Annotated in this window: 91 protein-coding genes and 1 pseudogene (2 of these 92 only partly in view); 51 read left to right on the plus strand and 41 right to left on the minus strand. The window is 59.5% G+C overall.

Going from position 1 to position 115,343, the window contains the following annotated elements; translation table 11 throughout:
* Positions 1-379, plus strand: partial view of a DUF721 domain-containing protein gene (locus tag ACA074_RS21565; RefSeq protein ID WP_187678089.1) — the 3' portion only. It extends 77 nt beyond the left edge of the window; only the last 379 of its 456 coding nucleotides appear in the window; the start codon falls outside the window, past its left edge; the stop codon is at positions 377-379.
* A 92-nt stretch (positions 380-471) separates the two neighbouring features.
* Here the strand turns inward: ACA074_RS21565 and ACA074_RS21570 are convergent, their stop codons facing one another.
* Entirely contained in the window at positions 472-1,950 is a 1,479-nt protein-coding gene (locus tag ACA074_RS21570) for a helicase HerA-like domain-containing protein (RefSeq protein WP_497677762.1), read from the minus strand.
* A gap of 188 nt (positions 1,951-2,138) precedes the next feature.
* On the opposite strand from ACA074_RS21570, the pseudogene ACA074_RS21575 reads away from it, so the two are divergent.
* From ACA074_RS21575 to gpgF, 5 genes and pseudogenes are all read left to right on the plus strand, one after another.
* Positions 2,139-3,170 (plus strand): annotated as a pseudogene (locus tag ACA074_RS21575) (HAMP domain-containing protein); the annotation flags it as partial.
* A gap of 93 nt (positions 3,171-3,263) precedes the next feature.
* Positions 3,264-4,028 carry a methyl-accepting chemotaxis protein gene (locus tag ACA074_RS21580; RefSeq protein WP_370872677.1) on the plus strand — a complete coding sequence of 255 codons (765 nt, stop codon included), beginning with the start codon at positions 3,264-3,266 and terminating at the stop codon, positions 4,026-4,028.
* Positions 4,029-4,202: 174 nt separating this feature from the next.
* Positions 4,203-5,315, plus strand: a complete 1,113-nt coding sequence (gpgS, locus tag ACA074_RS21585) for an N-acetylglucosaminyl phosphatidylglycerol synthase (protein ID WP_497677763.1) — start codon at positions 4,203-4,205, stop codon at positions 5,313-5,315.
* Entirely contained in the window at positions 5,308-6,084 is a 777-nt protein-coding gene (gene gpgD / locus ACA074_RS21590) for an N-acetylglucosaminyl phosphatidylglycerol deacetylase (RefSeq protein WP_497677764.1), read from the plus strand. The genes gpgS and gpgD overlap by 8 nt, the downstream gene beginning before the upstream one ends.
* Entirely contained in the window at positions 6,081-7,079 is a 999-nt protein-coding gene (gene gpgF / locus ACA074_RS21595) for a glucosaminyl phosphatidylglycerol flippase (RefSeq protein ID WP_497615215.1), read from the plus strand. Before gpgD ends, gpgF begins: the two co-directional genes overlap by 4 nt.
* Here the strand turns inward: gpgF and ACA074_RS21600 are convergent.
* Positions 7,063-7,239 carry a hypothetical protein gene (locus tag ACA074_RS21600; RefSeq protein WP_401268656.1) on the minus strand — a complete coding sequence of 59 codons (177 nt, stop codon included), beginning with the start codon at positions 7,237-7,239 and terminating at the stop codon, positions 7,063-7,065. The two genes, gpgF and ACA074_RS21600, sit on opposite strands and share 17 nt — an antisense overlap.
* Before the next feature lie 86 nt (positions 7,240-7,325).
* Complete coding sequence (gene purU, locus ACA074_RS21605; protein ID WP_187678095.1) at positions 7,326-8,174, minus strand: formyltetrahydrofolate deformylase; 849 nt, start codon at positions 8,172-8,174, stop codon at positions 7,326-7,328.
* A gap of 339 nt (positions 8,175-8,513) precedes the next feature.
* Here purU and mvaT point away from each other — a divergent pair, with 339 nt between their 5' ends.
* Positions 8,514-8,891 (plus strand): histone-like nucleoid-structuring protein MvaT, encoded by a 378-nt coding sequence (mvaT, locus tag ACA074_RS21610; RefSeq protein ID WP_007933316.1) that lies wholly within the window; start codon positions 8,514-8,516, stop codon positions 8,889-8,891.
* 98 nt (positions 8,892-8,989) lie between these two features.
* On the opposite strand, the gene sbcB is transcribed toward mvaT, so the two are convergent.
* Positions 8,990-10,420, minus strand: a complete 1,431-nt coding sequence (gene sbcB / locus ACA074_RS21615) for an exodeoxyribonuclease I (protein ID WP_497677765.1) — start codon at positions 10,418-10,420, stop codon at positions 8,990-8,992.
* Between the two features lie 181 nt (positions 10,421-10,601).
* On the opposite strand from sbcB, the gene ACA074_RS21620 reads away from it, so the two are divergent.
* From ACA074_RS21620 to ACA074_RS21645, 6 genes are read left to right on the plus strand one after another with little or no spacing between them, the layout of a single operon-like run.
* Positions 10,602-11,315 carry an RDD family protein gene (locus ACA074_RS21620; RefSeq protein WP_497677766.1) on the plus strand — a complete coding sequence of 238 codons (714 nt, stop codon included), beginning with the start codon at positions 10,602-10,604 and terminating at the stop codon, positions 11,313-11,315.
* Positions 11,312-12,289, plus strand: a complete 978-nt coding sequence (locus ACA074_RS21625) for a stage II sporulation protein M (protein ID WP_187678098.1) — start codon at positions 11,312-11,314, stop codon at positions 12,287-12,289. The genes ACA074_RS21620 and ACA074_RS21625 overlap by 4 nt, the downstream gene beginning before the upstream one ends.
* Complete coding sequence (locus ACA074_RS21630; RefSeq protein ID WP_497677767.1) at positions 12,276-13,820, plus strand: DUF4129 domain-containing protein; 1,545 nt, start codon at positions 12,276-12,278, stop codon at positions 13,818-13,820. The genes ACA074_RS21625 and ACA074_RS21630 overlap by 14 nt, the downstream gene beginning before the upstream one ends.
* Complete coding sequence (locus tag ACA074_RS21635; RefSeq protein WP_497677768.1) at positions 13,817-14,980, plus strand: DUF4350 domain-containing protein; 1,164 nt, start codon at positions 13,817-13,819, stop codon at positions 14,978-14,980. Before ACA074_RS21630 ends, ACA074_RS21635 begins: the two co-directional genes overlap by 4 nt.
* Complete coding sequence (locus ACA074_RS21640) at positions 14,977-15,978, plus strand: AAA family ATPase (protein ID WP_497677769.1); 1,002 nt, start codon at positions 14,977-14,979, stop codon at positions 15,976-15,978. Before ACA074_RS21635 ends, ACA074_RS21640 begins: the two co-directional genes overlap by 4 nt.
* A complete protein-coding gene (locus ACA074_RS21645) occupies positions 15,975-17,306 on the plus strand; it encodes a DUF58 domain-containing protein (RefSeq protein WP_497677770.1) in 1,332 nt (443 codons plus the stop codon). Before ACA074_RS21640 ends, ACA074_RS21645 begins: the two co-directional genes overlap by 4 nt.
* 8 nt (positions 17,307-17,314) lie before the next feature.
* On the opposite strand, the gene ACA074_RS21650 is transcribed toward ACA074_RS21645, so the two are convergent.
* From ACA074_RS21650 to ACA074_RS21665, 4 genes are all read right to left on the minus strand, one after another.
* Positions 17,315-21,355, minus strand: a complete 4,041-nt coding sequence (locus ACA074_RS21650; protein ID WP_497677771.1) for an Ig-like domain-containing protein — start codon at positions 21,353-21,355, stop codon at positions 17,315-17,317.
* Positions 21,348-25,439 (minus strand): Tc toxin subunit A-related protein, encoded by a 4,092-nt coding sequence (locus tag ACA074_RS21655; RefSeq protein WP_497677772.1) that lies wholly within the window; start codon positions 25,437-25,439, stop codon positions 21,348-21,350. The genes ACA074_RS21650 and ACA074_RS21655 overlap by 8 nt, the downstream gene beginning before the upstream one ends.
* A 54-nt stretch (positions 25,440-25,493) precedes the next feature.
* Positions 25,494-29,111 carry a Tc toxin subunit A gene (locus ACA074_RS21660; protein WP_497677773.1) on the minus strand — a complete coding sequence of 1,206 codons (3,618 nt, stop codon included), beginning with the start codon at positions 29,109-29,111 and terminating at the stop codon, positions 25,494-25,496.
* A gap of 191 nt (positions 29,112-29,302) precedes the next feature.
* Positions 29,303-32,350: a hypothetical protein gene (locus tag ACA074_RS21665; RefSeq protein WP_497677774.1), complete on the minus strand. Its 3,048-nt coding sequence runs from the start codon at positions 32,348-32,350 to the stop codon at positions 29,303-29,305.
* A 468-nt stretch (positions 32,351-32,818) separates the two neighbouring features.
* Here ACA074_RS21665 and ACA074_RS21670 point away from each other — a divergent pair, with 468 nt between their 5' ends.
* Positions 32,819-33,187, plus strand: a complete 369-nt coding sequence (locus tag ACA074_RS21670) for a DUF6124 family protein (protein WP_401268683.1) — start codon at positions 32,819-32,821, stop codon at positions 33,185-33,187.
* 146 nt (positions 33,188-33,333) lie between these two features.
* Here ACA074_RS21670 and ACA074_RS21675 read toward each other — a convergent pair whose 3' ends face one another.
* Together ACA074_RS21675 and ACA074_RS21680 are read right to left on the minus strand one after the other, a co-directional pair.
* Complete coding sequence (locus ACA074_RS21675) at positions 33,334-33,693, minus strand: PilZ domain-containing protein (RefSeq protein WP_187678107.1); 360 nt, start codon at positions 33,691-33,693, stop codon at positions 33,334-33,336.
* Between the two features lie 228 nt (positions 33,694-33,921).
* Entirely contained in the window at positions 33,922-34,308 is a 387-nt protein-coding gene (locus ACA074_RS21680) for a tetratricopeptide repeat protein (RefSeq protein ID WP_401268686.1), read from the minus strand.
* Between the two features lie 172 nt (positions 34,309-34,480).
* Between ACA074_RS21680 and pyk the strand changes: the two genes are divergently transcribed.
* Positions 34,481-35,932: a pyruvate kinase gene (pyk, locus tag ACA074_RS21685; protein ID WP_187678108.1), complete on the plus strand. Its 1,452-nt coding sequence runs from the start codon at positions 34,481-34,483 to the stop codon at positions 35,930-35,932.
* A 115-nt stretch (positions 35,933-36,047) separates the two neighbouring features.
* Here the strand turns inward: pyk and ACA074_RS21690 are convergent, their stop codons facing one another.
* From ACA074_RS21690 to ACA074_RS21700, 3 genes are read right to left on the minus strand one after another with little or no spacing between them, the layout of a single operon-like run.
* A complete protein-coding gene (locus tag ACA074_RS21690; protein ID WP_497677775.1) occupies positions 36,048-36,797 on the minus strand; it encodes an enoyl-CoA hydratase-related protein in 750 nt (249 codons plus the stop codon).
* A gap of 29 nt (positions 36,798-36,826) precedes the next feature.
* Positions 36,827-37,762: an iron-sulfur-binding ferredoxin reductase gene (locus ACA074_RS21695; protein ID WP_497677776.1), complete on the minus strand. Its 936-nt coding sequence runs from the start codon at positions 37,760-37,762 to the stop codon at positions 36,827-36,829.
* On the minus strand, positions 37,755-38,861 hold the full coding sequence (locus ACA074_RS21700; protein ID WP_489878857.1) for a GGDEF domain-containing protein: 1,107 nt from the start codon (positions 38,859-38,861) through the stop codon (positions 37,755-37,757). Before ACA074_RS21700 ends, ACA074_RS21695 begins: the two co-directional genes overlap by 8 nt.
* 565 nt (positions 38,862-39,426) lie before the next feature.
* On the opposite strand from ACA074_RS21700, the gene ACA074_RS21705 reads away from it, so the two are divergent.
* From ACA074_RS21705 to ACA074_RS21745, 9 genes are all read left to right on the plus strand, one after another.
* Entirely contained in the window at positions 39,427-40,950 is a 1,524-nt protein-coding gene (locus ACA074_RS21705; RefSeq protein WP_133340783.1) for a fumarate hydratase, read from the plus strand.
* A 199-nt stretch (positions 40,951-41,149) separates the two neighbouring features.
* Entirely contained in the window at positions 41,150-45,670 is a 4,521-nt protein-coding gene (locus ACA074_RS21710; protein WP_497677777.1) for a SpvB/TcaC N-terminal domain-containing protein, read from the plus strand.
* The gene (locus ACA074_RS21715; protein ID WP_497677778.1) at positions 45,667-48,438 is read left to right on the plus strand and encodes an RHS repeat domain-containing protein; all 2,772 of its coding nucleotides are present in this window, start codon (positions 45,667-45,669) and stop codon (positions 48,436-48,438) included. Before ACA074_RS21710 ends, ACA074_RS21715 begins: the two co-directional genes overlap by 4 nt.
* A gap of 27 nt (positions 48,439-48,465) precedes the next feature.
* On the plus strand, positions 48,466-51,120 hold the full coding sequence (locus ACA074_RS21720) for an RHS repeat-associated core domain-containing protein (RefSeq protein WP_497677779.1): 2,655 nt from the start codon (positions 48,466-48,468) through the stop codon (positions 51,118-51,120).
* 83 nt (positions 51,121-51,203) lie between these two features.
* The gene (locus tag ACA074_RS21725) at positions 51,204-52,964 is read left to right on the plus strand and encodes a sensor histidine kinase (RefSeq protein ID WP_401271654.1); all 1,761 of its coding nucleotides are present in this window, start codon (positions 51,204-51,206) and stop codon (positions 52,962-52,964) included.
* The gene (locus tag ACA074_RS21730; RefSeq protein ID WP_489878852.1) at positions 52,964-54,295 is read left to right on the plus strand and encodes a sigma-54-dependent transcriptional regulator; all 1,332 of its coding nucleotides are present in this window, start codon (positions 52,964-52,966) and stop codon (positions 54,293-54,295) included. Before ACA074_RS21725 ends, ACA074_RS21730 begins: the two co-directional genes overlap by 1 nt.
* A 238-nt stretch (positions 54,296-54,533) precedes the next feature.
* On the plus strand, positions 54,534-55,853 hold the full coding sequence (locus tag ACA074_RS21735; protein WP_401271649.1) for an MFS transporter: 1,320 nt from the start codon (positions 54,534-54,536) through the stop codon (positions 55,851-55,853).
* Between the two features lie 299 nt (positions 55,854-56,152).
* Positions 56,153-56,446 (plus strand): hypothetical protein, encoded by a 294-nt coding sequence (locus ACA074_RS21740; protein WP_489878851.1) that lies wholly within the window; start codon positions 56,153-56,155, stop codon positions 56,444-56,446.
* A 242-nt stretch (positions 56,447-56,688) separates the two neighbouring features.
* On the plus strand, positions 56,689-57,318 hold the full coding sequence (locus tag ACA074_RS21745) for a flavin reductase family protein (protein ID WP_187678122.1): 630 nt from the start codon (positions 56,689-56,691) through the stop codon (positions 57,316-57,318).
* A 4-nt stretch (positions 57,319-57,322) separates the two neighbouring features.
* Here ACA074_RS21745 and ACA074_RS21750 read toward each other — a convergent pair whose 3' ends face one another.
* Together ACA074_RS21750 and ACA074_RS21755 are read right to left on the minus strand one after the other, a co-directional pair.
* Positions 57,323-57,565, minus strand: coding sequence for a hypothetical protein (locus ACA074_RS21750; protein WP_100845234.1), 243 nt, complete (start codon positions 57,563-57,565; stop codon positions 57,323-57,325).
* Positions 57,566-57,608: 43 nt separating this feature from the next.
* A complete protein-coding gene (locus ACA074_RS21755; RefSeq protein ID WP_187678124.1) occupies positions 57,609-57,962 on the minus strand; it encodes a putative quinol monooxygenase in 354 nt (117 codons plus the stop codon).
* 360 nt (positions 57,963-58,322) lie between these two features.
* Here ACA074_RS21755 and ACA074_RS21760 point away from each other — a divergent pair, with 360 nt between their 5' ends.
* Complete coding sequence (locus ACA074_RS21760) at positions 58,323-59,252, plus strand: AraC family transcriptional regulator (protein WP_497615232.1); 930 nt, start codon at positions 58,323-58,325, stop codon at positions 59,250-59,252.
* 129 nt (positions 59,253-59,381) lie between these two features.
* Here the strand turns inward: ACA074_RS21760 and ACA074_RS21765 are convergent, their stop codons facing one another.
* The 6 genes from ACA074_RS21765 to ACA074_RS21790 all read right to left on the minus strand — a co-directional run bounded on the left by ACA074_RS21765 (position 59,382) and on the right by ACA074_RS21790 (position 66,853).
* Positions 59,382-60,437, minus strand: coding sequence for an ABC transporter ATP-binding protein (locus tag ACA074_RS21765; RefSeq protein ID WP_401271641.1), 1,056 nt, complete (start codon positions 60,435-60,437; stop codon positions 59,382-59,384).
* Positions 60,438-60,450: 13 nt separating this feature from the next.
* Entirely contained in the window at positions 60,451-61,299 is an 849-nt protein-coding gene (locus ACA074_RS21770; RefSeq protein ID WP_187678127.1) for an ABC transporter permease, read from the minus strand.
* The gene (locus ACA074_RS21775; RefSeq protein WP_489878848.1) at positions 61,296-62,204 is read right to left on the minus strand and encodes an ABC transporter permease; all 909 of its coding nucleotides are present in this window, start codon (positions 62,202-62,204) and stop codon (positions 61,296-61,298) included. The genes ACA074_RS21770 and ACA074_RS21775 overlap by 4 nt, the downstream gene beginning before the upstream one ends.
* Positions 62,205-62,446: 242 nt before the next feature.
* Positions 62,447-63,550, minus strand: coding sequence for an ABC transporter substrate-binding protein (locus tag ACA074_RS21780; protein WP_187678129.1), 1,104 nt, complete (start codon positions 63,548-63,550; stop codon positions 62,447-62,449).
* Between the two features lie 217 nt (positions 63,551-63,767).
* Positions 63,768-65,216 carry an aldehyde dehydrogenase family protein gene (locus ACA074_RS21785; RefSeq protein WP_497679343.1) on the minus strand — a complete coding sequence of 483 codons (1,449 nt, stop codon included), beginning with the start codon at positions 65,214-65,216 and terminating at the stop codon, positions 63,768-63,770.
* Positions 65,216-66,853, minus strand: coding sequence for a 5-guanidino-2-oxopentanoate decarboxylase (locus ACA074_RS21790; RefSeq protein WP_497677780.1), 1,638 nt, complete (start codon positions 66,851-66,853; stop codon positions 65,216-65,218). The genes ACA074_RS21785 and ACA074_RS21790 overlap by 1 nt, the downstream gene beginning before the upstream one ends.
* A gap of 159 nt (positions 66,854-67,012) precedes the next feature.
* Here ACA074_RS21790 and ACA074_RS21795 point away from each other — a divergent pair, with 159 nt between their 5' ends.
* Complete coding sequence (locus tag ACA074_RS21795; protein ID WP_489878846.1) at positions 67,013-67,894, plus strand: LysR substrate-binding domain-containing protein; 882 nt, start codon at positions 67,013-67,015, stop codon at positions 67,892-67,894.
* A 327-nt stretch (positions 67,895-68,221) separates the two neighbouring features.
* On the opposite strand, the gene ACA074_RS21800 is transcribed toward ACA074_RS21795, so the two are convergent.
* Together ACA074_RS21800 and ACA074_RS21805 are read right to left on the minus strand one after the other, a co-directional pair.
* Entirely contained in the window at positions 68,222-68,836 is a 615-nt protein-coding gene (locus ACA074_RS21800; protein WP_497677781.1) for an NAD(P)-dependent oxidoreductase, read from the minus strand.
* Positions 68,837-68,881: 45 nt separating this feature from the next.
* Positions 68,882-69,760 (minus strand): MBL fold metallo-hydrolase, encoded by an 879-nt coding sequence (locus ACA074_RS21805; RefSeq protein WP_497677782.1) that lies wholly within the window; start codon positions 69,758-69,760, stop codon positions 68,882-68,884.
* A gap of 114 nt (positions 69,761-69,874) precedes the next feature.
* Here ACA074_RS21805 and ACA074_RS21810 point away from each other — a divergent pair, with 114 nt between their 5' ends.
* On the plus strand, positions 69,875-70,780 hold the full coding sequence (locus ACA074_RS21810; protein WP_497677783.1) for a LysR family transcriptional regulator: 906 nt from the start codon (positions 69,875-69,877) through the stop codon (positions 70,778-70,780).
* 120 nt (positions 70,781-70,900) lie between these two features.
* A complete protein-coding gene (locus ACA074_RS21815) occupies positions 70,901-71,077 on the plus strand; it encodes a hypothetical protein (protein ID WP_008085463.1) in 177 nt (58 codons plus the stop codon).
* A 75-nt stretch (positions 71,078-71,152) separates the two neighbouring features.
* Here the strand turns inward: ACA074_RS21815 and ACA074_RS21820 are convergent, their stop codons facing one another.
* Entirely contained in the window at positions 71,153-72,037 is an 885-nt protein-coding gene (locus tag ACA074_RS21820) for a helix-turn-helix domain-containing protein (protein ID WP_489878844.1), read from the minus strand.
* A gap of 178 nt (positions 72,038-72,215) precedes the next feature.
* Between ACA074_RS21820 and pobA the strand changes: the two genes are divergently transcribed.
* Together pobA and ACA074_RS21830 are read left to right on the plus strand one after the other, a co-directional pair.
* The gene (pobA, locus tag ACA074_RS21825; RefSeq protein ID WP_497677784.1) at positions 72,216-73,409 is read left to right on the plus strand and encodes a 4-hydroxybenzoate 3-monooxygenase; all 1,194 of its coding nucleotides are present in this window, start codon (positions 72,216-72,218) and stop codon (positions 73,407-73,409) included.
* Between the two features lie 74 nt (positions 73,410-73,483).
* Positions 73,484-75,001 (plus strand): MDR family MFS transporter, encoded by a 1,518-nt coding sequence (locus ACA074_RS21830; RefSeq protein WP_497677785.1) that lies wholly within the window; start codon positions 73,484-73,486, stop codon positions 74,999-75,001.
* Positions 75,002-75,123: 122 nt separating this feature from the next.
* On the opposite strand, the gene ACA074_RS21835 is transcribed toward ACA074_RS21830, so the two are convergent.
* The 4 genes from ACA074_RS21835 to ACA074_RS21850 all read right to left on the minus strand — a co-directional run bounded on the left by ACA074_RS21835 (position 75,124) and on the right by ACA074_RS21850 (position 79,156).
* A complete protein-coding gene (locus ACA074_RS21835; protein WP_187678138.1) occupies positions 75,124-75,972 on the minus strand; it encodes a cache domain-containing protein in 849 nt (282 codons plus the stop codon).
* A 272-nt stretch (positions 75,973-76,244) separates the two neighbouring features.
* Entirely contained in the window at positions 76,245-77,099 is an 855-nt protein-coding gene (locus ACA074_RS21840; RefSeq protein WP_305439512.1) for an ATPase, read from the minus strand.
* Positions 77,100-77,215: 116 nt separating this feature from the next.
* On the minus strand, positions 77,216-78,208 hold the full coding sequence (locus ACA074_RS21845) for an NAD-dependent epimerase/dehydratase family protein (RefSeq protein ID WP_187678140.1): 993 nt from the start codon (positions 78,206-78,208) through the stop codon (positions 77,216-77,218).
* A gap of 54 nt (positions 78,209-78,262) precedes the next feature.
* A complete protein-coding gene (locus tag ACA074_RS21850; RefSeq protein ID WP_187678141.1) occupies positions 78,263-79,156 on the minus strand; it encodes a LysR family transcriptional regulator ArgP in 894 nt (297 codons plus the stop codon).
* Positions 79,157-79,252: 96 nt separating this feature from the next.
* Here ACA074_RS21850 and ACA074_RS21855 point away from each other — a divergent pair, with 96 nt between their 5' ends.
* The 10 genes from ACA074_RS21855 to ACA074_RS21900 all read left to right on the plus strand — a co-directional run bounded on the left by ACA074_RS21855 (position 79,253) and on the right by ACA074_RS21900 (position 93,288).
* Positions 79,253-79,654 carry an ACT domain-containing protein gene (locus ACA074_RS21855; RefSeq protein ID WP_497615240.1) on the plus strand — a complete coding sequence of 134 codons (402 nt, stop codon included), beginning with the start codon at positions 79,253-79,255 and terminating at the stop codon, positions 79,652-79,654.
* Positions 79,655-79,659: 5 nt separating this feature from the next.
* The gene (locus ACA074_RS21860; RefSeq protein ID WP_187678143.1) at positions 79,660-80,262 is read left to right on the plus strand and encodes a LysE/ArgO family amino acid transporter; all 603 of its coding nucleotides are present in this window, start codon (positions 79,660-79,662) and stop codon (positions 80,260-80,262) included.
* Between the two features lie 176 nt (positions 80,263-80,438).
* Positions 80,439-81,035, plus strand: a complete 597-nt coding sequence (locus ACA074_RS21865) for a superoxide dismutase (RefSeq protein WP_187678144.1) — start codon at positions 80,439-80,441, stop codon at positions 81,033-81,035.
* A 342-nt stretch (positions 81,036-81,377) separates the two neighbouring features.
* Complete coding sequence (locus tag ACA074_RS21870) at positions 81,378-83,429, plus strand: putative bifunctional diguanylate cyclase/phosphodiesterase (protein ID WP_497658004.1); 2,052 nt, start codon at positions 81,378-81,380, stop codon at positions 83,427-83,429.
* A 137-nt stretch (positions 83,430-83,566) separates the two neighbouring features.
* Positions 83,567-84,913: an imelysin family protein gene (locus ACA074_RS21875; RefSeq protein WP_187678146.1), complete on the plus strand. Its 1,347-nt coding sequence runs from the start codon at positions 83,567-83,569 to the stop codon at positions 84,911-84,913.
* A 262-nt stretch (positions 84,914-85,175) separates the two neighbouring features.
* Positions 85,176-86,603 (plus strand): di-heme oxidoreductase family protein, encoded by a 1,428-nt coding sequence (locus ACA074_RS21880; RefSeq protein ID WP_497658005.1) that lies wholly within the window; start codon positions 85,176-85,178, stop codon positions 86,601-86,603.
* Positions 86,604-86,629: 26 nt separating this feature from the next.
* Positions 86,630-87,694 carry an imelysin family protein gene (locus tag ACA074_RS21885; protein WP_095191952.1) on the plus strand — a complete coding sequence of 355 codons (1,065 nt, stop codon included), beginning with the start codon at positions 86,630-86,632 and terminating at the stop codon, positions 87,692-87,694.
* Positions 87,695-87,708: 14 nt separating this feature from the next.
* The gene (locus tag ACA074_RS21890) at positions 87,709-88,809 is read left to right on the plus strand and encodes a DUF1513 domain-containing protein (RefSeq protein ID WP_497677786.1); all 1,101 of its coding nucleotides are present in this window, start codon (positions 87,709-87,711) and stop codon (positions 88,807-88,809) included.
* Between the two features lie 281 nt (positions 88,810-89,090).
* Positions 89,091-90,239 (plus strand): efflux RND transporter periplasmic adaptor subunit, encoded by a 1,149-nt coding sequence (locus ACA074_RS21895; RefSeq protein ID WP_401271822.1) that lies wholly within the window; start codon positions 89,091-89,093, stop codon positions 90,237-90,239.
* 13 nt (positions 90,240-90,252) lie between these two features.
* Positions 90,253-93,288 (plus strand): multidrug efflux RND transporter permease subunit, encoded by a 3,036-nt coding sequence (locus ACA074_RS21900; RefSeq protein ID WP_187678150.1) that lies wholly within the window; start codon positions 90,253-90,255, stop codon positions 93,286-93,288.
* Positions 93,289-93,373: 85 nt separating this feature from the next.
* Here ACA074_RS21900 and ACA074_RS21905 read toward each other — a convergent pair whose 3' ends face one another.
* From ACA074_RS21905 to colR, 5 genes are all read right to left on the minus strand, one after another.
* Positions 93,374-93,601, minus strand: a complete 228-nt coding sequence (locus ACA074_RS21905; protein ID WP_497615243.1) for a hypothetical protein — start codon at positions 93,599-93,601, stop codon at positions 93,374-93,376.
* A gap of 2 nt (positions 93,602-93,603) precedes the next feature.
* Positions 93,604-94,320, minus strand: coding sequence for a lipopolysaccharide kinase InaA family protein (locus ACA074_RS21910; protein WP_497677787.1), 717 nt, complete (start codon positions 94,318-94,320; stop codon positions 93,604-93,606).
* 4 nt (positions 94,321-94,324) lie between these two features.
* Positions 94,325-94,993, minus strand: a complete 669-nt coding sequence (locus tag ACA074_RS21915; RefSeq protein ID WP_187678153.1) for a class I SAM-dependent methyltransferase — start codon at positions 94,991-94,993, stop codon at positions 94,325-94,327.
* A gap of 161 nt (positions 94,994-95,154) precedes the next feature.
* Positions 95,155-96,429 (minus strand): sensor histidine kinase, encoded by a 1,275-nt coding sequence (locus ACA074_RS21920; RefSeq protein ID WP_497615245.1) that lies wholly within the window; start codon positions 96,427-96,429, stop codon positions 95,155-95,157.
* Complete coding sequence (gene colR, locus ACA074_RS21925; RefSeq protein ID WP_187678155.1) at positions 96,419-97,102, minus strand: two-component system response regulator ColR; 684 nt, start codon at positions 97,100-97,102, stop codon at positions 96,419-96,421. Before colR ends, ACA074_RS21920 begins: the two co-directional genes overlap by 11 nt.
* 219 nt (positions 97,103-97,321) lie before the next feature.
* Between colR and ACA074_RS21930 the strand changes: the two genes are divergently transcribed.
* Entirely contained in the window at positions 97,322-98,065 is a 744-nt protein-coding gene (locus ACA074_RS21930) for a phosphatase PAP2 family protein (RefSeq protein WP_497677788.1), read from the plus strand.
* 101 nt (positions 98,066-98,166) lie between these two features.
* On the opposite strand, the gene groL is transcribed toward ACA074_RS21930, so the two are convergent.
* From groL to ACA074_RS21950, 4 genes are all read right to left on the minus strand, one after another.
* Complete coding sequence (groL, locus tag ACA074_RS21935) at positions 98,167-99,813, minus strand: chaperonin GroEL (RefSeq protein ID WP_489878835.1); 1,647 nt, start codon at positions 99,811-99,813, stop codon at positions 98,167-98,169.
* A 49-nt stretch (positions 99,814-99,862) separates the two neighbouring features.
* Positions 99,863-100,156 carry a co-chaperone GroES gene (locus ACA074_RS21940; protein WP_003227685.1) on the minus strand — a complete coding sequence of 98 codons (294 nt, stop codon included), beginning with the start codon at positions 100,154-100,156 and terminating at the stop codon, positions 99,863-99,865.
* 259 nt (positions 100,157-100,415) lie between these two features.
* Positions 100,416-100,892 (minus strand): FxsA family protein, encoded by a 477-nt coding sequence (locus ACA074_RS21945; protein ID WP_187678159.1) that lies wholly within the window; start codon positions 100,890-100,892, stop codon positions 100,416-100,418.
* Between the two features lie 65 nt (positions 100,893-100,957).
* Positions 100,958-101,689 carry a HugZ family pyridoxamine 5'-phosphate oxidase gene (locus ACA074_RS21950; RefSeq protein ID WP_497677789.1) on the minus strand — a complete coding sequence of 244 codons (732 nt, stop codon included), beginning with the start codon at positions 101,687-101,689 and terminating at the stop codon, positions 100,958-100,960.
* 163 nt (positions 101,690-101,852) lie between these two features.
* Between ACA074_RS21950 and ACA074_RS21955 the strand changes: the two genes are divergently transcribed.
* On the plus strand, positions 101,853-102,611 hold the full coding sequence (locus ACA074_RS21955; RefSeq protein ID WP_497677790.1) for an SDR family oxidoreductase: 759 nt from the start codon (positions 101,853-101,855) through the stop codon (positions 102,609-102,611).
* Positions 102,612-102,740: 129 nt separating this feature from the next.
* Here ACA074_RS21955 and apbC read toward each other — a convergent pair whose 3' ends face one another.
* Positions 102,741-103,835, minus strand: coding sequence for an iron-sulfur cluster carrier protein ApbC (apbC, locus tag ACA074_RS21960; RefSeq protein WP_187678162.1), 1,095 nt, complete (start codon positions 103,833-103,835; stop codon positions 102,741-102,743).
* A 155-nt stretch (positions 103,836-103,990) separates the two neighbouring features.
* On the opposite strand from apbC, the gene metG reads away from it, so the two are divergent.
* From metG to ACA074_RS22000, 8 genes are all read left to right on the plus strand, one after another.
* Positions 103,991-106,042: a methionine--tRNA ligase gene (gene metG, locus ACA074_RS21965; protein WP_497677791.1), complete on the plus strand. Its 2,052-nt coding sequence runs from the start codon at positions 103,991-103,993 to the stop codon at positions 106,040-106,042.
* A gap of 131 nt (positions 106,043-106,173) precedes the next feature.
* Positions 106,174-106,743: an electron transport complex protein RnfA gene (locus tag ACA074_RS21970; RefSeq protein ID WP_497677792.1), complete on the plus strand. Its 570-nt coding sequence runs from the start codon at positions 106,174-106,176 to the stop codon at positions 106,741-106,743.
* Positions 106,740-107,948, plus strand: coding sequence for an electron transport complex subunit RsxB (gene rsxB, locus ACA074_RS21975; RefSeq protein ID WP_497677793.1), 1,209 nt, complete (start codon positions 106,740-106,742; stop codon positions 107,946-107,948). Before ACA074_RS21970 ends, rsxB begins: the two co-directional genes overlap by 4 nt.
* A complete protein-coding gene (locus ACA074_RS21980; protein ID WP_497677794.1) occupies positions 107,935-108,918 on the plus strand; it encodes an RnfABCDGE type electron transport complex subunit D in 984 nt (327 codons plus the stop codon). Before rsxB ends, ACA074_RS21980 begins: the two co-directional genes overlap by 14 nt.
* The gene (locus ACA074_RS21985; RefSeq protein WP_497677795.1) at positions 108,915-109,520 is read left to right on the plus strand and encodes an RnfABCDGE type electron transport complex subunit G; all 606 of its coding nucleotides are present in this window, start codon (positions 108,915-108,917) and stop codon (positions 109,518-109,520) included. Before ACA074_RS21980 ends, ACA074_RS21985 begins: the two co-directional genes overlap by 4 nt.
* A complete protein-coding gene (locus tag ACA074_RS21990; RefSeq protein WP_497615253.1) occupies positions 109,517-110,086 on the plus strand; it encodes an Rnf-Nqr domain containing protein in 570 nt (189 codons plus the stop codon). Before ACA074_RS21985 ends, ACA074_RS21990 begins: the two co-directional genes overlap by 4 nt.
* The gene (gene nth, locus ACA074_RS21995; protein ID WP_187678169.1) at positions 110,083-110,721 is read left to right on the plus strand and encodes an endonuclease III; all 639 of its coding nucleotides are present in this window, start codon (positions 110,083-110,085) and stop codon (positions 110,719-110,721) included. Before ACA074_RS21990 ends, nth begins: the two co-directional genes overlap by 4 nt.
* 106 nt (positions 110,722-110,827) lie before the next feature.
* On the plus strand, positions 110,828-111,007 hold the full coding sequence (locus ACA074_RS22000; RefSeq protein ID WP_401272110.1) for a PA3496 family putative envelope integrity protein: 180 nt from the start codon (positions 110,828-110,830) through the stop codon (positions 111,005-111,007).
* An 89-nt stretch (positions 111,008-111,096) separates the two neighbouring features.
* On the opposite strand, the gene ACA074_RS22005 is transcribed toward ACA074_RS22000, so the two are convergent.
* A complete protein-coding gene (locus ACA074_RS22005; RefSeq protein ID WP_042560733.1) occupies positions 111,097-111,723 on the minus strand; it encodes a response regulator transcription factor in 627 nt (208 codons plus the stop codon).
* A 517-nt stretch (positions 111,724-112,240) separates the two neighbouring features.
* On the opposite strand from ACA074_RS22005, the gene ACA074_RS22010 reads away from it, so the two are divergent.
* The gene (locus ACA074_RS22010) at positions 112,241-112,957 is read left to right on the plus strand and encodes a hypothetical protein (RefSeq protein WP_401272117.1); all 717 of its coding nucleotides are present in this window, start codon (positions 112,241-112,243) and stop codon (positions 112,955-112,957) included.
* Positions 112,958-113,089: 132 nt separating this feature from the next.
* Here the strand turns inward: ACA074_RS22010 and ACA074_RS22015 are convergent, their stop codons facing one another.
* Both ACA074_RS22015 and ACA074_RS22020 read right to left on the minus strand, forming a co-directional pair.
* On the minus strand, positions 113,090-114,307 hold the full coding sequence (locus ACA074_RS22015) for an argininosuccinate synthase (RefSeq protein WP_095190449.1): 1,218 nt from the start codon (positions 114,305-114,307) through the stop codon (positions 113,090-113,092).
* Between the two features lie 129 nt (positions 114,308-114,436).
* Positions 114,437-115,343: the 3' portion of a flagellar protein MotY gene (locus ACA074_RS22020; protein ID WP_187678171.1), read on the minus strand. The gene runs 2 nt beyond the window's last position; only the last 907 of its 909 coding nucleotides appear in the window; only part of the start codon is in view: it crosses the right edge, with 1 base visible at position 115,343; the stop codon is at positions 114,437-114,439.

Raw genomic sequence — 115,343 nt, forward strand, 5'->3', positions numbered from 1 at the left:
CCATGCCCAGCGACTGGGCCATCTGCAACGCCTGCTCGAAAGCCAACTGCAACCCGCCGCCCGCGAACATTGCCATGTGGCGTCGTGGCGTGAGGGCAGTCTCCTGTTAATTGTCACCGATGGTCATTGGGCCACTCGCCTGCGCTATCAGCAAAAGCGCTTGCAACGGCAATTGCAGATGTTCGACGAGTTCGCCAGCCTGACGCGGATTCTGTTCAAGGTTCAACCACCGACGGTTCAGCGTGGAGCAACCGGGCATACGATGGATCTTTCAACGGATGCAGCGGCGACCATTCAGGCCACGGCGGACGGGATCAGTGATCCGAATCTGCGGGCGGCGCTGGAGCGCCTTGCGGCGCACGCCAAAGCCAAGCCCTGAAAAAATCGCAGCCTGCGGCAGCTTCTACAGCTGGAATGCATCCCCTCTAGGAGGTGCCGCAGGCTCGGGCCGCGATCGGACGATCTTTGCTTTTAGCGGCGTTTGCTGCCTCCGAGCAGCGAACCCATCAGGCCACGCACCAGTTGCTTGCCCAGGTTGTTGGCCGCTTGGCGCATCGCCGACTTCAGCGCCTGCCCTGCCGCGGTCCCCAGGAACTCGCCAGCCCTGTCCGCCAGACTCGGTTCTTGAGCAGCTGCCGGCGCTTCAGCCTCCGGGGCCAACCCTTTACGCCCCATCAGGATTTCATAAGCCGACTCCCGATCGATCGGTTTGTCATAGCGTCCCTTGAACGGCGATCCGGCAATCAGCATTGTTCGCTCGGTTTCGGTCAACGGCCCGATCCGCGATTGCGGCGGTGCGACCAACACGCGCTGAACCATTTCAGGCGTGCCTTTCTCGGCAAGCGTACCGACCAACGCCTCACCGATCCCAAGCTCGGTCAGCACCGACAGACTGTCGAAGGCCGGATTCGGCCGGAACCCGTCAGCCACCGCGCGCAGGGATTTCTGCTCTTTTGCAGTGAATGCACGCAGGCCGTGCTGGATGCGCAGCCCCAGTTGCGCCAGCACGTCATCCGGCAGGTCGGTCGGCGATTGGGTGACGAAATACACACCCACGCCTTTGGAACGGATCAACCGCACCACCTGCTCCAGCCGCTCCTGCAACGCCTTTGGCGTGTCGCCAAACAACAAGTGCGCCTCATCGAAAAACAGCGCCAGCAGCGGTTTATCGGCATCGCCGCGCTCCGGCAACTGCTCGAACAGTTCGGCCAGCAGCCATAACAGAAACGTCGCATAAACCTTCGGCGCCTCGTGTACCAGACGGCTGGCATCGAGCAGATGAATGCGCCCACGGCCATCGGCAGCGGGTTGCAGGATGTCTTCCAGTTGCAGCGCCGGCTCGCCAAACAAGGCTTCGGCACCCTGCTGCTCCAGCGTTGCCAAGCGGCGTAACAGTGCCTGACTGGAACCGGTGGTCATCAGCGCGGCGTCTTCGCCCAACAGCTGTGGATTGTCCTTGAGGTGATTGAGCAGCGCTTTCAGATCCTTCAGATCCAGCAACAACAGGCCTTCGCGATCAGCGACCTTGAACGCCGCATAGAGCGCCGACTGCTGACTGTCGGTCAGCTCAAGCAGGCTGCCAATCAGCAGCGGCCCCATTTCACTCAACGTGGTGCGCAGTGGATGACCGGACTGACCGTGAATGTCCCACAAGGTCACGGGATAAGCCTGCGGTTTGTAATTGAGCCATGGCATGCCGGCGATGCGCTCGGCGACCTTACCCTGCGGGTTGCCGGCAGCACCGAGGCCGCACAGATCTCCCTTGATATCAGCGGCAAACACCGCGACGCCCGCGTCGCTGAAGGCTTCGGCCAGACGTTGCAAAGTCACGGTCTTACCGGTGCCGGTCGCGCCGGCAACCAGTCCATGTCGGTTGGCCAGGCGCATGGCCTGGGCTATCGGTTGCCCCGCGAGATCGGCGCCGATTACGAGTTGCGATGAGTCAGGCATTTTGTCACCCAATGGTTAATCTTTAATTCGCGATGGCCGATAAATAAAGGCGTGAACCTGACTGAAAAGTCGGGTCGGACATTTCCCTAAGGAGAGACGGAAATATCAGCTTTTTTCACCCTTGCCCATATTGAGCGTCTTTATAAAAGCACGCCCAGGACATTAAGACCTTAGCGGAACCCCAAGCCATGAACAAAAACCTGCGCTTCAGCCATAAAATTTTGCTTGCCGCCGCCCTCATCGTCATCGCCGCTTTCGCCTCGTTCACGCTGTACAACGACTGGCTACAGCGCAACGCAATCCGCGATGACCTGAACAACTATCTCAACGAGATGGGCGAGGTCACCGCCGACAATATCCAGACCTGGCTCAATGGCCGCATTCTGCTGGTCGAGAACGCTGCCCAGAATATCGCCATCAACCCGGAAGCGACCAATGTCGCCAGCCTGCTGGAACAGAAGTCCCTGACCTCGACATTCATGGCGACCTATCTGGGCGATGCCACCGGCCACTTCACCATCCGCCCGGACGTGAAGATGCCGGACGGTTTCGATCCACGCGTTCGTCCTTGGTACAAAGGTGCCGAGAGCAGCAGCACACCGACCCTGACCGAACCGTACATCGACGCCGCGACCGGCCAGTTGATCATCTCCATCGCCACCGCCTCGAAAAAGGCCGGTCAGAGCGTTGGCGTGGTCGGCGGTGACTTGAGCCTGCAATCACTGGTCGACACACTGGCCGCCCGGGATTTCGACGGCATGGGTTATGTGTTCCTGGTCAGCGCCGACGGCAAGATCCTCGTGCACCCGGACAAAGCCCTGGTGATGAAATCACTGAAGGAGGCCTATCCGCAGGACACCCCGCGCATCAGCAGCGACTCCAGTGAAGTCACTGTCGATGGCAAGACCCGCATCGTCACTTTCGCCCCGATCAAGGGTCTGCCGTCGGTGAACTGGTACATCGGCCTGTCAGTGGACAAAGACAAGGCGTTCGCGATGCTCAGCGAGTTCCGCACCTCGGCAGTAATCGCAACGGTGATTGCCGTGGCGATCATCATTGCCCTGCTCGGCATGCTGATCCGCATCCTGATCCAGCCGCTGCACGTCATGACCCGCGCCATGGAAGACATCGCCGATGGCGAAGGCGACCTGACCAAGCGCCTGACCATCGTCAATAACGATGAATTCGGTGTACTCGGTACCGCGTTCAACCGTTTCGTCGAGCGTATTCATGGCTCGATCCGCGAAGTGTCGTCGGCCACCGGGCAGGTTAACGAAGTCGCCCTGCGTGTGGTCGCGGCGTCGAACTCGTCGATGTACAACTCCGATCAGCAGGCGTCGCGCACCAGCAGTGTCGCCGCCGCGATCAACCAACTTGGCGCCGCCGCCCAGGAAATCGCCCGCAACGCCGCGCAAGCCTCGAACCAGGCCAGCGACGCCCGCGGCCTCGCCGAAGACGGCCAGCAAGTGGTGGATCGCAGCATCAAGGCGATGAATCAACTGTCGAGCATGCTCAGCGCGTCGAGCAGCAATATCGAGTCGCTGAACAGCAAAACCGTGAACATCGGGCAGATTCTCGAAGTGATCACCAGTATTTCCCAGCAAACCAACCTGCTGGCGCTCAACGCGGCGATTGAAGCCGCGCGTGCCGGTGAGGCCGGGCGCGGATTTGCCGTGGTGGCGGACGAAGTGCGTAACCTCGCCCACCGCACCCAGGAATCGGCGCAGCAGGTACAAACCATGATCGAGGAGCTGCAAGTCGGCGCCCGGGAATCGGTGAGCACCATGAGCGACAGCCAGCGTCACAGCCAGGACAGCGTGGAAATCGCCAACCTGGCGGGCGAGCGCTTGAACAGCGTGACCCAACGCATTGGCGAGATCGATGGGATGAACCAGTCGGTGGCTACGGCGACCGAGGAACAAACCGCCGTGGTCGAGTCGATCAACGTCGATATCACCGAGATCAATACGCTGAACCAGGAAGGGGTGGAGAACCTGCACGCGACATTGCGTGCCTGTTCGGATCTGGAGCAGCAGGCTTCGAGGTTGAAGCAGTTGGTGGGCAGCTTCCGCATCTGAAAATCTAAAGATCGCAGCCTTGGCAGCTCTTGCAGTTGGAATGTGTTTTCCCTGCAGGAGCTGCCGCAGGCTGCGATCTTTTCGCATCGACCCTACCCCGCGCAATCCCGACCGAACATCTATTCTGGATAAAGGTCAACCAAAGGAGAGCAACGCTGCGGAGGGACGATCACCGTGCATATCGCCGACATTACCATGTTCTACGCCCCGGCCAGCGGTGGCGTACGTACTTATCTCGATGCAAAACACCGTCGGTTGAGCGTCAAACCCGGGATTCGTCACAGTTTGCTGATCCCCGGCGCGCATTTCGGTGAACACGATGGCGTGTACACGGTTCCCGCCCCCGCCCTGCCCTTCGGCAAGGGCTACCGCTTTCCGGTACGCCTGGCTCCTTGGAGAAATGTTCTGCAGGATTTGCAGCCCGATCTGATCGAGGTCGGCGATCCGTATCTCACCGCGTGGGCAGCTCTGGATGCCCGGCGGCAGCTGGACGTGCCGGTGATCGGTTTCTATCACTCGGACTTGCCGCTGTTGGTCAGCAACCGCATGGGGCATCGGGTCACGCCCAACGTCGAGGCCTATGTCACCAAGTTGTATGGCAACTTCGACCGGGTTCTCGCGCCCAGTCAGGTGATGGCTGACAAGCTCACAGGCCTGGGCGTGCGCAACGTCTTCGTACAGCCGTTGGGCGTTGATCTGCAAACCTTTCACCCCGGCGCCCGCGACCCGGACTTGCGGGCCGAACTGGGCATTGCCGAAGACGCCCGCCTGCTGATCTTCGCCGGGCGCGGTTCGAAAGAGAAAAACCTGCCGGTCTTGCTCAAGTGCATGCCGCGCCTTGGCTCGCGCTATCACTTGTTGCTGGTCGGCTCGGCAATGCCGGCCGCGGTGCCGGACAACGTCAGCGTCATTGATGAGTTCTGCCCGGCACCGACCGTGGCACGCCTGATGGCCAGTGCCGATGCGTTGTTGCATGCCGGCGATCAGGAAACCTTCGGTCTGGTGATCCTCGAAGCGATGGCCAGCGGTATTCCAGTGGTCGCTGTGGCGGCCGGAGCGTTCGAAGAAATCGTCACTGAGTCCTGCGGTCTGCTGTGTGCGCCGAACAATCCCCAGGCCATGGCCAATGCCGTGCGGGAATTGTTCAGTCGCGGCAGCGTGAAACTCGGCCAGCAAGCGCGCCAGCATGTCGAACGGCATTACGCCTGGGACACGGTGGTCGACAGTCTGCTCAGTCACTATCACGCCGTCCTCGGCCTTGCGATACCACGGGTGGCTAATGGCTGACTCGCTCAATCGGCCCGCCATGTTGCTGGTGCTGCACGACGTGGCCCCATCGACCTGGACGGATTACCGACCCTTTGTTGAAGCCGTCGATGCTTTGGGTGACGTGCCAATGACCTGGCTGGTAGTGCCGAATTTTCATCGCCACAACAACCTAGACGCTCACACGGACTTTCGCCGGCTGCTGAGCGCACGCGTCGCCCGCGGCGATGAGTTGGCTCTGCACGGTTACTTTCACGACGACCAGGAGCCAGGCCCGACCACGCCGCGCGATTGGTTCATGCGGCGCATTTATACCCATGAAGGCGAGTTTTATCACTTGTCTCGCGAAGCCGCTCTCGCCAGACTGCGCGCCGGCATTGACCTGTTCCGGCGTTACGACTGGCCGCTGCAGGGTTTCGTCGCCCCCGCCTGGCTGATGAGCGACGGCACACGGCAGGCCCTGCGCGAACTGCCGCTAAGTTACACCAGCGACCCGCAGCATCTTTATCGTTTACCGGACTTCACCTCTATCGATGCGCCGGGGCTGGTCTGGAGCGCCCGCAGTGCATGGCGTCGCGGCCTGTCGAAGATCATCAGCGACCAGCGTGAACAGCACTGGCGCCAGGCGCCGGTGATTCGGCTAGGCTTGCACCCGGTGGACATGCGCCACGAATTCTCCCGCCATTACTGGCTGAACACTCTCGAACGATTGCTGAATGAAGGACGAGTACCGATGACCAAAGTGAACTGGCTCGCCCAACAGCGCGGTCAACAGGACCGCGCCGCATGAGTCGCGGCATTGTGTTGTTGATCGGCCTGCTCGCGGCGGTGTCGATCCCGCTGCTGCTCGGCGGCAGCGAAATCTGGGCGCGCCTGCAGAGCTTTCCGTTGCAATGGCTGCTGATCATGTTCGGCATGATCCTGCTGTGCTGGGGCATCAACACCTTGCGCCTGCGTTTGTTGCTCGGTGATCAACGGGATCGCGTCACGCCGATGAAAAGCCTCGGCGTGGTCATGGCCGCCGAATTCGCCTACTGCGCGACACCCGGCGGTAGCGGCGGGCCGCTGACGATCATGGCGTTGCTGGCCCGCAGCGGCGTGCGCCCGGCCCGGGGCAGCGCAGTATTTGCCATGGATCAGTTGAGCGATTTGCTGTTTTTTCTCTGCGCCCTGAGCGGGATTCTGATTTACGCACTGTTCCAACACCTCAGCGATCGCATGGAATGGCTGCTGATCGTCAGCGCGGTGTCGCTGTTCGGCGGTTTGTGCAGTTGTGTACTGCTGGCGCGCTACCACCGCCAACTGATTCGCCTGAGCGGACGGCTGCTGGCTCGAATGAACGTGCGCGCCAGCACCCGTCGCCGCTGGGCACGCAAGCTGCTGCATTTTCTTGCCGCGTTCATCGATACGCTGAAGTTGCCTTGGCAGACCTTGAGCAAAGTCTTCGCCCTGACCTGCGTGCACTGGCTACTGCGCTATAGCGTGCTGTATCTGGCGCTGCGTGGGCTGGGGGCGGATTTGCAGTGGGCGTGGAGTTTTCTGGTGCAGATGCTCTCGCTGGGCGCCGGCCAGTTCAGCCTGCTGCCGGGCGGCGCAGGTGCCGCAGAATTGACCTCGGCGGCGCTACTGGCACCGATGGTCGGCAAATCCACTGCCGCGGCGGCGATTCTGATCTGGCGGGTGGTGACGTTCTACTTTTATCTGGTGGTGGGCGGGCCGGTGTTTCTGCTGATGCTCGGACGGCCGCTACTCAGAAAGCTGCTGAAGGTCAGGCAGGCTTCTTAGGCTCGCTCTGTTCATCCTTGAGTTGCTCCCACAACTCGGCAGCGCCGGGAAACTCCGTCCCGTCGTCTGGACTCAGGTCATCCGGGTCATACCGACTCAAACAGCCCTCGCCCAATGTCGCGGGTGCTTTGGAAGTGGCTTTGTCCAGTGGATCGCTCATCTGCATGTCCTCTGATTCTGAAACGGCGAAGGGCTTGGGCGATTCAACGCCCAAGCCCTTCGTTTTTCAAGCATGAAGTCGTTCGATCAGAACACTACAGTCTTGTTGCCATGTACCAGCACACGATCTTCGAGGTGATAACGAAGGCCACGCGCCAACACCATCTTCTCGACGTCACGACCGAAACGCACCATGTCTTCGATGCTGTCGCTGTGGCTGACGCGGACAACGTCCTGCTCGATGATCGGACCGGCGTCCAGCTCTTCGGTCACGTAGTGGCAGGTCGCACCGATCAGTTTCACGCCACGCAGGGAGGCCTGGTGGTAAGGCTTGGCACCGACGAACGACGGCAGGAAGCTGTGGTGAATGTTGATGACCTGGTGCGCGTATTCGCGGCACAGCGCCGGCGGCAGGATTTGCATGTAGCGCGCCAGCACCACCACTTCGGCATCGTGTTGTTTGACCAGACGCGACACTTCGGCGAAGGCCGGTTCCTTGTCCTGCGGATTGACCGGGACGTGGTAATAAGGAATGCCGTGCCACTCGACCATGCTGCGCAGATCGTCGTGGTTGGAAATCACGCAGGAGATTTCGCAATCCAGTTCATCGCTGTGCCAGCGGTGCAGCAGATCGGCCAGGCAATGGGATTCGCGGCTGGCCATCAGCACCACGCGTTTTTTCTGCTCGGTGTCGGTGATGCGCCAGTCCATCGAGAACTCTTCGGCGATCGGTGCAAACTTCTCGCGCAAGACTTCAATACCGAACGGCAGCGAATCGGCACGAATTTCGTGACGCATGAAGAACCAACCGATCTGATTATCCGAGTGGTGGCTCGCTTCGGTGATCCAGCCATTATGGGATGCCAGAAAATTACTGACTTTGGCAACAATGCCAACGCGGTCCGGGCAAGAAATCACCAGCCGAAAAGTGCGCATGAGGGGGAAACTCCAGAACTTCGCAAAGGCCGCCATTCTAGCGACTGCGCAGCAAAACTGCAGTATTGATGAGCTCGGGGGCGTTCGCCCCACCCCGGCGTACAGCTTTTTGACGGGGACAACCGTCAACGGGACGGCGATTCGGAGGTACTGCTAGATCAGATAACTGTGAGTATCTGTGATGACTGCATCACACTATTTAACCGAACATTCAATTTACCGCTAATTCTTGTAACTAATTTAAATAAAAACCCCGGTTAAATGTTTACTTGATGAAACAGCCTGACTATTATTGCGGCACTGTCCCCTGCCACTCAGCACTCTACTAAGGTAGTAATCATGTCCTTGATCAACGAATATCGCGCCACCGAAGAAGCTATCAAAGAGCTGCAAGCCCGTTTGAAGAACCTGTCGCAAGACGACAAACTGCAAACCGAGCTGGAATTCGAAGGCAAACTGCGCACCCTGATGGGCGAATACTCCAAATCCCTGCGTGACATCATCGCCCTGCTGGATCCAGAATCCAAAACCAAGGCTCCACGCGGCGGCGCAGTAAAAACTACCGGCACCAAGCGTGCTCGCAAAGTTAAACAATACAAAAACCCGCACAACGGCGAAGTCATCGAAACCAAAGGTGGCAACCATAAAACTCTGAAAGAGTGGAAAGCCAAGTGGGGCGGTGACGTGGTTGAAGGCTGGGCTACCCTGCTGGGCTAAGCCGCAACGCCTGCCGCAGACTGATCTGCGGTGAAAAAGAAACGCCAGCGAATGCTGGCGTTTTTTTATGTCCGGAATTAACCCGGTCATGTTCGATTTCAAAGATTCAAACGTTTGCGTAATGCCTGGACATAATTCTGCCATTCATTGAGCACCGCACTCTGCACCGGCGTCGCACTAAGCGCCCATTCCTCTGCGGCCTCTGTAAAAGATGTCAGGGTATTTGGAGCCCCCCATTCAGGCGCGGACAAACGCTGCTGACAAAATATTCGCCAACGTTCCTGCTCTTCAAAATTCAAGGTGTCGGGAAAGTTACGCGCTCGATATCGAAAGAGTAATTCAGGCAAACGTTCATCATCGAAAGGCCATTGCTCTTGCGCTAATTGCGCAGGATCGGCCGTTCTCACTTGCTCACATAGACGTCGGTCGCGGTCACCGATAAATCCGTCGTACAACTGTTGTTCCGGATCCTCGCTCGGGGTGAAGTCTTCGCTGGCATAAATCGCCGCAACTTTATCTTTCCAAACTTCTTGTGCGTCAGTTAGTCGCAGCGCTCGGTCCTGATAAAGCGCCATGTCCAGCCCCAGTCTCTGCTGATCTTGCGCACGCAATACCGACAGTGGCGCCACCACAGGGCAACGATTGATATGAATCAGTTTGAGCGGCACCGGCAACTCACCTTCCAGCAAATCGTCACGGCGGGTGTACAGGCGCTGGCGCAGGGTCTGCGCATCGAGATCGAGCAAGCCCTGGGGATCCAGATGCAGATCGCAGACGATCAAGGCGTTGCGGTTCTTCGGATGCCAGGCCAACGGCAGCACCACGCCGACATAACTGCGCGCCGCCGAGAAGCGCCCTGAAATGTGCACCAGCGGCTGCAACAGACGAATCTGATCCATGACCTTTTGCTTGCTGCGCAACTGGAACAACCAGTCATACAGTTTTGGCTGCTTCTCGCGGATCAGCCGCGCCAGCGCGATGGTCGCGCGCACGTCCGACAAGGCCTCGTGGGCGTGGCCATGATCAATATTGTTCACGGCCGTCAGGCGCTCGAGCTTGAGCGTTACCCGACCCTGGTCATCGGTCGGCCAGACCAGCCCGTCCGGACGCAGTGCATACGCGGCGCGGACCACATCGATCAGATCCCAGCGACTGTTGCCACCCTGCCATTCACGCGCGTATGGGTCGAAGAAATTGCGGTACAAACTGTAGCGCGTCATCTCGTCGTCGAACCGCAACGTGTTGTAACCGGCGCCGCACGTACCGGGAGCCGCCAGTTGTGCATGCACCCGGGTCATGAAATCGGCCTCGCTCAAGCCCTTGTCGGCGAGCTGGCTCGGAGTAATGCCAGTGATTACGCACGCCGCCGGATGCGGCAGGATGTCTTCGCTGGGTTGGCAGTAGAGATTGACCGGTTCATCGATTTCGTTGAGGTCATGATCGGTGCGAATCCCGGCAACCTGCAGCGGGCGGTCGTTGCGGGGATTGATGCCAGTGGTTTCGTAGTCGTACCAAAAGATGGAAGTCACGGGCGGTTCCTGAACTGAAGATCGGCGAAGTCTAGGCGTTCAACCGCGGTCGCGGCCAGCCTCGCGTCATTCAAACACCTGGCGTCACACGATGTGCAATACATAGTTATGTCGTTTCCCCCCGAGAGGCTGCTAGCATCGGCCCCACTTGCATCCCGAACAGGCGAACATCAGGAAGCCCATGCTCGAGCCCACAGCACCGCCAAGGAAAGCACCGCTGGATACGCGGCATCAGGTCGAAACGCCGGAAGGCATCGACTTGCCGCTGCGACCCGCCGGGTTGATGGTGCGGGCCATCGCCTTCGCGATTGACCTGAGCATTCGCGGCGCGGTCATGGGCGTGCTGTTCATCGTCCTGGCGTTTTTCGGCAAGCTCGGCATGGGCCTCGGCTCGCTGCTGCTGTTTGCGGTCAGCTGGTGGTACATGGTGCTGTTCGAAGTGCTGCGCCAGGGACGCTCGCCGGGTAAGCAATGGATGGGCCTGCGCGTGGTACACGATGACGGCACGCCGATTGGCTGGTCGGCGTCCTTGCTGCGCAACCTGTTGCGCTTTGTCGATCTGCTGCCATTCGGTTATTTCCTCGGCACCCTCAGTTGCCTTAATCACCCGACCTTCAAGCGTCTGGGCGACATCGCCGCCGGCACGCTGGTGGTCTACAGCGAACGCCCACTAACCCGCCCGCAACTGCCCGCCGCCGAACCGCGCCGCGCGCCGATTGCCCTCACCCTCAGCGAACAGCGTGCGCTGCTCAGATTCGCCGAGCGGCAGGCCGAGCTGACACCGGCGCGGGTCAATGAACTGGCGGCGTTGCTGGCCCAGCCGCTGCATATTTCTGCGCCCAGGGCAGTCACCGAACTCAACGGCATCGCCCGCGGCTTGTTGGGTCCGACATGAAGCAAAGCCTTTTCGAAAATCGACACAAGGCCGAATGGGAGCGTTTTGCGCTGGCCCTTGAACGTCTCGAACGGGGTAAGGAAACCTCACAAGTGGCAGGCTTCCCCAAAGCGTATCGGCACCTCTGCCAACATCTGGCACTGGCGCAGGAACGCGGTTACAGCAGTTTTCTCATCGACTCGCTGCAACAACAGGTATTGCGCGGTCATCAACAGCTTTACCGGCATCGCAGTCGTTTGGGCGCCAACCTGTTGAGCTTCATCCTCGCCGACTTCCCGCGTCTGGTGCGTGCCGAATGGCGTTTCGTGCTGGCCGCCGGCCTGTTGTTTTTCGGCAGCCTGATCGGCGTCGGTGTGCTGGTCTATGTGTTTCCCGAACTGGTCTACAACCTGCTCCCCGCCGATCAGGTGCGCGAGATGCAAGGCATGTATGACCCGGTGGCCGGTCACCTCGGGCGCCCGGCCGAACGCGCGGCCAGCGAAGACTGGGTGATGTTCGGCTACTACGTGATGCACAACATCGGCATCGCCTTTCAGACCTTCGCCAGTGGTTTGCTGATGGGGGTGGGCAGTGCGTTTTTCCTGTTCTACAACGGCCTGGTCATCGGCGCCGTGGCCGGGCATCTGAGTGAAATCGGCTACGGCCAGACCTTCTGGTCATTCGTGGTCGCCCATGGTGCCTTTGAACTGACAGCCATTGCCCTGGCCGGCGCGGCAGGTCTGCAACTGGGCTGGGCGTTGATCGCACCGGGGCGCCTGACCCGTGCCGAAGCGTTGAAACGCGCCGCGCGCAAAAGCGTGCTGCTGATCTGTGGGGTCATGTTGTTCCTGCTGATCGCCGCGTTTATAGAAGCCTATTGGTCGTCGAAAACCAGCGTCGCTCCGCTCACCAAATATCTGGTCGGTGCCGCTCTGTGGATGTTAGTGGCGAGCTATTTGCTGTTCGCCGGAAGGACACGCCATGCGCCTGAGTGACGCGACCGTGGTCATCCGTCCGCGTACCACCTGGGAAGCCATGGATCTTGGCGTGCTCATGAGTCAGCAGCATCGACGCTTGTTGATGACCAGTTGGGCCATCGTCACCCTGCCGCTGTTCGCCTTGCTCAGCGTGTTGCTGTGGGATTCGCCGTCACTGGCGGTGTTTATTTTCTGGTGGCTGAAACCGGCCTATGAACGCCTGCCACTGTACATCCTGTCCAAAGCGCTGTTCGGCGAAACGCCGACGCTCAGACAAGCCCTGCGTGAGTGGCCGCGCCTGCTCAAACCGCAACTGCTGGCCAGCCTGACCTGGCGACGCCTGAGTTTGAGCCGCAGCTTTCTGCTGCCCGTTGTGCAACTTGAAAGTCTGGATGGCGACGCCCGTCAGCAGCGTTTGCAGGTGTTGCTACAACGCAACGCCGGCGCCGCACAGTGGCTGACGATCATCGGCGTGCATCTGGAAACGGCGCTGTGGATTGGCCTGATGGTGCTGTTCTACCTGCTGTTACCGCAACAGATCGAAACCGACTGGGACTGGCAGTCGTTGATTCTCGCGGCGGATCAGGACTGGCGCTGGCTGGAGCACCTGACCAACGCCTTTTATGCACTGGTGCTGGTGGTGTGGGAGCCGATCTACGTGGCCTGCGGTTTTAGTCTCTATCTGAATCGGCGCACACAACTGGAGGCATGGGACATTGAACTGGTGTTCCGCCGCTTGCGCCAACGCCTGAACAGCAGCGTGGTCGGCGTGCTGCTGGCGGTGTGTCTGCTGCTGCCGAATGTGCCCCAGGTCTGGGCGGCCGAGCCCGTCAGCAGCCCGGATGCGCCGCGCTTGTTGAATCAGCCGCTGACCAGTCAGGAATCACGTGACAGCGTCAAGGCCCTGCTTGAACAAGCGCCATTCAAGAACAAGGAGTCCGTCACCCGTTATCGCTTTGGTGACGACCCGGCGGCCCCGGCCAAATCCGAGAAGGACGGTGAAGCTCCGCAGTGGCTGAAGACCCTGCTCGGCTGGCTCGACGGCCGCCACTTCAATACCTTGGCCACGCTGATCGAAGTGGTGTTGTGGGGCACATTGATTGCGGGACTCGGCTGGCTGGTCTGGCGCTATCGGGAGTTTCTGCAAACCTTCGTCAGCCGGCCGAAACTGCCCGCCCGCGCCAAGCGACCAACCCCGCAGCAAGCCTTCGGCCTGGATCTGAACCGCGACACCCTGCCAGACGATATCGCCACCCACGCCGAACAACTCTGGCAGAGCCAGCCCCGCGCAGCCTTGAGTTTGCTCTATCGGGGCCTGCTCAGCCATTTGCTGCACGACTTTGCTCTGACCCTGAAAGACGCCGACACCGAAAATCAGGTGCTGGCGCGTGTCGAACAGTTGCAGCGTCCGGAATTGCTCGCCTTCAGCCGCACGCTGACCACGCACTGGCAGAGCATGGCCTACGGGCATCGGATACCGGCGGCGCATCTGCAACAGGAGTTGTGTGATGGCTGGCGCGCCCTGTTCGGCCATGGAGTCAGCCGTTGAACCGGCGCACGCTGTGGTGGATTGGCGCATTGATCGTCGCGCTGCTGGCTGCGCTGAGCATATTCCTGTACCTCAACGCCAAGCCGTATCAGGAGCAGATCGATCACGGCCCCTCACCAGCCGCGCAGGCCAATCCCTATCTGGCGGCAGAAATGTTTTTGCGCGAGCGCGGCATCAAAGTCGCCCATGCCGAAAGTCTGGCGGTGCTGCCGGACACCGATCCACGGGGCCACACATTGCTGCTGTTCAACGACCGTTCGCGAATGACGCCGCGTCAGGTCGATCAAGTGTTGAACTGGACGCGGGCCGGTGGGCGGCTGGTGTTTGTCGCCGAATCGCTCTGGGATGAGCAGGCGAAACAAAGCAACGACCTGTTGCTTGATCATGTGCAACTGCACCAATCCCTGAGCAAGGATCTGAAGGATCCACCCACCGATCAGGAGCAAGACCCTTTTCCGAAATTGACCAAGCTGTACATGGAAGATGAAGACGCGCCGGCCTATGCGGGGTTCGACACCGACTTTCACCTCGATGATCCGAAAAATCTTGCCCAGGCCTGGGCCAACAGCGCCAAGGCCACGCACATGATGCAACTGCCCTACAGCCTCGGTTCGATCACCGTAGTTACCGATGCCGAGTTGTGGAAAACCCCGGCCATCGCCCAGTACGACAACGCCTGGCTGCTCTGGTACCTGAGCGCCGACACCGACGTCACGCTGATCTACAACACCGAGCACGATGGCCTGTTGACGCTACTCTGGCGCTATTTCCCACAAGCCATCGTCGCCCTGCTTGCACTGATTGGCCTGTGGTTGTGGCAAGCCGGCGTACGCCACGGCCCGCTTCAGGCGCCCGCCTCGACTGGCCGTCGGCAGTTGCAGGAACACCTGCGTGCCAGTGCCGATTTCATGCTCCGGCACAACGGACAGCAGTCGCTATTGCAGGCGTTGCAACAGGACGTATTGCGTCGTGCCCGGCGACGGCATCCCGGTTTTGATCAATTGAACGTCGCCGAACAATGGCTGGCGCTGTCGCGCCTGACACGGCAACCCACCCGTGCCATCAGCCAGGCCTTGAGCCCGGTGCCGAACCGGCGGATGTCCAGCGCCGACTTCTGCCGCCAGGTCGCCCACCTGCAAACCTTGAGGAACACGCTATGACTGAACAGATCGAGCCCGGCAGCGCCAGCCACGCCGCCCAGCAACGCCAGCGTGCCAGTCAACTGGCCCAAGCGGTGCGTGGCGAATTGCAGAAAGCCGTGATCGGCCAGAACGCGGTGATCGACGACGTGCTCACTGCACTCATCGCCGGCGGCCACGTGTTGCTTGAAGGCGTTCCCGGACTGGGTAAAACCCTGCTGGTACGCGCATTGGCGCGGTGCTTCGGCGGCGAGTTCGCACGCATTCAGTTCACCCCGGACCTGATGCCCAGCGACATCACCGGCCACGCGGTCTACGACCTTCAGACAGAGCAGTTCAAGCTGCGCAAAGGCCCGTTGTTCACCAATCTGTTGCTGGCCGACGAGATCAACCGCGCCCCGGCGAAAACTCAGGCCGCGCTGCTCGAAGCCATGCAGGAACGCCAGGTCACCCTTGAAGGCCGCGCACTGCCAATCGCTCAGCCGTTCATGGTGTTGGCCACGCAGAACCCGATCGAACAGGAAGGCACTTATCCACTGCCGGAAGCTGAACTAGACCGCTTCATGCTCAAGGTGCGCATGGACTACCCGGACGCGGATCAGGAATTGAACATGGTGCGACAGGTCAGCCGTTCGACCCGCGCCGACATGCTCGATGTGCAGCCACTGCGCACCGTGCTGCAAGCCAAGGATGTGCAAGCCTTGCAGCGCATTGCCAGTGATTTGCCGCTGGACGATCAGGTGCTCGACTACGCCGTGCGTCTGGCGCGCAGCACCCGCACCTGGCCAGGCCTGATCCTCGGTGCCGGGCCGCGCGCCTCGATCGCACTGGTGCGTTGTGCCCGCGCACGGGCGTTGTTGCGCGGCGGCGAGTTCGTGATCCCGGATGACATCAAGGGCTGCGCACTGGCCGTGCTGCGCCATCGCGTACGCATTGCTCCGGAGCTGGACATCGAAGGCCTGCAAGTCGATCAGGTGCTGCAGCAACTCCTCGACCAGATCCCGGCGCCGCGCCTGTGAAACCCGCACGCCTGCTGCTGATCTGGCTGGCCATGCTGCTGGTCATCGGCATGGTGCTGGGCACTTTGCGGGCACTGGAGGTCGACATCCCGGCCAGCGTGCTATCGATCAACTGGGGATTGCTGCTGGCATTGTTGGCGCTGGCAATGCTCGACGCGCTGCGCCTCAAGCGCCTGCCGGCACTGCGGATCAAACGGCAGATGCCCGGCAGCCTTGCGCTCGGGCGTTGGGGAGACGTGCAGCTTGAGGTTGAGCATGACTTTGCCGAACCCCTGAACATTCAGATCTTCGACCATGTCCCCGATGGGCTGAGCTTTGAAAACCTGCCACTCAGCGTCGCGTTGCAGCCCGGTCAAACCAGCCAGATCGGTTATCGCCTGCGGCCACTCAAACGCGGTCATTTCAGCGTCGATGTGTGCGAAGTCAACCTGCCAAGTCCGCTGGGTCTATGGTCAGGCAAACGCCTGTTGCAGGTTAGCGATAGCACCCGCGTTTACCCCGACTTTGCCCGGCTATACGGCGGTCAGTTGCTGGCGGTGGACAACTGGCTCAGCCAACTCGGCGTGCGCCAGAGACAACGTCGCGGCCAGGGTCTGGAGTTCCATCAACTGCGCGAATTCCGTGAAGGCGACAGCCTGCGCCAGATCGACTGGAAAGCCACGGCACGCCAGCGCACGCCGATTGCCCGTGAGTATCAGGACGAACGCGATCAGCAGATCATTTTCCTGCTCGACTGCGGCCGGCGCATGCGCAGCCAGGACGATGAACTGTCGCACTTCGATCACGCACTCAACGCCTGTCTGCTGCTCAGTTACATCGCCTTGCGCCAGGGTGATGCCGTTGGCTTGATGACTTTTGCCTGCGATCAACCTCGCTATCTCGCGCCGGTCAAAGGCACCGGCCAACTGAACGCGCTGCTCAACAGTGTCTACGACCTCGACAGCAGCCAGCGCCCCGCCGATTACCAGGCAGCCGCCAATCAGCTGTTGGCCCGGCAAAAGCGCCGGGCGCTGGTGGTGCTGGTCAGCAACCTGCGTGATGAGGACGATGAAGAACTGCTCGGCGCTGTCAAACGCTTGAGCACGCAACACCGAGTACTGGTGGCGAGTTTGCGTGAGGAAACACTCGATACGCTGCGTAATACGCCGGTGCAAACATTGCCTGATGCACTGGCCTACTGCGGGGCGGTGAGCTATCTGAATGAACGGGCAGAACTCCATGAGCGGTTGAATGCTCACGGAGTTCCGGTGGTGGATGTTCGGCCTGCGGAGTTGGGGGCCGAACTGGTGACGCGGTATCTCAGTTGGAAACGAAGTGCCGCGCTTTAAACTGTCGATCAGCTCACGACCGTGACATACACGGCACCACTGTCCGAGGTGCCATCTGGGTTGTCGAGCTTGACGGCGAGGGAAACGTTATCCGTTATAGCCATCGGTCTCCAATGGCTCTGATATCGCCCCTTGTGATCGGTAGTGGTTTCGAAGAATGGTGCTCCATTATTTGAGACCTGGATCTTTCTGTCAGGCATCGGCTCTCGAGACTCCTTACCCACGATCAATGCAGTCATCGTTACATAGGTCTGCAAGGGAACCGGATTGGGCGAAGCGACAACGGAGGCCACTGCCGCTGGACGTTCAATGACGGTCAACCACAGCGTTTTCACATCCCAGCCAGCCAAACCGCCCTTTACCGACGCCCACAAAGCAGCCTCACCCGATGACCCGAAGGTAAAACTACACGTTGCCTTGCCATCGGCATCCGTCAGTGTTGCCGGTATCGATGTGTTGTCGTGCTCCCACATCACCTCGACATCTGCCATAGGCTCCCCGGTATTTGCCGAAACCACCCATGCCTGTGCGGTCATTTGCTGGCCGGGATAGCCGCCGGGCTCATCAATGACCAACGCGCTGATCTGCCGAGGCTCGCTCAGAAAATACGCCATCGAAACCGAATCCGAATACAGCTCATCCCCCACCGTTGCCGTCAGTGCAAACGCCCCGGGTGTGGTCGGTACAAAGGCTATTTTCGCCACGCCGTAAAAATTGGTGGTCGACGTCACGACACCCAGATCAGGACTGCGCCACGTCACCGTCACCCCCACCATCGGCTTGCCGCTGACCACCGAGATGACGGTGATCTGTTCCGACACAACCTCCCTCCACAGCAGCGTCTTGTTGATCCGCTGGCGCTCGGCGATTTTCACCACCTGCGAGCCTTGACCCACCGAAAATGCGTTGACCGGTGACAGGCGCGCCAGCCGAGAGGACGAGAGGCCCAGGCCAAAGCTTCCGTCCTTGAGATCGCCTACCCTGAATTGGTAGGTCAATCCTGCTTCGCTGAAATACCTGGGTTCGCCAAGCCTGGGTTCTTCAAAGCGTATGCCCAGTTCCGTTGGCCCGGTGTCCATCATGCCCAGCGTCAGATACTTGCCAAACAAGGCACTGCCCTGCGGGGCTTTCACGTCAAGTCTGTGTTCCCCATTGCGCCGCGGGAAGAACGTCTGTGTTCCCAATGACTGTTCCACTTGCCCATCAAAATTGAGCGTCACCTCTTCCCACGGATCACTCGCCAGCGCATTGACCGTCATCGAACGGGATTCTTCGAAGCCGTCATACGGACTGATCACCCGGGCCTCGACCGTTTTGCCACCTCCCGTGGCGGGCACAAAGGGGAAGCCACTCCAACCGTCAGCAGCGGTTTTGTGCTCTTGGTTTTTTTCATCCACGATCCAGTTCACTGGTACCTGATCCACGGCAAGGTCTGTGAAATGAGACACCAGTTGCACCCACATCCACGCGGGATCCTGCCCGACAACCGGATCCACCGCTGACTCGTGCGACGCCTCGATCCTGAATTTGTTGTGACCCATCTTCATCTGGTTGGCATCGACTCGACCCAAAGGCGTCTGGAAAAGGAGGGAAAAATCAGCCGGTGCCGGAGCGCTTGAACAATCGAGTGTCCAGGTTGCGCCACCATCCTCCAGCCACTGCTCAGTTATCAAAGCAGGCTCAATCGTGATACCCAGCTTGTCCGGTGTGTCGCCACTCACCCACAACGGAGCGATATTCCACCCCACCAAAGGACTCAACGCGTGAGGCCTCAGGGTGTAGCGGTGCCTGGCCCCTAGACATGGGTAGAGTTGCTGCCCCCTCGTCGTGATCATCTGATCCAGTACCACGGACAATTCATCCTGAAAATCACGCTTCATCAGGCGCCCGAACAATTCTCGATCTTCAAGCCCTGCACAAGTCAATCTCATCTCAAACATGCTGCTGATGCTGCCCGTAAGATCAGACTCCAGTGTCCAGCTCAGGCCGCCCTCGGCGGGCAAAGTCTTGGGTGTTCCGATGTCACTCGCCACCAGGCCGATACCCGGCTCGCTACCCCGCCACTCGAGCGTAATGTTTTGGCCAATCAATGGGCTGCCGGGTAACGCCTCGACTTGCAAGGTGTGTGTCTCCCCTCGGTAACACACGACTCCCTTGATTTGGGAGATGGATAGGTTATCCACCTTGATCTCCACCTTGTCTTTCCAGGAACTGGTCGCAATCGCTTTCACATCGAATTTGCGCTCAATGCCCACCGCACCTTCGTAGGCCTTGACGCTGGCGGTGACGACCTGCTCGCCGACCTGTCTTGGCACGAAAGACAGACTCGCCCAGCCACCGGTGCCGGTGCGGGTCGAAAACGGGCCATCGAGGGTGTCCCAGTCGACCCGAGCGTCGATGACACCCTCGCCGTCGCCGCTTGCTGTGACATGCACCACTTGCAGGCGCAACACCACAATTTCCCTATCCGCCACCACCGGATACTTGTTGGCCTCGCGCACGTCGGCAATCCGTACGATGTTGCGCGCCAGCGACATGATTTTTTCGGGAGCCGGCAATTTGAGCATTGAGCAAACCAGTGACAGTTTGAACCGGCCGTCCAGCCGATCCTCGCAGGTCAGCGTCCAGCCCATGTCGGGTGTTTCCACAAGCACCGGGGACCCGACGGGCGGTTCGACAACCACACCGAGTTGCTCATGCCCATCGCCGCTCCAGCGCAACGCCATCGTGGTGTTCAGCAAAGGACTGTCGGCGGGCAGGCGTACCTGCAATTCATGAATCGAGCCCCGGTTCGGGTACCCGGGGGTGTCCCAGTCTGTCGGTGCTCCGCCAATGATTTCCTTCAGGTCGCTCCACGGATCCGTGGCCAGGACCTTCACCTCAAACGGCATGCTGACTTCGCCTTCGGTGTAGTAAGGACTGGCAACCGTTGCGGTGACAACAACATCACCCGCCGCCTCCGGCTGGTAATAGAACTGGGCCCAGCCTTGCTCATTGGTAACCGAAGCGGCTTTGACGCCTTGCCCTGCAACCGACCAGTTCACCGTTTGGTCTGCAATCGCCTGGCTGGTGTAATACGACACCACACGCACACCCAGCCATACGCCCTGGTCTTCATACTCAAGCACCGGATAATGACTGGCTTGCTGCTCATCACGAAATGCCAGACGGTGATGTCCCAGTGAAATCGGGATAGTGAAAGGTTCGGCGGCGTACCGGTTGCGCAAGGTCAACGCAAACTCATAGCGCTCCTCATCCCCCACCCACGGGCAATCGAGCAGCCATTCGGATTCCAGCGATTGATCGACACCCCAATCAGGTGTCGCGATGATTGCTTCCCGAGGGTTGCCGACGCTGCTCAACGAAGCCTCGGTGTTTTCCCAGGCATTTCCCGGCTCAGGCAAGAACGTCAACCGATGTGGAGTGCCAAGGATCGTCGTTCCCAGGCACAGGTGTAACGCAGCGCCTGGCGCCAGAGTCTGATCATCGAGGCGCATCTCTTGCAGCCTCAATGGTTCCAGATGCAATTGGAGGTCAATGCGGGTGATACAGACAGACGAACGGGTATCTAAAGGGTTGGCCGCGACACCACTGACCTGAACACTCAGCTCCTCCCCACTATCAAACGCCAACTCATCCAGTGACGCTCTATAGGCAATCGGCAGGAACTCCAACGGCTGCCCTGTCGCCAGCCGGGCTTGATCCTGTTCAAGGTTGCGTGAATCCCCTTTCCTGAGCTCGATGCTCAATAGTACGTCGTCGCCCTTAAGGATGCGCAACCAGCCTGAATCACCTGACCAAGACACTCCGGGCCGCAGTTCGCAGAGGAACGACAATTCGTACCGGGCATTGGCGTCGGGTTTTTTAGGGATCGCAAAGGCCTGAGTGGCCAAGCTTCCAACCCCGACATCCATAAAATTGGTGAGCCAGCCCTCATACATTTCCGCTGCCAAACCTACTTGGCCTTTTCGAGTCCACTTGTTCAGCCGGTCATTGAAATCGCCATTAAGCACCAGACTTTCATTCGCTTGGATGACTGGATCATTCATGACTGCGTGCCCCTTCGAACGGTTTGTCCAGCCTGGCGTTTTCAGCCTCGGTGACCAGATCCATGACTTTTTGGATGAAGGTCTGCTCACCAGCCTTGGCGGTGTAGCGGATGCGCACAATGATGTCGGTCAACGAGGCGAGCATTGCTGCCTGCGGCTGTTTTTCCGGCCACGGGCACTTCAGTTGCCAACTGGAGATCGCACCGGTGTTCTCAAACGGATTAAGCATCCCCTCATCGGGCTTCATGGCGCTCAGGCCGTTGTCGGCAAGCCCGAGCGACAACGCTATTTGCTGAGCGCTGCGCAGATTGATCACCACATCCGATGGCGCGACCCCGATCGGATTGTGCAAGTACTGCACCGACTGCGTGGTCGATCGGGTCGCCGTCATACTGCTGATCTGGAGCAAGGTCGCGCGGACATCTTCGAAGGGTCCGGTCAGTACCGGCAGATCGACTTCCACCGAACTGATCTGCCGGCAGAAGTGGCCCGGATGATCACGATCAAACAGCAACTGGGTCAGCTTGAACTCCAGCACGCCAGTATCTTTCAATTGCTCCAAGGCATCCGCCCAGTCGGCAACCCCCACCTGGCGCTCAACTTCGTCACTGAACAAGTGCCGCAAGGAGACGGTTTTGACCAGTTCCAGCCGTCGCTCCTGACGTTGCAGGTGTTCACGTTCCAGACGCAGCAGATGCCCACGCAACTGCTCACCGGCGGTCAGACCATGGCGGTGGTCGAGCCAGACCTGGGGCAAGGGGATCTGCGCATCGTAATCGCCGGTTTCGGCAGCCAGTGAAGCCTGGGCGCTGAGGCACAGGCTGATCACCGCATCGTAAGCCTGATAATGCAGCGCCTTGAGCTGACCGAGCATCCAGCCGAACAGCTCGGCGTTACTGGCGCGTTTTTTCAGGTAGTTGTAAACCGTCAATGCCTGAGCGTTGCCCCTGAGGGTTTGCTCAAGGTTGGATCGGGCAGCGGTGACTGAATGGGTTTGCGCTACGATCTGCGCATCGATGGCCCGCACCTCCGCCAGTGCCTGGTCGCGTTGCAGGCCCCATTCGCCACGGCGGCGACGGTAACCTTCGGTAGTGGCCTGACTATCGGCGTCGATCTGCAATAGCGAAGAGGCAACCTCCAGGCCGAAAGCGACTGCATCGAATGCATTTTCGGGCTTGAAACCACCATTGGACATACCATAGATTTTTGGCAATGCCGCAATGACCCCGCCTGCGGTTTTGACGACTTTGGCCTGCAAGGTGAATGTTTTCGACTGTTTCAGGCTTGCCATGACCTGATACTCAATCGCCGAGACGTTGTCGTTGTAGCGCGCTGCGTAAGCATCGGCCCGTTCCTGCGCCACTGCCCGGCTATGCTGCAGCGCCGTCACGCTGGCCTCCAACTGAGCGATGGACTGTTCCTGCACCGTCTCGGCGTAGCTGCCCAACTCCACCAGATGGTTTTGCTGCAACTCTTCCTGCTCGGCGCGATCGCGTCGTTCAAGCAAATTCAGCACCTGACTGCCGTAATCCTGCAACGCCTGCACCGCGCGCAGCGCGACTTCGAACGTCACGCGCCAGCGGAACGCATTGACCACCAGCCGCCCGCCCATCGGTCTCGGCCCGGCCACGCCACCGGACGCCAGGTCACGCAACAATTGATTGGGATCAGTGGCGGGGCTGAACAGGGGGATATCCAGCGGTTTGCCATCAATGGTCTGGTTGTTGCGCAGGCCATACATCCGTCGATGGGGGGCTTCGAACAGGTCGAGCAACGACTGATTGATCGGAATTTCAAAAGGCCCGCACGCCAACAGGCCGAGCATGGGCGGGGTATCTGAGGCGAGCGGAAAATCCGCCAGGCTGAAATTCAGCGTCTGCTCAAAAGCTTCGAGCCTGGGCCGCGAAGCGCTCTGATTCAAGAGGCTTTCGACTGTATTGGTTTGCCAACGGGTTGCCGTGCTGGCGGAGGGCGCCTCGCCCATCAGAAACCCGGCCTGGACGTAGCACAACTTGGCCGCCACCAGACTGTCACGGGTCAGTTGCCGGTAATACCAGTCACCCCAGGCCATCAGGTTTTTCACATAATCGGTGAACACCAGAATCTGGAAGTGCGCGGGGGCGGCGTAGCCAATGGCATCCGGGTCTGTGGGGTCTTGCGTTTCGCAACCCGGCTCGCCTTGAACGGTGTCCAAAGGGCGGCAGCGCCAATACCTCGGTTTCGGATTGGCAGTGGGTGGATCTGTGACAGGATCGGCAGGTGCCTGAGGATCGAACAGGTAATGCAGCCAGTTTTGCGCCTCACGGAAGCGCTCTTCATCGCGCAAGCGCGTGGCCATCAAATGCGGCAGATGAAAAAACAGTTCCCAGAAAAACAGGCCGTTGGCCCCGTTGAACGCACCGTTGGGTTCATCAAACACCACACCGGTGGGCGGTGGCTCCGGCAAGAACTGGGTTTCCCAGTCCAGTACGGCATCCACGGAAATATTCGAGCGCTGCACCAGTTCCGGCCCAAACAATGAGTTGAGCCGGGTGAACTTCAATGCAAGTCCGGGCTGGTTGAAGGAAAGAAACTGCGCGGCATCAACGGTATTTTTGTGCAGGGTCGGCGGGGTGAAGTCCATGAGGTCGACAATCCTCAGGTCGAACAACACTTCTCCCCCCGTCCAATTGGGAAAACCGAATGAAAACGTGGTCGGGTTCGACCATGATCCTTTATCTCGACTGGCTATCCACGGCGCCGTGACCCAGCCGCCCGCTTCATCAACTTCCTGGACTAGCGGGTCTGGGTCCCCGCCTGCCTGGTTCGTCCCCAACGTCATTTTTTTTAAGGCACTGTCACGTCCCGTGGGCCGGCAAAAACCCTGCACCATCAATAGATCGCTTTCATCCACCCGCAGAGCCATGACCTGCACATCCAGATACGGCGTCATGACGCCCGGTACCTGCACCCGTGGAACAACCGTCACCTGACTGCTCAGCGGGTGCTGAACCGTTTCGTTGCTGACGAATCGGTGTTGCAGCGCCAAATCCAGCCAGCCCCCGCCGTCGCCGCTGATGGGGCGCATCAGTACGTCATATACGGCGTAAACCCTCAGATCATCAGGTTCAGACCCTGCCGGTACGAACTTGCCCGACATCAAAACACCCAGCTTGCCCTTGGGATCCAGATAGTCGGTGCGCACGCTCGCAATCAACCGCGTGTCCGGCAAAAGCGCACGGTCATACTCCGAACTGTGCAGGTTCAAAGGTGCCGACCATTGGCCGTTCTGCGCCATGAACGCCAGATTGATTTCAAGTTTGTTCGGGGTGTATTCGCCCGCTTCTTTGCTGGCGACCTTGTCACGCCATTCGGCCCAGACCAGACACAACCGGCCATTCCACACCACCGGGCGAATATCCAGCACGCGGTTGCCGGACGGAATCTCCACGGCTTGCCACTCACTCCAGGCGGCCGGATTGACTGCAACGGTGGAGGCGCCTAGTTCAATTTCGGCCTTGCGCCAGAAATACTGGAACGGCTGCACACGTTGACGCCCGACAAAGTAATAATCGGCGCGGGCAGGCGTTGTGCCCTCCATGTAGCAACTGATCACGTCCAGATCGCAGGTCTTTTCGAAGTCCTGCAAATAGTCCTGCAGGGCAGCCTGAACGGAATCGTTGTTCAAACGCGCCTGGTTGAGGTTGTTTTCCAGGTTTTTGAACAGACTGGTCTTGCGCAGACGCACAAAGGGATTGATGAAGTTTTCCGGGTAGCACGAAATCATCTGCACCGCCGCCCAGTCTGGGTAGTTGTTGCAAAGCTCCCACTCCTCCAGATGCCGCTTGTCGAACCGCTGTGTTTCAAAGCCTGGCTCAAGCTTGCGATACACCGCATGAATGTACTGCTGCGCACAACTTGTTGCTTCGGCCACCCAGGAGCTCTGCACCTGATAGGTGTCCAGCGGATCCATGCGCAGCAGTTCGAACAAATCGGTCGGCGTTTTCACAAAAGGGTATTTCGCATTGCCAACCTGGCCGATGCAGTATTCGAGCAGCGCCGAACGGCGCTTTTCCAGCAGCCCGCCAATATTACTCAGTGCCATGATTCAGCTCCTTGGGGTAGAACCCGGGGACAAACGTTCGCCAAGCAACATCGCTTACCCCGGTGTCGAACCACTCGCAAAGGTGATGGAGTCGACGAATGTTCTTTCGGCATCTCCACCTTGAGTGCGAACCGAGAAGATGAAGGTGCCGCCCGTCGAACTGGAAACAAAAGCCCGTGTGAGCCCCTGCTGGTCGGTGAACCCCTGCGATGGCCGTATCGTCGCCAGTGCATTTTTTTCGGGGCCGACGCTCTCTGCAAACCATTCGACCAGCGAGTTTTTTCCACGGTTTGCGTACCTGTCCTCAAGCAGGGCATAGAGTTCGACTTCCTGGCCTTGCGGCACATCCCCCAAGGGGGTTGGCGACAGTTCCGCAAGCGGAAAAGACAGTGATTGGACTTCGAACCCGATCACCAAAGGAGGGGCGTACTCCGGGTCAAACAAGTCCAGCCAGAAGATTGGCGTTTCGGTGCCCATGACCTTGCCTGGGATGAACTCGGCCAACAGCGTTCCGTCTATCTGGGTCGCGCCTGTTTCCATGCGGCCCAAGGTGGTCTGCCAGTAAACGTTGACACCACTGAGCGCAGCCCCTTTGGCATCGCACAGGGTCACCTTATAAGTGATGTGTTCGCCAGGCTTGTTGGCCACCACGTTGTTGTCACCCTGCACTTCGCACGTGGTCGTGACCAGCGCCTTGAGGTCGCCCGGCACATGCACCGTTGGCGCGCGCGTATGAGACTCGCCCAACAGGGCAAGTTCGGCAGCGATTTCATAAGCTTGTTTGTCGACGGTCTCGGGCAAGCTGCCGATCAGGAAGATCGTCAACGCATCCATTCCGGTTTCCGCGGACAGCACCCGAATCCGCATCAACAGATCAAGTTGACTGAGGTTTTTCAGCACCTTGAGGTCCGTGGGATCAATGCGACTGACGCACTCACGTACTTCCTGCACGCTCCAGCCAAAAAAGTCGGCCAGTTTGATGGCGGCAGCCTGTTGGGCAAGCTTCATCGCATCCCCCGTGACGGTGGGCAGTGCATTCACCTGGCGCAGGTAGTCCAAGAGCTTCTGCGCCGGCTGTTCGCTCAAGCCGAAGGCCCGGGTAAGCGTCGTCAGGTAATACAGCGTGCGCAGCGACAACTCATGCTTGTTGGTCTGAGCGAGCCAATCCCTGTAGCCGTAATCCAGATAATCGAGCAACAGCGCGGCACTCAGTCCCAGCGTCGTCACTACCTCGCTGCGGCGTCGTACCTCCGCCAACAGATCGAGCATCGGGTTGGCATTGCGGATGCGCGTTCGTTCGGGTTGCTCCGAACTCGCGTCGGTTAGCTCAAGCACTTGTTGCAGTAACTGATGAACCGTGGCATTTGCCCAGTTAAGGATCGGTATTGCCTGTTCCACACCCACGCCGGCATACACGGCCAGCGTCTCTTTCACCAGCGACGTCTGAGCATCCCGGACCTGCAACAGCACTCGGGTCATGATGTCGATGATGTTCTGGCGCAACAGTGGTTCGATCACGCCCAAGGCACTGTCGACCGCCCACTCGATTTTTGCGTGGACAAAGACCAGGTACTGCTCGGCAGTTCCGACATATGGCAATACCAGACCATAGGTATCGACAATCGGACTCAGGTTATTGGCATGTATTGCGAGGAATTCCAGCCAGTTGGCGGCCCCGGCAGGCGGCACACCCGCCATCAGAAAAGCGCTATTGGACAACAGTGCCGTCGGCAGCAAATTGCGCAGCTGCTCGAAAAACTGCAGATCCTGCTCAGTCGGTTCCAGCGCCGGTTGCGCAGCGACGGCGTGTTGCAACACCCACAGCACCGGCAGATTGCTTTGCGCGCACCATTGAACGCAGCTTTGCATGGCTTCGATCAGTTCCAGCACATCCGGTGAACCAGCCGGCACGGTGTGGATATAAGGAACACCCGCCACGCCTTTGACCCACGAATCCCCACCCATCAACGACAGCATCAGCACACCTTCGACGGGAGTAATGTTCAACAGTCGGGGCAGTCTCACCAGGCGGTAAAAGGCGCTGATAATCGCCGGACTGCGCGTCAGTTTTTCCGTCAGGCCGTGCGCGTTGGCCACCGTCATTGCCAGGTAGTAATAAGTCTGCAGGTCGATCGCCAGACCGCTGCACAACTGGCTGATCGTCAAATCAACCTCGCCCGGCACCGGCGCCAGTGCAAACTCACCGCTGTCAAGTCTCAAGGGTTCGCGATAGCCCACCTGATTATTGAAAATCCGGTCGAACTGCGAGAGCGCGTCGCCACGGCCATAAACCGCCAGTTCGCCCATAAACACAGCAAAGTCGGCGGCTGTGCATTCGTAGCGCTCGCGCAAGGTCTGAAACAGGCCAAGTGCATGCACGACGCCGCTCGACATGTTCATCTCTTCCGTAGGGGAAGGTGCATTGCCAAGCTCTACCGCCCTGATGGCTGCCACCAACACTGCATCCACCTCGTCAAAAGGCAATCCGACCCAATTGGCCAGACGCACCATCTGATTCATCCGGTCATAGCGGTTGAAGCCAGTTTCGTCGTCGGGATTTGCTGTCAGGCGAGGGAGTAACAATGACTCGTCGTCGATCCGCACCGGCGGAAAGGTGTTGTTGTTGATGTAGACCGATCCTGAACGCTCGCTTTGCGGTATCTCGGGCGCCTCATCCGGGTAGGTCACATTGGCTGAACGTACCGGTGCAAAATCGCGAATCGACAGCAAGGCTTCGATCTGCGTACTGGTCAACTTTGTCCGCTGGCCTAAAAACGCAAACTGATTAAGGTTTTGATACTTATCGAGATTATCAGTACCGAAATTGTGCGCGTAGAAAGCCTCGGCCTCATCGAGCACCGCACGCGGCTCTGTCAATATTTGCCGCTGATAAGGGCCTAGCCGCGACGCATGAGCAAAACCGGGACCGGTATTGGGGCCACGGGCACTGGCTTGCAGAAAATACGGGTACGCTAGATCAACCCTGTGCTCGAAATCGCCCACCGACAGGCCATGAGACTGGGCAATGCCATCAAGCGTGACCCAATGCTGGTAGTACGGCAGGCCATTGGGGTAGCGGGCTTCGATCAACGCGTCTTCAATCGACGCACTGTTCTCGCTTTCCGTGTTCGCAACAATGAAAGCTTCCAGCACCGAGACAATGATGTCGACCGAAGATATCGACTGATAAACCGCATTGAAGTCGACAGACAACGGCAGCAAATCAGTACGGCGGTTATGCAGTCGAAATTCCGCCGGCGGATTGTCTACAGACTCGATACGGTCTCGAATCCAGCGCAACAGTTCAATCAGATAAGCCACTGGCGACAACAGTGACTCCAGTGCATTCGGCGGACACAGTGCGGCAAAACGTGTACCGATCAGATATTCATAACTGGGGCCGTCAACCATTGATAACAAACCGCTTGAACTACGTGTTGCAGTCGTCTTTTCGCCGGTCAGGGTTTGCTCGATAAACTGGCGACGCAAAAACGTGGCCATGCTGTTGGCCGAGCGCAGAAACCGCCGCGCGTCATCGGGGGTTACCCGCTGTTCCCTGACCAAGCCTTGAACGCCCTTCTCCACCAAAGGAAAAATCGATCCGCCCTCCTCAAGGTAGGTTTTCAGGTTTCCCAGCCCGATGTTTTGTACTTGTTGCTCCTCAGCAAACAACTGATCGAACAGTTGCAGGACTGGGCGGCGCGAATCGACCATGATCAGGTTCCTTGAGGCGACAACTGGCCCGAACAGCCTGCCGTTTCCGGCAGACTGCGTATTGAGTGAGTACGATTTGGCGCTTTGAAAAGATCAACGTCTACTGTCAGATCTGACAGGTCTATTGACCGTTCGTCGGATGGCCTAGCTCAGGTCGGTTTTGAGTTTTTGATCTCAAAGCGCGCGCTCAACGCCCAGTCCGAAGCCTCTACCCCGGTAGGATCGTCGACAAGCGTTTGCCCGACGCGGCACCAGTTGCCTCCGGGTGACAGTGGCACTTCGGATTCGCCGCGCCATGCGTCGCCGGACACAGCCAGTGGCGGCGACCATTTCACGTCCGGGTTGAACCAGCTCACCACATGCACGCTGCCCGCGCGCCCCTTGCCGGCGAGCGTCACCGGATCACTGAGCCAGCGCCCGGCTGCCGGCTCGTCGATGACGGGTCGATAAGTGCTCTGTTCGAGCGTTCGCTGCGCGGGATCCGACTCGAAGTTGTTGTAGATTGCCGTCGCTTGCAAAACGTGAAAGCCGCTCCTCACACCCGAGGTCACCTTCACCGACCAGGTGCGATCCTCCTGCACGACGGTGCTTTGTGTGCCAAGGTTCAACTGCACAGTGACGGTATCGCCCGGCACACCGAAGCCGGACACCACGACCTGCTGGCCGACCTGGTCATTTTCAACTGGGGACTCTACAAACGGCGCCGCCGGCACGAGGTCAAATTGCAGCAGTGGCGTGTCTTCTGATTCCTGCAATTTGCCGGTTTCATCCATGAACGTTTGCCGCGCCCAGATGGTTTTATGTCCTACCGGCAACGTCACTTCAGCTTCCCAATGGCCCTCCCGGTTCACCGGAACATCCGTGAGCAGAGGCTCTGTGAGGCCTTCGAGAAAAATCTCGACATGCCCGTTCGCCATGCCGCGCCCCTCCAGCTTCGCCATGCGGGGCAGCTTGCCGTTTTGCGTCGGCTGGAGAAATTCCGGGGGCAGCAACACCACTTCAAAAGTGCGCGCGTCACTGCGAGCCGAAGGCATGCCCAGCAGGGTCTGCTGCGCATCGAAGGTGTAGAGCCTGAACTCCAGAGCGCTGAGGTCAATCGACCAGTCACCGTCCTTATCCAGTACCTTGGGACTGCCGAGCGGGCGGTCGAAACGCACGTCACGCAACTGCATCGTGGCGCCCTCCATACCGTTTTTACCCTCGACCGTGACAACGCGACCGACTTTCGCCCCGTCCCCGGGCTGGGTAATCAGCGGTTGGAGCATGAGTATTTTGACAGTGAAGGTCTTTGACACCGGCGGCGAGGTTTGCTCGGCGGCGAATTGGGTGACGGTGACGGTATGTGACACATCCGGCGCAAATTCCTTGTCCCGCCGGAACTGCCAGGTACCACCACTGACAATCCCGTCATGCTCGACCTGTTCTTCGTCGCTGTACCGAATTTTGACCGCTGCACCTGGCCAGCAAGTACCGCTGAGCTTTGGGGAAAGACCATCTTCCACCGGGTCGTTCAGGCCGGGGGCCAAGGGCGGGATGGTCACATCCAGATAGACCCACTCTGTTTCCTGCCCGTCTCCCGCCTGTTTGATACGAACTCGTCGATTGTACGTTGGCCCCCAGATTTCAGAGGCCTTGCTCGACCATTTGCCACTGACCGTCAGCGGCACATGAGGCGCCACCGCCTCGTCCTTGTCGATTTTCCACAGCCACACGGTCGCACGAGCATTGCCCTTGCCGCTGAAGGTCGGTTGATATTCCGGGGTGAAGGCCAACTCACTCACATCAGGCAATCTATTTTCGACCGTAAACTCAAACGGTAACGACTCGATCCAGCCACTGGCACCGTCGCCGACCTTTTGTATGATGTGCGCAGTGTAAATGCCGTACGGCCAGCCTGTAGCCGTGGTTGTCCAATTGCCTCCGTTCGCCACAACGGGCGCTGGTGGCGTGACAGTCGAACCGGGAACGGTGATCACGACCGTTGCTCCAAGGTGTGCGCTACCCGAAAATTTTATTGATGTGTCGGTGAGCTCGACGGTGACACCGGTAAATTTTGCAGGCCGAACCTTGAATCCTCGCGGGAGACTGCGCCTGGAATGTTCCGCCAAGCCGCTGACAAACTGTTCTGCCACCAGACTCAGAGGGCCCGGCGGCATGTTGCTGACAGTCACGCGCCATGACTCCGTGCCCTCTGGAACCGGACCGGTGGCAATCGGATTGTGCTCACCCGTATCGCGCAGAATCTCGACAGTAGCCCCAGGCATGCCCTTTGAACCTTCAATCGTGAAGGTTGAGTCCACCAATGAACCCGAACCTGGGGAAGAAATGACGGGCGCATGAATGACATTAAGCACTACCACACTGGACCAAGCCGCCAGGTTTTCTAACATCCCCCTGACATGCATCTGAATCCTGCCTTCAGGCAGATCGTTTGACGTTATGGTCCATTTGCCATTGAGAACGGGAGCGCTGCCGTAGTGCTCAATTGCGCCGTTATATCGGTAAAGGTCGACGGTTGAACCGCTCAAACCATCGCCCCAAAACGTTGTTTTTTTACCCACAAGAAGTTCATTTGCAGGACCAAGAAGCAACGGGGCCAAAACCCGCACCGTTATGATGTCTGACGCCCGACTGTTGACGCTGTCAGACCAAAAAACAAACAAACTCAGGCTTGGCGATTGTCGTGGGGTCGCGACCATGATCGAAAAATTGCCGTTTCCATCGGCATTTCCCTCACCAATAACCTCATGAGTCGAGCTGTGTTCGCTCACCACCTTCGCATAGGGCGGACAACCGGTCCCCGTCAGCAGGAATGAATTCCCCACCAACTGATTGTTATGTTTCGAAGAGATGAGCGGCGCCGTAATGTTATAAACCGTCCACACCTCACTGCGCATATGAGACTCCGGCCTTGACTCCCATTGCAGTACCTGAAATTCACTTTTTCCTGGTTTCAGACCATTTATAAGCGGCAACGAAAAACTCCCGTCACCTCCCATTTGCTCTTCGTAACTCAAATAGTCCTCTTTTCCAGGCGTGACAATTCGCACATGGCGCCTGGCGTGCCCGCCCCCAGTGACCGTCACCAGGGCTCCAACTTTTCCACCGTCGAAAGGGGTCAGAATGTAAGGCGGAGAATCAAGGGTTTGCGCATCACCTGATGGATCCGTTGTACCCTCTTCTTCAAAGGTCGCCATGATCAGTTCCTTCTTGTTACTGGGGCGGGATGGCTTGCAGGAAACCTTTTAATACGCCTCCGCCCTTGCCTTTCGCACCTGTAAAATCTGACAGTACCGACGGACGGTAACTTTTCCCGCACTGCCGTTCAGTGACGTCCTACAGCCGCCAACATCCGGCTACGCCGGGTTGCGCCATTGCCTACACATCCCTCAGAATCCGCCGGCTTGTGCGCTTGGCTGATGCCCCGTAACTTGATCCGTGCCGCTGCCAATCAGTGGTCGGGTTTAGTCGCCCGGGGTGTGTCATCAATGTGTATAAGCGTCATCCAGTCGGGTATTCCCTATCCCTGCACTCGATGGTGGCTGTACGTAGGGCGCTTCGGCGCGCCGGTTTTTGGTGATACCCCCCGGTCGACTAACCTGCGTCCAGCCGCCACCCTCCGTTTAGTCGCGAAGTGGTGAAGGCCCCAACTTAGGGTTATCACTATGTTCAAAGACACACCGAATCCCCCCGAAACCGACTCGGTTTCCCCCTACAAATCCGCCGAATCAAAAAAACTCCACGAGGCCGCCGAAAAAGCCCTCGACCACTACCTCAAACCGAAACCTGACCCGCGCAATTCCGTTGATCGCGGCATGCAAATGTTCAGGGTCGCCCCCGACCTCAACCCCGAAGCCGTGGCCATTCAGACGTACGAGACGTTTTCGTCGGTGAGCATTCTGCTGCTGGATCTGGCGGACAGCCTGGACGACAAGCCGCGACATCTGGCGATGGCGATTTATCAATTGAGCGAAATGGGGTTGTTGCTGGCGGAGCAGGCGCTGGATAACGAACGGGCGATTGCCGTTACCTGACCGTTAACCATGCGGCGCCTGAACTGACGCCATCGCGGGCAAGCCCGCTCCCACAGGTTCAACGAGCGGACACAACATCAGTGAACGACGCAAACCCTTTGGGAGCTGGCTTGCCAGCGATTGCAATGGTGAAGGCGCCGCAGAGCTCAGGCCGAAGCCGGCAACGGCTGAAAACTGAAGTATTGCCGTAGCGCCTCGACCAGTTGCCCGTATTCCACCGGCGGTCGTTGCAGGCTGAAGCCGGCGTCGTAGTGCAGCGGCGTCGCGTCTTCGTGGCACCAGAGGCAGCAGGCTGCCAGATCGATCACCTGCTGGCAGCCATCGCCGCAGGGGATCTTCAGACGCAAATGGAAATCCGCACCGATCATCATCGGCAACTGGCTGATGAGCATCAGCCCGTCTTCGGACACATTGCCGAGAAAGCCGATGGGTTTGTCGGTGACGCTGTTGAACACTCTGAGGAAGTACGGCAGTTGATGCCGTTCGATCCGGCGGTCGGTAAACATGCGCAGTTCGCCATGCAAGGCTCCATCACAGAGCCGCACCTTTGCTTCGGAACGCACCTGTATCGCAGGCACGCTCTCCCCGCTTCCGGTGTAATGGTCGCTACAACGCCATCACCTTAAAACTGCCAGTCGCAGGTGTTGCCCAAGTTTAGAGACTCGACTCTAACCCGGATCATTCGACTATAGCTCAGGCTGTACAACCGGCCAGAATTTGTATGACAACTGCCATCAAAAGCGCGTTGGCCGCACCACGGCCGCAGCACTGCGGGTCGGGTAATGGCCCAGGCTCTGCAAGGTTTCCAGGCGCGCGCGGGCGCGGTAGGCGTATTCGCTGTTGGGGTACGAGGCGATGATGAACTGGTAGGTCTGCGCGGCATCGACAAACAGCTTCTGCCGTTCCAGGCACTGGCCGCGCATCATCGACACTTCCGGCCACACATATGGGCGGGCACGGCTGGCGCGTTCGACCTTGGACAGTTCGAGCATCACCTGCTCGCAATTGCCGCGATCATAGGCGCTGTAGGCGTTGTTCAAATGATGGTTCATCGACCAACGGGTGCAGCCCGTGACGGCGAGGACGCTGAGGGCAAGGGCGGCAATGGGCAACAATCGCATGGGGGTTCTCCTGTCTTGTGCTCTGTATCGACCCCTGGTCGGAAATCTTCAGGCGCGTTTGTCCCAAAGTTACCGCGTTCAATAAAGAAAATAGAAAGTAGTGCAAACGAACAATGACTACACCCCTCGAGCATAGTAGCCTTCGCTAGCGCTTGAACTCAGGAGTCTTTGCATGTCCGTCCGTCGTACCAAAATCGTCGCTACCCTTGGCCCGGCCAGTAACTCGCCGGAAGTTCTCGAACAGCTGATTCTGGCTGGTCTGGACGTTGCCCGTCTGAACTTCTCCCACGGCACCCCCGACGAGCACAAGGCTCGCGCGAAACTGGTGCGTGACCTCGCTGCCAAGCACGGCCGCTTCGTCGCCCTGCTCGGTGACCTGCAAGGCCCGAAAATCCGTATCGCCAAATTCGCCAACAAAAAGATCGAGCTGAAGATCGGTGACCAGTTCACCTTCTCCACCAGCCATCCGTTGACCGAAGGCAACCAGCAAGTGGTCGGCATCGACTACCCGGATCTGGTGAAAGACTGCGGCGTGGGCGACGAGCTGCTGCTCGACGACGGTCGCGTAGTGATGCGCGTTGATACCGCCACTGCCACTGAACTGCATTGCACTGTGACCATCGGCGGCCCGCTGTCCGACCACAAAGGCATCAACCGTCGCGGTGGCGGCCTGACCGCGCCGGCCCTGACTGAAAAAGACAAGGCCGACATCAAGCTCGCCGCCGAAATGGAAGTCGACTACCTCGCGGTGTCCTTCCCGCGTGACGCAGCCGACATGGAATACGCCCGTCAACTGCGCGACGAAGCCGGCGGTACTGCCTGGCTGGTGGCAAAGATCGAACGCGCCGAAGCCGTGGCCGACGACGAAACCCTCGACGGCCTGATCAAGGCGTCCGACGCAGTGATGGTTGCCCGTGGTGACCTCGGTGTGGAAATCGGCGACGCCGAACTGGTGGGCATTCAGAAGAAAATCATTCTGCACGCACGCCGCCACAACAAGGCTGTGATCGTTGCGACCCAGATGATGGAGTCGATGATCCAGAACCCGATGCCAACCCGCGCCGAAGTGTCCGACGTGGCCAACGCCGTGCTCGACTACACCGACGCCGTGATGCTCTCGGCCGAATCCGCCGCAGGCCTGTACCCGCTGGAAGCCGTGCAAGCGATGGCGCGCATCTGCGTCGGCGCTGAAAAGCATCCGACCGGTAAAACCTCCAGCCACCGCATCGGCAAAGTGTTCGAAAGCTGCGACCAGAGCATCGCGCTGGCAGCCATGTACACCGCCAACCACTTCCCGGGTGTCAAAGCGATCATCGCCCTGACCGAAAGTGGCTACACGCCGTTGATCATGTCGCGCATCCGTTCTTCGGTGCCGATCTACGCGTTCTCTCCGCACCGTGAAACTCAGGCCCGTGCGGCCATGTTCCGTGGCGTGTACACCGTGCCGTTCGACCCGGCATCGCTACCGCCGCACGAAGTGAGCCAGAAGGCGATCGACGAACTGGTCAAGCGCGGCGTTGTGGAAAAAGGCGACTGGGTCATCCTGACCAAGGGCGACAGCTACCACACCACCGGCGGCACCAACGGCATGAAGATCCTGCACGTGGGCGACCCGCAGGTCTGAGTGACCGGTTGCTGAAAAGCGAAAGCCCCGCCATGTGAATGGCGGGGCTTTTTGCATTCTGATCCAACAGGTGCGGCGCCTGTTCGGCCCTCATCGCTGCCAAGGCCGCGAAGATTCAGTGCCGTTTGATAAACCCGGTCAACGCCGCCAGCGCTTCGGGCGATCGCAGCCTTTGGGTGAACAACGCGCCCTCCGCTTCGATCACTTTGCGGATCAACTCACGATCCGGCGCTTTCATCAGTTGCTTGCTGATACGCACGGCTTCGGGCGGTAACTCATCGAAGCGCAGGGCCATTTCCCGCGCCTTGGCCAGTGCCGCTTCGCCGCTGCCCAACGCTTCGCTGGCAATGCCCCACTCGGCGGCTTGTTCACCGCTGAAGCCTTCACCGAGCAACAGCAACTCAGAAGCTTTGGCCTGGCCGAGCAAGCGCGGCAGGATCAGGCTGGAGCCGAACTCCGGGCACAAACCAAGGTTGACGAACGGCATGCGCAGGCGCGCATCACGGCTGACGTAGACCAGATCACAGTGCAGCAACAGCGTGGTGCCAATCCCCACCGCCGCCCCGGCCACGGCAGCGATCACTGGTTTGCGGAACTCAAGCAGGTTGAGCATGAAGTGGAACACCGGGCTGTCGAGATCGCTCGGCGGTTGCTGGATGAAGTCGGCGATGTCGTTGCCGGCGGTGAAGCACTCGGCGCTGCCGGTGATCAGCACGGCGTTGATTTCGGGATCGCTGTCAGCCTGTTTCAGCGCCTCGGCGAGACGACTGTACATCGCCCGGGTCAGGGCATTTTTCTTGTCAGGGCGGTTGAGGCGCAGGGTCAGTAAACCGCGTTCGCGTTCCAGCAGGATGGCTTCGGGCATGGCGTGTCTCGCGTCTGATGGATCAGCGCTCAACTACGGCTGAGGAAGACGTCGGCCAGCAGTTGATTGCGCGGCAGTCCAGCGAGGTACAGCCGCCGGGCAAAGGCGTCTACGCTGGTCGGTGAGCCGCAGACTAAGGCCAGGGTTTGCCGGGAAACAAGGCGCAGTTGCGCCAAAGCGGCGGGCGACTCGGCCGCCGTCCAGCGTTCGACGGTCAGGTTTTCCCGCTGCGCGGCCAGTGCCGCAAGGGGTTTGGCCAGATAGTGCTCGCTGGCGTCATGGGCCAGGTGAATGACGCGGATTGCGCCTTGGTGATCCTGGCGCAAGGCTTCACGCAGCACACCGAACAAAGGGCCCAGACCTGTACCGGCGGCCAGCAGCCACAACGGTCTTGCATGCCAGTCGGGGTCGTAATGCAGCGCGCCGCCGCGCAGTTCGCCGAGGCGGATCGGGTCACCGATCTGCAAGCGCCGCGCCGCATCGCTGAATTCGCCGGGCTGGCGGCAGTCGAGGTGAAACTCAAGAAAGCGGTCTTCTTCCGGCAGGCTGGCCAGCGAATACGGCCGCGCGATGTGATCGATCCACAGCACCAGATGTTGGCCGGCGCTGTAGCGCAAGGGCCGTTGCGGGGTCAGGCGCAGACGCAGGACGTTGTCACCGAGCCAGTCCAGCGCTTCGACGACGGCCGGGCGACCGTCCTTGATCGGGTCGAAGGTGTGCACCTGCAAATCTTCGATCACCTGACACTGGCAGGCCAGCCGCCAACCCTGCTCACGCTGTTCGGCGCTCAAGGCATCCGGGCGGTTATCTGCCGGCAGGCCTTGTACGCACTGCACCAGGCAGGCATGGCAACTGCCGGCGCGACAACTGTAGGGCACAGCCACGCCGTTCTGGTTGAGCGCATCGAGCAGATTGCTGCCCGCCGCCACCGACCAGTGCCGTTCACCGACGCGAAGTTCAGGCATCGACGTTCTCCCACGCGGCCGCACAGCGGTTGCGCCCGTCACGCTTGGCTCGATAGAGCGCCTGATCGGCGCGCTGCAAGGCGTCGTCCAGATCATCGTCCAGCGCCAATAAGGTCATGCCGGCCGAGAGGCTGAGATCTCGCACGTTCAGACCGATCAGTTCGACGTCGGTAAAGGCGATGCGCAGCCGTTCACAACAAGCCGTAAGGCGTTCGGCGTCGCAGTCGGGCAGCAACACCACGAATTCCTCACCACCATAACGCGCCAGCACGTCGCCGTCGCGCAGGCATGCTTGAGCAACGCCGGCAAAGGCTTGCAACACCTGATCGCCGGCGGCATGGCCGTGCAGGTCGTTGATGCGTTTGAAATGGTCGAGGTCGATCAGCGCCAGCCCGTGCAACACGTCGCTGTCCATCGCATTCAGTTCACGCGAGGCCAGGCGCAGAAAATGCCGGCGATTGAACAGGCCGGTCAGTTCGTCAGTGGCGACCAGGTCTTCAAGCTGGCGCATCATCCCGCGCAGGGTGTCCTGATGCGCCTGCAAGGCAAAGCGACGCTGGCGCATGCGTTGGCGCGAGACCTGGACGAAACGTGCGTAAATCACCAGCCACGCCAGCACCATCGCCAGGACGCACACTTGCAAGGCTGCGAGCGCCGGTTCCGGCAAGCGCATGTGATAGCCGTCCCACAGGGTAATTGCGCAGAAACTGAAGAACACCAGCAGCGCACAGCGAATAAACGCCCGCCGACTCAGATGAAACAGACCGAATAACAGGATCAGCACGTAGAACACCAGAAACGCGCTGCGTGCTTCATCCAGATGGGCGATCAGCCAGGTCTGCCAGCCGAGCCCGAGCAGCACTTGCGCTTCGGTCAGGCTGGGATCGGCAAAACGCAGGTTACGGCCGGACCAGAACAGGCCGAACAGGATGGCCTGAGTGATCACCACCAGCGCGCTGCCGATGGTCACTGTGCTCAAGGATTGGTCGTAATGCCCGGTGAAAAACGCCAGCCACAACAGCACCAAAGCCAATCCATAGGTGGCTGCAGCGAGGGCAAAGCGTTTGAGCAAAAGACGTTGAATGGCGTTATGGGTCAATCGTTGACTCACCGTGCGATTGGAGGCTGACCGAGTGTCCTACTCTACAGACCGGCTGCCACTTTAGTGGCGTAGTCGATAAATGACCACCGATTTTCGGGCTCGAAATTTGACGTCAAAAGTGTGGCCTCAAAAGCCCCTCACCCTAGCCCTCTCCCGGTGGGAGAGGGGACTGACCGCGTTTCACTCACAAGCTACACCGACCTGAAATACCGAGCCGAATCGAGGTTTTGAAAACCACACAAATCGGCTCCCCTTCCCCCAAGTTGTCTGAGCCCGACTCAGATTTTGAACAGCATGAGGATCGGCTCCCTCTCCCGAGGGAGAGGGCTGGGCTGAGCGGGCGATGTAGACGTGAAACCCGATGTCCGATATTCGCCCAACCATGCGACCAACGAATGACTACCTGCGCGTGTACGCCTCTTTGATGCGCGTTATACTGCCGCGCCTTTTTAGCGTCGCGCCAGCAGCCCCGGCGTGCCTTGAAAGGTGCTTGCGACCGACCGATGCACCCAAGCCGCAGGCACCTTATTGAATGTTCCCGTCTTTTAGAGGAGCGCGACTCATGACCGTGATCAAGCAAGACGACCTGATTCAGAGCGTTGCCGACGCCCTACAGTTCATTTCCTATTACCACCCCGTGGATTTCATCCAGGCGATGCACGAAGCCTACCTGCGCGAAGAATCGCCAGCGGCCCGTGACTCGATGGCGCAGATCCTGATCAACTCGCGCATGTGCGCCACCGGCCACCGGCCGATCTGCCAGGACACCGGTATCGTTACCGTGTTTGTCCGCGTAGGTATGGACGTGCGCTGGGATGGCGCCACCATGGGCCTGGACGACATGATCAACGAAGGCGTGCGTCGCGCCTACAACCTGCCGGAAAACGTCCTGCGTGCTTCGATCCTCGCCGACCCGGCGGGCGCTCGTAAAAACACCAAGGACAACACTCCGGCGGTCATCCACTACTCCATCGTCCCGGGCAACACCGTGGAAGTGGACGTGGCGGCCAAGGGCGGCGGTTCCGAGAACAAGTCGAAAATGGCCATGCTCAACCCGTCCGACTCGATCGTTGACTGGGTGCTCAAGACCGTTCCGACCATGGGCGCCGGCTGGTGCCCACCGGGCATGCTGGGCATCGGCATCGGCGGCACCGCCGAGAAAGCCGCTGTCATGGCTAAAGAAGTGTTGATGGAATCCATCGACATCCACGAGCTCAAGGCCCGTGGCCCACAGAACCGCATTGAAGAAATGCGTCTGGAGCTGTTCGAGAAGGTCAACCAGTTGGGCATCGGCGCCCAGGGCCTCGGTGGCCTGACCACCGTGCTCGACGTGAAGATCATGGATTACCCGACCCACGCCGCTTCGCTGCCGGTGTGTATGATCCCGAACTGCGCTGCCACCCGTCACGCGCACTTCGTGCTCGACGGTTCCGGCCCGGCCTCGCTGGAAGCGCCACCGCTGGACGCCTACCCGGAAATCGTCTGGGAAGCCGGCCCGTCGGCCCGTCGCGTCAACCTCGACACGCTGACCCCGGAAGACGTGCAGAGCTGGAAGCCGGGCGAAACCGTGCTGCTCAACGGCAAGATGCTCACCGGTCGCGACGCGGCGCACAAGCGCATGGTCGAGATGCTCAACAAAGGTGAAACCCTGCCGGTCGATCTGAAAGGTCGCTTCATCTATTACGTCGGCCCGGTTGATCCGGTCGGTGACGAAGTGGTTGGCCCGGCTGGCCCGACCACCGCCACGCGGATGGACAAGTTCACCCGTCAGATCCTTGAACAAACCGGCCTGCTGGGCATGATCGGCAAGTCCGAGCGCGGCCCGACCGCAATCGAAGCGATCAAGGACAACAAGGCTGTGTACCTGATGGCCGTTGGCGGCGCCGCTTATCTGGTGGCCCAGGCCATCAAGAAGTCCAAAGTGCTGGCATTCGCCGAACTGGGCATGGAAGCGATCTACGAGTTTGAGGTCAAGGACATGCCGGTCACCGTAGCGGTGGACAGCAACGGTGAGTCGGTACACATCACCGGTCCTGCGATCTGGCAACAGAAGATCAGCGAAAGCCTGGCGGTCGAAGTGCAGTAAGCGCTTTAACGCTGTAAAAAAGGCCGGCCCGTCATACGACGGGCCGGCCTTTTTGTTTATTCAATGATTTGGCGATAAAAACATCCCCCATGCATACAAATCGGTCTTGCGCACCTGTCAGGTCTGACAGGTTACCTCGCGCCTGATTGTTGCTAGCGTCTGTCCACCCTCGCCCTCCGCGTGCGCAACGGACAAGACCATGGCCGATCAGGAACTGAACATCACCACACCTTCCATTGCCAAGAGTTCGTCGATTGCCACCATCGGCAAAAGTTGGGGGGCCGTCGGGCCGACCGGCGCAGCGTCGTTCGAGCTGCCGATGCCACTGTCCGCCGGGCGTGGCTGGGATCCGCAACTGTCGCTGACTTACAGCAGCCAGACCGGTAACGGCTCGTTCGGGATTGGCTGGGGACTTGCCCTCAGTCAGATCAGCCGGCGCACCAACAAGGGCGTACCGCGCTATACCGAACACGACGAGATCATCGGCCATGACGGCGAAGTGTGGATGCCGGAGCTGGAAGCCGACGGCACAATCAAGTCCCGCCATGAATCCACTTATGACGGCGAGAACATCGGCCTACACCGTGTGGTGCGCTACTGGCCACGGGTTGAAGCGGACTTTTCCCTGCGTGAATACTGGCAACGAGAGCCTGCTTCGAAGGAGGCCGCAACGCCTGGTTTCTGGCTGATACACGGTGCCGATGGTTCGTTGCACGTCTACGGCAAAACAGCCGCCTCACGCCGTGAAGACCCACAGGCTCAGGGCCGTGTCGGCGCCTGGCTACTCTGCGAAAGCATGAACACGCGCGGCGAACACATCTGTTATCGGTACAAGGCCGATGATCAGGATCCCGACCCGATCCATGACTACAGCGCCCAGCGCTATCTGGAGCGGGTGTGCTACGGCAACTTCACGGCGAGCAAGAAATTGTATGCCTGGGAGGCGGAGGACGCGGCCCAACCGGATTGGCATTTTCAGCTGATCTTCGACTACGGCGAGCGCACTACGTCGCTGACTGAAGTCCCGGTTTACGACGGCGCCACACTGTTGCCGTGGCCCCGGCGCCCGGATCCCTTTTCAACCTATGGCCAGGGCTTTGAAGTGGGCACCCGTCGGCTCTGTCGGCAAGTACTGATGTTTCATCACTTCCCCACAGCCCCGGGCGACAAACCTCTGCTGGTTCGGCGTCTGCTGCTGGAATATCACGACCTTCAAAGAATGACGCAGTGGGCGTTCAGTCAGATCAGCGCCGCCCACTATCAAGCCTTCGATGCCAGCGGTTACGTGGAAAACACGCCGCCGGTGGAGTTCGACTACTCAGCCTTCGAAATCAATAAAACCCCGACACGCCTGCTGGCAACAGACACGCAACCGGGCGTCGAAGACGGCGGGTTCTACCAGTGCGTTGACCTCTACGGCGAAGGTGTGCCGGGGTTTCTCTGCCGCTATGACCAAGGCTGGTACTACCGCGAACCGCTACGCGCAAAAGTAGGTGGTGATGAAATCAGCTATGGACCATGGACTGCGCTGGCCAGGATTCCGCTGGCTGATCGCAATCGGCCGGTAATGCAATGGCTGACCGATCTGACCGGTGACGGACGTCTCGACTGGATCACCGCACAACCGGGCGCCAGCGGGTTTCGCACGCTGAATGCGCAGCGCGATTTCGCCGATTTCGTGCCGTTCAACGCGTTTCCGCTGGAGTTTTTCCACACGCTGGTGCAACTGGCGGATCTCAGCGGTGACGGCCTCAGCTCGATTGCCCTGATCGGCCCGAACTCGGTGCGCCTGTACGCCAACCAGCGAGAGCAAGGGTTCGCCCGGGCAGAAGAGGTGCCGCATTCACCACCCGATGACCGCTTGCCATTATTCAGCGACTCGCCCACTGAACTGGTGCTGCTCGGCAATCTGCTGGGCAGCGACATGCCCGAGCTGTGCCGCATTCGTCATGACGAAATCCGCTGCTGGCCGAACCTGGGCCACGGCCGGTTTGGTGAAGGTCGCAAGATCAGTGACCTGCCCTTCACATACGAGCAATTCGATTCATCGCGGGTACGCCTCGCCGACCTCGATGGCTGTGGGGCACCGGCGCTGATCTATCTGAAGTCCGATGTGTTCGAGATCTATCTGAACCGCGGCGGCAACGGGCTGGAACAGATCCCGGTGATCGTGCCCTGGCCGCAAGGTGTGCGTTATGACCGCCTGTGCCAGGTGAGCTTCGCCGACCTGCAAGGTTTGGGCTGTGCCAGCCTGATACTGACGGTGCCGCACCTCGCACCGCAGCACTGGCGCTACGATTTCGTCGCGGCCAAACCCTATTTGCTGACGGCCAGCAACAACAACATGGGTTGCAGCGCCAGTGTGGTCTATCGCAGTTCCGCCCAGGAATGGCTGGATGAAAAACAGCGGATGCTCAAGCTCAAGCGTCTGCCGGTTTCGCACTTGCCGTTCCCGGTGGCGGTGGCGGTGGTCAAAAAACAACTGCAACTGGATGAAGTCACCGGCAACTGCCTGACCCAGTCTTTCACTTGGTGCGAAGGGGTTTACGACGGCCAGGAACGCGAGTTCCGCGGTTTCGGACTGTTGCAGCAAACCGATAGTGAAAGCGCCACGGGCGATGATGACGTCGGCTTCAGCGAACCGGTTCGGGTCTGCACCTGGTTCCACACCGGGCAGTCAATGGATCGGGCGCGTGATAGCTATTTCAATGAGGATGCGCAAGCCGTCGCACTGGGCACCACACTGTTCAGCCGTTACCACGCCGGCGACGAAATCGATGAGCCCATCGCGCCGCATGACGCCGACAGTCAATACCAGATAGCCCGAGCGCTGGTCGGCTCGATCACCCGCATCGAAACCTATGCCGATGCGGATATGGATCAGCCGGGCATTGCCACGCCTTATGCGGTGCAAGAACTACGTTATCTGGTGCGCGAAGTCCGGCCCAAAGGGCCATATGCGGCAGCTGTGTTGCTGCCGCTGGTACTGGAAAAAATCAGCTACCAGTACGACCGGTTTATCGACGATCCGCTGTGCCGTCATGAGGTCAATCTGCGCTGGAACGACTTCGGTCTGTCGACCCATGCGTTGGCCGTGAGCTGCGCCCGCAGGCTTGTCGACTCGGACACGCCGCCGTTCAGCGATCCCGATGAACAACAGTGGTGGCGCGACGCTCATGACGAGGCGCAGCAATCCTTCTACATCAGCGAAACCCGCGCGCGATACATCAATCTCGACAGTAATCCCCAACAGTGGCGACTGGGCCTGCCGTGGCAACAGCGTGGCAACGCGCTGGTCTTGCCAAAAGGCCCACTGCCTGAGGGACTGTCCGCGAGTGAGGTGTGTTTCGAGCAACTGGCTTTGCATCAGGATTCGCCGCACTGGAACACTCAACGAGTCCTGACGACACAGTCGGTGCAGCGTTATGTGCAGGCGGACGGCTCGCCGCTGGACGACGGTGTCGCCGAGTTCGAAGCACTGGCCGGGCCACTGGAATTGGCGCAGTTGGACAAGACCGCACTGGACGCCTACAACGTGCTGCCGCCGCCGTTCGATATCCGTGTCGAACTGAAAAAAATCGGTTACACCGCCATGCCGTTGCTGTTTGAGGTAGAGCCGGACGATGCCGAAGAAAATCTATGGTCGTCGACATTCGGCTACGCCGAGTACGCCGACCTCAAAGGGTTTCATCTGGTACACGGCTACCACGAAACCCCGAGCCATGGCGTAACCCGCGCCGAATACGACGACTTTCGGCTGGCGATCACCCGCGTCGAGTTGCCGGATGGTTGCACCACCCAGGTCGAATACGACTACCACGCGCTGCAACCGCTGCGCATCATCGATGCCAACGAGAATGTCGAGGAGGCGATTTACGAACCCTCCGGCCAACCACTGGCCACCAGTTTCCACGGTACGGAAAACGGGATGCCTGCCGGTTTCAAACCGTTGAGCGAATACCGCCGACCCGAGGACCATCGCCCGGATACCGCGATTGACGATCCGCAAGAGGCGCTGCAAAAAGCCGCCAGCACCTTGCGCAAGGACTTGTTCAGCTGGATGGGGCAGATCCCGCCCGACAACCGCGCCAGCGGCGAATGGATCGCCAACGGTTACCTCCTGCCCAGCGGCCATATTCGTGCCAGCGCCCGCCGGCGACTCGCACGAATCGGCAATCTGACGGCGACAGAACAGCACTTGCGAGAGGCGATCGCAACAACCCGACGCGAGCCGGTACACAGCGTCGTCCTCAGCGCCGACCGCTACCCCGATGACGCCGTGCCGGCACAGATCCACATCACCAAGGCCTGCGTCGACGGCTTTGGTCGAGCGCTGCAATCCCAGCAGTTGGTTGAACCCGGCCTGGCCTATGCGGTGGACACCGACGGCTCGCTGATCGTTGAAGACGGCAAGTTCGTTGAAGTACAAGCCAATCCACGGTGGCGCGTCAGCGAGCGTGTCGAATACAACAACAAAGGCTTGGCGGTGCGCCAGTTCCGGCCGTTTTTTGCCAATGCCCACGGTTACATCAACGACCAGTCGCTGCACGATCTGGGGTACTTCGATCAGCTGTTCTATGACCCGTTGGGGCGTGCGGTCAAATTGCTCAACGCCAAGGGCGACTTCTCCCGTGAGACCTATCATCCGTGGTACCACGCCAGCGAAGACTTCAACGACACCGCTGAACCGGTGCCGCCGAAGCGGACATCACGGCGTTGAACGCCTCCGTGCATTGGCGCACGCCCTCACTCACGGTGAGTGAGGGACGGGGTCTGGCAGTTCGTCAGATCGAATATTTGCGCAGCGTTGCCGGTGAACCCGTGACTGCGCTGATAACCCGTCAGCGTCACGACGTGAATGGACGCAGCGTGGCGCAATGGGATCCGCGCTTGTCCGAGCCGAACCTATCAACGGTTTACGGGTTGGCTGGCCAGGTGCTGAAAGTCGACAGTGTCGACGCCGGCTGGCGCCTGAATCTGCCGGGGCTGGCGGGTGAACCGCTGGAGCGCTGGGACGCGCGCGGCAACCATTGGCACACGACTTTCGACGCTCAGTTGCGGGTGGTGGCGCTCGAGGAAAACGGCGAAGCAGGCGTCGATCTTTTTACCTATGCCGATGCCACCGCCGACAAGCAATACAATCTGCGCGGGCAGTTGCTAAAGCAGCAAGATCGCTCCGGTACACTGCGCACGGACAGCTTTGCCCTGGGCGGCCAGCCACTGGCAGACACCCGCACTTTTCACGATGGCGCAGCGTTCACCAGTCGCCGGTCTTTCAATGCCCTCGGCGCAACGCTGGAACAGATCGACGCCGGCGGGCATCGCCAGCAATCGTTCCACGATCACTCCGGGCAGCTTCAGCAGGTGAAGCTGCTGGTCAATGGCGAGTCAGACTGGCAAACGCCGTTGCTCGATGCGCAGTACAACGCCAGCGGACAGATCATCGAGCAACTGGCCGGTAACCATGTGCGCAGCTACTGGGCGTACGATCCCGCCGATGGCCGCTTGCGCACGCAGTCCAGCCGCCAAGACGCCGGGCCGGTGCTGCAAGACTTCGAATATTTTTACGACCGCGTCGGCAACCTTCTGCGTATTGAGGATCACGCCTTCAAGCCGGTTTACTTCGCCAACCAGGTGGTCGATGGTCACCGCGACTTCACCTACGACTCGCTGTACCGACTGACCAGCGCCAGCGGTTATGACGACGGCCCGCTCTCGGACATTCCGGGACTGCCGCAGCCGAGCGACCCGAACAACCGCCTCAACTACACCCAGACTTACCACTACGACTCCGGTGGCAACCTGATCGAGTTGAGCCACGTACGTGCTGGCGCCAACCAGACACGGGAGATGCGCATTGATCCGCAAAGCAATCGCGGGGTGCGCTGGAAACCGGGCGACCCCGATCCCGTGTTCGACACCTTGTTTGACCGCCACGGCAACTGGCTAGCCGTACAACCCGGCCAGCCCCTGCAATGGAACGCCCGCGACGAACTGCAAGGCGTGACCCTGATACACCGCGAAGGCGGTCGCGATGATGCCGAACATTACCGCTACAGCCAGGGCGCACGGGTGTTCAAACGGCATGAATTCTTTACCGATAGCGCCGAACACTTTCATCAGGTGCGCTACTTGCCGGGCCTGGAGATTCGCAACAAAGACAACGGCGAAGAACTGCACGTCATCAGCGTCGGCAACGCACGCTGCCTGCATTGGGCAAAAAATCCGCCGCGCGGCATCGACGACAATCAGCTGCGCTACAGCCTCGACGATCACCTGGGTTCCTGCGTCATGGAACTGGATCAGAGCGCACAGGTGATCAGCCACGAAGGCTATTACCCATTCGGCGCCACGGCGTGGATGGCCACAGCATCGGCCATTGAGGTGAGTTACAAATTCGTCCGCTATTCGGGCAAGGAAATGGATGTCAGCGGTTTGTATTACTACGGCGCACGCTTTTACGCGCCCTGGCTGCAGCGCTGGATCAGCGCCGACCCATCGCAGGCCGATGGCTTGAACCTTTATGGGTTTGTGGGGAACAACCCGATGCGATTTATCGATCCTGACGGAAATACCCGAGCGGAAGCCGTGATCATGTTGACGTCGCAGTTCTTGGAAGCCGTCAATGGGCACTCCCAGCAGACCATGGATCAATTCCATAACATCCTTCATCCCCCCCAGAGCTACTTCAAAACAATGGTGCTGAACACCGTTGTCGAAGGTATTAACTGGTTTGGCGCGACCTACAAGGCAGGCAATGCCGGTGCCGAAGCGTTCGACCTCGCAGTACCCGGCTTGCCTCAACCAACGCCTTATCTGACGGGTGGAGGGATAATCGGGGGCAACCTGGGCGGCGAAATCGGCGGCGGCATGATCGCTCCGGTGATGGAAGGTGTCGGACTGGGGCTCGGTCCGCTCATACCGCAAACCTCAAAAATGTCAGTGAGCGCAATTGACGAGCTATTGGGCATCGGTGATGCCGTCAACGAGATCAATTCGTGGACAGACATGAAAGAGCAACTGATTCACCCGGCGCTCAATTCCGTACTCAATCCTGAATTCGTCATGAACCGTGTCATGGCCTCATGGATATCGATCATCCCCCACTTCCTGAATCTGTTTTCGAGAGCCATTGAGGCTGAGGACATCAAGAACCGACTGGATCCGGTGAAGATCGAAAAAATCGAAAAAATGCTGACCGACTGGAAAGCGGCGGTCGAGCAACGTTTCGCCTGGGCCGAAAATGCCTTTGATGCGCACGGTACAGACACCGTCAATCCAGCCAGATTACTGCCCAACGTCAACAACCTGACATCCAGAGAAACCCTTACCCCCATCACTCGCTCAGGCATGCGCGATTTGCACAGCGCCACACTGAGCAACATTGCACGCACCCAGGCCATGGTTGCCCAATACAAAGAAATGGGCACCACGGACAATCAGTTTTTGCTCAAGCAGGCGCGTGCGGCGAAGAAAAAGGCCGGCTGAAATGATCACGTGCGCAAGTATCCGGTCATGACTCAGACAGTCCACTGGCGCACGCCGACCCTGCGAGTGCATGACGCCAGGGATCTGCCGGTCAGCCAGGTCGCCTACTTACGCAAAGTCGCCGGCGCCGATGTCGAGTGCCAGATCACCCGCCAGCGCCACGATCCCGTCGGTCATTTGATCGCCCAGTGGGACCCACGCTTGCCGGTTCCCTGCTTGACCACGGTTTACGGTTTGGGTGGCGCCGTGCTGAAGTCCGACAGCGTCGATGCCGGCTGGCGCCTGAGTTTGCCGGGCCTGGGCGGTGAGACACTGGAGCACTGGGATGAACGTGACAACCACTGGCGCACGACCTTCGACAATCAGTTGCGCGTGGTGGCGGTTGAGGAAAACGACGAGGCCGACGTCGATGTGTTTACCTACGCCGATGGCTTGGCCGACCCCGGACACAATCTGCGTGGGCAGTTGCGGGAGTTGAAAGACCGTTCAGGCACCCTGCGTACAGACAGCTTCGCCCTGCCTGGCCAACCGCTGACAGAAACCCGCACCTTTCGTGATGCTGAAGCGTTCACCAGTCATCGAATGTTAAGCCCCCTCGGCGCGACGCTGGAACAGACCGATGCCGGTGGACATCGGCAGCAATCGCGCTACGGCCTCGCCGGTCAGCTCAAGCATGTACGACTGCTAGTCAGTGGACAGTCCGACTGGCAGGCAGTTTTACTCGACGCACAATACAACGCTGCCGACCAGATCATCGAACAGCAGGCCGGCAATGGAGTGCGCAGCCTTTGGACTTACGATCAGGCCGATGGCCGGCTGCGCACCCAGTCCAACCAGAAAGACGCCGGCCCGCTGCTGCAAAGCCTGGAATATTTCCACGACTCGGTCGGCAACATCATCCGCATTGAAGACCACGTTTTTCAACCGGCCTGGTTCGCCAATCAGCTCGTCGATGGCCACCGTGATTTCACCTATGACTCACTGTATCGACTGGCCAGCGCCACCGGTTACGACGACGGCCCGCTCTCGGACATTCCGGGCCTGCCTCAACCGACCGATCCGAACAACCGCCTCAACTACACCCAGACTTACACCTACGACGCTGGCGGCAATCTGGAAAAACTTGTCCACGTGCGCGATGGCGCCAGTCAAACTGTCCAGATGTGCATTGACTCGACCAGCAACCGCGGCGTGCGCTGGAAACCGGGCGATCCGCCACCGGAGTTCGAGAAACTGTTCGACCGTCACGGTAATCAGCAGGTGACGCAACCGGGACAGGCCATGCGATGGAGCGCCCGCGACGAACTGCAAAGCGTAACGCTGATTGCCCGAGTAGATGGTCGCGATGACGCCGAGTATTACCACTACAGCCAGGGCGTGCGGGTGTTCAAACGCCATGAAACCTTCACCGACAGCGCCGAACATTTCCATCAGGTGCGCTACCTGCCGGGGCTGGAAATTCGCGACAAGGACAACGGCGAAGAACTGCACGTGATCAGTGTTGGCGGTGCGCGCTGCCTGCACTGGGCAAAGAATCCGCCCCAGGACATCGAAAACGATCAACTGCGCTACAGCCTCGATGACCACTTGGGTTCCTGCATCATGGAGCTGGATCAAGACGCCCGGGTCATCAGCAGCGAAGGCTATTATCCGTTCGGCGCCACCGCGTGGATGGCCGCAAGATCAGTAATCGAGGTCGGTTACCGGTTCATCCACTATTCGGGCAAGGAGTTGGATATCAGCGGTCTGTATTACTACGGCGCACGCTATTACGCGCCGTGGTTGCAGCGTTGGGTCAGCCCTGACCCGGCGGGAGATGCAGACGGGTTGAATCTGTATGGATTTGTCGGCAACAACCCGATGGTTTATGTCGACCAGACAGGTACTTCCAGGATCCTTTTCGATCTGGCGAAAAGAGCTGTCGGCATCTTCGACAAAGCCAAAACCGCGACAGATCAGTTGCACAATCTGACTTCCGAATTCGACGGACTGATTCCCGAAGGCGCGGATATCGAAGAGCTGCGCAAGAACATGACGCTCGGCAAATTTCTCAAGTCCAGGCACGGGATCAAATCCGCGTTTTATGGCGCGGGGAAAGGGGCCGCGATCGGCAGCGTTCTTGGCACGGCGGTGCCGGGGATTGGCAATGCCATTGGTACAGGCGTGGGTGCGATCGTCGGTGCGATCGTTTTCCCGTTGCTGCGTTATTACTTTTTCAAGAAAGGTTTGAAGCTTGCACAAACGCTGCACACCCAGGAGCTCAAGGACGGCGTGAGCGCGGCGGGCAATGCCGTTTCCAGCGCGATGGAGGCAGGAAGAGATCTGCTTCGAGGAGGGGCACAAGTGTTCAATGGTCTCAAGAACCTTCCCGACACCCTAAAGGAATACTCTCAGGACGCTCGAGATACCTTCAACGAAGGATTGAAGGCCCTTACGAACGAGCAGAAACTCAAATTCTATAGCCTGCTGGAAGACAATGTCTCGCCGTTCCAGGCGATGGAAAAGGCAAAGAGTGTCATTGAGAACGTGCCAGGCATTGTCAGCGAGGCCGTACAGGCCAACGACCGGTTGCAACAACTGGAGCGCTCGATCATTGAAGAACCAAGGCCAAGGCCAAGGCCCGTGCCCAAACCCCGGACGAAATTCATTCGTCGCGTGTCGGTCGGCGAAACATACGTGTGACCGCCATGGCCTGACCGAACAGCGCGCCGGGCCACGCTCGCCCATGCTATCGTGCCCGCCCGACTGCCATCCGTTTGCCCAGCATGCTGCCGACTTCCCGTACCTTGCGTCTGTCGTTGTATACCCTGCTGATCATCGCCGGCGCTGCTGTTGCCGCAACGCTCGCCATCCGCCACGCCGAACGTCAGGCGCTGGAAGAGGACGCCGCTCGCGCCAACCAGCAATTGGCGCTCTACGCCAATTCGTTGCACACCCTGATCGACCGCTACCGCGCCCTCCCCGCCGTGCTGGCACTGGACCCGCAGTTACGCTCGGCGCTGGCCGGCCCTGTTGATGCCGAGCAGCAACGGGCACTGAATCTGAAGCTGGAAAAGATCAACGGTGCGGCGCAATCCTCGACCCTTGAACTGCTCGATCACACCGGCCTTGCCGTGGCCGCCAGCAACTGGCGCCTGCCGAGCAGCTATGTCGGCCACAATTACGGTTTTCGTCCTTATTTCAGCCAGACTCGCACCCAGGGCACCGGACGTTTCTACGCGGTCGGTGTGACCAGCGGGATTCCCGGTTATTTCCTGTCCAGTGCGGTGCTCGGTGATAACGAGCAGTTCCTCGGGGCGATGGTGGTCAAGCTGGAATTCCCCGAACTGGAACGCGAATGGAGCCAGGGCAGCGACACGCTGCTGGTCAGCGACGCGCGCGGCATCATCTTTATCGCCAACCAGCCTGGCTGGCGCTATCGCGCGTTGCGGCCGTTGAGTGCCAGCGATCTGGCAGAGATCAAAACCACGCGCCAGTACGACAAGCAATCTCTGCAGCCACTGACCCACCTGTCACTGCGCCGCTTCGATGACAACAGCGATCTGCGCCGGGTCGAAGGCCCGCAAGGCACGGCGGACTATCTCTGGGAGTCGCTGCCATTGACGGCCGAAGGCTGGACGCTGCACCTGTTGCGCCGTCCGCAAGTGGCCTTCGAAGACTTGCGTAACGCCGGCCTCGCAGCCGCCGGGGTGTGGCTGGCGCTGGTGTTTCTGCTGCTGTTCCTCAATCAGCGCTGGCGGCTGTCGAAAATCCGCCAACGCAACCGCGAAGAACTGGAGCAACTGGTCGAGGAGCGCACCCGCGACCTGCGCACCGCCCAGGACGGTCTGGTGCAGTCGGCCAAGCTCGCCGCACTCGGCCAGATGTCCGCCGCGCTCGCGCACGAGATCAATCAACCGCTGACCGCCCAGCGCATGCAACTGGCGACCCTGCGCCTGCTGCTCGACCATGGCCGCGTCGATGATGCCTACAAGGCACTCAAACCGGTGGACGAAATGCTCACGCGCATGGCCGCCCTCACCGGTCACCTGAAAACCTTTGCGCGAAAGAGCCCCAGCGGTTTGCGCGAGCGTCTGGATCTGGCGACCGTGGTTGATCAATCCTTGCAACTGCTTGATGCGCGACTGCGTGACGAACAGGTCAGTCTGGTGCTGCACCTGACGCGTCCGGCGTGGGTACGCGGTGACGCGATCCGCCTGGAACAGGTGCTGATCAACCTGCTGCGCAACGCCCTCGATGCGATGCAGGGCAAACCGTGCAAACGTCTGGAAATCCGTCTGCAAGCCGATGAACAACTATGGCGGCTGAGCATCAGCGACAATGGCGGCGGCATCGCCGAAGAACATCTGGGTCAGGTGTTCGATCCGTTCTTCACCACTAAACCTGTGGGTGACGGGCTGGGCCTGGGGCTGGCGGTGTCGTTCGCCATCGTCCATGAATCCGGTGGACGCCTGAGTGTGGAAAATGGCGAGAACGGCGCGGTGTTCGCCCTGACCTTGCCAATCGATCTGGAGGCACACATCTGATGCTCAATTCGGTGATGGTGGTCGATGACGAAAGCAGCATTCGCAATGCAGTCGAGCAATGGCTAAGCCTGTCGGGCTTCGAAGTGCAGCTGTTCAGCCGCGCCGAAGAATGCCTCGCCGCCCTGCCCGCACACTTTCCCGGGGTGATTGTCAGCGACGTGCGCATGCCCGGCCTCAGTGGTCTGGAGCTGCTGGCCGAAGTGCAGCGCCGCGACGCCGATCTGCCGGTGATCCTGCTCACCGGTCACGGCGATGTGCCGATGGCGGTCGAAGCGATGCGCGACGGCGCCTACGACTTTCTGGAAAAACCCTTCAGCCCGGAAACCCTGCTCGGCAGCCTGCGCCGGGCACTGGAAAAGCGCCGCCTGATTCTGGAAAACCGTGCCCTGCACGAGCAGGCCGACCACCGCGCCAGACTCGACGCAACACTGCTGGGCGTGTCCCGTGGTTTGCAGACCTTGCGCCGGCAGGTGCTGGATCTGGCGACGTTACCGGTCAACGTGTTGATCCGTGGCGAAACCGGCAGCGGCAAGGAACTGGTTGCCCGTTGCCTGCATGATTTCGGCCCGCGTGCGGACAAGCCGTTCGTGGCGTTGAACTGCGCGGCGATCCCTGAGCAGCTGTTCGAAGCGGAACTGTTCGGCCATGAAAGCGGCGCGTTTACCGGTGCCTCTGGCAAGCGCATCGGCAAGCTGGAATATGCCGATGGCGGCACGCTGTTTCTCGATGAAATCGAAAGCATGCCGCTGGCCCAGCAGGTCAAACTGCTGCGGGTGTTGCAGGAGCAGAAGCTTGAACGCCTGGGTTCGAATCAGAGTATTCGGGTGGATTTGCGCATCGTCGCGGCGACCAAACCCGACCTGCTCGACGAAGCGCGGGCAGGACGTTTTCGTGAAGACCTGGCGTATCGCTTGAACGTTGCCGAGCTGCGTTTGCCGCCGCTGCGTGATCGTCGCGAAGACATTCCGTTACTGTTCGAAAACTTTGCCCAGAGCGCGGCTCAGCGTCTTGGCCGCACCTTCCCACCGTTGACGGGTGCGCAGTTGAGTCACCTGCTCAGCCATGACTGGCCGGGCAATGTGCGCGAACTGGCGAACGTCGCCGAACGCCAGGTGCTGGGGCTGGATGAACCGGCGCCGGGGATTGATCCGGGCCAGTCGCTGGCGGCGCAGCAAGAGGCGTTTGAAGCGCAATGCTTGCGTGCAGCGCTGACCCGGCACAAAGGCGATGTGAAAGCGGTGCTTGAAGAGCTGCAACTGCCGCGTCGCACCTTCAATGAAAAGATGCAGCGGCATGGGTTGAGTCGGGAGATGTTTGTTCCGGACAGCTGAGTTTTTCGTTGTCGCTGATAGCCTGCTCGCGAAGGGTCCGGTCCAGCCAACCATTATCCATCTGCCTGAATGAGCAATTTTCCGCTCACCACAATCCAGCCATAAGCGGATTTCCGCTCATTCGATCTCCCCGGCCCCTCTAAACCGCGCCTCCCCCCGTTGGCACAGCTCCTGCTATAGCCCTCGCAGGCTGCGTTTCGACGCGCTCCACAAAAACAATTATACGAAGGATCCTTCAATGGATAACTCCAACGCCCTGCCACTTGGGTCGGCTGCCGTGCCGGCCAAAGAAAGAACCACCGCCAGCCGGATCAAATCGATCTTCAGCGGTTCCGTCGGCAACATGGTCGAGTGGTACGACTGGTACGTGTATGCCGCCTTCTCGCTGTACTTCGCCAAAGCCTTCTTCCCCAAAGGCGACACCACCGCCCAACTGCTGAACACCGCCGCGATCTTCGCCGTGGGCTTTTTGATGCGCCCGATCGGCGGCTGGCTGATGGGGCTTTATGCCGATAAGGTCGGACGCAAGAAAGCGCTGATGGCCTCGGTTTACCTGATGTGCTTCGGCTCGTTGATCATCGCCCTGAGCCCAGGTTATGAAACCATCGGTGTCGGCGCGCCGATCCTTCTGGTATTCGCTCGCTTGCTGCAAGGCCTGTCGGTCGGAGGCGAGTACGGCACCTCGGCGACTTACCTGTCCGAGATGGCGACCAAGGAACGTCGCGGCTTTTTCTCCAGCTTCCAGTACGTGACGCTGATCTCCGGCCAGCTCATCGCCCTCGGCGTACTGATCGTGCTGCAGAACTTCCTCACCACCGAAGAGCTGTATGCGTGGGGCTGGCGTATTCCGTTCGCCATCGGCGCACTGTGCGCAGTCGTTGCGCTGTACCTGCGTCGTGGTATGGAAGAGACCGAATCGTTCACCAAAAAAGAGAAAGCCAAGGAAAGCGCCATGCGCACCTTGATGCGTCACCCCAAAGAACTGCTGACCGTGGTCGGCCTGACCATGGGCGGTACGCTGGCGTTCTACACCTACACCACCTACATGCAGAAATACCTGGTGAACACCGTCGGCATGAGCATCTCCGACTCGACCACCATTTCTGCCGCCACGCTGTTCCTGTTTATGTGCCTGCAACCGATCATCGGTGGCCTGTCCGATAAAATCGGCCGTCGTCCGATCCTGATCGCCTTCGGCGTGTTGGGGACGATCTTCACCGTACCGATCCTGATGACCCTGCACACCATCCAGACCTGGTGGGGTGCGTTTTTCCTGATCATGGCGGCGCTGATCATTGTCAGTGGCTACACCTCGATCAACGCAGTGGTGAAAGCCGAACTGTTCCCGACCGAAATCCGCGCCCTGGGCGTCGGCCTGCCGTACGCACTGACCGTTTCGATCTTCGGTGGCACCGCCGAATACATCGCGCTGTGGTTCAAGAGCATTGGCATGGAAACCGGTTACTACTGGTACGTGACCGCATGCATCGCAGTGTCGTTGCTGGTGTACATCACCATGAAAGACACCCAGAAACATTCGCGGATCGTGACTGACTGATAGTTACGCAAGATCAAAAGATCGCAGCCTTCGGCAGCTCCTACAGGAGGCTGTCGGGGCTGCGATTTTTGTTTTATGGCCGATTAATCACCGGTTAATGCTGCCTCTGCATCCTGTGCTCACCTGATCGATGACCTGCGCGACGTTCGCTCCCGATGATGGAAGCCATTTAATGCGTCGCCGTTAACATCTAGTTAATCGATAGTTTTTAGCATTAATTTGCGCTTTTTAATCAATTTAGTTGGCGTAGCATTAAACCCATGCAAGACACACCCGCCAACGAATCTGGAGTAACGAACATGAAAACCAAACTGATCCTCGCCCTGACCCTGTCCGTACTGGCCGCCAACACCTTTGCCGCTGATGGTTTTGATCGCACTGGCTCGGCCGTTGCTGCCGATGGTTATGACCGCACCGGTTCCGCCACTGTCGCCGCTGATGGCTACGACCGCACCGGCTCGGCCACTGTCGCTGAAGACGGCTTTGATCGCACCGGCTCCGCTACCTTCGCTGAAGATGGTTACGACCGCACCGGTTCCGCCACTTTCGCCGCTGACGGCTACGACCGCACCCAATCCGCTTCGATCAGCTGATTGCTGTTGTAAAGCGCACAGCCCGGCTTCGGCCGGGCTTAGTCATTTCTGGGGAATGGAAAAGGTCTGGAATGCACACGATCCCCTGTGGGAGCGAGCCTGCTCGCGAAGGCGGTAGCCCATTCAACATTGATGTCGACTGAAGAGCTGTCTTCGCGAGCAGGCTCGCTCCCACAATTGATCTTCAACGGCCGGACTTGCACTATTGCTCTCTGACCAATGCCCTTCCTGGATTCCAAGCCATGCCCGATGACATCCACTTCTACGAACCCGCCAACGGCCACGGCCTGCCCCACGATCCGTTCAACGCCATCGTCGGCCCCCGCCCTATCGGCTGGATCTCTTCACAGGATGCCAACGGCCAGTTGAACCTGGCGCCGTACAGTTTCTTCAACGCCTTCAACTACATTCCACCGATCATTGGTTTTTCCAGCGTCGGGCGCAAAGACAGCCTGAACAACATCGAACAGACTGGCGAGTTCGTCTGGAACCTCGCCACCCGCCCGCTGGCCGAGCAGATGAATCAGAGCTGTGCGATGGTCGCGCCTGAGGTCAACGAGTTTGAATTGGCAGGACTGACGACGGTGGCGTCAAAGGTGATTTCAGTGCCACGGGTCGCCGAAAGCCCGGTGTCCTTCGAGTGCAAGGTCACCCAGATCATTCAGTTGCAGCGCGCCGATGGCGAGACGGTGCCGAGCTGGCTGATCCTCGGCGAAGTGGTCGCCGTGCATATCGCCAAGTGGCTGTTGAAGGATGGGATTTACGACACCGCCGCGGCAGAACCGATTCTGCGCGGCGGTGGGCCGGCGGACTATTTTCAGTTGGGGCCTGAAGCCCTGTTCAAAATGTGGCGACCGGGTGCCGTCAAATAACTGATTACCAGATCAGCTCGGCGTCTTCAGTGACGCCCTTGAGGCGGTCCAGCTCATTGATGGCGGCCTCATCGGCAGCGATGGCGCCGGGAAACACTTGGTCACCCAGCAGTTTGTGAAAGCGTGGCGCACCGCCATCGACCAGGGCCTTGACCGCGATTGCCGCGTGATAGCCCTTGTTGCCACCCAACTCGACGGGGACGACTGCGGAGACTGCTTCGAAGTGTTCGAACTCTTTACGTGCCATGTCATACATCCCGGCTCAGACAAATAAGCCGGATATTAAACCCTCAACCGGCGAGTTTGTGTACCGGTGCCGAACACTGGCCGAGAGCCTGCGCCGCAGAGACTTCTTTGAAAGTGTGGAAATCCAGACTGTTGACCACCAACTCCTGCACCAGCTCGGCGAAGATTTCCATCGACGGACTATTGAAGTACGCGGTCATCATCTGTTGATTGCTCCAGAAACCGGAGACCAGCCACAACTCGGGATCACACTGCGAATGCTGCAAGGCAAAGCTCAGGCAACCGGGGGCGGCGCGAGACGGTTCGATCAGCGCGCTCAGGCGTACACCGAGTTCCGCCGAGCGCCCGGCACGCGCTCGGACGAAGGCCATATGACTGACGGGAATCTGCTTGGACATTGTTCAACCCTCCCAGGGAGTCGCGTGGCAGCCAGCGGACGGGCTGCGACAGGATCAAAGGTTAAGGGCCGCGCGCCAGACGCCGTTAGTCGATTCCTGCCGTCGCGTTGCACAATCCTGCGAAAGTAGTTGCAACACCGTCACACAGGCTTTGTGTAGGAGCTGCCGAAGGCTGCGATCCTTTGACCTTTAAAAATCAAAAGATCGCAGCCTTCGGCAGCTCCTACAGGGTTCGACGACAAATCAACGCCGCGACCCCGTGCAGAATCAGGCAAGCATTTCGCAGAATGCGTCTACCGCTCTCGATTGCACAAACATATGCTCTGCTCCATTCCACCTCCCTTGCCGAGGATGCCGTGCATGACGTCATTCGATCGTTTTCAAGCCGAACCCACCGCAGACATGGAAAAGCAGCGCGCGGAACTCGCGGCGATCATCCGCCGTAACACCACGGACGATGGTAGTTACGCCACCGCTGTCGGTTCGCTGTTCATGTCGCGCCATACCCGATCCCACGACTTCGCCCCGGTGCTGGCGCAACCGGCGCTGTGCATCATGGCCCAGGGGCGTAAAGAGGTGCGGCTGGCGGATGAATTCTTCAATTACGACCCACTGAATTACCTGGTGGTCTCGGTATCGATGCCGTTGAGCGGGCGCGTGGTCAATGTCTCGCCAGAGGACCCGATCCTCGCCGTGCGCCTGGATATCGACCCGGCGGAAATCACCGCGCTCATCGCCGACGCTGGTCCCCTGGGCGTGCCGACCCGGCCGACCGGACGCGGTTTGTACGTCGAAAAAATCGACAGCGCCATGCTCGACGCCGTGCTGCGCCTGGCGCGTTTGCTCGATGCGCCAAAAGACATCGCCATGCTCGCGCCGCTGATTCGCCGGGAGATCCTCTATCGCCTGCTGCGCAGTCCGCAGGGCCATCGTTTGTATGAAATCGCGATTGCCAACAGCCAGAGCCATCGCATCAGCCAAGCGATCAAATGGCTCAACGGCAACTTCGAACAACCGCTACGCATTGATGATCTGGCCAAAGAAGTGAACCTCAGCGTGTCGACATTGCATCACCGCTTCAAGGCGATGACGGCGATGAGTCCGTTGCAGTATCAGAAGCAATTGCGCCTGCAAGAGGCGCGGCGCTTGATGCTGGCCGAAGGGCTGGAAGCTTCGGCGGCGGGGTATCGGGTGGGGTATGAGAGTCCGTCGCAGTTCAGCCGTGAGTACAGCCGCTTGTTCGGCGCGCCGCCGTTGCGGGATCTGGCGCGGTTGCGGCAGTCAGTCTGATCCAGACATTGCGCTGTATCGACCGACGCTTTCGCGAGCAGGCTCGCTCCCACATTGAATCTGTGATCGACACAAATCCCCTGTGGGAGCGAGCCTGCTCGCGAAGAGGCCGGAATGAACAAAACCGGATCAAGCCCCCAACACCCGACACGCCTCCACCGGCAGCGTCACCGACACCGGATGCCCGATCCCCAAGCCGATCCCCTGACACGGTGTACTCAACGCCGTAAACGTCACCCCAGAACACTCCACCGTGGTTTCGATGGTCGCGCCGATATCGCGCACAAACGTCACTTTGCCCAGCAACCGGTTGCCCGCCGTTGCCTGCGCTGGCGACAGTTGCAGGTCTTCCGGACGAATCAGCATTTTCAACTTCTGCCCGACCACGATGCTGCTGCAGATCGGCACTTGCAATGCGTCACCACCCGGCAAACTGACCATGCCATCGCCCAGCGCGGTGGCCGGGAAAATGTTGCCCGAACCGATGAAGTCAGCGACGAATTCGTTGGCCGGATGCCGGTAGATTTCAATCGGCGTACCGACCTGCTGCACCTTGTGCTCGCCCAGCACCACGACGATGTCGGCCATGGTCATCGCTTCGCGCTGATCGTGGGTGACCATGATCGTGGTGATGTTCAGGCGTTGTTGCAGTTGGCGGATTTCCACCTGCATCGATTCGCGCAGCTTGGCGTCGAGCGCCGACAGCGGTTCGTCGAGCAAGAGGATTTTCGGATGCGAGGCAATCGCCCGGGCAATCGCCACGCGTTGGCGTTGGCCGCCGGAGAGTTTGGCCACCGGACGGTCGATCATCGCCTGCAACTGGATCAGCTCAAGCAGTTCAACCACCCGTGCCTGCTGATCGGCCTTGCTGACGCCGCGCAGTTTCAGCGGGTAAGCGATGTTTTCGCCGACAGTCATGTGCGGGAACAGCGCCAGCGACTGGAACACCATGCCGAAGTTGCGCAGGTGCGCCGGGGTGTGGGCGATGTTTTCGCCGTCCAGGCGAATCTCGCCGCTGGTGAGGGTTTCCAGCCCGGCGATCATCCGCAGCAAAGTGGTTTTGCCGCAGCCCGAAGGGCCGAGAAAACACACCAGTTTGCCTTCCGGCAAATGCAGATTGACGTCTTTGACCGCGCAAGCCGAGCCGTAGAATTTCTCGACGTTTTCCAGAATCAGACCAGTCATGTTGCACCTCAAATCAAAAGGAAACGCCGCCCTCGCCCACCAGCTTCTCCAACGCCCAGATCAGGACGAAGTCGATCAGCACGATCAGCACGGCAAACGAGAACACGGTAGGGTCGAGCGATGACACGGTGCGGCTGTACATCCAGATCGGCACGGTCATGACGTCGATGGTGTAGAGGAAATAGGTCACGGTGAATTCGTTGAACGAGACGATGAACGCCAGCAGCATGCCCGCCAGAATCCCCGACTTCATCAACGGCACCACCACATCGACAATCGCCCGCAATGGCGAGGCGCCGAGCATCTGCGCCGCTTCTTCGACTTCGCTGCCGATGGAAAGCATCGCGGCGGTGCAGTTCTTCACCACAAACGGCAACGCCAAAATCACGTGGGCAATCACCAGACGCGAGGTGGTCATGTGGAACGGCAGGCTGTCGAACACCAACAGCAACGCCAGCCCCAACACCACCATCGGAAACACCAGCGGTAGCGACATCAGTTGCAGCGCCACGGCTTTGCCGCGGAATTCGCAACGGGTCAGTGCATAGGCGGCCGGCACCGCGATCAGCGTGGCGAAGATCATGGTCAGGCAAGCCACCAGCAGGCTGGTGCCCATGGCCTGGCCGAGGCTCAGCACATCGCTGGCGTCCGGCGAGACAAAGGTGTGCCAGGCCGCTTTGTACCATTGCAGGCTGTAGCTGCTCGGCGGAAAGTCGAGGTTCGACGCACCGCTGAACGACATCACGATCATGGTCAGGATCGGCAACACCGCCAGCAGCAGAATGAACCCGGAAAGGATGCCGGCGAACTTGCCCGTGTCGCCGGGCAACAGCGACTGACGCTTCTTGAACAGGACACTCATTGCGAAGCCTCCAGCAAACGCCGACGACGGCCGGTGATGTATTCGGACAGGGTCATGATCGCCAGTGTGGTGATGATCAGCACCACCCCGGCGGCGGAGGCGGCAGGCCAGTTCATCAGCGGGGCGATCTGGTCATGCACCATCACCGCGAGCATCGGCACGCGCCGACCACCGAGCAGTAACGGCACGACAAAGCTGCTGGCGTTGTAGGCGAACACCAGTGTCGCGCCGGTGATGATGCCCGGCAGGCTCATCGGCAACACCACTTGGCGGAACACCTGGAAGCGGCTGGCACCGAGGGTGGCGGCGGCCTCTTCGTAGCTGCGGGCGACGCCGCGCATGGCGCTGGCAATCGGCAACACCGCGAGGGGAAACGCCGTCTGCACCAGGCCCATCAACACACCGTTCTGGTTGTACAGCAGCATGATCGGCCGTTTGATCAGACCCAGGCCCATAAGCGCCTGGTTCAACATGCCGCCGGGGCCGAGAATCACCAGCCAGCCATAGCTTTGCAGCAACAGATTGACCAGCAATGGCAGCAGCACCGCCGCGAGAAAAATCCGCCGCAGAAAGGGCGAAGTCAGCCGCGACATGGTGTACGCCACCGGGATCGCCAACACCACGGCAATCACCGCGCTGATCAGGGCCAGCCGCAGGGTCAGCAGCAAGGATTTGAGGTAATAGGGTTCGAGCAATTGCGCGTAACTGGCCAGGCTGAAACCCGACCACTCCGCGCCTTTGGTGCCAACGCTCATGCGCAGCACCAGCAGGCTCGCGGCAATCAGCACACCAAGAAACAGCATCGACGGGGTGAGGAAAAACCACGCCCGGGCAGTCGGCGAAATACCGCCCGCCGGACGCACGTCGCCGGCGCCAACCGGTTGGGTCAGGGATTGATGTTCCATAGCAATGATCTCGTCAATGGAAAGCGAATATCCCAAGCTCCACCATTTCCCTGTGGGAGCGAGCTTCTGTGGTGAGGGGATTTATCCCCGACCGGCTGCGAAGCAGTCGCAAAACCACCGTATGCGGAACATTTGATGCACCGTATTTGCTGATCTTGGGGCAGTTGCGCTACCCATCGGGGATAAATCCCCTCGCCACAGGGCCCGCTCCCACAGAGATTGCGGTGTTTGGGAGGACGGCGTCAGGAAGAAAAGATTTCCGTATAGCGACGAATCCATTGGTCATGCACGGTGGCCAGGAAGGCGTTGTCGTGCATGATCGCCTTCTCGGCAATCTGCTCCGGCGTCAGGATGTACGGGCTCTTGCGCGCTTCGGCAGAGATGATCGCCTTGGCGTTGACCGGGCCGTTGAAGATGTCTTCGGCCATCTTGCCCTGCACCAGCGGGTCGAGAGAGTGGTTGATAAAGGCGTAAGCCAGATCAGTATCGCCCGGACGATTCTTCGGCATCACCGAGAGCATCAGGTCGGTGTAGAAACCTTCCTTCATGCCGAACGTGGCACCCAGACCATAGTTCGGATCGCGGATCTGCTTGGGGAAAAACGCCGGGGCGTAGAGGCCGCCCATGTCCAGCGAACCGGTACGGAACAGCTCGGCAATCTGGTTAGGGTTCTCGCCCAGGGTGATCACGCGGTCCTTGAGTTCGGCGAGTTTTTTGAAGCCCGGCTCGATGTTGTGCTCGTCACCACCGGCCAGTTTGGCGGCGATGATGATCAGGTCCATCGCCTCGGTCCAGTTCGGTGGCGGGAGGAAAATGTTAGGCGCCAGATCGGCGTCCCACAACGCAGCGTAACTGTCCGGCGCTTCTTTCAACGTGCGGGTGCTATAGACCAGACTGTTGCACCACAACAGATAACCGATGCCGTGACCGTTGGCCCCGGTGCGGTATTTTTCCGGTACGTCGACCAGATTGGGAATGCGATTGAGGTCGGGTTTTTCCAGCAGCCCGGCGGCGGCCAGGCCTTCGGCGCCGACGCCGGCCAAGGTGATGATGTCGTATTGCGGACGGTCACCACCGGCCTTGAGTTTGGCGACCATTTCCGAGGTGCTGCCGGTGCGGTCGGCGATCACCTTGGCGCCGGTCTTGGCCTCGAAGGTCGCGGCAATATTGCGCAGTGCGGCGAGGCCGGTGTCATCCGACCAGGTCAGCAAACGCAGAGTCTTGCCGGCAAAACGCGTGTCGCTGGCGCTGGCCCGGATGAAGGGCATGCTCATGGCCGCTGCGGCCACGGACGCCACGCCGACGGTTTTAATGAATTGACGCCTGTTCAGATCGTGCTCGCCCATGAAGGACTCCCTTTGTTCTTTTAAGTATGAGGTTGGTCGCAACCGTTGCATCCGCGCGGCCGGTTCGGCTCAAAGCCCCGTTTTCAAAGGGCTTGAGCGCTGCCGACGGGTTCATCCTGAGGTCGTGCAAAACACCTGACTATCGATAAAAACTCATTGAAGCCATGACGCCGACGCATGCCTCGTTGCGAGGCATGCGCTCACCTTTTTCGGGCGTTCAGAGCGCCCGGATCACGTGTTTGATTTCCTGAAACGCCGCCAGCCCCCATGGGCCCAATTCGCGGCCGATGCTGCTCTGCTTGTAACCGCCCCACGCCGTTTGCGGGAAGATCACTTGCGGCGCGTTGAGCCACACCAGCCCCGCCTGCAGGGCGTTGGCGACACGGTCAGCGGTCTCGGTGTTACGCGTCACCACACTGGCGACCAGACCGAACTGACTGTCGTTGGCCAGCGCGATGGCCTCGGCTTCACTGCTGAAACTGCGCACGCACAACACCGGGCCGAAAATCTCTTCACACCACAACGCACTGTCGAGGGGCACGTCGGTGAAGATCGTCGGCTGCAAAAAATAGCCGCGCGGTAGATCGGCGGGACGATTGCCGCCGCAAATCAGCTTCGCCCCGGCACTCAACTCACGGTCGATGTGGCCCAGCACGCGCTGGTACTGCGCCTGATTGACCAAAGCGCCCATTTCCACGTCCGGATCAAACGGCTCGGCCACACGGATTTTTTCCGCACGGGCCTTCAGACGCAGGAGGAACTCATCCGCCAGTTCATCGGCGACCAATACGCGGCTGGTGGCCGAACACATCTGCCCGGCGTTGAAGAACCCGCCACCGCACGCCAGCTCCACCGCCAGATCGAGATCGGCATCTTCGAGCACCAACAACGAGGATTTACCGCCCAGTTCCAGGCTCACGCCTTTCACGGTTTCGGCGGCGCGCTGCATCACCTGCACACCGACGGCGTTGCTGCCGGTGAAGGAAATCTTGGCGATACGCGGATCCGCCGACAGCGGCGCACCGACCGCCAGCCCGGTGCCGCAAACCACGTTGAACACGCCTTTGGGCAGGCCGGACTCGGCAATGATCGCCGCCAGTTCCAGCTCCGGCAGCGGCGTGACTTCCGACGGCTTGAGCACCACGCAGCAACCGGCAGCCAGGGCTGGCGCGAGCTTCCAGGCAGTGGTGACCATCGGGAAATTCCACGGCACGATCAGCCCGACCACGCCGCACGGCTCGCGACGCAGGCGTGCGCTGAAATCATCGCTGGGCAGCGGCACATTGCTGTCCTGTTTGCCATCGAGTCCTTCGGCCAACTCGGCGTAGTACTCGAACGTGGCGATCACATCGTCGACGTCGATGGCCGCTTCGAATTGCGGTTTGCCGTTGTTGCTCGACTGCAATTTCATCAGTTGGTCACGACCGTTGCGCACGCCATTGGCGATGTTGCGCAGGATCGCGCCACGCTCCGCGCCGCTGGTTTTCGACCAATCCTTGAACGCTTCGACGGCGGCGGTCACCGCGTGTTCGACCGCCAGCTCATCACCGCCATTGACCGTGGTCAGCAGCGCTTCAGTGGCCGGGTTGATCACCCGCAAATGCTCGCGGCCGGCGGACCATTGGCCGTTGATGTAGAGGCCATCGAGTGTGGTGGGGAAATTGATCATTTGGCCACCGCCTGCATCCAGTGGTTCTGATCGATTTCAATCACGGTCGGGCCTTGGCGGTCGGTTGCGGCACGCAGCGCAGCGCGCAGTTGTTCTACCGAGCTGATCGCTTCAGCCGCGCAACCCAGGGCCTTGGCCACACCGATGAAGTCCGGTGTGTAGATGTCGACACCGACCGGTTCAATGGCGCGGTTGACCATGTACTTCTTGATCTCTTCGTAACCCTGGTTATTCCACAGCAGGACGATCACCGGCGTGCGCGCTTCGACGGCGCTGGCCAGTTCCGGCAGGGTGAATTGCAAACCACCGTCGCCGATCAGGCACACCACTGGCGGGCGCGCACCTTTGTCGGAATGGCCACCGAGCCATGCACCGATGGCCGCCGGCAAGGCGTAGCCGAGGGTGCCGTAACCGGTGGATGAGTTGAACCAGCGGCGCGGGCGCTCCGGGTTGAAGGTGAGGTTGCCGGTGTACACCGGTTGCGTGGAATCGCCGACGAACACGGCGTCCGGCAATTCGTGCAGAACGGTTTCGAGGAACCGGGTCTGAGCCAGCGTCGGTGCATCCCAAGTGGCGGCCAGCTCATCGCGCAGACGCGCAGCACGCACCTGCCCCCAATCGTTGCGCCGCTCGGCCAAGGACTTGTGCGACAACGCGCTGAGCAGCGCTTGTGCGGCGTTGCGCGAATCGGCGACCAGCGCCACATGCGGCGGATAGTTGCGCACGGTCTGATCGGCGTCGATGTCGATGCGCAGCAGCTTGCCGGGAATCTCGAAACCGCCGGCGAAAGTGACGTCGTAATCGGTCTCGGCCAGTTCGGTGCCGATCGCCAACACCACGTCGGCATCGGCGACCAGTGCGCGGGTCGCGACCAGACTCTGCGTCGAGCCGATCAACAGCGGATGGCTGGACGGCAACATGCCTTTGGCGTTGATGGTCAGCGCGACCGGGGCGTCGAGCAGTTCGGCCAGTTCAGTCAGCTCGGCGGCGGCATCGATAGCACCGCCACCGGCGAGGATCAGCGGACGCTGTGCGCCGGCGAGCAGCTCGGTCATGCGGCTCACAGCGGCTGGAGCGGCACCGGCGCGATCGATATTGACCGGGATGCTGGCGAGCAGCTCATCGGCGTTTTCCACCAGCACGTCCAGCGGAATTTCAATGTGCACCGGACGCGGACGACCGGCCTGGAACAGGGCGAAGGCGCGAGCCAACACAACCGGCAATTCCGCCGCCGACATCAAGGTATGGGAGAACGCCGCGACGCCAGCGACCAGCGCGCTCTGGTTCGGCAATTCGTGGAGCTTGCCGCGACCGCCGCCCAACTGACTGCGCGACTGCACACTGGAGATCACCAGCATCGGGATCGAGTCGGCGTAAGCCTGGCCCATCGCCGTGGTGATGTTGGTCATGCCCGGGCCGGTGATGATGAAGCACACGCCCGGCTTGCCACTGGTGCGCGCGTAGCCGTCGGCCATAAACCCGGCGCCCTGCTCATGCCGTGGCGTGACATGGTTGATGCTCGAACGGGCCAGCCCGCGATACAGCTCCACGGTATGCACCCCGGGAATGCCGAACACCTGCTCGACCCCGTAACCTTCGAGTAACTTGACCAGTACTTCGCCACACGTCGCCATGTCATTGCCCTTCTTGTTCGTTTGAGACGCCGGGCCTGCGCTGTGTTTATGATGCGCGGGCAAGCCCAGGGATGGCCTCATTGGAACGGGCGACACCTAGCCGCAACAATGGATAAAAAATCATACTAGCCATGTCCTCACGTCATACCTCGGATCGCCATGAAACGAATGCCACCCTTGCCCGCGCTGCATACCTTTCTGATTACCGCGCAGTGCTGCAACTTCACCCGGGCGGCCGAGCAGTTGCACATCACCCAGGGTGCGGTGAGCCGGCAGATCGCCGGGCTTGAGGATCATCTGGGTTATGAATTGTTTATCCGCCAGGCCCGTGGTCTGGAACTGACGGCCGAGGGTCGCGAATGGCTGCCGCGCGTGGAAAAGGTGTTCGGCTTGATCAGCGAAGCCACCGAGCAGATCGGTCTCAAGCGTGAAACCCTGCAAATCAAGGCCCCAAGCTGTGTGATGCGCTGGCTGGTGCCGCGCCTGTTGCAATGGCAGAAAGAGCGCCCGGATGTACCGGTCAAACTGACCACCACCCTGGCCCACGGCGTGGATTTTGCGCGCGAGCCATTCGATGCCGCCGTCATTTATGGCACGCCACCGGACAACTCATCGACCGCCCTGCATCTGTTCGATGAGCAACTGACACCGGTCTGTTCGCCCGCGCTATTGCAAGGCCCTCCGGCGTTAACCACACCGGCGGATCTGCAACACCATCTGCTGCTGCATCCGACCCGCGATACCCAGGACTGGACGGCGTGGCTGACCGCCGCCGAGCAGCAATTGAACAACGTCAACACGGGCCAGCATTTCGAGACGCTGGATCAGGCAATGTCGATGGCGTCGCACGGGACGGGGGTGGCGATCGGGGACTGGTCGCTGATCGGCGACGACCTGCGCGCCGAAAGACTGGTGATGCCGTTCGAGCTGAAGGTGAAGACGGGATTGGCGTATTACGTGGTGGTGCCGCAGGGCGGAGAACCGTCGCCGCTGCTGGAGGAGTTGATGATCTGGCTGGTGGAGCAGGCGCATTTGCGTTGAGGCCTTTCCCCTCACCCTAGCCCTCTCCCGAAGGAGAGGGGACCGATCGGGGGATGCTCAAGAAGTACGCCGACCTGAACGTGCTCTGCCGAATCCATAATCGGCTCGATCCCTCAGGTCGATGTATCCCGCAAGACACCTCGGTCGGCTCCCTCTCCCGAATCCATAATCGACTCGATCTTTCAGGTCGATGTATCCCGCAAGACACCTCGGTCGGCTCCCTCTGCCGAATCCATAATCGGCTCGATCCCTCAGGTCGATGTATCCCGCAAGACACCTCGGTCGGCGCCCTCTCCCTCCGGGAGATGGCTGGGGTGAGGGGGGCTGTCAGTACCCGACCGTAAACCGCTGCCGCGAATGTTTCGGCGCTTCCACTTCGTCGATCAACGCAATCGCGTAATCGGCAAAAGTGATCCAGCTGCGCCCTTCTCCACTCACCAGCAAATGATCCTTGCCGACACGGAACGTACCGCTGCGCTCACCTTCGACAAACTCCGCCGACGGCGACAGAAAACTCCAGTCCAATTCCTTTTCCTGACGCAACGCCTCAAGAAACGCCGCACCGGCGCTGGCCTCGGTTTTGTACTCGGCCGGGAAACCTGCGCTGTCGATAACCCGAGTGTCGTCCGGCAACAACAGCGAACCGGCACCGCCGACCACCAACAGGCGTTTCACACCCGCCTGCTTCACTGGCCCGACAATCGCGCTGGCCGGCACCGTCGCGAAATGCGCGGCGGTGATCACCACATCATGACCGGCGACGGCATCTTGCAGCGCCACCGAATCCAGCACATCGACATTCTTGCTGACCACACCGGCACGGGCGCCGATCTTCGAGGTGTCCCGGGCGATGGCGGTAACGCTGTGGCCGCGACGCAGGGCTTCTTCCAGCAGTTGGCTACCGGCACGACCGGTGGCACCGATGATTGCGATCTTGCTCATGACATTCTCCAGTTGGCTTGAGAGTGCTGCGTTTTCAGAATCGGGTTACCACTGCATTTCGCCTTTGGCGACTTTGGCGCTCAGCTCCAGCGAGCTTTCCTCGCCCAGCTTCGGGTAGCGTTTTTTCATTGCCGCGATCAGGGCGGCGGAATCCTTGGCCTTGGCGGTTTCTGCATCGAACGCTTTGATGTAATCGGCGGTGAATTTCACGCTGGCCAGCGAACGGCTGCTGTTACCCAGGTAATGACCCGGCACCACGGTGTTCGGCTTCAGGGTTTCGATTGAATGCAGGGTTTCCAGCCAGTCGGCGTGGGATTGTGCGGTCTGGGTGTCGGCCATCCAGATGTGGATGTTCTCGGCAACGACAACGCCACCAACCACGGCTTTGAGCGAAGGAATCCATACAAAGCTGCGATCCGGTTGTTTGCCCGCAAGCCCGATCACCTGCAACTTCTGCCCTTCGAGCATCAGGCTGTCGCCCTTGAGCACGCCCGGCACGATGGTTTTCGCCGGTACGTCGGCGCCCATTTTCGGGCCCCAGAACGCCAGTTTGCCTTCGACGGTTTTGTTGATGTGATCAACGGTCGGCTGCGAAGCCAGCACCTTTGCATCGGGGAAGGCTTTGGTCAGGGTGTCGAGGCCGAAGTAGTAATCCGGGTCACCGTGGCTGATGTAAATGGTGGTCAGGTGCTTGCCGCTGGCGCGGATCTTTTGCACCACTTGCTCTGCCTGGGATTTACCGAATTGTGCATCGACCAGGATTGCGTCTTTTGCGCCGCTGACCAGCACCGAGGTCACCGGAAAAATGGCGTTGGTGCCCGGGTTGTAGACATCGAGGGTCAGGTTGGCAGCCGCTGCGTGGGCAGCAAAACCGAGGGAAGCGGTGGCGAGGAGTACGCGTTTGATTACAGTGAAACCGATCATCTGTTGCTCCAGTGTCCGAATGCCGTGTCTGGCGATGGGACAGAGCTTAGTTGCCTGAGTCAGTACAAAAAATGCGATGCTTGGACATAGTTTGTTTCTGAAAGCGGGCAAATCATGGATCGTCTCCAAGCAATGCGGGTGTTTGTCACGGTGGTGGACCTGGGCAGTCAGTCGGCAGCGGCCGATCACCTGGACCTTTCACGCCCGGTGGTATCGCGTTATCTGGCCGAGTTGGAAGACTGGGTCGGCGCACGCCTCATGCACCGCACCACACGAAAATTGAGCCTGACCGCCGCCGGCAGTGAAATCCTGCCGCGCTGCCGGCAGATGATTGAACTGTCGAGCGATATGCAGGCCGCCGTGAGCGAACCCCACGACGCCCCGCGCGGACTGCTGCGGATCAGCGTCAGCACCTCGTTCGGCCAGGCGCAACTGGCCGATGCGATGGCGGCGTACGTCAAGCGCTACCCCGGCGTCAGCATCGATATGCAGATGCTCGATCGCACGGTGAATCTGGTGGATGAGCGCATCGATCTGGCGATCCGCACCAGCAATGACCTGGACCCGAATCTGATCGCCCGGCGCCTGACCGTTTGCCGCTCGGTGGTCTGCGCGGCCCCGGATTATCTGCAAGCGCATCCGGCGCCACAGCGGGTTGAAGAGCTGAGTCGACACAACTGCCTCACTCACTCTTACTTCGGCAAAAGCCTGTGGCATTTCGAAGAGGACGGCGAGCCGGTCTCGGTGCCGGTTCAGGGCAATATCAGCGCCAACGAAGCAAGCACGCTGTTGCGAGCGACGTTGGCCGGTGCGGGGGTGGCGATGCTGCCGACCTATCAGGCCGGGGTGTACATTCACGCAGGTGAGTTGATTCGCTTGCTGCCCGACGCCGAACCCCGGCAGATGAACATCTACGCGGTCTATGCCTCGCGCAAGCACATGCCGGCAGCATTGCGCAGCATGCTGGATTTTCTGGTGCTCAGATTCCCGGAAAACCCGGCGTGGGATATCGACCTGTAAACCCGGTCATCAATGTTCTGAATGTCGCGTTAAATGTGCAACCGCTGGTGCTGGCAAGTCTTCATGGCTGACCTATGCTGAAAGCAGTACCCAAGGGTATTCGTTCAGAGGTCGAACACCATGAACATCAAAACAAGAAGATACTTCGCGATTTTCATCACCTGCGCTGCCACGCTGGCGTTGTACGGCACCGCGGCCTGGCGGGTCGAGCAACTGCGACAACTGCCCCGCGAATACGCGAGTTGTAACTTCGAGCGCTGTATTCCGCACAACGCCACGCTGAATGCGCTGCGCTGATTGAATCAGGCTGGAATAAAATCCCTGTGGGAGCGAGCAAGCTCGCTCCCACAGGGATTTGTAGTGGTTACAGAATTACTGCTCGGCCTTCAGCCTGTCACGAAACGCCTTGGGCGAAATCCCCACCCGACGCCGGAACAGGCGCGTGAAGTTGGTCGGATCGGAAAACCCCAACAATTCCGACATATCGTAAATGGTCATGCTGGTATAGGTCAGCAGGCGCTTGGCTTCCAGTAACTGGCGTTCGTGCATGATCTGCAACGCCGGTTGCCCCGCCAGTTCACGGCACGTGCCGTTGAGGTGAGAGACCGAAATGCCCAGTCGATGGGCCAGATCCTCGACCTTCACATGCTGGCGGTAAGTTTCCTCCACCAATTGAATAAACCCGGCGAGGTATTCGCGCTGGCGTTGCGGCCGCTGGCTGGCGTTATGGCGCACGATCGCCTGGCGGCTGACCCAGACCATGATCACGCTGACCAGCGAATGCATGAGCATTTCCCGCGCGGGTTGATGGCCGTTGTACTCGGCCTGCAACGCCGTAAACAAGCTATTCAGGTAATCGCCGTCATTGCCCGCCGGATAGCTGTCGGCCTGGGCAAGCGCGTGAACCGCGTTGCCCAGTTGCGCCTGCAAGTGATTGATCAGCGGCGTGGCGAGCGTGACGACGAATCCTTCGATGTCCTGGGAAAAACGGAAGCCATGTACCGATAGCGGTGGCAGTACTTGAATGGCAGGCGTTTGAAGCTGAGTGCGCTGACCTTCGATCTCAAGCTCTGCCTGACCTTTGAAGACGAAGAGCAGCTGGCACAAATCGGCGTGGCGGTGGGGTTTGATTTCCCATTGATGTTCGCGACTGCGTGAGGAAATGGTTTCACAGTGCAGCAAGTCCGGGGTCGGCCAGTCCAGGCTTTCACCGTAGAGCTTGAACACCGGAATCGAAGGCAGCTCAGGCTTGTTCATCACTTCAATCCAGGCCTCTAGGGTTACGGGCGATAATCGCACCGATTGGCAGAATGTACAGGTATCGGCTCAGTTTTCACCTTCAATTGACAGACCCGCAAGGGAAAAATGCAAGCACTCGATCCATAAAAATCATTCACCGGCCTTGGCCGCGTGAAGCTTGCGAGCCATAAAAACAATGAAAACGCTGAAAACCCAAGTCGCCATCATCGGCGCCGGTCCATCCGGATTGCTCCTCGGTCAGTTGCTGCACAACGCCGGCATCGACACCCTCATCCTCGAACGCCAGGCACCCGATTATGTGCTCGGGCGCATCCGTGCCGGTGTGCTTGAACAAGGCATGGTAGAGCTGTTGCGTCAGGCCGGCGTGAGTCAGCGGATGGACGCTGAAGGTCTGGTTCACGGCGGTTTCGATCTGGCGCTGGACGGGCGTCAGGTGCACATCGATCTGCACGCCTTGACCGGCGGCAAGACCGTAATGATCTACGGCCAGACCGAAGTCACCCGCGACCTGATGGCCGCTCGTCGGGAGGCCGGGGCAACGACGATTTATCAAGTGAGCAATGTCGTTCCTCACGGCATGAAAAGCGACGAAGCCTTCGTCACCTTCGAAAAGGACGGCGAAACCTGGCGCGTCGATTGCGATTACATCGCCGGTTGTGATGGTTTCCACGGTGTCGCCCGGCAGTCAATTCCTGCGGATTGCCTGAAGGTGTTCGAACGGGTTTACCCTTTCGGCTGGCTAGGCATTCTCGCCGACACCCCGCCAGTGCAAGACGAACTGGTCTACGCCCGCCACGAACGCGGGTTTGCCTTGTGCAGCATGCGGTCAGCGGTTCGCACCCGTTACTACCTGCAAGTGCCAGCGGATGAAAACGTCGACAACTGGAGCGATCAGCGCTTCTGGGATGAGCTGAAAAAGCGCCTGCCGTCGGAGCTGGCAGAGAAACTGGTCACTGGCCCGTCGATTGAAAAGAGCATCGCGCCGCTGCGCAGTTTCGTGGTGGAGCCGATGCAATACGGCCGGATGTTTCTGGTCGGCGACGCCGCGCACATCGTCCCGCCCACGGGCGCCAAGGGCTTGAACCTCGCCGCAAGCGACGTCAGCACATTGTTCAATATTCTGTTGAAGGTGTACCGCGACGGTCGCATCGATCTGCTGGAGAAATACTCCGAGATCTGCCTGCGTCGGGTCTGGAAGGCCGAGCGGTTTTCCTGGTGGATGACGTCAATGCTGCATCGCTTCGACGATCACGATGACTTCAGCCAACGCATTTGCGCCTCGGAGCTGGACTACTTTGTCAGCTCGGAAGCGGGCCGAAAAACCATTGCAGAAAATTACGTCGGGCTTCCATACGAGGCTATCGAATAGCCTGCTATCGACTTACACTGGCGAGCATCCACCCCGCTCGCCAGCGGGTTCATCTCTGCCCGCAGGTCCTGCCCGTGTCCAATCTCAACCAGCCTGAAACGCCCAAACCGGCCATTCGCAGCGTGCTGGTCGCGCTGATGATGGCGATCTTCCTTGGCGCGCTGGACCAGACCATCGTCGCCGTGTCGATGCCGGCCATCTCCGCGCAATTCAAGGACGTCAGCCTGCTGGCATGGGTGATTTCCGGGTACATGGTGGCGATGACCGTCGCGGTGCCAATCTACGGCAAGCTCGGCGATTTGTACGGGCGGCGCAAACTGATGCTGTTCGGCATGGGCCTTTTCACGCTGGCTTCGCTGTTTTGCGGCATGGCCCAAAGCATGGAACAACTGGTGCTCGCGCGGATTCTCCAAGGCATCGGTGCCGGCGGGATGATTTCGGTGAGCCAGGCGATCATCGGCGACATCGTGCCGCCGCGCGAACGCGGGCGCTATCAGGGGTATTTCAGCAGCATGTACGCGGTCGCTAGCGTCGCCGGCCCGGTGCTCGGCGGCTACATGACCGAGTACCTGTCGTGGCGCTGGGTGTTTCTGATCAACCTGCCGCTGGGCCTCGGCGCCTGGTGGGTGGCCAATCGCAACTTGCGCGGGCTACCGATTCCACAACGCAAGCCGATCATCGATTACCTCGGCACAGTGCTGATGATCATCGGCCTGACGGCCCTGCTGCTCGGTATCACTCAGGTCGGTCAGGGCCATGCGTGGCGCAGCAGCGAAGTGCTTGGGCTGTTCGCTTGTGCGGTCGTGGTGTTGGCGATTTTTGTCTGGCATGAGCGGCGTGCGCGTGAGCCGTTGCTGCCGATGCACCTGTTCGCCAATCGCAACGCCCTGCTGTGCTGGTGCACGATTTTCTTCACCAGTTTCCAGGCGATTTCGCTGATCGTGCTGATGCCGCTGCGCTTTCAAACGGTCACCGGGGCCGGGGCCGACAGCGCCGCGTTGCACTTGCTGCCATTGGCCATGGGCCTGCCGATCGGCGCCTTCTTTGCCGGGCGTCGCACCTCGGTGACCGGGCGCTACAAACCGCAGATTCTGACCGGCGCGATCCTGATGCCGATCTCGATTCTCGGCATGGCGTTCAGTCCGCCGGAGGCCACAGTCATGAGTGGTCTGTTCATGTTGCTCAGCGGGATTGCCAGTGGCATGCAGTTCCCGACGTCACTGGTCGGCACGCAGAACTCGGTGGAGCAACGCGACATCGGTGTGGCCACCAGCACCACCAACCTGTTCCGCTCGCTGGGCGGCGCGGTGGGTGTGGCGTTGATGTCCGCGCTGTTGCTGGCATTTTTACAGGACTCAAACTTTGTCCATCTGACGAGCAGCTCGCTGATGAGCGAGGGGCACTCGGGCAACGTACTGCTCGATGGTCTGAACGCTGCACCGGGTGATGCGCAGAACGCCTTGCGCGCGGAGCTTTCGGTGACCTTCCGGCATTTGCTGTGGGTCAGTGCGGCGGTGTCGCTGCTGGGGCTGGCGGCGGCGATTGCAATGCCGAACCACTTGCTGCGTGGGCGCGAGCACGGCGCCAAATAGCGGCAACACCCCAAAACATGTGGGAGCGAGCCTGCTCGCGAAGACGGTGAATCAGTCGAAGAATGTATCGACTGATATTCTGCCTTCGCGAGCAGGCTCGCTCCCACAAGGGAGGATGCGTTTCAAGGGCTGTAGTAACCCACCGCCACCAGAAAGTGCCCGACCTTCTTCAGGTAGGCATGTTTGTCCTCGACCTTGCCGGTCACCGGGTTTTTCCAGCGGTATTGGTAGTCGCCATAATCCTGCTTGGCGATCAGCGCCAGAATCGGCTCGCCCACCGGTTTGCCTTCCGGGTCCTTGATCTTACTGAAGTCGGTATTGATCAGCCGCAGATTGGTGCCATGTGCGACATAGCGCTGGGTATCCAGATCGACCACGAACACGTACAGGTCATCCTGCAAATAGCCGCCCTTGAGCGAGTTGATCGCCATCAGCGTGCCCTTCTCGTCTTTGCCCAGATCTGTCGCTGCCTTGTTCAGCAATGCCATCGCCTGCTCGGCCGACGCCCGGGGCAAGTAATAACCGACCGCCAGAATCCGCTGACCGACGCGCTGATAGAACACATGCTTGCGCTCGACCTTGCCGTCAGCCCAGTTCTGCCAGCGGTACTCGGCTTGCTGGATGCCGTTGCCCTCCGGCACTTTCAAGGCGTCCTTGAAGGTTTTTTGCAGATCCGGGCCGAGCACATCGCTCACATCACGACCGATCAACGCTGACGATGGCCCGCCGCTGGCGAGCATCACGCCTTTGGTGTCGACCACGAACACGTAGCGATCCTTGTCGACAAACTCGCCCTGACGACTGAATGCGGCGAACGCCTTGTCGCCGTTGTCGTGGTAATAGGCCAGGGCCTTTTCCAGCAAGGCGATGGCGGCCTGGCTGTCATCCTTGGCGGTGGTTGCGGCGCTGGCCTGGCCGAACCCCGCCAGTAACATCACGCCGAGCCAGGCCACTTTATGCAAAAACCCCATAGCGTATCCCTCGTTCTTGTTGGTGTTTCAAGAGCGTAGACGGCTTGGGGGCATGTACGAGTATTCAGAATGATGCAGGTGATTACAGAGCCCCCCCTGTGACAAAGGAGATTCCTGTGGCGAGGGGATTTATCCCCGATGGGTTGCGAAGCAGCCCCAAAACCTGAGAACTCGATATCACTGGAAAAATGCCGGGGAGCGCTTCGCCCTCCATCGGGGATAAATCCCCTCGCCACAGGGTTCTCTGTCGACACAAAGAACCCTGCTTTTGGCTATGGGCGGGCGTTGATTTGCTGCTGCAAATTCTGGATCTGCGCCGACAGCGTATTGATGTTGCGGGTCATCTGCCCACGGAACGCGTCGAACTCGGCCGTGTTGCCGCCACCCTGAGGGGCTGCCGGACGGTTGTCCTGCTCGCTCTTGAGGACGACGATTTCCTGTTCCAGACGATCAATCGCCGCGCTCGGATTGCCCTGTTTCTTCAGTGCCGCGATGTCGGCGCCAAGGCTCTTGAACTGGGCATCGAAGGCCTTGAGCTGGGCGTCGACCTTGCTGGTATCGGCCGGCGTGCTTTTCACGCTCGCCAGTTCGGCGCTAAGGGCTTTGACCTGCGCCTGCAACTGGGTATTGGCGTTCTGCTGTTCAGTGGTCTGCGCGGTCATCTGCGCCAGACGTTTGTCCAGATCGCTGGCCTGACCGGCCACGCCCTGCTGCTGCTTGCTCTGATCCAGCAGTTTGCCTTCCAGCTGTTTGATCTGCAGCTTCAAGGCTTCGCTGTCGCTGCTGACGTTGCTCTGGCTGGCCACGACCTTGCCGGAAATATCCTGCAGGCGCCCGGCCGCTTCCTCACTGATACGCGCGAAACTTTCCTGGGTCGCCACCAGTTGCTGCTCCATCAGCGAAATCTGCTGAAAGCTCCACCAGGCCAGACCGATGAAGGCAAAAAACAAGGCGCCGACCAGCGCCCACAACGGCCCGGTGCTGGCCGCCTTGACCTTGACCACCGGCGGCGTACGCGAGTGCACGGCGGTGCGGGCAGTGGTCGGAATGTCATCGTCGTCGAAGGTGTCGGCACGCAGGCTCGGTACATCATCGAAATCGTCGTGGGCATCATTACGCATGGACATTGAGGCAACCTTTGTGAAACGCGGTGATGGCAGATTGCGGCGAAGTATAAACCCCGCAGCCGCAGGGATTGACCCTCAACCAGCAGTGCGGTTCATTGCCGCCCGGCCGAATCGTTTCAACGAATGTCCTGGGCTTTCCACCAGCCGCAGAACTCGTCGAGGGCCGTCCACAGGCTGACTTTCGGATCGTAATCCAGATAATGCCGGGCGCGGCTGATGTCGAGGGTGAAATTTTTGTTCATTACCTGCATGCCCAAGCGCGACAGCGTCGGCTCCGGACGTCCCGGCCAGAGTTTGCACGCGCCTTCGTTGAGCGCCGCGACGCTGTAGGCCAGCCCGTAGGAACGGTACTTGGTGACCTGTGGGACTTCCATTTTGCGCATCACGTAATTGACCACATCCCACAGAGGCACCGGCGCGCCATTACTGATGTTGTACGCCTTGCCCAGCGCGGAGCCGGCGGCCAGCAAGCTGCTGAGCATGACTTCGTTGAGGTTGTGCACGCTGGTGAAATCGACCTTGTTCAAACCGTTGCCGATGATCGCCAGACGGCCCTTGCGCTGCATGTTCAACAGGCGCGGGAAAATGCTCATGTCGCCGGCACCGGTAACAAAACGCGGACGCAGCGCGATGGTTTCCAGACCGAACTCCTGCGCGCCGAAGACCTTTTGCTCGGCCAGATACTTGGTCGCGGCGTAGTGATGTTTGAAGCGCTTGGGCACTTGTTCTTCGGTCAGGTCGAAGTGGTCACGGCCATCGAAATAGATCGACGGCGATGACAGATGCACCAGCCGCCGAACCCGCTGCTTCAGGCAAGCCTCGACGACATTTTCAGTAACCTGCACGTTGCCTTGATGAAAGTCCTGATAACGCCCCCACAGCCCGACAGCGCCCGCACAATGCACCACGGCTTCGACGTCGGCGCAGAGTTCACGCACCAGATCCGGGTCAGTCAGATCGCCGGGGACAAACTCGGCGCCACGGCGCACCAGATGCTCGACGCTCTCGGCCCGGCGACCGTTGACCCGCACGTCAAGGCCCTGCTCCAGAGCGAAACGCGCAAAGCGCCCGCCAATGAAGCCGCTTGCGCCGGTGACCAGAATTTTCATGTAAAGCTCCGATGTCTTTCGTTTTGCCTGATTCGTGTGTCTTGACGCTGGCCGTCAGTTCAACGGCACCAACCATTGGGGTGAAGAACGCACCAATTGCTCGGTCAGCAAGCCCAGCAACTGACCGCCATTGCGCCAATGATGCCAGTACAACGGCACGTCGATCGGTTTATCTGGCAACAGCTCGCGCAACACCCCGCGTTGCAATTGCTCGCGCACTTGCAGTTCCGGCACCAGTCCCCAACCCAATCCGGCCTCAGTCAGGCGGATAAAACCCTCGGAAGACGGGCACAAATGGTGCTCGAAACCGCCATCAACGCCGAGGGATGCCAGGTAGCGATGCTGGAGGAAATCGTCCGGGCCAAACACCAGCGCCGGGGTTCGCGGCAGTTGTTCGGCGCGCACGCCATCGGGGAAATGCCGTTCGATAAACGCCGGGCTGGCGAGCGCGCGATAACGCATCGCCCCGAGCAACACGCTGCGCGCGCCAGCCACCGGTCGCTCGCTGGCGCAGACGCACGCCGCCACTTCACCGGCGCGCATGCGTTTGAGGCCGACGGTCTGGTCTTCCACCACCAGATCCAGCAACAAATGCTGGTCGGCGCAGAAATCCCCCACCGCCTCGGCCCACCAGGTCGCCAGGCTGTCGGCATTGATTGCGATGCGCAGACGTTCCGGTAGCCCCTCTTCGTCCAACGCGGGCACAAGCGTCTGTAAATCGCGCTCGAGCAGGCGCACTTGCTGCACATGGTTGAGCAGGCGTCGGCCAATCTCGGTCGGCGATGGCGGCGTAGCGCGCACCAACACCGGCTGACCGACCCGCGCCTCAAGCAGTTTGATCCGCTGCGAAATCGCCGATTGCGACAAACCCAGCACCTGCGCCGCGCGTTCGAATCCAGCCTGCTCGACCACGGCGGCCAGAGCGGAGAGTAATTTGTAGTCGAACATCAGTTTTCCTAATGAGCGATCAGCACTATTGGTTTTTCTTATACAACGTCAGACCGGAGAATAGCCAGCAAGCACTCTTTATCAAGGACAACGTCAATGGCTGGCGAAACATCACTCTCGACCTTGCTGCGCAGCATGAGCCCGCAGCTCAACGCCGGCGAATACGTGTTCTGCACCCTGCCCGACGGCCAGTTGCCGCGCGGCCTGGAGGTTGTCGGCAGCTTCCGTGAACAGGAAGGCCTGACGGTGATCCTGCAACGCCGCGATGCCGAACAGGCCGGTTTCAACTTCGACTATGTGGCCGCGTGGATCACCCTGAACGTGCATTCGGCGCTGGAAGCCGTCGGCCTCACCGCCGCGTTTGCCACCGCACTGGGCAAGGCCGGGATTAGTTGCAACGTGATCGCCGGTTACTACCACGACCATTTGTTTGTCGGTCAGGCCGACGCCGAACGCGCCATGCAAGTGCTGCGCGATCTGGCAGCCAACGCGGAGTAAATTTTATGTGGCAAAGCTATGTGAACGGCTTGTTAGTGGCACTGGGGCTGATCATGGCGATCGGTACGCAGAACGCATTTGTGCTGGCGCAGAGTCTGCGCCGTGAGCATCACCTGCCCGTCGCCGCGCTGTGCGTCGCCTGCGATGCATTGCTGGTGGCCGCCGGGGTGTTTGGCCTGGCGACCGTGTTGGCGCAAAACCCGACATTGCTGGCGGTCGCGCGCTGGGGTGGTGCGGTGTTCCTGATCTGGTACGGCAGCCAGGCCCTGCGCCGGGCGTTTTCGAAGCAGAGCCTGAATCAGGGTGAAAACCAGACCGTACGCTCGTTGCGGGCGGTGATGCTCAGTGCCTTGGCGGTGACCTTGCTCAACCCGCACGTTTATCTCGATACCGTGCTGTTGATTGGTTCGCTGGGGGCTCAGCAGTCGGTGCCGGGGGCTTATGTGGTCGGCGCGGCAAGCGCTTCTTTGCTGTGGTTTTTCACTTTGGCGCTGGGTGCCGCGTGGCTCGCACCGTGGCTGGCTCGCCCGAGTACCTGGCGGATTCTCGATCTGCTGGTGGCGTTAATGATGTTCACGGTGGCAGGACAGCTGATATTGGCGTCCTGACTTATTCCAAACAGCTCTGGAACCTCTATCCCACACAGTTGTTGCGTGGTTAAGCCGCAACCCCGGTGCTATGATCCGAACCCTGCGCCGCAAAGAGTAAAAACTCGCCGGTGCATTTCTGGCCGCCCGTGATCGGCCTTGCGCTCACCGCAACAGACCTGATTAGGAGAATCATCATGGCTTTCGAATTGCCGCCGCTGCCTTACGCACACGATGCCCTGCAGCCGCACATTTCCAAGGAAACCCTGGAATTTCACCACGACAAGCACCACAACACCTATGTCGTGAACCTGAACAACCTGGTGCCAGGCACCGAGTTCGAAGGCAAAACCCTGGAAGAAATCGTCAAGACTTCCTCGGGCGGCATCTTCAACAACGCCGCTCAGGTCTGGAACCACACTTTCTACTGGAACTGCCTGGCACCAAACGCCGGCGGTCAACCAACCGGCGCGCTGGCTGAAGCCATCAACGCTGCGTTCGGTTCGTTCGACAAGTTCAAGGAAGAGTTCAGCAAAACCTCGATCGGTACCTTCGGTTCCGGCTGGGGCTGGCTGGTGAAAAAGGCTGACGGTTCCCTGGCTCTGGCCAGCACCATCGGCGCCGGCAACCCGCTGACCAGCGGCGACACCCCGCTGCTGACCTGCGACGTCTGGGAACACGCTTACTACATCGACTACCGCAACGTTCGTCCTAAGTATGTCGAAGCGTTCTGGAACCTGGTCAACTGGAAGTTCGTTGCTGAGCAGTTCGAAGGCAAAGCCTTCACCGCTTAAGCTGCGCGCCAGACAAAAAACCCGGCTTTTGCCGGGTTTTTCATGCCTGTGATTTATGTCCACAGGGAGAGCATTTCTCTCACGAGGAAAGCTGGCCTTGACTGCTTGTCGCCGAGCCACAGCGGGCTAACATCAAACAGAGGAAAATTTCTTGCGCACCGCTCAAGTTGGGGGCCGAAACTACCGACATAGTACAAATAGGACTAATACTCCAGACAGCAGCATTTCGGCCAAGACCACAGGCGAATGACTTGAGGCCTGATTGTCCCTTTGACTGCAAACACGGGATTGCCAATACTCATGGCAAACTGACGCTACCCGCACGGAACAAGGAATAACCCTTTGAAGCTGGAACTCAAGAACAGCTTGTCGGTGAAGTTGCTCCGGGTCGTGCTCCTGTCAGCATTGATCGTCGGCGTGGTCTTGAGCTGCGCGCAGATCGTTTTCGACGCCTATAAAACCCGTCAGGCCGTGGCGGGCGACGCCGAGCGCATCCTCGACATGTTCCGTGATCCCTCCACTCAGGCCGTCTATAGCCTGGATCGGGAGATGGGCATGCAGGTGATCGAAGGCCTGTTTCAGGACGATGCCGTGCGCCAGGCCTCCATTGGCCACCCCAACGAAGCGATGCTGGCGCAGAAGTCCCGTGAGTTGCAGCATTCCAACAGCCGCTGGCTGACCGACCTGATTCTTGGGCAAGAACGCACCTTCACCACCCAACTGGTGGGACGTGGACCGTACAGCGAGTACTACGGCGACTTGAGCATCACCCTCGACACCGCCACTTATGGTGAGGGTTTTATCGTCAGCTCGGTGATCATCTTCATTTCCGGTGTGCTGCGGGCGCTGGCCATGGGTCTGGTGCTGTATCTGGTTTATCACTGGCTGTTGACCAAACCGCTGTCGCGGATCATCGAGCATCTGACCGAAATCAATCCGGATCGCCCCAGCGAACACAAGATTCCGCAGCTCAAGGGCCACGAAAAGAACGAACTCGGCCTCTGGATCAACACCGCCAACCAGTTGCTCGAATCCATCGAACGCAATACCCACCTGCGCCACGAAGCGGAAAACAGCCTGCTGCGCATGGCCCAGTACGATTTCCTCACCGGCCTGCCGAACCGTCAGCAATTGCAGCAGCAACTGGACAAGATTCTGGTCGACGCCGGCAAGTTGCAGCGTCGGGTCGCAGTGTTGTGTGTAGGGCTGGATGATTTCAAAGGTATCAACGAGCAGTTCAGCTACCAGACCGGCGACCAATTATTGCTGGCCCTGGCTGATCGCCTGCGCGCCCACAGCGGCCGCCTAGGCGCCCTCGCCCGTTTGGGCGGCGACCAGTTCGCCCTGGTGCAGGCCGATATCGAACAGCCTTACGAAGCTGCCGAACTGGCGCAAAGCATTCTCGATGACCTGGAAGCGGCGTTTGCCCTCGATCATCAGGAGATCCGCTTGCGCGCGACCATCGGCATCACACTGTTCCCGGAGGACGGCGACAGCACTGAAAAGCTGTTGCAGAAAGCCGAGCAGACCATGACCCTGGCCAAGACTCGCTCACGCAATCGCTATCAGTTCTACATCGCCAGCGTCGACAGCGAGATGCGCCGCCGTCGCGAACTGGAAAAAGACCTGCGCGACGCCTTGCTGCGCGATCAGTTCTACCTCGTCTATCAACCGCAGATCAGCTACCGCGATCACCGTGTGGTCGGGGTCGAGGCGCTGATTCGCTGGCAGCATCCGGAGCACGGTCTGGTGCCGCCGGACTTGTTCATTCCGCTGGCCGAGCAGAACGGCACGATCATTGCCATCGGCGAATGGGTGCTCGATCAGGCCTGCAAGCAGTTGCGCGAATGGCACGATCAGGGCTTCGCCGATCTGCGTATGGCGGTCAACCTGTCCACCGTGCAACTGCACCACGCCGAGTTGCCGCGGGTGGTCAACAACCTGTTGCAGATGTACCGCCTGCCACCGCGCAGCCTGGAACTGGAAGTTACCGAAACCGGCCTGATGGAAGACATCAGCACCGCCGCCCAGCACCTGCTGAGCCTGCGTCGCTCCGGCGCGTTGATCGCCATCGACGACTTTGGTACCGGGTATTCGTCACTGAGCTATCTGAAAAGTCTGCCGCTGGACAAGATCAAGATCGACAAGAGCTTCGTCCAGGATCTGCTGGATGACGACGATGACGCGACCATCGTTCGCGCGATCATTCAACTGGGCAAGAGTCTCGGCATGCAGGTGATTGCCGAGGGCGTGGAAACCGCCGAGCAAGAGTCCTACATCATCTCCGAAGGCTGCCACGAAGGTCAGGGTTACCACTACAGCAAGCCGCTGCCGGCGCGGGAGCTCAGTGCCTACCTCAAGCAGGCGCAGCGCAGTAACGCGGCGATTCTCTGATACAGCGCATAAGCGTTGGCTAAATAAGAAATATTTCCAAGCACAACCCTTTACACATAATGCGAAAGATTTGCATTATGTCGCAGTTTTGCGCCCCCAGCGCGAGTCCACTCAACTACCGAAGCAGGATGTTCGCCATGATTCGTATGCCTCTGGCTACCGCCAGTCTGCTGGCCATCGCTATTTCCCTCGCCGGTTGCGGCGAAGGCAAAGACAAGGCTGCCGCCCCGGCCACGCCGACTCCAGCCGCCACCGCCGCCGCTCCAGCAGCCGCGCCTGCCGCTGCCGGTAAAGTCGACGAAGCCGCTGCCAAGGCAGTGGTCGCGCACTACGCCGACATGGTCTTCGCCGTTTACAGCGATGCCGAATCCACCGCGAAAACCCTGCAAACCGCCGTTGACGCTTTCCTCGCCAAGCCGAACGCCGACACCCTGAAAGCCGCTAAGGCTGCGTGGGTTGCTGCTCGCGTTCCTTACCTGCAGAGCGAAGTGTTCCGCTTCGGCAACACCATCATCGATGACTGGGAAGGTCAGGTTAACGCCTGGCCACTGGACGAGGGTCTGATCGACTACGTCGACAAATCCTACGAGCACGCACTGGGTAACCCGGGCGCCACCGCCAATATCATCGCCAACACTGAAGTACAGGTCGGCGAAGACAAGGTCGATGTCAAAGACATCACTCCGGAAAAACTCGCCAGCCTGAACGAGCTGGGCGGTTCCGAGGCCAACGTTGCCACCGGCTACCACGCGATCGAATTCCTGCTCTGGGGCCAGGACTTGAACGGCACCGGCCCTGGCGCTGGCAACCGTCCTGCTTCGGACTACCTGGAAGGCGCCGGCGCCACTGGCGGCCACAACGATCGTCGTCGTGCCTACCTGAAGTCCGTGACCCAACTGCTGGTCAGCGACCTGGAAGAAATGGTCGGCAACTGGAAGCCGAACGTGGCTGACAACTACCGCGCCACCCTGGAAGCCGAGCCGGGCGAAACCGGTCTGCGCAAAATGCTCTTCGGCATGGGCAGTCTGTCCCTGGGCGAACTGGCGGGCGAGCGCATGAAGGTTTCCCTGGAAGCCAATTCCCCGGAAGACGAACAGGATTGCTTCAGCGACAACACCCACTACTCGCACTTCTACGATGCCAAAGGCATTCGTAACGTTTACCTGGGCGAGTACACCCGTGTTGACGGCACCAAGATGACCGGCGCCAGCCTGTCGTCGCTGGTGGCCAAGGCCGATCCGGCTGCCGACACCGCGCTGAAAGCTGATCTGGCCGCTACCGAAGCCAAGATCCAGGTCATGGTTGATCACGCCAAGAAAGGTGAGCACTACGACCAACTGATCGCGGCCGGCAACACGGCTGGCAACCAGGTCGTTCGCGACGCTATCGCATCGCTGGTCAAGCAGACGGGTTCGATCGAAGCCGCTGCCGGCAAACTGGGCATCAGCGACCTGAACCCGGACAACGCTGATCACGAGTTCTGATCAACCGCGTCTGACTGAAAAAGGCGACCTGCGGGTCGCCTTTTTCATATGTATTGTTCACAGTCCCCTGTAGGAGCTGCCGCAGGCTGCGATCTTTTGATCTGTCTTTTTAGAAGCAAGATCAAAAGATCGCAGCCTGCGGCAGCTCCTACAGGGAGTTTAGGTGTTGCGGCACATCAAGCAAACGATAATTCCTCTTATTCAAACTCCCTCGCCCTGTTAGACTTTGCGCCTTTGTTTTCGCACGTCTTCAGGATGTCTGATGCCCTCGCTGCCTCTTCGCTTGTCCGCACTGTTTCTGGCCCTGGGCCTGAGTGCCTGCGATGACGCCCCGCGCTTTACCCAGGCCGAGCCGGGTGAAGCACGCTCGGGTGGTGCGGCGACCGTGCGCAAGACCGATCAGAACGCGTTCTCCCTGCCTTCGGCCAACCTGCCGCCGTCGCGCCGGGTGGATTTCAGCGTCGGCAACAGCTTCTTCCGCAGCCCTTGGGTGATCGCCCCGTCGACTACCACCGCGCGCGACGGCCTCGGCCCGCTGTTCAACACCAACGCCTGCCAGAACTGCCATATCAAAGACGGTCGCGGTCATCCGCCGGAAAACGGCGCGACCAACGCGGTATCGATGCTGGTACGCCTGTCGATTCCCGATTCGCCGGAGTTTGCCAAGCTGATCGAGCAGGTCGGTGTGGTGCCGGAGCCGGTCTACGGCGGCCAGTTCCAGGACATGGCGGTGCCCGGCGTCACTCCGGAAGGCAAAGTGCGAGTCGACTACACGCCGGTGCCTGTTCGCTTCAAGGACGGCACCGAAGTCGAGTTGCGTAAACCGGTGTTGCAGATCACCCAACTTGGCTACGGGCCGATGCACCCGGATACGCGTTTCTCCGCGCGGATCGCGCCGCCGATGATCGGCCTCGGCCTGCTCGAAGCGATCCCCGAAGACGCAATCCTCGCCAATGCCACCGCGCAGGCCAAAGAGAAAAACGGCATCAACGGTCGGCCAAACCGGGTTTGGGACGACGAGTTGCAGAAAACCGTGATCGGTCGCTTTGGCTGGAAAGCCGGACAGCCGAACCTCAATCAACAGAATGTTCACGCGTTTTCAGGTGATATGGGTCTCACGACCAGCCTGAGGCCCTTCGATGACTGCACCGACGCGCAAACCGCTTGCAAGCAGGCACCGAATGGCAATGGCCCGGACGGCGAGCCGGAAGTCAGCGACAACATTCTGCGCCTGGTGCTGTTCTACAGCCGCAACCTCGCTGTTCCTGCGCGCCGTGGCATCAACGATGAACAAGTGCTGGCCGGCAAAAACCTGTTTTTCCAGGCTGGGTGCCAGTCCTGCCACACTCCGAAATACACCACCGCCGCCAACGCGGCCGAACCTGAACTGGCCAATCAAGTGATTCGCCCGTACAGCGATCTGCTGCTGCATGACATGGGCGACGGTCTGGCCGACAACCGCACGGAATTCCAGGCCTCCGGCCGCGACTGGCGCACGCCGCCGTTGTGGGGGATCGGCCTGACGCAAGCGGTCAGTGGCCACACCCAGTTTTTGCATGACGGTCGCGCGCGCAATCTGCTCGAAGCGGTGCTCTGGCACGGCGGCGAAGCGAAAGCGGCCCAGCAACAGGTTTTATCGTTCAATGCCGGGCAGCGTGCCGCGCTGCTGGCGTTTCTGAATTCACTTTAAACACTTAAAAGAATCGGGAGCCCGACATGTTCCGTCCCAAGTTGTTGTTCACCAGCCTTGCCGCGCTCGCCCTCGGCGCTTGCTCGCCGCAGGATCCGCAAGCCGTCACTTCGGCCGCCATCGCCAAATCGGTGATTCTGCCGACCTACACCCGTTGGGTTGAAGCCGACAAGCAACTGGCCGTCAGCGCCCTCGCCTACTGCCAGGGCAAAGAAACCCTGGAAACCGCCCGCGCCGACTTCCTGCACGCGCAGAAAGCCTGGGCCGAGTTGCAACCGCTGCTGATCGGCCCACTGGCCGAAGGCAACCGTTCGTGGCAGGTGCAATTCTGGCCGGACAAGAAAAACCTCGTCGGCCGTCAGGTCGAGCAACTGGTCGTCGCCCAGCCGCAGATCGATGCTGCCGCACTGGCCAAATCGAGCGTGGTGGTTCAGGGCCTGTCGGCTTACGAGTACATCCTGTTCGATGCCAAGCCTGACGTTGCCAACGAAGAACAGAAAGCCAAGTACTGCCCACTGCTGATCGCCATCGGCGAACGCCAGAAGCAACTGGCCGAAGAGATTCTGCAAAGCTGGAACAACACCGACGGCATGCTCGCGCAGATGAGCAAGTTCCCGAACCAGCGTTACGCCGACTCTCATGAAGCGATCGCCGACCTGCTGCGTGTGCAGGTCACCGCACTCGACACCCTGAAGAAAAAACTCGGCACGCCGATGGGCCGCCAGAGCAAAGGCGTGCCACAGCCGTTCCAGGCCGATGCCTGGCGCAGCCAATCTTCCCTGACCGCACTGGAAGCGAGCCTTGCCGCCGCCAAAACCGTTTGGGAAGGCGTCGACAACAAAGGCCTGCGTGGCCTGCTGCCGGCCGAGCAAAAGCCGTTGGCTGACAAGATCGACGCTGCTTACGCCGCTTCGCTGAAACTGTTCGACAGCACCCAGCGTTCGCTCGGCGAAATGCTCGAAGACGACGCGGGTCGCCAGCAATTGAACGACATCTACGACAGCCTCAACGTCGTCCATCGCCTGCACGAAGGCGAACTGGCAAAGGCGCTGGGCATCCAACTGGGCTTCAACGCCAACGACGGTGACTGATGAGGGCAAGTGCCATGCTGCGACGCCAGGCTCTGACTTTAGGTAGTTTGCTGCTGGGAGCAGTGACACTGGGCGGCTGGACGCTGTTCAAGCGCAAGGATCAGAGCCCGTTGTTGCTCTCGGCGCGCGACGATACCGACGGCAAACACTACGCCGTCGGCTACCGACTGGACGGCACGCGGGTATTCGCCACCGAAGTCGGCCAGCGTTGCCACGACATCATCAACCACCCGACGCTGTCGATTGCGCTGTTCGTCGCCCGCCGCCCGGGCACCGAAAGCTATCTGATCGACCTGCGCGACGGCACGTTGCTGCAAACCGTGACGTCGCAGCCGAACCGGCATTTCTACGGCCACGCCGTGGTGCACAAGGACGGCGAATACCTGTACGCCACCGAAAACGACACCACTGATCCCGGTCGTGGCCTGCTCGGGGTGTACAAGTTCGAAGGCGAGCGGTTGGTGCACAGCGGCGAAATTTCCACCCACGGCCTCGGCCCGCATCAGGTGTCATGGATGCCGGATGGCGAGACGCTGGTAGTGGCCAACGGCGGGATTCGTACCGAGGCGGAAAGCCGCGTCGACATGAACCTCAAAGCCATGGAGCCAAGCCTGGTATTGATGCAGCGCGACGGCACCCTGCTGAGTAAGGAAACCCTCGCCCAGCAGATGAACAGCGTGCGCCATCTGGGGATTGCCAGCGACGGTACCATCGTCGCCGGCCAGCAGTTCATGGGCGCGTCCCACGAGCGTTCGGAGCTGCTGGCGATCAAGCGTCCGGGCCAACCGTTCACGGCGTTCCCGGTGCCGGAGCATCAGTTGCAATCGATGGGTCACTACACCGCAAGTGTCGCGGTGCACAGCGATTTGCGTCTGGTGGCGTTGACCGCACCGCGCGGCAATCGCTTCTTCATCTGGGATCTGGACACCGGCGAAGTGCGCCTCGACGCACCGTTGCCCGATTGCGCCGGCGTCGGTGCAGTGCAGGACGGTTTTGTCGTGACCTCGGGTCAAGGGCGCTGCCGTTACTACGATTGCCGTCAGGATGAACTGCTGGCCAAACCGCTGGAATTGCCGGCGGGGCTCTGGGACAACCATCTTCATCTGATGGCGTGAACCAGAAATATCCCTGCGTTTACAGAACTTTGTGGTGAGGGGATTTATCCCCGATGGGTGGCGAAGCCGCCCCAAACCAGCAACCGCGGTTTATCAAATGAACGGCGTGCGACGGGTTTACGACTGCTGCGCAGCCGGTCGGGGATAAATCCCCTCACCACGGTTTTTGTGTTCAGCCGTCCTCTGCTCTCTAACCTGTGAAAACTGCCAGTTGGAATCCCCCCTGTACTCGGAGTAATGTTCCCGCCTGTCTCGCCTGATTTATCCAAGGAAATGGAAATATGCTGCGTCGCCGCATGCTGATCATGTTGGGTGTTGTCTTGCTGATCGTCCTGGTGCTGGGCGGTTATAAAGCCTTTTCGATCTACACCATGATCCAGGGTTTCTCCAAGCCGAAACCGCCGATCAGTGTCGCCGTGGCCAATGCCAGCGAGCAGCCGTGGCAGATGCGCCTGCCCACCGTCGGCACGCTCAAGGCGCTGCAAGGCGTCGAGCTGAGCCTGGAAGTCGCCGGCACCGTCACCGAACTCAAGTTCGAATCCGGGCAGAAGGTCAAGGCCGGGCAACCGCTGCTGCAACTCGACAGCGCCGTGGAAACCGCCCTGCTGGAAACCGCCAGGGCTGACCTGGGCCTGGCGCAACTGGACTTCGGCCGTGGCAGCCAACTGGTCGACAGCCGCGCGATTTCCAAAGGCGAGTACGACCGGCTCTCGGCGGTACTGCAAAAGAACAAGGCCACGGTCAACCAGCTCAATGCCTCGCTGGCGAAGAAACGCATCCTCGCCCCCTTCAGCGGCACCATCGGCATCCGTCAGGTCGACGTCGGCGACTACCTCGCCAGCGGCACCAAAATCGCCACCCTGCAGGATTTGAGCAGCCTCTACGCCGACTTCTATGTGCCCGAGCAATCGGTGCCGAAACTGGCCATCGGCCAACCGGTGAATATCTCGGCCGGCGCTTACCCCGGGCAAAATTTCCCGGGCAAGATCAGCGCAATCAACCCGATCGTCGAAAGCAGCACCCGCAATATTCTGGTGCGCGCCACCCTCGCCAACCCCGACAGCAAATTGCTGCCGGGCATGTTCGCCAGCCTCGAAGTGCTGCTGCCCAATCCACAGAAGCACGTCGTGGTACCTGAGAGTGCGATCACGTACACCCTCTATGGCAATTCGCTGTACGTGGTCGGACAGAAGAAAGCCGAGGACGGCAGCGTCGAGAAAGACGACAAGGGCCAACCGGTGCTGATCGCCGAACGCCGCTTCATCGAAACCGGTGAGCGCCGCGATGGCCTGGTAATGATCAACAAGGGCGTGCAGAGCGGCGAACAAGTGGTGACGGCCGGCCAGATCAAACTGGACAACGGCGCCCACATTGCCATCAGCGACGACAAGACCCTCGGCGAGCAGAACAGTCCGCGCCGCGCCGACTGATCAAGGAATCCTCATGGCTTTTACTGATCCGTTCATCCGCCGCCCGGTGCTCGCCACCGTGGTCAGCCTGCTGATTGTGCTGCTGGGCTTCCAGGCCTGGAGCAAGCTGCCGCTGCGCCAATACCCGCAAATGGAAAACGCCCTGATCACGGTGACCACCGCGTATCCCGGGGCCAACGCCGAAACCATTCAGGGCTATATCACCCAGCCGATGCAACAGAGCCTGGCCAGCGCCGAGGGCATCGACTACATGACGTCGGTCAGTCGGCAGAACTTCTCGACGATTTCGATCTACGCGCGCATCGGCTCCAACACCGACCGCTTGTTCACCGAGCTGCTGGCCAAGGCCAACGAGGTGAAGAACAAACTGCCGCAGGACGCCGAAGATCCGGTGCTGAGCAAAGAGTCTGCCGACGCCTCGGCGCTGATGTACATCAGCTTCTTCAGCAAGGATCTGAGCAACCCGCAGATTACCGATTACCTGTCACGGGTTATCCAGCCGAAACTGGCGACCCTGCCGGGCATGGCCGAAGCGGAGATTCTCGGCAATCAGGTGTTTGCCATGCGCCTGTGGCTCGATCCGGTGAAGCTCGCCGGTTTCGGCCTCAGCGCCAGCGACGTGACCAACGCGGTACGCCAATACAACTTCCTCTCCGCTGCGGGCGAAGTGAAAGGCGAGTACGTGGTCACCAGCATCAACGCCAACACTGAATTGAAATCCGCTGAAGCATTCGCGGCGATTCCGCTCAAGGTCAGTGGCGACAGCCGTGTGCTGCTCAGCGATGTGGCGCGGGTCGAAATGGGCGCGGAAAACTACGACTCGGTCAGCTCGTTCGGTGGCACGCCGTCGGTGTACATCGGCATCAAGTCGTCGCCGGGGGCCAACCCGCTGGATGTGATCAAGGAAGTGCGCAAGATCATGCCGGAGTTGGAAGCCCAACTGCCGCCCAATCTCAAGAGCGAGATTGCCTACGACGCCACACTGTTCATTCAGGCCTCCATCGACGAAGTGGTGAAAACCCTCTTCGAAGCGGTACTGATCGTGATCGTGGTGGTGTTCCTGTTCCTCGGCGCACTGCGTTCGGTGGTGATCCCGGTGGTGACCATTCCACTGTCGATGATCGGCGTGATGTTCTTCATGCAGATGATGGGCTACTCGATCAACCTGCTGACCCTGCTGGCGATGGTGCTCGCCATCGGTCTGGTGGTCGACGATGCGATTGTGGTGGTGGAAAACATTCACCGACACATCGAGGAAGGCAAGACGCCTTACGACGCAGCGCTTGAGGGCGCCAGGGAAATCGCCATGCCGGTGGTGTCGATGACCATTACTCTGGCGGCCGTTTACGCACCGATCGGCTTCCTCACCGGGCTGACCGGGGCGCTGTTCAAGGAGTTCGCCCTGACCCTGGCCGGGGCCGTGGTGATTTCCGGGGTGGTCGCCCTGACCCTGTCGCCGATGATGTGCGCCTTCTTGCTGCGCCACGAAGAAAACCCCAGCGGTCTGGCGCATCGCCTCGACCGCATCTTCGACAGCCTCAAGCGCCGCTACCAGAGCATGCTCCACGGCACGCTGAACACCCGGCCGGTGGTGCTGGTGTTCGCGGTGATCGTGCTGTGCCTGATCCCGGTATTCCTGAAATTCACCAAATCGGAACTGGCGCCGGACGAAGACCAGGGCATCATTTTCATGATGGCCAAAGCCCCGCAACCGACCAACCTCGATTACCTGAACACCTACACCGACGAGTTCATCAAGATCTTCAAGGAATTCCCGGAGTACTACTCCTCGTTCCAGATCAATGGCTACAACGGCGTGCAGGCCGGGATCGGCGGTTTCCTGCTCAAGCCGTGGAACGAGCGCAGTCGCACCCAGATGGAAATCCTCCCCGAGGTGCAAGGCAAACTGGAAGGCATCCCCGGTTTGCAGGTCTTCGGCTTCAACCTGCCCTCCCTGCCCGGCACCGGTGAAGGCTTGCCGTTCGAATTCGTGATCAACACCGCCAACGACTACGAACTGCTGCTGCAAGTGGCCGACCGGATCAAGAAGCGCGCCATGGAATCGGGCAAATTCGCCTTCGTCGACCTTGATCTGGCCTTCGACAAGCCGGAGGTGGTGGTCGATATCGACCGCGCCAAGGCTGCGCAGATGGGCGTGTCGATGCAGGATCTGGGCGGCACCCTGGCAACGCTGCTTGGCGAGGCGGAAATCAACCGTTTCACCATTGAAGGTCGCAGCTACAAAGTCATCGCTCAGGTCGAACGGCCGTACCGCGACAACCCGGACTGGCTGAACAATTACTACGTGAAAAACACCCAGGGCGAGCTGCTGCCCCTGTCGACCCTGATCAAGGTCAGTGATCGCGCGCGACCGCGTCAGCTCAACCAGTTCCAACAGCTCAATGCGGCCAAGATCTCCGGATTCCCTTTGGTGAGCATGGGCGAAGCGATCGACACCGTGCTCCAGATCGCCAGGGAAGAAGCGCCGGCCGGTTTTGCCTTCGACTACGGCGGCGCGTCGCGCCAGTTCGTGCAGGAAGGTAGTGCGTTGTGGGTGACGTTCGGGTTGGCCTTGGCGATCATTTTCCTGGTGTTGGCGGCGCAGTTCGAAAGCTTCCGCGATCCACTGGTGATTCTGGTGACGGTACCGCTGTCGATCTGCGGCGCGCTGATTCCGCTGTTCCTTGGCTGGTCGAGCATGAACATCTACACCCAGGTCGGGCTGGTGACGCTGATCGGGCTGATCAGCAAACACGGAATCCTGATCGTCGAATTCGCCAATCAGTTGCGCAAGGACAAGGGCCTGACTGCACGCGAAGCGGTGGAAGAAGCGGCGGCGATTCGCCTGCGGCCGGTGTTGATGACCACGGCGGCGATGGTCTTCGGCATGGTGCCGCTGATTCTGGCAACGGGCGCGGGGGCAGTCAGCCGGTTTGATATTGGTACGGTGATTGCGACGGGGATGTCAATCGGGACGTTGTTTACGTTGTTTGTGTTGCCGTGCATCTACACCCTGCTGGCGAAACCTGATCCCAAACCATCCGCGTAACCCTGTGGGAGCGGTGCCGGACGCAAATTTCGTGCATAAAAAAGGCCTCGCATTTGCGAGGCCTTTTATGTGGGCTTCAATCGGTTCAACTCTGTGGCCTCATCCCTTGAGAAAGTCCGAACATGAACAGCAGCAAATCATGATCGGGCCTGGACGCCACGGAGGCTTTCGCCACCCGTGGTACCGCGCAGTGAGCATCGTCTATCGACGCGCCAACCACCTGCATGCGGGGCTGCTCCCAGGCAGCCACCGCCAGTGAAGCAACTGCCAAGGCTCCAACCAAAAACAAACCTCGTGCAATTTCGAGTTTCATCGCTATAAACCTTTGATAGCGCTGCCAAACGCCGTCTCGTAAAAATAGACGAGTTTCTTCCAGTCCGCGTCGCGGAACGACGAGTGGCGACGCAATTGCTTCATGTCATGGGAGGCGGCGCGATAGGCGGTCAGGCGCTGGCGGCATTTCTCCAGATCGATCAACGCGACTTCGACTTTGGCCGACTCGCCTTCACCGGTCACTCGCACAAACACGTGTTTAATGTAGATGCAGCTGTGCTGCCAGCGGCCCTTGTGCATCCGCGCCAGGTTTTCGGCGAGATCCTTGAGCACGCGTTCATAGATCGCATCGCCACAATGATCACGACCACCAGCCGCCGCCAGCCAATGTTCCAGCTCCTGAAAACCGTCCAGGGACTTGGTCACTAGCAATGCGCGCCACTTGTGCTGCGGATCAGGCTGGGCACCGCAGAAGACGATTTGCGGCACGCGCACACCAAGTTTGCTGACGCCGGTCAGGGCATCGAGTTCGCGCAATACCGTCGGACGTCCGAACGGATGCAACCAACTGCGATAGATGTGCCCAGTCTGGCGCTTGGCATACAGCAGTTGGCCGTTCTTGCCCACGATCCGTTGCACACCACTTTCACCGCCACGACGAACGTTGGGCTCTTCGACCCACTCGCCGCGCTGACTCCAGTAGTAGTCGAAGCTATCCTGGGAAGCGACTTCCGTTTCTGCTGCAAATTGCACTGCCATCCTGTTACCTCTTGCGTAATACGTAAACCCGCCACATCGCATAGAGCGGAATAAAGTCCAGTTGTTCCTGAATGCGGAAACCCGCTTCTTCAAATTCTTTTTCGACTGTTGCCGCCGGTAACAAAAAGCGATTCTGGTAATCGCGGTTGGGACGATCCTTCTCCGCACGCTTGCGTTTCCAGGCTTTGAAATTGCCGTCGACCCACAATGAAACGATGACGCTGTCACGGGTTACGCGTTCGAATTCGCGAAGAATCGCCCGGCGGTGCTCGGCCTCACCGATGTGATGAAGCAAACGCATGCAGAAAATGCTGTCGACGGCGTTATCCGGCAAGGCAATGTCGAACGCAGAAGTGTGCAAAGGTTGTACCCGTTTCACCACTTCTGCCGGTTGTCCTTCCATCGCCGTCTTGATCATCGATTCGGAATTGTCCGCACCGATGATCACCCGGTTGGGTTTTTCCGCCAGTAACGGCCAGAAACGTCCGGCGCCGCACGGCAAATCCAGCACCAGGCCGGGTTCGCCGGCCAGCGCCAGCGCCTTACGGGCCAGCTGTTCGTCACGCAAATGAGACAGGCGACGCCCCAGGCTTGCCTTATGCTTGCGCAAATATTTCTGCGCATGTTGATCGTCGTACTTTTCGGAAAAATCGAGTTTGATCGGGCCGGTCATCACCTGGACTCCTGAATGACTGATGACACCACCTTAAGGAGCGGCATGTCAGCGTCAGGTCATCCAGTTGTGAAAATTTTGTCAGGTAAACCGGCAAATTATTACAGCGTTATACAGGATTTGGACAGGTTGGCGGGAGTAGCATGGAGCCACTATTTGCGTCAGATTTTGCCGAGATCTACCTCGAAGCGGCAGCCATTGGGCTCCATTGTACTTAAACTGACAATCCAGCCCTGGTTTTCGCAGATACGCTGCACCAGCGACAAGCCAAGCCCCAGGCCTTCGCCGCGCTTTTCACTGCCACGGACAAACGGCTCGAACATCGCCTCGCGTTTCTCCTCGGGAATGCCCACGCCAGAGTCCTCGACCACAAACCCGTTGGCGCTGAGCGTCAGGCGAATGAAACCCTGCTCGGTGTAATGGCAAGCATTGCGCAACAGGTTACCCATCACCGCCGTCAGCAACGTCGCGTTGTAGCAGGTCGCGGCGGGGTTGCCGGCTTCAAACTGCAAATTCAAACCTTTGCTTTCGATCGGTTCGCGCCAGACACACAGCAGGCTGTCAGCCACTTGGGCAATATTCTGTTGCGGCGCCGCCCCCGCGTCTTCGCGCTGGGCACGGGCGAGCATCAGGAAGGTTTGCACCAGTTCACGCATCTCCTCACTGGCCCGGGCAATACGCTCGACCTGTGAGCGACCGCGTTGATCGATCGCCGGGTTTTCCAGCAGCAACTCGCAAGAGCTGGCCAACACCATCAGCGGTGTGCGCAATTCGTGACTGACATCGCTGGTGAACAGCCGTTCGCGGGTCAATGCCTGACGCAAACGCCCCAGCGTGGCGTCGAACGCCACGGCCAGTTCTCCGACTTCATCAGCCGCATAGTCCGGCGCCAGTGGGGGTGCCAGCCCCAGCAGTTGATCGCGATGGCGAACCTGCCGAGCCAGCCGCACCACTGGCGCCATCACTTTGCGCGCAAGCACCCAGCCGAGGAATACCGCCAACGCCAGACTGAGCACAAAACCCACCAGCACCACGGCAAACAACACGCGCTCGCGTTCTTCGAAATCGCTTTGGTCCTGCAGCAGCACATAACGCCGACCATCGACGATTTCGACCATCGCGTGATACGACAACTGCTCGCGGAACACTTCGTGGAACCCCGCATCGAGATGCCGCAGATCCTTGGGCAAGTCGAAATCGCCCGGGCCGCCGCTGAAATAGAACAACTGGTCCGGCTCTGGGCGATGGCTCCAGTCCGAGACATTGTCCATCAGCAACAGACGCTGCAAATCGCCGCCCAGCCCCGCTGAAATCAGTTTTTCCTCTACCAGATGCACCGTCGCGACGATACCCATGGCGAATGCACCGGCCACCAGTGCGCTCATCAGCGCGAAAGCAATGATGATCCGCTGGGAAAGGCTTTGCTTAAACTCCATCACGGCCCTCGGCCAAGCGGTAACCCACGCCGTGCACGGTGTGCAGCAGTGGCTTGGCGAACGGTTTGTCGATCACCTGACGCAATTGGTGGACATGACTGCGCAGGCTGTCGCTGTCCGGGCAGTCATCTCCCCACAGCGCTTCTTCAAGAATTTCCCGGCGCAGCACGTGTGGGCTTTTCTGCATCAACACCGCGAGCAGCTTGAGCCCCACAGGGTTGAGTTTCAGAAACTTGCCTTCACGCGTCACTTCCAGAGTGTCGAGGTCGTAGCTCAGATCACCGACCTGCAATGCCCGACGCCCGCCGCCCTGGGTACGACGCATTACCGCTTCCACCCGCGCGGCCAGTTCGGACAAAGCGAATGGCTTGATCAGGTAATCGTCCGCCCCGGACTTGAAGCCCTGCAAGCGGTCGTCCAGTTGATCGCGGGCGGTAAGCATGATCACCGGCGTGTCGCGACGCGCGTCTTCGCGCAGGCGCTTGCACAGCGTGTAGCCGTCAATGCCCGGCAGCATGATGTCGAGCACGATCAGGTCGTAATGTTCGGTGGCTGCCAGATGCAGGCCCGACAGTCCGTCCTGGGCGCAATCGACGGTATAGCCCTTGAGCCCAAGGTAATCGGCCAGATTGGCCAGGATATCGCGGTTGTCTTCGACCAATAGAATTCGCATGGGCACCTCCTCCGTACACGGTAACGGCCGTCGTGGCCCGCGCAGCTTACGGCCAAGTGTGGCTCAGGGCTAGGCGTGTGTCGGGTTGTTTATCGATAAAGATACGGATTGCGCCAGCCAACGTTTTTTTCACTTTTGGTTAACAAATCAGCAACGCCATCACGCGCAGACTCCGCGCAATTGCGCTCATCGAACCCACTTACCGACCAAGGAATTGCCATGGTGTCGACCTCTGCCCGTCCTGTTTCAAGGCCGCTGAATCTCTGGCTGTGCCTGGGCGTTCCCGCCTTCGCGGCGTTGATTCTGGTGCTGCTGGAACTGACCGATCTGGACATGGATCTGGCCCGGCTGTTTTACGACCCGGTCGCGGGCGACTTCATCGGCCGCCACAGTTTCTTCCTTGAAGACATCCTGCATGACCGCGCCAAGCAGGTGGTGATCGCTTTTTCAGTGTTTGCCATTCTCGGCTTCATCGGTTCGTTTTTCATCGAGCGGCTGAAACCGTTCAAACGCGAGTTGGGCTGCCTGGTGCTCTCGCTCGGTTTGGCCACTTCATTCGTGACACCGGTCAAAGCGGTGACAGCCGTGCAATGCCCATGGAGCCTGGAGCAATTCGGCGGCCATGAAACCTATAGCAAACTGCTCGACCATCGCCCGCCTACCGACAAGCCTGGCCGTTGCTGGCCCGGCGGTCATGCAGCCACGGGGTTCACTTTGTTTGCGCTGTTCTTTGTGCTGCGTGACCGGCGTCCGCGTCTGGCCAGACAAGCGTTCATCTTTGCCTTTGCACTGGGTTCGGTGTTCTCGATCAGCCGGATGATGCAGGGCGCGCACTTCTTTTCGCACAACGTGTGGACGGCGATCTTCTGCTGGCTGATTTGTCTGGGCTCGTATTACTGGGTGCTGTATCGCCCGGCGGCGAGGGTTGATGCAGCAGTCAAAACACAACCGGTCAGCGTCTGAACTGACGTCATCGCTGGCAAGCCGAACCTCAAATCAGAGGCAATAAAAAACCCCACTGGCTTTCGCCAGCGGGGTTTTTGCGTTACGGGGGTAAGGCTGGCTTACATCATGCCGCCCATGCCACCCATGCCGCCCATGTCTGGCATGCCACCACCAGCGCCACCGTCTTTCTTCGGTGCGTCGGCAATTGCAGCTTCGGTGGTCAGGATCAGACCGCCGATCGACGATGCAGCTTGCAGAGCGGAACGGGTCACCTTGGTTGGGTCCAGGATGCCCATTTCGATCATGTCGCCGTATTCGCCAGTCGCGGCGTTGTAACCGAAGTTACCTTTGCCGTTCTTGACTTCGTTGACCACAACGCTTGGCTCGTCACCGCTGTTGGCAGCGATCTGGCGCATCGGTGCTTCAACAGCACGACGCAGAACAGCGATACCCACGTCCTGATCAGCGTTTTCGCCTTTCAGGTCCAGGATGGCTTCCAGAGCACGGATCAGCGCAACGCCACCGCCAGGTACCACGCCTTCTTCAACGGCTGCGCGGGTTGCGTGCAGGGCGTCTTCAACGCGGGCTTTCTTCTCTTTCATTTCAACTTCGGAACCAGCGCCAACCTTGATCACTGCAACGCCGCCGGACAGCTTGGCCAGACGTTCTTGCAGCTTTTCACGGTCGTAGTCGGACGAAGTTTCGCCAACCTGAGCACGGATCTGAGCGATACGCGCCTGGATGTCGGCTTCTACGCCAGCACCGTCAACGATGATGGTGGCTTCCTTGGTGATGGTCACGCGCTTGGCGCTGCCCAGGTTTTCCAGGGTGGCGCTTTCCAGGCTCAGGCCGATCTCTTCGGAGATAACGGTACCGCCGGTCAGAACGGCGATGTCCTGCAGCATGGCCTTGCGACGGTCGCCGAAGCCTGGAGCCTTGACGGCTGCAACCTTGACGATGCCACGCATGTTGTTCACTACCAGAGTCGCCAGGGCTTCGCCTTCAACGTCTTCCGATACGATCAGCAGTGGACGGCCGGCTTTGGCAACGGCTTCCAGTACTGGCAGCATTTCGCGGATGTTCGAGATCTTTTTGTCGACCAGCAGGATCAGCGGGCTGTCCAGCTCGGCAACCATGGTTTCCGGCTTGTTGACGAAGTACGGGGACAGGTAGCCACGGTCGAACTGCATGCCTTCTACAACCGACAGTTCGTTTTCCAGGCCAGTGCCTTCTTCAACGGTGATCACGCCTTCTTTACCGACTTTTTCCATGGCTTCGGCAATGATGTCGCCGATGGAGCTGTCGGAGTTGGCCGAGATGGTGCCGACCTGAGCGATGGCCTTGGTGTCAGCGCATGGCTTGGACAGGTTTTTCAGCTCTTTGACAATGGCGATGGTCGCCTTGTCGATGCCGCGCTTGAGGTCCATCGGGTTCATGCCGGCAGCGACGGCTTTCAGGCCTTCGTTGACGATCGACTGAGCCAGAACGGTAGCGGTGGTAGTACCGTCACCGGCGTCATCGTTGGCACGGGAGGCAACGTCTTTGACCAGCTGCGCGCCCATGTTTTCGAAACGGTCTTCGAGTTCGATTTCTTTGGCGACGGAAACGCCGTCCTTGGTGATGGTCGGAGCGCCGAAGCTCTTCTCGATGATCACGTTACGGCCTTTCGGGCCCAGGGTCGCTTTTACTGCGTCAGCCAGGATGTTGACGCCCTTGAGCATTTTCTTACGGGCGGAATCGCCAAACAGAACTTCTTTAGCAGCCATGATCGATATTCCTTAAATACTTTGTAGTAGCGGGAAAATGAGCGGGAAATCAGCCTTCCAGTACAGCGAGAATCTCGTTCTCAGCCATTACCAGCAGGTCTTCGCCGTCGACTTTCACAGTGTTGCTGCCGGAGTAAGGACCGAACACAACCTTGTCGCCGACTTTAACGGCCAGCGCACGTACTTCACCGTTTTCCAGAGTCTTGCCTGGGCCTGCAGCGACGATCACACCGTGGTTGGCTTTTTCAGCAGCCGAACCTGGCAGGACGATACCGCCAGCGGTTTTCTTTTCTTCTTCGCTGCGACGGATAACGACGCGGTCATGCAGAGGACGAAGCTTCATTGTCGATCTCTCCTAATTGTGGTTTTCATCGGCCGGTGTAGTCCCGGCGGGTTTACAAATCCGGCCTGCGCCGGTTGCGATTCGTCGAGCGAACCGCGGAAGTCTGTCCGACTCGAATGTCGGAAACCTTTCGGTGACCGTTACATAGGGGCGCATAAGCTTATTACAAGGGCGCAGCTAAAAAAATTTCGCAGTTGCTCGTCGTAAAAGGAGCGCAAAAACGAGCACGGCACCCGAAGGTGCCGTGTCGATGCAGACGTTATTTGGTGTCGCGGTGTTCGAACTCGCCTTCGATCACATCACCTTCGCGGCCAATAGGCTCGCGCGGTGCAGGACCGCCACGGGGTTGCAGGTCGTCAGCAAAGGCACGCTGACGCATGGCCTGATCTTCGGCGCGCTGACGCATTTTGTTCGCCAGCAGACGACGGGTGAACGGCAGCAGCATCACCAGACCGACCACGTCGCTGATGAAGCCCGGCAGGATCAACAGGCCACCGGCCAGTGCCAGCATCAGGCCTTCAAGCATGGTTTGCGCAGGCAGTTCGCCGCGGTTCAGGCTTTCACGGGCACGCAGTGCGGTGGCCAGACCGGCGACGCGCAGCACGAACACACCGAACATCGAGCCGAGAATGATCAGCAGCAGGGCCGGGAAAAACCCGATAGACCCTGCCACTTTGACGAATACGAACAGCTCCAGCACCGGAAACAGCAGAAAGAGCAACAAAAAAGGGCGCATCAAAGATTCCTCAACGCAAGAAATACCTTGCAGTAAGCCTTAGATGACGTCGCCCTTTCGTGAATTCAAGCGTCGACCCCTGCATTTTTTGGCCAAACCTCTGCGTGAGCCAGAGAAACCAAGGCTTCGCGCACTTGTATCGGCGTATGACATGGCGCTTGAAACGGTAGCCAGTACAGCGCCTGACCGATGCGCAGGTGCATGCCTTCGCTGTCGATCCCGGCCAGTTGCGCCGGCTCGGTTTTCGGCAGCCCGGCCAGATAGACGTAGTGCGCGATGGCCTTGGCGTGGTCGCTGTTCATGTGCTCGACCATGCTGATCTCGGCTTTGCCGGCAAACGGGTTGGCCAGGGTCAGTTGATCAATCCAGTGAATCGCACCAAAACCGCCGATATAGCGATGGCGCACCGGGTTCAGTACCCAGAAATCGAAGTCGTGGGCCTTGTGGTAGTTCTTTGAATCCGGGAAATAGCGGTAGTAACGCTGCGCCGCCGCTTCGATGGCCGCCGGGTCTTCGAGCTTTTGCGCCTCAGCCAGATACGTCAGGCGACCAACGGCTTGTACGTCGTCGGCCTCACGTTCGCCCACCAACATCGAGCATTTCGGGTCTTTTTGCAGATTGTGGGTGTGCTGGGCGATACGGCTGATCAGGATCAGCGGCCGGCCCTGCTCGTCCAGGCAATACGGCACGACGGAGCCAAAGGGAAAACCGGGCATCGATTTGGAGTGGGTCGACAGCACGCCCCGGTATTCCTTGAGAAGCAATTCTCGGGCATTCTTGGCCGCTTCAACGCTCAATTTATGACTCCTTAATTAGAATCCGTCGAAAAAACGGACAGGTGCCTTGGATAAGTTCCAGTCACCTTCGGGGCAATTCTCATGTGCAGCCAGGCCATGTCGGGTGCAGATCGAGAGGCTCTCTAAAAGGACCACCACTCTGACCTGCTATCGGGGCATGCGAATGCAACTCAACGACAAAGTAATCATTATCACTGGCGGTTGCCAAGGTCTGGGCCGCTCGATGGCCGAGTATTTCGCCGGCAAAGGCGCGAAGCTGGCCCTGGTCGATCTGAACCAGGAAAAACTCGACGACGCGGTTGCCGCTTGCAAAGCCAAGGGCGTCAAGGCGCGCAGCTATCTGTGCAACGTCGCCAATGAAGAACAGGTCGAGCACATGGTTGCTCAGGTCGCCGCCGACTTTGGTGCGATCCACGGTTTGATCAACAACGCCGGGATTCTGCGTGACGGACTGCTGCTCAAGGTCAAGGACGGCGAAATGACCAAGATGAGCCTGGCCCAGTGGCAGGCGGTGATCGACGTCAACCTGACCGGCGTGTTCCTGTGCACCCGTGAAGTGGCAGCAAAAATGGTCGAGCTGAAAAACAGCGGCGCGATCATCAACATCTCGTCGATCTCCCGCGCGGGCAACGTTGGCCAGACCAACTACTCAGCCGCCAAGGCTGGCGTAGCGGCGGCCACCGTGACCTGGGCCAAGGAGCTGGCGCGGTATGGCATTCGTGTGGCGGGCATTGCCCCGGGCTTCATCGAAACTGAAATGACCCTGGGCATGAAGCCGGAAGCGCTGGAGAAGATGACCGCGGGCATCCCGCTCAAGCGCATGGGCAAGCCGGAAGAGATCGCCCATTCGGCGGCGTACATCTTCGAGAACGACTACTACACCGGTCGGATTCTGGAGATGGATGGCGGGTTGCGGATCTAAACACACCACAAAACCAAATGTAGGAGTGAGCCTGCTCGCGATGCAGTAGTCCATTCAACACATCCGTTGAATGTTAATCCGCCATCGCGAGCAGGCTCACTCCTACAGATTTTCAGCGTGGCCGATTTATCAATCGTCGCTGATGGTGATATTCGGCATCGCCGGCGTTGCCGCTTCCTGCAAGACAATCCGCGCGCCGACATGGCGGGCCAGTTCCTGATAGACCATGGCAATCTGGCTGTCCGGTTCGGCGATTACCGTTGGTTTGCCGCCATCGGCCTGCTCGCGGATCAGCATCGACAACGGCAGCGAAGCCAGCAGTTCGACGCCGTATTGAGTCGCCAGCTTCTCACCACCGCCCTCACCGAACAGATGCTCGGCATGGCCGCAGTTCGAGCAGATGTGCACAGCCATGTTTTCAACCACACCGAGCACGGGGATGTTGACCTTGCGGAACATCTCCACGCCTTTGCGCGCGTCGAGCAGCGCCAGATCCTGCGGGGTGGTGACGATCACGGCGCCAGCCACCGGGACTTTCTGCGCCAGAGTCAGCTGGATGTCACCGGTACCTGGCGGCATGTCGATGACCAGATAATCCAGATCGCCCCACGCAGTTTGCGTGACCAGTTGCAGCAGCGCGCCGGAAACCATCGGCCCGCGCCAGACCATCGGCGTGTTGTCGTCGGTCAGGAATGCCATCGACATGACTTCAACGCCATGGGCCTTGAGTGGCACGAACCATTTCTGATCCTTGACCTCTGGGCGAGTGCGCTCGGGGATACCGAACATGATGCCCTGGCTCGGGCCATAGATATCGGCGTCGAGAATCCCGACCTTGGCGCCTTCACGGGCCAATGCCAGTGCGAGGTTGGCCGCAGTGGTCGATTTGCCCACACCGCCCTTGCCCGATGCCACGGCGACCACGTTCTTGACGTTGGCCAGGCCCGGAATCTGCGCCTGGGCCTTGTGCGCGGCGATCACGCTGTTGACTTCAACCCTGGCGATCACCACGCCGTCGATGTTTTCGATGGCCAGTTGCAGCAATTGCGCCCAGCCGCTCTTGAACAGACCGGCGGCATAACCGATTTCCAGTTGTACGTTGACGCGATCACCGATGATCTCGATGTTTTTCACGCAACCGGCGCTGACCGGGTCCTGGTTCAGGTAAGGGTCAGTGTATTGGCTGAGGACGGCTTCCACCGCTGCGCGAGTGACGGCACTCATGGGCAACTCCGATAACAAGACTGGGAAAAGATGGCCGCTATCCTACCCCTTCTATCCTCCAGACGGCATGCCCGGCAACGATTTGCAGGGGTGAAATATCTTGGCCGGCGCTTTATAGTGGCCGACCTCCGTTTCATCAAGTAGCGAAGCCCCACATGTCCGAACCACGCAAGATCCTCGTCACCAGCGCCCTGCCCTACGCCAACGGTTCGATTCACCTTGGCCACATGCTGGAATATATCCAGACCGATATGTGGGTGCGCTTCCAGAAGCATCGCGGCAATCAATGCATTTATGTCTGCGCCGACGACGCCCACGGTTCGGCGATCATGCTGCGCGCGGAAAAGGAAGGCATCACCCCGGAACAACTGATCGCCAACGTGCAGGCTGAACACAGCGCCGACTTTGCCGAGTTCCTGGTCGACTTCGACAACTTCCACTCCACTCACGCCGAAGAAAACCGTGAGCTGTCGAGCCAGATCTATCTCAAGCTGCGTGACGCCGGGCACATCGCCCAACGCTCGATCACCCAGTATTTCGACCCGGAAAAGAAAATGTTCCTGGCCGACCGCTTCATCAAGGGCACCTGCCCGAAATGCGGCACCGAAGACCAGTACGGCGACAACTGCGAAAAATGCGGTGCGACCTACGCACCAACCGACCTGAAGGATCCGAAGTCGGCAATCTCCGGCGCCACCCCAGTGCTCAAGGATTCCCAGCACTTCTTCTTCAAGCTCCCGGACTTCCAGGAAATGCTGCAGGTATGGACCCGCAGCGGCACCCTGCAAGACGCCGTAGCCAACAAGATCGCCGAGTGGCTGGACGCCGGCCTGCAACAGTGGGACATCTCCCGCGATGCGCCGTACTTCGGTTTCGAGATCCCGGACGAGCCGGGCAAATATTTCTACGTGTGGCTGGATGCGCCGATCGGCTACATGGCCAGCTTCAAGAACCTTTGCGACCGCACGCCTGAGCTGGACTTCGACGCGTTCTGGGGCAAGGACTCCACCGCCGAGCTGTACCACTTCATCGGCAAGGACATCGTCAACTTCCATGCGCTGTTCTGGCCAGCGATGCTCGAAGGTGCGGGCTACCGCAAGCCAACCGGCATCAACGTGCATGGTTACCTGACCGTCAACGGTCAGAAGATGTCCAAGTCCCGCGGCACCTTCATCAAGGCGCGCACCTACCTTGATCACCTGTCGCCGGAATACCTGCGCTACTACTACGCGGCCAAACTGGGCCGTGGCGTCGATGACCTCGACCTGAACCTCGAAGACTTCGTGCAGAAGGTCAACTCTGACCTGGTCGGCAAAGTGGTCAACATCGCCAGCCGTTGCGCCGGCTTCATTCAGAAAGGCAACGCCGGCCTGCTGGTCGACAACAATGCTGCGCCAGAGCTGACCGAAGCTTTCCTCGCCGCCGCGCCAAGCATTGCCGACGCCTATGAAGCCCGCGACTTCGCCCGCGCCATGCGTGAAACCATGGCCCTGGCCGATCGCGCCAACGCCTGGATCGCCGACAAGGCTCCATGGTCGCTGAACAAGCAGGAAGGCAAGCAGGATGAAGTCCAGGCGATCTGCGCCACCGGCATCAACCTGTTCCGCCAACTGGTGATCTTCCTCAAACCGGTGCTGCCGCTGCTGGCCGCCGATGCCGAGGCGTTCCTCAACGTCGCGCCGCTGACCTGGAACGACCACACCACCCTGCTGGCCAACCATCAGCTCAACGAGTTCAAGCCGCTGATGACCCGCATCGACCCGGTAAAAGTGCAAGCCATGAGCGACGCCTCCAAAGAAGACCTGACCGCCAGCCAGACCGACACCGGTGCCACCGCCCCTGCGGGCAATGGCGAACTGGCCAAGGATCCGCTGTCGGCGGAAATCGACTTCGACACCTTTGCCGCTGTCGACCTGCGCGTCGCACTGATCGTCAAGGCTGAACACGTGGAAGGCGCCGATAAGCTGCTGCGCCTGACCCTGGACATCGGTGACGAGCAACGCAACGTGTTCTCGGGGATCAAGAGTGCTTACCCAGACCCGTCCAAGCTCGACGGTCGCCTGACCATGATGATCGCCAACCTCAAGCCACGGAAAATGAAATTCGGTATCTCTGAAGGCATGGTGATGGCGGCAGGTCCTGGCGGTGAAGAAATCTACCTGCTGAGCCCGGACAGCGGCGCCAAGCCGGGTCAGCGCATCAAGTAAGTCTATGCGTTAGATCGATCCCACAGACGTGCTCCGCATGCCTGTGGGATTTTTCATATCTGGCCCACCCTTCGCGGCAGCCGGATAATGCCTAACCTTATGAGACACCCGCCCGTTTCGCCGGCAGAACCATGACCGAACTTGTGCTTACGCTTTTCAGTGCTGCGCTGCTCAACAACTTCGTGTTGCACTGGCCGCTGGGCGTCGATCCGCTGCTGGCTGGCAATCGCCGCCAAGTGCATGCGCTGGGACTGGCAACGTTGTGCCTGATGGTGGTGGTCGGCGTGTTCAGTTACGCGGTCTGGCACTGGCTGCTGGTGCCGCTGCAACTTGAAGCTCTGCGCCTGTTCGTGTTTCTACCGCTGAGCGTGCTGTTGATCGCGCCGATCCTGAAATTGCTGGCGCGCGGACTGCCCGACTGGCCGTTCGAAGGTTTGTGGCCGCTGTTACTGGGCAATGCCGGCGTGCTCGGCCTGGCGCTGATCAATGCGCAGAACGATCAGGGCCTGTTGCAGGCGACGGCGCTGAGTCTCGGTGCCGGGTTGGGCTTCTGGCTGGTGCTGAGCCTGTTCAGTGATTTGCGCGAACGCAGCGCCGACAACGATATTCCACTGCCCTTTCGCGGTTTGCCGATCGATCTGATCAGCGCCGGACTGATGGCTGTGATTTTTCTCGGATTCAGTGGACTGATCAAAACATGAGTCTGATTCAACGCATCGATGCCCTGCTGCCCCAGACCCAATGCGGCAAATGCGGCCATCCCGGATGCAAACCCTACGCACAAGGCATCGCCGAGGGCGAGCCGATCAACAAGTGCCCGCCGGGCGGTGACGAAACGGTCGCGGCGCTGGCCGAGTTGCTGAAAGTGCCGGTGCTGGAACTGGATATCAGCCGTGGCTCGGCACCGCCCCAAGTCGCCTACATCCGCGAAGCCGAATGCATCGGCTGCACCAAGTGCATTCAGGCCTGCCCGATCGACGCGATCGTTGGCGCCGCCAAATTGATGCACACGGTGATCATCGACGAATGCACCGGTTGCGATTTGTGCGTGGCGCCTTGCCCGGTGGACTGCATCGAAATGCATCCACTGCCGCTCGGCACGCTGCCGGTGGTCGGTGGCCTGGCCTTCAGCCTTGAAGAACAGCGCGCCCGCGCCGCCAAACGCGATCACGCCCGCCAGCGCTTTGAGCGACGCAACGATCGCTTGCTGCGCGAAGAACAACAGAAGCAGGCTGAGCGAGAGGCTCGAGCGAAAAAAGCGGCGCAACCTGAAGTCACTGCAACTGACCCGGTGCAGGCTGCACTTGAACGTGTGCGCGCGCAGAAAACCGCGACCGCCGATGCCGCGTTGAAAAAAGCCAAGATTGATGTAGCGATGAGCCGCGCACAATTGCATAAATCCCTGAAAGCCTTCGGCCATCCGCCGACTTTTGAGCAGCAGTCGCAATTGATCGTCTTGCAGCAGCAATTCGAAGCGGCCGAACAGGCTCTGGCGAAACTTGAAAGCAACGCACCCGGCGATCCGGTCACGCCAGTCCCGGCGAAGGACGCTGAACTGAAACGGGCGAAGATCCAGTTGGCCATGCGCCGCGCCGAGCTGAAAAAGGCCCAGACCGCCGAGGCGCCTGCGCAGCAGATCGCCACGCTGGAACAGGCCCTGCGTGACGCCGAGCAGGCACTGCACGCTGCCGAAGCCGCCAGTGATCAGCCCATGCCTGACCTCGTACGCGTGGAAAAACACCCGATCGACAGCCAGCTTCGACAGCTGAAAACCGAATTGGCCAACGCCCGCGCCGACCTCAATAAGCTCGAACGCCGCGCCGACACGCCGGGCGAAACCCTCGACAAGGCCCGCGCCCGCCTGCAAGACGCCGAGCGCCAGGTGCAAGACCATGTCGCCCCTTGAGACGCCGGAAGATCGCCTGCAACAGGCGATGAAGCTGGTGCTGTTGGCCATGCTGCCGGGGCTGCTGGCGCTGTTCTGGATGTACGGTTGGGGGGTATTGATCAACTTGTTGTTGGCCGTCAGCGGCGCATTGATCGTCGAGACAGGCGTCACACGCCTGCGCCGACAGCCTTTGCAGCCGACACTGAGCGACGGCAGCGCACTGGTCAGCGCCACACTGCTCGCCGCTGCCCTGCCGCCTTATTGCCCGTGGTGGCTGACGGTGATCGCGATTGCTTCGGGCTTGCTGTTTGGAAAACACCTGTACGGTGGTGTTGGCAAAAACCCATTCAACCCGGCCATGCTCGGTTTTGCGCTGGCCATTGTGATGTTCCCGCAACCGATGACCCACTGGCCGGCCCAAGGCATGGGGCTGCTCGACACCGTGCAGCAGGTGTTCAATCCAAGTCAGGCTCCTGACGCCTGGGTTCAGGCGACAGCACTGGACAGCCTGCGCATCAACAAAAGCCTGACCATCGATGAACTGTTCGCCGCCAATCCAGCCTTCGGGCGCTTCGGCGGACGTGGCGTGGAATGGGTGAATCTGGCGTTTCTCGCCGGCGGGCTGTTTTTGCTGCAACGGCGGGTGTTCGGCTGGCATGCACCGGTTGGCATGCTTGCCAGTCTGTTTGTGGTCAGTTTGCTGTTCTGGAATGGCTCTGGCTCCGATTCTCACGGCTCGCCACTGTTTCATCTGCTGAGCGGGGCGACCATGCTCGGCGCGTTTTTCATCATCACTGAACCGGTATCCGGGGCAAAAAGCGCACTCGCTCGCCTGCTGTTTGGTGTCGGTGTCGGGCTGCTGACTTACCTGATCCGCACCTGGGGCGGTTACCCGGACGGTGTCGCATTTGCGGTGTTGCTGATGAATCTCTGCGTGCCGGCGCTGGAGCGTTTTGCCGCAAACCGACAAGCCCAGGTGACCCCATGAACCGCACGACCAGCGTACTCATACTGCTGCTGTTGGCCGGGTTCGGCATCGGTGCGACGTATCTGGTGCAACGCAGCAATGCGCCGCAAATTGCTGCCGAGCAACGTCTGCTCGACAGCCGCAAACTGCTCGATGTGCTCGCTTCAGAAACTTATGACAATCAACCGCTGCAGCAGCCGCTGGCATTGGCCGACATTGCCTTGAGCCACAGCACGCTGAGCGGCGGTTATCGCGCGACCAATGCCGGGCAAACGGTCGCAGTGCTGCTGCGTAGTCAATCGCAGGGTTATGCCGGGAGCATCGAGCTGCTGATTGCCATTGATGCGAACGGAAAATTGTTGGGCGTGAAAACCCTCAAACAAACCGAAACCCCGGCGCTTGGTGGCGTGATCGGCGACTGGCCTAACACCTGGCTCCAGGCATTCGTTGGCAAATCGAGCAACGAGCCGACGGATTCAGGTTGGGCGTTGAAAAAGGATCAGGGACAATTTGATCAAATGGCCGGTGCGACCATCACGTCCCGCGCGGCGATCAACGCAATCCATGATGCGCTGCGTTACTTCGATGAGCATCGCGCGGCGTTGCTGGGAAGTGGAACATGAATCTGTCGAATGCTCTGATGCTGGTTCTGCTACTTGGCACCACACAAACGCTGGCCGGTGCGCTGGGCACGCTGATGATGTTTGCCACCGTCGTGCTGGTCTATGGCGTCTGCATGGCACCCCTGCGTTCGCGCCTGAACGGTTCAAGTGCGTTGCTGGCAAGCCTGTTGCTCGCCGCTACGTTGACCAGTTGTGTGGAAATTTTTACGCAACGCTTTTATCTGCCCTGGCATCAGAACTTTGGCCTTTATGCTGGCCTGATTGCCTTGCAGTGCGTGGTGCTGGAACAGCATGGATTTTTCCGCCAGACGCGGATCGAACGGCTCAAACTCTGCGGTTTGTTCAGCACATTGATGCTGGTACTCGCTGTAATGCGTGAACTGCTCGGTCATGGCAGCCTCGGTCGCGGACTATCAGAACACTGGCAAGGTCTTGTTTTATTCAGTGAGGGGCTGCACATGGTCACTCTGGTTCCCGGCGCCTTCATCGTATTGGGGCTGCTGCTTGCGGCCCGTCAGGCGTGGACTCGCTCGAACTCAATTCCCAAGGAAACGCATCGCCCATGAATGCCGCAAAACGTCTTGAGATTTTTCGCCGACTGCATGAAGACAATCCCGAGCCGAAAACCGAATTGGCCTACTCCTCGCCCTTCGAATTGCTGATTGCTGTGATTCTCTCGGCGCAGTCGACTGATGTCGGCGTCAACAAGGCGACGGCGAAGTTGTTCCCGATCGCCAACACCCCGGCGGCGATCTATGCGCTGGGTGTCGAAGGCCTTTCCGAATACATCAAGACCATCGGCCTCTACAACAGCAAGGCCAAGAACGTCATCGAGACCTGCCGCATGCTGGTCGAACGCCACAACAGTGAAGTGCCGCAAACGCGTGAAGAGCTGGAGGCCTTGCCCGGCGTAGGCCGAAAGACCGCAAACGTGGTGCTGAATACGGCGTTCCGTCAACTGACCATGGCGGTCGACACGCACATTTTCCGGGTCAGCAACCGCACTGGCATTGCACCGGGCAAAAACGTGGTTGAAGTGGAAAACAAGCTGATGAAATTTGTGCCGAAGGAATTCCTGCTCGACTCCCACCATTGGCTGATTCTTCACGGACGCTACGTTTGCCTGGCGCGCAAGCCACGCTGTGGCAGTTGCAGGATCGAAGACTTGTGCGAGTACAAGGCCAAAACATCGGACGATTGACCGGCTATTAGATTTATTAACTGATCGATTGAAAAAATCTTTTTTACCCGTTGCTGCATTACCGATATAAGGGGCGCCAAAGGCAGTCTTAGCCGGAGTTAACCTTATGAGTAGCGACAAAGAGCAACTGGACGTAGAAGACGACGTTGACACCGCGGACGCTGACGCTGAGGAACCGGTAGTCGAAGTCGCCAAAACCAACCTGAGCAAACGCCGCACTATCGACAATCTGCTGGAAGAGCGCCGACTACAAAGGCGATTGGCCGATTACGACTTTGATCTCTGACATTTGAAAGCCTCCCGAAATGGAGGCTTTTCACTTTCTGCGACTAACTGAATCAGATCGGCCCATGACCCCGTCAGCTACCGAGACATTCAGACCAGTCCATTACGCTGTGCCAACTCGATCAAGTCCACCAGTGAACGCGCATTGAGTTTGAGCAACAAGCGGGTCTTGTAGGTGCTCACGGTTTTGTTACTCAAAAACATGCCATCGGCGATTTCCTTGTTGGTCTTGCCACGGGCCAACTGTTGCAACACCATCATTTCGCGCCCGGAAAGGCGATCCACCATGTCGGCTTCACTGGCATTACCCAGACTGGTGCGCACTGTATGCAACGCCTGATTGGGGAAATAACTGTAGCCGGAGAGCACGGCCTTGATCGCGCTGAGTAATTCGGTCAGATCCTGCTGTTTACATACATAACCCGCCGCGCCCGACTGCATGCAACGCATTGAAAAATGGCCAGGCGCCTGGGAAGTCAACACCAGCACTTTAATAGGCATGGCAACCGAGGTAAGGCGCGCAATAACTTCCAACCCATCAAGTTTCGGTATTCCAATATCCAGAATGACAATATCCGGCATTTGTTCGCGAGCAAGTTGTAACGCATCCACACCGTTATCTGTTTCTGCAATGACTTCGTAGCCATGACGTTCCATCAGCATACGTACCGCAAGTCGAATGACGGGGTGGTCATCCACGATCAGCACTTTATTCATGGGCAAGTCCAGTTTCGCTGTTCGAATTTTTAGAGCACGCACAATATCCCAGTCACTTGCTCCATGGCATACCGGGGCTCTGATGCACTCGCATCGAGAGACATACCCTACGGGCATTGAGGATAATTCCTACAAAAAATCTGTCTCCCTCTAAACATCTGACAAAACCCACCTTTCAATCCCATGCAATATTTCAGCTTTGAACTTGTAACCGCGTGCAACCGACTTCTCTGGAGACTCCCTGTCCGAGCAGCTATTCGTTGCATTCGTCACATGGGCAAGTGAATGAATATCCGCATCACGTCATACGGAGATTACACATCCGAAACATCAAGAAATAGCCGCAATTTCTTACAGCGCCAATATACTCCCCACCCAACCATAAAGACTTGAAACAAGCTATTTATACTTAAGAGAACAGTTTTGCTATAAATAGAAACACCAACTACCCACTCACGACAATCAAGAACATATAAAGCGACTAACAATGAGAAAAATCAAAAACGAGAAAACACCCATGTTTAAAATAAAAAACAAAATCACCAACCCCATGACAGTTATCGCTATATTTGCAGCCATCTCCGAGACATCAGCTGCTATCTCTCTGCCGTTTCTCAACAATGAAGATCGCGAAATATACGTCTGGTTTCTGATCAGCTTTCCGTTTTATTTGTTACTTCTATTTTTTATTACCCTGAACTTCAACCACCGCTCACTTTATTCACCCTCTGACTTTGGCAAAGACAAGAGTTTTCTAAAGGCCAACGACCACAATGATCGCGACAACAAACGAAACATGCCGACGCAGGACACAATCGCACATTGCACGTTCGGCATATCAAGTAGTGTTGTGCCCAGCGAAACCGCTGCAGCCCAATGCGCCAACACGGGAAAAATCCATAATACGCTCGATCCGCCTCCTGGCATCATTACGAAGTCACACCGGACGCTTCAATACAATATTCAGTTGTCCGCTTCTGTAAGCAACCTGCACATCATCGATGCACGGGATATTGATGCATCGAGAGAGTTCGCCACGATTGTGGAAAAAATCCAACGCACCGACAAAAAAGCCACCCGTGTGATCGTGTTTCTTTCCAATCACGTGTCGGACGTTTCGCTGACAGAAAATGTGTTGCTGCACATCAAGCACGCGAAGAAAGGCTCAGGCACCACACTCTGCGTGGTTTACAACCTGTGCTCACAAGGGGTAACGCTGTTGGCGCGGGCCTGAAGAAAGAAGCATTGCCGAGAAGCAGATGCAGCGGAAAAACGTTCGATAAGAGCCAGACAAAGAATTTAAAAAAAGGGCGGCCTTGTCTCGAAGACAAGGCCGCCCTTTCATTGGCGCGTCAGTCTGTAAAAATCAGAACAGCTTGCGGCCCTTGTTGGCAGCAATACGCATGCGCAGGGCGTTGAGCTTGATGAAGCCCGCCGCGTCGGCCTGGTTGTAGGCACCGCCGTCTTCTTCGAAGGTCGCGATGTTGGCGTCGAACAGCGAATCGTCGGACTTGCGGCCGGTGACGATCACATTGCCCTTGTACAGCTTCAAACGAACAACGCCATTCACGTTGACCTGCGAAGCGTCGATCATCTGTTGCAGCATCAGACGCTCAGGGCTCCACCAGTAGCCGGTGTAGATCAGGCTGGCGTACTTTGGCATCAGCTCGTCTTTGAGGTGAGCGACTTCACGGTCCAGAGTGATCGATTCGATGGCGCGGTGAGCGCGCAGCATGATGGTGCCGCCCGGGGTTTCGTAGCAGCCACGGGACTTCATGCCGACATAACGGTTCTCGACGATGTCCAGACGGCCAATGCCGTGCTCGCCACCAATCTTGTTCAACGTCGCCAGCACGGTGGCCGGGGTCATTTCGACACCGTCCAGTGCAACGATGTCGCCGTTGCGGTAGGTCAGTTCCAGGTATTGCGGCTTGTCAGGCGCGTTCTCCGGGGAGACGGTCCAGCGCCACATGTCTTCTTCGTGCTCGGTCCAGGTATCTTCCAGCACGCCGCCTTCATAGGAGATGTGCAGCAGGTTGGCGTCCATCGAGTACGGGGATTTCTTCTTGCCGTGGCGCTCGATCGGGATCGCGTGCTTCTCGGCGTAGTCCATCAGCTTCTCGCGGGACAGCAGGTCCCACTCACGCCATGGCGCAATCACTTTCACACCTGGTTTGAGCGCGTAGGCGCCCAGCTCGAAACGTACCTGGTCGTTGCCCTTGCCGGTGGCGCCATGGGAAATGGCGTCAGCGCCGGTTTCGTTGGCGATTTCGATCAGACGCTTGGCGATCAGCGGACGTGCGATGGAGGTACCCAGCAGGTACTCGCCTTCGTAAACGGTGTTGGCGCGGAACATCGGGAACACGAAGTCACGCACGAATTCTTCGCGCAGGTCGTCGATGTAGATTTCTTTGACGCCCATGGCCTGAGCCTTGGCGCGAGCCGGCTCGACCTCTTCGCCCTGACCCAGGTCAGCGGTGAAGGTCACCACTTCACAGTTATAAGTATCCTGCAGCCACTTGAGGATCACCGAAGTGTCCAGGCCGCCGGAATACGCCAGAACGACCTTGTTTACGTCCGCCATGCCATCACTCCACGGGGTTCTACGGAAAGCCGAGGAGTCTACCGCCCAAACGCGATAATTTACAGAGGCGCGACAGCTTAAGACGACAAAGCGACAGAATCTGTCGAGAGCGCGACGATGACTGGCGGGTCAGGAAGTCGCTGCGGTGTTGGCCGGAGTGCTCGCTTGCGGCGCCGGAGCGGTGGTTGGCGCCACTCGCGCCAGTTTGACATTGACCCGACGGTTTTTCGCACGATTGGCCGCATTGGTGTTCGGCACAATAGGATATTGCTCGCCGTGGAAACGCACCGTGATCTGCGATTCCTGAATACCATTGGCCTTGAAAAAGTCGACCACCGCCAGCGCCCGGCGGCGCGACAACTCACGGTTGGTCAGGCGATTTCCGCTGTTGTCGGAATGGCCGTCGAGCTCGATGTGATTGACCGTAGGATCGGCCTTCATGAATTCGAGCATAACTTGCAGCTTGGCTTTGGCGGCGGCGTCGAGGTCTACGCCTTCCCCGGGGAAACCGATCTGCGACTGCTTGATCTGGTCGAAATTCTGCGGCAGCAATTTCGCCACACAGGTCTGGTAGTCGTTAAACGCCTTGCTGAACTTGACCGGCAATAAACGCACTTCCGACACTCGGCCATCACCCGAAGCACGGCGCACGACAGGACTGCGACCGTCCAGCAGGCCACTGATCAGACCGCCAGCCTGAGACTGCGAGCTGTTAAACAGGACATTGCCGCTACCGAGCCTGACGCTGCCCAGATTGATGTCACCACGGCCCGGTTGCCATGGTGCTGCGGCCGCGAGCAACGTCGCCGACCCGCCGCCCAACATGGCGTTGTAGGCGTTCAGACGGAATATCGCCTGCTCACCGGCCTTGCGCACGAATTCACCCGAACCGAAGTCGGTGATCGGTTGTGTCAGGCGGCATTCGAACTTGTCGCCGGCGACCGTCCACTCAATGTTCTCCAGGCGAGTCTGGTAGGTCAGCGCCATCGCGGGAAGGCTGGCAAACACACTGAGCAAGGCTAAATAACGCTGGCGC

Source organism: Pseudomonas sp. LBUM1655 (assembly GCF_059716085.1).

Excerpts from the sequence above, each read along its gene's own strand:
- ACA074_RS21820 (WP_489878844.1), bottom strand. The coding sequence starts at position 72,037 with ATGAACAAGCCTGAGCTGCCTTCGATTCCGGTGTTCAAGCTCTACGGT.
- ACA074_RS21760 (WP_497615232.1), top strand. The coding sequence starts at position 58,323 with ATGACGTCATTCGATCGTTTTCAAGCCGAACCCACCGCAGACATGGAA.
- ACA074_RS21665 (WP_497677774.1), bottom strand. The coding sequence starts at position 32,350 with ATGGCGACCTTTGAAGAAGAGGGTACAACGGATCCATCAGGTGATGCG.
- rsxB (WP_497677793.1), top strand. The coding sequence starts at position 106,740 with ATGAGTCTGATTCAACGCATCGATGCCCTGCTGCCCCAGACCCAATGC.
- ACA074_RS21750 (WP_100845234.1), bottom strand. The coding sequence starts at position 57,565 with ATGGCACGTAAAGAGTTCGAACACTTCGAAGCAGTCTCCGCAGTCGTC.
- ACA074_RS21735 (WP_401271649.1), top strand. The coding sequence starts at position 54,534 with ATGGATAACTCCAACGCCCTGCCACTTGGGTCGGCTGCCGTGCCGGCC.
- ACA074_RS21725 (WP_401271654.1), top strand. The coding sequence starts at position 51,204 with ATGCTGCCGACTTCCCGTACCTTGCGTCTGTCGTTGTATACCCTGCTG.
- ACA074_RS21930 (WP_497677788.1), top strand. The coding sequence starts at position 97,322 with ATGGTGTCGACCTCTGCCCGTCCTGTTTCAAGGCCGCTGAATCTCTGG.
- ACA074_RS21650 (WP_497677771.1), bottom strand. The coding sequence starts at position 21,355 with ATGAATGATCCAGTCATCCAAGCGAATGAAAGTCTGGTGCTTAATGGC.
- mvaT (WP_007933316.1), top strand. The coding sequence starts at position 8,514 with ATGTCCTTGATCAACGAATATCGCGCCACCGAAGAAGCTATCAAAGAG.
- ACA074_RS21865 (WP_187678144.1), top strand. The coding sequence starts at position 80,439 with ATGGCTTTCGAATTGCCGCCGCTGCCTTACGCACACGATGCCCTGCAG.
- ACA074_RS21655 (WP_497677772.1), bottom strand. The coding sequence starts at position 25,439 with ATGGCACTGAGTAATATTGGCGGGCTGCTGGAAAAGCGCCGTTCGGCG.
- ACA074_RS21945 (WP_187678159.1), bottom strand. The coding sequence starts at position 100,892 with ATGCGCCCTTTTTTGTTGCTCTTTCTGCTGTTTCCGGTGCTGGAGCTG.
- ACA074_RS21905 (WP_497615243.1), bottom strand. The coding sequence starts at position 93,601 with ATGAAACTCGAAATTGCACGAGGTTTGTTTTTGGTTGGAGCCTTGGCA.
- ACA074_RS21730 (WP_489878852.1), top strand. The coding sequence starts at position 52,964 with ATGCTCAATTCGGTGATGGTGGTCGATGACGAAAGCAGCATTCGCAAT.
- ACA074_RS21570 (WP_497677762.1), bottom strand. The coding sequence starts at position 1,950 with ATGCCTGACTCATCGCAACTCGTAATCGGCGCCGATCTCGCGGGGCAA.
- ACA074_RS22015 (WP_095190449.1), bottom strand. The coding sequence starts at position 114,307 with ATGGCGGACGTAAACAAGGTCGTTCTGGCGTATTCCGGCGGCCTGGAC.
- ACA074_RS21915 (WP_187678153.1), bottom strand. The coding sequence starts at position 94,993 with ATGACCGGCCCGATCAAACTCGATTTTTCCGAAAAGTACGACGATCAA.
- ACA074_RS21580 (WP_370872677.1), top strand. The coding sequence starts at position 3,264 with ATGTACAACTCCGATCAGCAGGCGTCGCGCACCAGCAGTGTCGCCGCC.
- ACA074_RS21795 (WP_489878846.1), top strand. The coding sequence starts at position 67,013 with ATGAAACGAATGCCACCCTTGCCCGCGCTGCATACCTTTCTGATTACC.
- ACA074_RS21885 (WP_095191952.1), top strand. The coding sequence starts at position 86,630 with ATGTTCCGTCCCAAGTTGTTGTTCACCAGCCTTGCCGCGCTCGCCCTC.
- ACA074_RS21900 (WP_187678150.1), top strand. The coding sequence starts at position 90,253 with ATGGCTTTTACTGATCCGTTCATCCGCCGCCCGGTGCTCGCCACCGTG.
- ACA074_RS21755 (WP_187678124.1), bottom strand. The coding sequence starts at position 57,962 with ATGTCCAAGCAGATTCCCGTCAGTCATATGGCCTTCGTCCGAGCGCGT.
- ACA074_RS21970 (WP_497677792.1), top strand. The coding sequence starts at position 106,174 with ATGACCGAACTTGTGCTTACGCTTTTCAGTGCTGCGCTGCTCAACAAC.
- ACA074_RS21625 (WP_187678098.1), top strand. The coding sequence starts at position 11,312 with ATGAAGCAAAGCCTTTTCGAAAATCGACACAAGGCCGAATGGGAGCGT.
- ACA074_RS21695 (WP_497677776.1), bottom strand. The coding sequence starts at position 37,762 with ATGCCTGAACTTCGCGTCGGTGAACGGCACTGGTCGGTGGCGGCGGGC.
- ACA074_RS21775 (WP_489878848.1), bottom strand. The coding sequence starts at position 62,204 with ATGGAACATCAATCCCTGACCCAACCGGTTGGCGCCGGCGACGTGCGT.
- groL (WP_489878835.1), bottom strand. The coding sequence starts at position 99,813 with ATGGCTGCTAAAGAAGTTCTGTTTGGCGATTCCGCCCGTAAGAAAATG.
- ACA074_RS22000 (WP_401272110.1), top strand. The coding sequence starts at position 110,828 with ATGAGTAGCGACAAAGAGCAACTGGACGTAGAAGACGACGTTGACACC.
- colR (WP_187678155.1), bottom strand. The coding sequence starts at position 97,102 with ATGCGAATTCTATTGGTCGAAGACAACCGCGATATCCTGGCCAATCTG.
- ACA074_RS21880 (WP_497658005.1), top strand. The coding sequence starts at position 85,176 with ATGCCCTCGCTGCCTCTTCGCTTGTCCGCACTGTTTCTGGCCCTGGGC.
- apbC (WP_187678162.1), bottom strand. The coding sequence starts at position 103,835 with ATGAGTGCCGTCACTCGCGCAGCGGTGGAAGCCGTCCTCAGCCAATAC.
- ACA074_RS21805 (WP_497677782.1), bottom strand. The coding sequence starts at position 69,760 with ATGATCGGTTTCACTGTAATCAAACGCGTACTCCTCGCCACCGCTTCC.
- purU (WP_187678095.1), bottom strand. The coding sequence starts at position 8,174 with ATGCGCACTTTTCGGCTGGTGATTTCTTGCCCGGACCGCGTTGGCATT.
- ACA074_RS21990 (WP_497615253.1), top strand. The coding sequence starts at position 109,517 with ATGAATCTGTCGAATGCTCTGATGCTGGTTCTGCTACTTGGCACCACA.
- ACA074_RS21770 (WP_187678127.1), bottom strand. The coding sequence starts at position 61,299 with ATGAGTGTCCTGTTCAAGAAGCGTCAGTCGCTGTTGCCCGGCGACACG.
- ACA074_RS21720 (WP_497677779.1), top strand. The coding sequence starts at position 48,466 with ATGACTCAGACAGTCCACTGGCGCACGCCGACCCTGCGAGTGCATGAC.
- ACA074_RS21630 (WP_497677767.1), top strand. The coding sequence starts at position 12,276 with ATGCGCCTGAGTGACGCGACCGTGGTCATCCGTCCGCGTACCACCTGG.
- ACA074_RS22010 (WP_401272117.1), top strand. The coding sequence starts at position 112,241 with ATGTTTAAAATAAAAAACAAAATCACCAACCCCATGACAGTTATCGCT.
- ACA074_RS21780 (WP_187678129.1), bottom strand. The coding sequence starts at position 63,550 with ATGGGCGAGCACGATCTGAACAGGCGTCAATTCATTAAAACCGTCGGC.
- ACA074_RS21860 (WP_187678143.1), top strand. The coding sequence starts at position 79,660 with ATGTGGCAAAGCTATGTGAACGGCTTGTTAGTGGCACTGGGGCTGATC.
- ACA074_RS21680 (WP_401268686.1), bottom strand. The coding sequence starts at position 34,308 with ATGCGATTGTTGCCCATTGCCGCCCTTGCCCTCAGCGTCCTCGCCGTC.
- ACA074_RS21875 (WP_187678146.1), top strand. The coding sequence starts at position 83,567 with ATGATTCGTATGCCTCTGGCTACCGCCAGTCTGCTGGCCATCGCTATT.
- ACA074_RS21985 (WP_497677795.1), top strand. The coding sequence starts at position 108,915 with ATGAACCGCACGACCAGCGTACTCATACTGCTGCTGTTGGCCGGGTTC.
- ACA074_RS21980 (WP_497677794.1), top strand. The coding sequence starts at position 107,935 with ATGTCGCCCCTTGAGACGCCGGAAGATCGCCTGCAACAGGCGATGAAG.
- gpgF (WP_497615215.1), top strand. The coding sequence starts at position 6,081 with ATGAGTCGCGGCATTGTGTTGTTGATCGGCCTGCTCGCGGCGGTGTCG.
- ACA074_RS21670 (WP_401268683.1), top strand. The coding sequence starts at position 32,819 with ATGTTCAAAGACACACCGAATCCCCCCGAAACCGACTCGGTTTCCCCC.
- ACA074_RS21835 (WP_187678138.1), bottom strand. The coding sequence starts at position 75,972 with ATGGGGTTTTTGCATAAAGTGGCCTGGCTCGGCGTGATGTTACTGGCG.
- ACA074_RS21910 (WP_497677787.1), bottom strand. The coding sequence starts at position 94,320 with ATGGCAGTGCAATTTGCAGCAGAAACGGAAGTCGCTTCCCAGGATAGC.
- ACA074_RS21600 (WP_401268656.1), bottom strand. The coding sequence starts at position 7,239 with ATGAGCGATCCACTGGACAAAGCCACTTCCAAAGCACCCGCGACATTG.
- ACA074_RS21675 (WP_187678107.1), bottom strand. The coding sequence starts at position 33,693 with ATGTTTACCGACCGCCGGATCGAACGGCATCAACTGCCGTACTTCCTC.
- ACA074_RS21705 (WP_133340783.1), top strand. The coding sequence starts at position 39,427 with ATGACCGTGATCAAGCAAGACGACCTGATTCAGAGCGTTGCCGACGCC.
- ACA074_RS21815 (WP_008085463.1), top strand. The coding sequence starts at position 70,901 with ATGAACATCAAAACAAGAAGATACTTCGCGATTTTCATCACCTGCGCT.
- ACA074_RS21745 (WP_187678122.1), top strand. The coding sequence starts at position 56,689 with ATGCCCGATGACATCCACTTCTACGAACCCGCCAACGGCCACGGCCTG.
- ACA074_RS21740 (WP_489878851.1), top strand. The coding sequence starts at position 56,153 with ATGAAAACCAAACTGATCCTCGCCCTGACCCTGTCCGTACTGGCCGCC.
- ACA074_RS21840 (WP_305439512.1), bottom strand. The coding sequence starts at position 77,099 with ATGTCCATGCGTAATGATGCCCACGACGATTTCGATGATGTACCGAGC.
- ACA074_RS21765 (WP_401271641.1), bottom strand. The coding sequence starts at position 60,437 with ATGACTGGTCTGATTCTGGAAAACGTCGAGAAATTCTACGGCTCGGCT.
- ACA074_RS21790 (WP_497677780.1), bottom strand. The coding sequence starts at position 66,853 with ATGGCGACGTGTGGCGAAGTACTGGTCAAGTTACTCGAAGGTTACGGG.
- ACA074_RS21640 (WP_497677769.1), top strand. The coding sequence starts at position 14,977 with ATGACTGAACAGATCGAGCCCGGCAGCGCCAGCCACGCCGCCCAGCAA.
- metG (WP_497677791.1), top strand. The coding sequence starts at position 103,991 with ATGTCCGAACCACGCAAGATCCTCGTCACCAGCGCCCTGCCCTACGCC.
- ACA074_RS21920 (WP_497615245.1), bottom strand. The coding sequence starts at position 96,429 with ATGGAGTTTAAGCAAAGCCTTTCCCAGCGGATCATCATTGCTTTCGCG.
- ACA074_RS21800 (WP_497677781.1), bottom strand. The coding sequence starts at position 68,836 with ATGAGCAAGATCGCAATCATCGGTGCCACCGGTCGTGCCGGTAGCCAA.
- ACA074_RS21620 (WP_497677766.1), top strand. The coding sequence starts at position 10,602 with ATGCTCGAGCCCACAGCACCGCCAAGGAAAGCACCGCTGGATACGCGG.
- nth (WP_187678169.1), top strand. The coding sequence starts at position 110,083 with ATGAATGCCGCAAAACGTCTTGAGATTTTTCGCCGACTGCATGAAGAC.
- ACA074_RS22005 (WP_042560733.1), bottom strand. The coding sequence starts at position 111,723 with ATGAATAAAGTGCTGATCGTGGATGACCACCCCGTCATTCGACTTGCG.
- ACA074_RS21890 (WP_497677786.1), top strand. The coding sequence starts at position 87,709 with ATGCTGCGACGCCAGGCTCTGACTTTAGGTAGTTTGCTGCTGGGAGCA.
- ACA074_RS21895 (WP_401271822.1), top strand. The coding sequence starts at position 89,091 with ATGCTGCGTCGCCGCATGCTGATCATGTTGGGTGTTGTCTTGCTGATC.
- ACA074_RS21845 (WP_187678140.1), bottom strand. The coding sequence starts at position 78,208 with ATGAAAATTCTGGTCACCGGCGCAAGCGGCTTCATTGGCGGGCGCTTT.
- pobA (WP_497677784.1), top strand. The coding sequence starts at position 72,216 with ATGAAAACGCTGAAAACCCAAGTCGCCATCATCGGCGCCGGTCCATCC.
- ACA074_RS21710 (WP_497677777.1), top strand. The coding sequence starts at position 41,150 with ATGGCCGATCAGGAACTGAACATCACCACACCTTCCATTGCCAAGAGT.
- gpgD (WP_497677764.1), top strand. The coding sequence starts at position 5,308 with ATGGCTGACTCGCTCAATCGGCCCGCCATGTTGCTGGTGCTGCACGAC.
- ACA074_RS21940 (WP_003227685.1), bottom strand. The coding sequence starts at position 100,156 with ATGAAGCTTCGTCCTCTGCATGACCGCGTCGTTATCCGTCGCAGCGAA.
- ACA074_RS21810 (WP_497677783.1), top strand. The coding sequence starts at position 69,875 with ATGGATCGTCTCCAAGCAATGCGGGTGTTTGTCACGGTGGTGGACCTG.
- ACA074_RS21955 (WP_497677790.1), top strand. The coding sequence starts at position 101,853 with ATGCAACTCAACGACAAAGTAATCATTATCACTGGCGGTTGCCAAGGT.
- pyk (WP_187678108.1), top strand. The coding sequence starts at position 34,481 with ATGTCCGTCCGTCGTACCAAAATCGTCGCTACCCTTGGCCCGGCCAGT.
- ACA074_RS21690 (WP_497677775.1), bottom strand. The coding sequence starts at position 36,797 with ATGCCCGAAGCCATCCTGCTGGAACGCGAACGCGGTTTACTGACCCTG.
- ACA074_RS21850 (WP_187678141.1), bottom strand. The coding sequence starts at position 79,156 with ATGTTCGACTACAAATTACTCTCCGCTCTGGCCGCCGTGGTCGAGCAG.
- ACA074_RS21855 (WP_497615240.1), top strand. The coding sequence starts at position 79,253 with ATGGCTGGCGAAACATCACTCTCGACCTTGCTGCGCAGCATGAGCCCG.